Here is a 113,402-nt window from a genome sequence, read left to right as displayed (position 1 = left end):
GCAGGGCCGCGATCACCTCGGGGGTTGCCGGGCCATTGCCAAGGGCGACCGCCAGATTGCGGCGCCAGCGTTGATAGCCGATGCGGCGGATCGGGCTTCCCTCGGTCTGTTTGAGGAAATCGCTCTCGCTCCAGCACCACAGCGCCAGCAGGGGCGGGCGGTGCAGGCTGGGGCGCGGGCTAAAATCGGGTTCCGGGCTGGCATCGGCATAGCGATTCCAGGGGCAGATAAGCTGGCAGTCGTCGCAGCCGTAGATGCGGTTGCCCATCAGGGGGCGAAACTCTTCCGGAATAGGGCCGTCATTCTCGATGGTGAGATAGGAGATGCAGCGGCGGCCATCTACTACATAGGGGGCGACAATGGCGCCGGTCGGGCAGATGTTGATGCAGGCGACACTTGCCGCACTGCTCCTTCTCCACTGGCTGGTCGAGCGGCAGCGGCAGGTTGAGCAACAGCTCACCGAGAAAGAAGAAGGAGCCAGCCGATTCGTTGAGCAGCAGTGAGTGTTTGCCAACCCAGCCGAGGCCCGCCTTGGCCGCCAGTGGCCGCTCGAGGATGGGGGCGGAGTCAACGAAGGGGCGCCACTCACCCAAGGTCTCTTCAGTGCCTTGAAACAGCTCGGCGCAGCGCGCTTCGATGCGATCACCCAGCTGTTTGAGCCGGTTGCGCAGCACTTTGTGGTAGTCGCGACCGAGGGCATAGCGGCTTATATAGCCCAGAGTCGGATCGCGCAGGGTGGCAGCAAAGCCCGCTTCGAACGGCAGGTAGTTCATCCGCACCGACAACACCCGCACCGTGCCCGGCAGCAGCTCGTGGGGGCGCGCGCGCATCATGCCGTGGCGCGCCATGTAATCCATGCTGCCGTGATAGCCCGCATCCAGCCAGGCCTGCAATCTCGGCTCTTCGATACGCAGGTCGGTGTCGGTGATGCCCGCCTGGTCAAAACCTAGCTCCCGTGCCCAGAGCTTGATATCGTGAGCCAGCTGGTGGAAGTCAGGTGCGCTCATGCGGCTTGGCCTGGCCGGTGTTTGCTGGCGTGGGTCGATTGATAAGAGGCGGGAGCCGTCATGGTAGAGATCATCAGGGGCGCGTTGGGCACAAAAGAGGGGAGCAGTTTACCACAGGGGTTGTGGCAGACTGAACAGATCCGCGCACTGGAGCGCAACTGGGCCGCGCGAGAGGGGCAACCTCTCTATGCCCTGATGGAGCGAGCCGGTGCCGCGCTGCGCACCTATGCCACCCTGCATTGGCCCGACAGTCGCTGCTGGTGGATTTTCGTCGGCCCCGGTAATAACGGCGGTGATGGCTATGTGCTGGCCCGCCTTGCCCGCCAGATTGGCATCGAGGTGGTGGTGATTGCCGCCAGAGCACCCGACCAGCTGAAGGGGGATGCCAGACGGGCCGCCGATGAGTGGCTGGCGGCCGGTGGCCGGGTCTGGCTGGCCGAGCAGTTTGATGGGGACCAGCACTCCACCCCGGATCTGGTGGTCGATGCCCTGCTTGGCACCGGCGTCAACACCTCCCTCTCGCCACTACTGACAAAGATCGTCGCAACAATCAATGGCTTGGCTGTGCCCGTGCTGGCGGTGGATCTCCCCTCCGGCCTCAACGGCGATACCGGCCGTGCCATGGGGTCCGTGGTGCAGGCCACTCGCACCCTCACCTTTATCGGTATCAAGCAGGGGATGCTCACCGGCGACGGGGTGGATTGTGTCGGCCAGCTAGACTGTGATCCCCTTGGTGTGACGCCTGATGACGCTATGCTGCCCGCCGCCTGGCGTATCGATTATCCACTGCTCAGCACGCTGCTGACCCCGCGCCCGCGCGCTTCCCACAAGGGCTCTTATGGCAAGGTACTGCTGGTGGGGGGCAATCGCGGCATGCAGGGGGCCATCGTGCTGGCGGCCCGCGCCTGCCTGCGGGCGGGGGCCGGGCTGGTGCGGGTGTGTCAGCATCCGGATCATCCACCGGTCAGCCTCTATCAACCCGAACTGATGAGTCTCACTACCGCTGATGACGAGGGGTGGGCGTCGGTGCGGGTCATTGGCCCCGGGCTCGGTCAGGATGAGTGGGGAAGAGCACAAATCACCCGTTATCTCACCGAACGGCTGCCACTGGTTTTGGACGCCGATGGATTGAATTGGCTGGCGCAATCTCCCCGCCATCAGGATAATTGGGTGCTCACGCCCCATCCCGGCGAAGCAGCGCGCCTGCTGGGATGCTCCATTGCCGAGATTGAAACCGACCGGTTTGCCGCTGTGCAGGCACTGCAGCGGCGTTATGGCGGTGTGGTGTTGTTAAAAGGGGCGGGAACACTTATTTATGACGGCGAGCGGGTCGCTCTCTGTTGTGAAGGCAACCCAGGCATGGCAAGTGGCGGCATGGGCGATCTGTTATCTGGTATAATCGCCGCCCTTTTGGCCCAGGGCTGGTCTGCCACCATGGCAAGCTGGCTGGGCGCCGTGATCCACGGCGAGGCTGCAGATCAGGCCGCCGCCGACGGCGAGCGGGGCATGCTGGCGTCAGATCTGCTGCCGCTGATCCGCAAACTGGTTAATCCCGACACCATTACAAGTTAAAAAGAAGAACATGGCAAAACAGTTGATGATGACACTGCCGGACGAGGCAGCAACCGTGGCACTGGGTGGCCGTCTGGCACAGGCCTGCCAGCAGGCGACCACAGTGTTTTTGCATGGCACGCTTGGCGCCGGTAAAACCACCCTAACCCGCGGCTGGGTGCAGGGCCTTGGCCATCAGGGCAAGGTAAAAAGCCCGACTTACACCCTGGTTGAACCCTATGAGCTCGATGGCTGGCAGGTCTACCATTTTGATCTCTATCGCCTGGCTGATCCGGAAGAGCTGGAATTCATGGGCATTCGGGACTATTTTGCCGCCAACACTCTCTGTCTGGTGGAGTGGTCCGAGAAGGGCGAGGGCTGGTTACCGGCTCCCGACCTGGAAATTACCCTCACCTATGTAGGCGAGCAGCGCGAGGTTCTGATAGAGGCTCGCACTGCTATTGGCGAAGCCATTCTGGAACGGTTGTCATCTACGTGCGCTTGATCCTTGTTATTGCTCTCTCTTTGATGGCGTTACCCTCTTGGGCGAATCAGCTCAAGAGCGTACGAATCTGGCCATCACCGGATAACACCCGGGTGGTGCTCGACATGAGCAGCGCCCCCAATTACAACTACTTCACCCTCACCGGCCCGGATCGGCTGGTAATCGATCTGAAAGGGGCGAGCAACGCCGCCAATCTGGCCCGGATCGAGAACAACAGCGAACTGGTGCGCAAGATCCGCCAGAGCACTCCGCTGGAGAAGGGCGGTCTGCGGCTGGTGATGGATCTCAGCTCCGCCATCAAGCCGGTGGTCTTTCCGCTGGCGCCAGCCGGGCCCTATGGCCACCGTCTGGTCATCGACCTTCCTTATGAAGAGAAGCGCTCGGCTGCTGCGGTGCAGTCCACGCCTGTCGGTGGCAAGGGCAAGGGGGTGGTGATTGCCATCGACCCGGGCCACGGCGGGGAAGACCCGGGATCCATCGGCCCGCGTCGTACCTACGAGAAGCGGGTCACGCTGGCGGTCTCCCAGAAGCTGGCTGCACTGATCGACCGCGAGCCGGGGATGCGCGCCGTGATGACCCGTCGTGGCGACTACTTCGTCGATCTCAACAAGCGCTCCGAGATCGCCCGCAAGGCCAAGGCGGATCTGCTGGTCTCTATCCATGCAGACAGTTTTCATAACTCGACCCCGCGCGGTGCCTCGGTCTGGGTCTTGTCGACCAACCGTGCCAACCGCGAGATGGGTAGCTGGCTGGAGAAGCAAGAGAAGCAGGGCGAGCTGCTGGGCGGTGTCGGCAAGGTGTTGGCAGAATCCGATCCCAACCCCTATCTGGCGCAGACCTTCCTCGACCTCTCCATGGACAAGTCCCGTGCCGAAGGGTATGACGTCAGCCGCCAGATCCTGCGCTCCATGGGCAAGGTCGCCCGACTGCACAAGAAGGCGCCGGAACACGCCAGTCTGGCGGTGCTGAAGGCGCCGGATATTCCCTCGGTGCTGGTGGAGACCGGTTTTATCTCCAACCATGCGGAGGAGAAGCTGCTGGCTACCGCCAGCTATCAGGACCAGCTGGCCCGCGCCATCTTCGAGGGGATCCGCAACTACTACCGCGCCCACCCGACCAAGGGGGCCATGCTTACCGGCAAGGGGCAGGTGAGCCAACCTGCCGCTACTCGCCCTGCACCGGTAGCCCGGCAGCCGGTGAGCCAGCCCAGGCAGGCACAGTCGCAGCCGGTAGTGACCAACAAGATGCCCGCTACTGCCCGCGACGGCGGTGCTGGGAGCGGCTCTGGCGCCGGGGTGATCAAGCCTTACTCGGCGGCAGCGCAGGAGAGCGGTGCACCGGTCAGCAGTGTGGGGGACTATGACAAATCGCGGATGCTACGCCATGTGGTCAAACGGGGTGAGAGCCTCTCTCGCCTTGCCGAGAAGCATGGAGTGAGTCAGTCCACTTTGGTGGAGATCAACCAGCTGCGCAGCCGGGATATTCAGATTGGTCAGACCATCTATATTCCCCAGCAAGGGCAGAGCCGCGCTGCTGCTCCCGTTCGCAGTGACGACAAGTCGCAGATGATCCGCCATGTGGTCAAGCGGGGGGAGAGTCTCTCCCGCCTTGCCGAGAAACATGGGGTGAGTCAGGCACGGCTGGTAGAGATCAACAAGCTCAAGTCGCGGAATATTCAGGTAGGGCAGGTGCTCTACATTCCGCAAAACTGACGCGCGGGAGCGGGTGATGCCGCTCCCGCTGTTAGCGAATACCATCAGCAAGATTGAAATTCAGGAGTCAGCGATGCCGATCCGTATATTCCCCCCGATTCTGGCCAACCAGATTCCGGTTGGTGGAGAGGTGGTGGAGCGGCCCTCCTGGAGCCTTAAGAGACTGACCATCCGCAAGATAGAAATTCAGGAGTAAATGATGCCGATCCGTATTTTGCCACCCATTCTGGCTAACCAGATTGCAGCCGGAGAGGTGGTGGAGCGGCCCTCTTCTGTGGTGAAAGAGCTGGTGGAAAACAGCCTGGATGCGGGGGCCGACCGGGTCGAGATCGACATCGACAAGGGGGGCGCCAAGCTGATCCGCATCCGTGACAACGGCTGTGGCGTCGCCAAAGACGAGCTGGTGCTGGCGCTGTCGCGTCATGCGACCTCCAAGGTGGCCACACTGGACGATCTGGAAGGGATCAACAGCCTCGGTTTTCGTGGCGAGGCGCTCGCCTCCATCAGCTCGGTCTCCCGTCTCACCTTCACCTCCCGTACCGCCGAGCAGTCCGAAGCCTGGCAAGCCCAGGCGGAAGGGCGTGAGATGAGCGTCACCATCAAGCCGGCGGCCCATCCGGTGGGCACCACGGTGGAGGTGGTGGATCTCTTCTTCAATACCCCCGCGCGGCGCAAATTCATGCGCAGCGAAAAGACCGAGTTTGCCCATATCGACGAGCTTGTGCGCCGCATCGCTCTCTCCCGCTTCGATGCCACCCTGATCCTGCGCCACAATGGCAAGGTGGTGCGCCAGTACAAGGCCGCCAATACCGTGCCGGAGCAGGAGCGACGTCTCGCCGCCGTTTGCGGCACTCCCTTCATGCACCATGCGCTGGCGGTGGAGAGCGAGCATAGCGACGTGCGTCTGTGGGGCTGGCTGGCGACTCCGGAAGGGGCAAGACCGCAAAACGATCTGCAATACACCTATGTCAACGGCCGGATGATGCGCGACAAGCTCATCAATCACGCCATTCGTCAGGCCTATGACGAGCTGCTGCCTCCCGACCGCTTCGCCGCTTATGTGCTCTATATCGAGCTGGATCCCCGTCAGGTAGATGTCAACGTCCACCCGGCCAAGCATGAGGTGCGCTTCCATCAGGCGCGACTGATCCACGACTTTATCTTTCAGGCGCTGTTTACTGCGCTGCGCCGCGAAGGAGTCAGCGTCGCTCATCAGGACGCGCCGCTGGCCGAAACCCTGGTCGAGTTGCCGGTCAGTCCGCTGATTGAATATCCCGGTCAGGCGCCACGCCCGGAGTGGTACGGTGCCGAGCACAGCTACCGGGCACCTGCACAGGTGCGGGAGGGGGGCGGTGGGGCTGGCCGAGCCAGCAATTATCAAGCGCCCGAGCCCCCAAGCCGGGAGGCGATGCGCGGCATGGGCGCTCTGCTCACTACCCTGCCTATCGCAACTGCGGCTGAGGCTGCTCCCGCACAGTCCACCGACACAGTGCCGTCACCTAAACAGGGGGGATGTCGCGCCCTGACACTGGTGGAGCAGGCCTACCTGTTGATCGAGCGGGATAATCAGTTGGCGCTGCTCTCGCTGGTACGCGCCGAGCGGGTGCTGCTACGCCACTGGCTGCTGGAGACCTGGGGCCAGGGACTGGCGGCCCAGCCACTGTTGCTGCCGGTCTCCTTCAAATTGCCGAAGAATTTGATCGCGCTGGTGACCGAGCAGGAACGTTTGCTGAAACGGATGGGGCTGGAGTTGAAAAGCGGGGGGCGCGACACCATGATCCTGACTCGGGTGCCGGCTCTGCTGCGCCAGACCGACCTGGTGCGTCTGTTACCCGAATTGCTGCAAATTATCGAGGGCGGATCTGACAGTGATGCTGGTCAGCAGGCTGAAGTATTATGCCAATGGCTGGTGGAGCAGGGGATAAGCCGCGAGAAGATATACGATTTTTCAACTGCCAGTCGTCTGCTGACGGAACTTGTGACCGATTTCAGTGACCAACTGGCAGACATTCGCATGGTGCGCCCGCTTTCGTTGGCGACTGTGCTGGAGGAGTTTGAACATGGCGAGTGACTTGCCGACCGCAATTTTTCTGATGGGGCCGACGGCCTCCGGCAAGACGGATCTCGCCATTGAACTGTGCCAGGCGCTGCCCTGCGACATCATCAGCGTCGATTCGGCGCTGATCTATCGCGGCATGGATATAGGTACGGCCAAGCCGACCGCCGATGAACTGGCACGTGCCCCGCACCGGCTGATCGACATTCTTGACCCCGCCATGAGCTATTCGGCAGCCGATTTTTGCAAGGATGCCCTGCGGGAGATGAAAGAGATCGCCGACCGTGGCCGCATTCCGCTGCTGGTGGGCGGCACCATGCTCTATTTCAAGGCGCTGCTGGAGGGATTGTCCCCGCTGCCCTCCGCCAATCCCGCCATTCGTGCCGGGATTGAGGAAGAGGCTGCCCGCCTCGGTTGGCAAGCGCTGCACGACGAGCTGGTGCGCATCGACCCTGTGGCCGGGGCGCGAATTCACCCCAATGACCCGCAGCGACTCTCCCGGGCGCTGGAGGTCTACCGCATCAGCGGCAAGACCCTTACCGAGCTGACGCAAGTGCAGGGGGGGGGCTTGCCCTATCGGGTGCAGCAGTTTGCCATCGCCCCGAGCGATCGTGCCGTGCTGCATCAGCGGATCGAACAGCGCTTTGACAAGATGCTGCAAGGTGGCTTTGAACAGGAGGTTCGTGCGCTGATGGCGCGCGGCGATCTGACCCCGGATCTCCCCTCCATTCGCTGTGTGGGTTATCGCCAAATGTGGGACTACCTGTGCGGTGAAGTGGGGTATGATGAGATGCGTTATCGTGGCATTGTTGCCACACGCCAATTGGCAAAACGACAGATGACCTGGTTGCGCGGCTGGCCCGACGTGACCTGGTTGGAATCTGGTGAGTCTGGCAATCTCGACCGCGTGCTTGCTCGCGCTGGTGCGGCTTGACACTCCCTGTATAATCAGGTTGTTATATTGATATCCGGTGTTTAAAAACAACAAACTATAAGGAAAAGAAAAATGGCTAAGGGGCAATCTCTCCAAGACCCGTTTTTGAATGCGCTGCGCCGTGAGCGGATTCCTGTTTCTATCTATTTGGTGAACGGCATCAAACTGCAAGGTCAGATCGAGTCTTTTGACCAGTTTGTTATCCTGCTGAAAAACACCGTGAGCCAGATGGTTTACAAGCACGCCATCTCGACTGTCGTACCGGCACGTGCCGTTAATCATCACCAGCCCACTCCGGGTGGCGCGGCTGATGAACAGGGTGATGCCGAGGCGTGATATCCCTGGGCGAGTCGACTCGCCAACTCAGATTCATCATGATTCCTGTTAAGGAGCAAGCGCTTGTTTGACCGTTATGAAGCTGGCGAACAGGCCGTTCTGGTGCATGTCAACTTCAGTGATGAGGGTGAGCGGGAGGATCTGGAAGAGCTCAAGATGTTGGTGAGCTCGGCCGGAGTCAATGCGCTGGGGGTAATTACCACCAGTCGCAGTGCGCCCAGTGCCAAATTTTTTGTCGGCAGTGGCAAGGCTGAAGAGATCGCGTCCCAAGTCCAGATGCTGGATGCCGACGTCGTCATCTTCAACCATGCCCTGACCCCCGCCCAGGAGCGCAACCTGGAGCGTCTGTTCCAGTGCCGTGTGGTGGACCGAACCGGCCTGATCCTCGATATCTTTGCCCAGCGCGCCCGTACCCACGAAGGTAAACTGCAGGTCGAACTGGCCCAGTTGCGCCATCTTTCCACTCGTCTGGTGCGAGGCTGGACCCACCTTGAACGTCAAAAGGGCGGGATCGGTCTGCGTGGCCCGGGTGAAACCCAGCTTGAAACTGACCGACGTCTGCTGCGGGAACGCATCAAGGCGATTTTGCGTCGGCTCGACAAGGTGGCCAAGCAGCGGGAGCAGGGACGCCGCGCCCGCAACCGCAACGAAGTGCCGACGGTGTCACTGGTTGGTTATACCAACGCCGGAAAGTCCACTTTGTTCAACCAACTTACAGCTGCCAGCGTGTATGCTGCCGACCAATTGTTCGCAACTCTGGATCCCACCCTGCGTAAACTGGTGATCCGGGATGTGGGTGATGTGATTTTGGCGGATACAGTTGGATTTATTCGACACTTGCCCCATGATCTGGTCGCGGCCTTCAAGGCGACCCTGCAGGAGACCCGTGAAGCGGATCTGCTGCTGCATGTGGTGGACTGTGCCGATGAGCAGATGCAGGAGAATATCGACTCCGTGCAGCAGGTGTTGGCCGAGATTGAAGCCGATGACAGGCCCCAGCTGATGATCTGCAACAAGATCGACAAGCTGGCGGATCGTCCGGCAGGTCTGGAGCGAGATGATGAGGGGCGCCCGTTGCGCGTCTGGTTGTCGGCCCAGACTGGTGAAGGTTGTGAGCATCTGTTTACGGCGCTGACCGAATTGCTGGCTGGCTCCATGGTGCATCACACCCTGCAGTTGCCTCCTTCTGCCGCGAGATTGCGCAGTGCGCTCTATCAGCTGAAAGGGATTGAGCAGGAAGGTTTTAGCGAGGAGGGGGATTTCGTGCTGGAAGTCCGCTTGCAATTGGCCGACTGGAACCGCCTCGTGAAACAGGAAGGTGAGAGTTTACAACGCTTTATCAGGCATTGATTCGTTGATGAAGGTGAACCCTTAGGGGCTTCTCAACGTATGACGGCCCGATAGAGATGATATCCATCCGCATGTATTAATGGAGACGCTGATGGCTTGGAATGAGCCTGGTAACAACGGCAAAGACCGTGACCCTTGGGGGAATAACGGCAAGAATCAGGGACCCCCTGATCTGGATGAAATGCTGCGCAAAGTGAGTCGCCGTTTCGGTGGCTTGTTTGGTGGCGGCAAATCTGGCGGCGATGTAGGTCGCTTTGGTATCTCCATCGCGCTGGTTGTGGCTGTGGTGGTGTGGGTCATCAGCGGCTTCTACACCATTCGCGAAGCGGAGCGTGGTGCCGTGCTGCGGTTTGGCAAGTTTTCCCATATTGTCGAGCCGGGCCTGCGCTGGAAGCCAACCTTTATCGATCAGGTGATCCCGGTGGACGTCGAGTCCGTGCGCTCCCTGCCTGCCTCCGGTTTCATGCTGACTCAGGATGAGAACGTGGTTCGGGTCGAGATGGACGTGCAGTACCGTGTCGTCAATCCCGAGCAGTATCTGTTCAGCGTGACCAATGCCGACGAGAGTCTGGGTCAGGCCACCGATAGCGCCCTGCGCTACGTGGTGGGTCATACCCGGATGGATGACGTCCTGACTACCGGTCGTGAGAAGGTGCGTCAGGAGACCTGGCAGGTGATCGATGGCATCATCGAGCCTTACCAGATGGGTCTGCAGATCGTCGACGTCAACTTCCTGCCGGCGCGTCCGCCGGAAGAGGTGAAAGACGCCTTTGATGACGCCATCTCCGCTCAGGAAGATGAACAGCGCTTCATTCGTGAAGCAGAAGCCTATGCCCGTGAAGTGGAGCCGAAGGCCCGTGGTCAGGTGAAGCGTCTGGAGCAGGAAGCGGAAGCTTACAAGTCCCAGATCGTGTTGAAAGCCCAGGGTGAAGTTGCTCGCTTCAACGAGCTGCTGCCCCAGTATCTGGCTGCCCCCGAGCTGACCCGTGAGCGTATCTATCTGGAAACGATGGAAGAGCTCTATCAGCAGGCCAACAAGGTGGTGGTCGACATGCCGGCTGGCAACAACAGCATGATCTACCTGCCGCTCGACAAGCTGTCTGGCAAGCCGAAGGCTGCCCAGTCTGATCGTGCCACTGTCGCCCCGGTCACAGAGCAGGTCCCCGTTTCAAACGAGGGTGCCAACTCTACGCCGACAATGCCGCTGCGTAGCGGTGACCGCTTCAGCTCAGGGAGAAACTGATAGATGAAAAAGCTAGCTATTGGTGCAATCGCTGTCGCGGCCATGGTCTGCTTCTCCTCTGTCTTTATCGTTGATGAAGGTCAGAAGGGGATTGTGGTGCAGTTTGGCAAGGTGAAGCGGGTTGACTCCGGTGAACCCCGCCTCTATGAGCCGGGCCTGCATTTCAAGGTGCCGCTCATCGACCAGGTTCGCAAGATGGATGCCCGCATCCAGACCATTGACAGCCAGGCCGACCGTTTTGTCACCTCCGAGAAGAAAGACCTGATCATCGACTCTTACGTGAAGTGGAAGATTGAGGACTTCTCCAAGTACTACCTGGCAACCGGTGGTGGCAACAAGCTGCAGGCGGAAGATCTGCTCAAGCGCAAGATCAACAACGGTCTGCGTTCCGAGATCGGTAACCGCACCATCAAGGACATCGTCTCCGGTGAGCGTAGTACCGTGATGGAAGATGCCCTGAAGAAGATGGCGCGCTCCTCCGAGCTCGGCATCAAGGTGGTGGATGTGCGGATCAAGCAGATCAACCTGCCGGTGGAAGTCTCCAACTCCATTTACCAGCGGATGCGCGCCGAGCGTACCGCAGTCGCCCGTGAGCACCGCTCTCAGGGTCGCGAGAAGGCTGAAATCCTGCGTGCCGATATCGACCGCAAGGTGACCGTCATGATCGCTGACGCCGAGAGTAACGCTCGCCAACTGCGTGGTGAAGGGGATGCGGAAGCCGCCAAGATCTATGCCGACAGCTACAAGAAAGACCCCGAGTTTTTCAGCTTCGTGCGTAGCATGGAGGCCTATCGCAAGAGCTTCGCCGGTGGTAACGACCTGATGGTGCTCAAGCCGGACAGCGAGTTCTTCCGTTACCTCAAGTCTCCTCACGGCACCAAGCAGTAATCGCCACGAGGTCACATTCAAAGGGTCTGCATTGTCAGACCCTTTTGTTTTTGGTGCCAACGCCAGCCGTTGACCCGAGGGGCTGGTTGCATTGAAGGAGGTCGGATGCTGACATCCATGCTGATGGGGTTGGGATTGCTGCTGTTGTTCGAGGGGCTCGGCCCGTTGTTGATGCCCAGGGCATGGCAGCAGATGTTGCGGCTGCTGAGCGATCAGCCACCGGAGCAGTTGCGCCGTATCGGCGGCTCGCTAGTGGTGGCAGGTAGCGTGATCCTCTGGAGGCTGAGTCGCTGAGTCTGTCGCAATGAACAGTTCAGCAGATAGCAGACAATAAAAAAGAGGCCGAAGGCCTCTTTTTTCATGCATCCCGTTTACTCAGGCACTGCGCTGCACGGCCATGTGGGCCAGTGTTTCCAGCGCCTGTTTGTGCGGGGAGTCCGGCAGGATGGCGAGGGCGGCAATGGCCTTGTCGGCCTCTTCTCTGGCACGCATGCGGGAGTACTCCAGCGCGCCAGTGTGGTCGAGAATGCCGAGGATCTGCTCAAGATGCTCCATGCCGTTGCGGTGTTCGATGGCATCGCGCACCAGCTGGCGCTCTTCCGGCGTGCCCACTTCCATGGCGCGCAGCAGCGGCAGGGTCGGTTTGCCTTCGGCCAGATCGTCGCCGACATTCTTGCCCATCTCTTCGCTCTGGGAGCAGTAGTCCATCACGTCATCGATGATCTGGAACGCAGTGCCCAGATACTTGCCGTAATCGGTCATGGCCTGCTCGACGGGCTCGGGCTGATGAGTCAGTACGGCTGCAAGGCGAGGCGGCCTCGAACAGCTTGGCGGTCTTGCAGTAGATGACCGTCATGTAGCTCTCTTCGGTGGTATCCGGGTCGTTGCAGTTCATCAGCTGCAACACTTCCCCTTCGGCGATGGTGTTGGTGGCATCCGAGAGGATCTCCATCACCCGCAGGTTGGAGAGTTCGGCCATCATCTGGAAGGAGCGGCTATAGAGGTAGTCACCGACCAGCACGCTGGCGGCATTGCCAAACATGGCGTTGGCGGTCTCCCTGCCACGGCGCAGGTCGGATTCGTCGACCACGTCGTCATGCAGCAGGGTAGAGGTGTGAATGAATTCGATGATGGCGGCCAGTTTCAGGTGATCCTCACCCTCATAGCCCAGCGCACGCGCAGCCATCACGGTCAGCATGGGGCGCATCCGTTTCCCGCCGGCGCTGACAATGTAGAAACCCAGCTGATTAATCAGACTAACGTCGGACTGGAGTCGGGCCAGGATCAGTTCATTGACCGCCGTCATGTCGGCGGCACAGAGCGCACGGATAGTCTGTTGGTCCATAAGTCTCGTAACGTGACAGCAGCAATAACTGCGATTTTAGTAATGGCAGGGATTCTACACGATTTCACAATGGGTTACAGTTAGGCGTTTATCCACGGCGGCAGATATGCGCACAAAATAAACTTTTTGCTAAATTGGCCTTGCCTGAGCAGATCGATTTGCGTAGAATGCCCGCCCATTGTTATAGGTTTTTGCGCATGTCTAGCCTTGAGCAAAAGACATGCCTTTACGGAGTTAATCAAATGTACGCGGTATTCCAAAGCGGCGGAAAACAACACCGTGTGGCCGAAGGTCAAATCGTTCGTCTGGAAAAGCTGAACGTTGAGACTGGCGCTACCATCGACTTCAACGAAGTTCTGATGGTTGCTGCAGGCGACACTTTTAAAGTAGGTGCTCCTTTCGTTGAAGGTGGCAAGGTTGTAGCTGAAGTTGTGGCTCACGGCCGTGGCGAGAAAGTGACTATCGTCAAGTTCCGTCGTCGTAAGCACCATCGTAAGCAAGCGGGCCACCGTCAGTGGTTCACTGAAGTCAAAATCACTGGCATCAGCGCTTAATTAGAGGAGTCCGATAAATGGCACACAAAAAAGCTGGCGGTTCATCCCGCAACGGTCGCGATTCTGAAGCTAAACGCCTGGGCGTGAAGCGTTTCGGCGGCGAAACAGTTCTGGCTGGCAGCATCATCGTTCGTCAACGTGGTACCAAGTTCCACGCTGGCACCAACGTTGGTCTGGGCAAGGATCACACCCTGTTCGCAACCGCGACTGGTAAAATCCTGTTCGAAGTTAAAGGTCCGCTGAATCGTAAGTACGTTAGCATCGTTGCTGAGTAATTACGGACCGCAAGGATCCGAAGCCCCGCCAACAGGCGGGGCTTTTGTTTTTCTGACGTCTTTCTGATGTCGTTGACGAAAAAACGGAACGCAGCTGACTTTGGCTCTGACGGGCATGATTGGCAAGATGCGTATCGCCCGCAGGGGTCTGTACCACTATAATTGCGTATCGGTTTTTCGAATTAAGGTGACGGTTACCTATGAAGTTTGTTGATGAAGTCCAGATTCGAGTCGATGCCGGTGACGGTGGTAACGGTTGTGTAAGCTTTCGCCGTGAAAAATATATTCCCAACGGTGGTCCGGACGGCGGTGACGGCGGTGACGGTGGCGACGTATATCTGATCGCCGACGAGAACCTCAATACCCTGATCGACTACCGTTTCGAGCGCTTCCATGCTGCCGAGCGCGGTGAGAATGGCCAGAGCGCCAACTGTACCGGTCGCCGCGGCAAGGACAAGATCCTGCGTGTGCCGGTCGGTACCCGAGCGACCGATGAGGATACCGGTGAACTGCTGGGGGATCTGACCCACCACGAGCAGAAACTGCTGGTTGCCAAAGGTGGTTTCCATGGTCTGGGCAACACCCGCTTCAAGAGCTCCGTCAACCGTGCTCCCCGCCAGAAGAGTAATGGTACTCCGGGTGAAGTGCGTACTTTGAAGCTGGAGCTGCTGCTGCTGGCCGATGTCGGCATGCTGGGTCTGCCCAACGCAGGCAAGTCTACCTTTATTCGCGCCGTTTCTGCAGCTCGCCCGAAAGTAGCTGATTACCCCTTCACTACCCTGGTACCGAACCTGGGTGTGGTGCGTGGTGAAAACTCCCGCTCCTTCGTGATCGCCGATATCCCGGGTCTGATCGAAGGCGCTGCTGAAGGTGCAGGTCTGGGTATCCGCTTCCTGAAACACCTCGAGCGTTGCCGCGTGCTAATCCACCTGGTGGATATCTGCCCGGTTGATGGCTCCGATCCTGCTGAAAATGCCGTGACCATCGTCAAGGAGCTGGAGAAGTACAGCCCGGAACTGGCTGGCAAGCCGCGCTGGTTGGTGTTTAACAAGATGGACCTGATCCTGGAAGAAGAAGCCCAGGAGGTGATGGATCGCGTCAAGGCGGCCCTGAACCACGAAGGTCCGGTCTATGCTATCACTGCCATCAGCAAGGAAGGCACCAAGAAGGTCTGCTACGACATTCTGGATCTGCTGGATACCATGCCCCGTCAGCTGGCGGAAGATGCCAAAGACGCCATCGAGAAGGTGGAGTTCAAGTGGGATGACTACCACAAGAACCAGCTGGCCAAGGCTGAAGCGGAAGCACTGGCTGCCTCTCTTGCCTTCGATGAAGGGCTTGATGATGACGATTGGGATGACGACGAAGATGATGGCGTTGAAGTCATCTACGTCCGTGACTGATCCCCGTCACTCTCATTGAAAACCGGAGCCTGAACAGGCTCCGGTTTTTTTATGTCTATCGAGCAGCAACTCATTAGGTATATTTGTGATGTCACTTATTGCCTGCTACTGATAACCGATTATACTGCCCACCAAAATTAACAATGCCGAAACAATCATCTGGCGATGTCGATTGAATCGATATGCGCCGCTGTATCTTATTGTTTTAATGGAAGGTTTACCTGTGGAAATATTTATGCGCAGATTTCTGCCTTAAGGGCTTGTTTGTGCATTTTTTTAGAGTATTCTTGCGCCCGTTTTGCCGGTTAATGCATGAATACGCAGGTTAGCCGGGCTAGGGAAAAGTAACATTAGGGCAGTCATATCATGTTGGAAAAGAGTCTCGAAGCACCTGCGGTCAATACTCGCCGTAACTTGTTGATGTTTCTGGTTCCGTCACTTATCGGGATCCTGCTGTTCATGACGCCGGTCGTCTATGACGGTAACGTCACCATCCCGGTGGCCGTGCTGGCCAAGCTGGTACAGCGCATTTTTGCCGATTATCTGGTCGCCATGGTCAGTGCGGTGATCACCACCACCATGCTGATGACGGTGATTGCCTGGCTGTTCAAGCCGGCGATTCTGGTGCGTCGTCCTTTCCTCAACAGTTTGTTCAATGTCTCCCCTTTCTGGGCCTGCGTGCGGGTATTGGGCGGTATCTTCGTGCTGCTGACCTTCTTCCAGGTGGGGCCAGAGGTGCTTTACTCCGGCGCAACCGGTGGACTGGTGCTCAACGATCTGCTGCCGGTGCTGTTTTCAGTCTTCATTTTTGCTGGCCTGCTGCTGCCGTTGCTGCTCGATTTCGGGCTGCTGGAATTTGTCGGCACCATGATGACCCGCATCATGCGTCCGGTCTTCCGGTTGCCGGGTCGTTCGGCTGTGGACTGCTTTGCCTCCTGGCTTGGCGATGGCAGCGTCGGCATCCTGCTGACCAGCAAGCAGTACGAAGGGAAGTTCTACACCCAGCGTGAAGCTGCGGTGATTGGCACCACCTTCTCTGCAGTCTCCATCACCTTCTGTCTGGTGGTGATCTCCCAAGTGAAGCTGGAGCACATGTTCGTTCCCTTCTACCTGACCGTCTGTCTGGCGGGGGTGGTTGCCGCCATCGTGGTGCCGCGTCTGCCGCCGCTCTGCTGGAAGAAGGACATCTATGCCGATGGCACTCCCCTGTGCCGCAAGCAGGAAGCAGTGCCGCACCAGCACAGCGTGATGAGCTATGGTTTCGAGCGTGCCCTGACCAAGGCTGACAGCATGACTGATCTCGGCGCCGTCGCGCGGGAAGGGGTGAAGAATGCACTGGATATGGTGTTTGGCGTGCTGCCGGTAGTGATGGCGATCGGTACCTGTGCGCTGATGCTGGCCGAGCACACCCCTATCTTCAACTGGCTTGGCGCCCCGTTTGTCCCCTTGCTGGAGCTGCTGCAACTGCCGGAGGCGGAAGCGGCTTCCAAGACCATCATGGTCGGTTTTGCCGATATGTTCATTCCGGCGGTGCTGGCCTCGACCATCGAGAGTGACATGACCCGCTTCGTGATTGCCGCCATGTCGGTAACCCAGCTGATCTATATGTCGGAAGTGGGCGCCCTGCTGCTGGGCAGCAAGATCCCGGTCAAGCTGTGGGAGCTGTTTGTTATCTTCCTGCTGCGCACTCTGGTCACCTTGCCGGTTATCGCCGGGGTGGCACATCTGCTGTTCTAAGGACGCAACGTAGTGAAAAACGGTCAACCTCGGTTGACCGTTTTTTTATGGCTTTTCCTCTTTTCTCCGGGCTTGATGGATGACGCGGGTTATTCGCAAAACGTCCTGCCTTGCAAGGTGTGGGTCATTCGCCGTGGGCTGAGTGTGGGTAACAAGAGAGAAGGGCCTGCGGGCCCTTGCTCATCAGTGTCCCTGCGGGTGGGGCTGTGCCGGCTTGCGGGGACACTGCACCAGCAGGGTATGGATGGTGAAGGTGCTGATCTGGGGGAAGCTCGGGCTAAATCCCCTCATCGGGTCGGTGCCCCCCATGCTCATCTGAACCTTGGTGAAGGTGTGCTGGCTGTGATCGGTTTCCTGATAGCCCTGCGGACAGCTCAAGCTTGCCTGTTGCTGGCAATCATCCGGCGCACTGCACTCGATCTGGAATCGTTGCAGCGAGGAATCTGCGGAGGTGAGCTCAGTGACAGTGGCGGGGGCGCAACCGGACAGCAATATACTGCCCAGCAGGACAATTCTCTGTGACATAAAAGGCGCGTGCTCTGTGGGGCAAGAAAAGGGGGGCGCGTGCCGGCCGGACCCTTGGTATCCCGCGCCGGCCGCCCTATGGGTTAGCGTGACGTTATGCTCAGATCGGACACTGGATGGTTAACGAGTGGACCGTGTTGGCGATGCGATAGGGCTTGGCAGCTTGGTAGATTTTCTTCTCCTTGTCATAGCTTCCCCCCAGATACTGGGTGCTGTAGAGCGTCTGCTGCCGACGATCGGTCTCCTTGTAACCTTGCGGGCAGGTCTGGTTGGCCTGCTGGAAGCAGGCTTTCATGCTGCTGCATTCGATGTAGAAGCCGCGCTGGCTGGTATCGGCAAGGTGCACCGGGGTGACAGTGGGGGCGGGGGGAGACAACAGGGCGCAGCCGGAGAGCGTCAGCGCGCCCAGCAGAACGAGATGTTTTGACATAGATAACCTGAACAGTGTGGTGTGACAAAGAGTGAGGGGGATCTATTGCTCCCCCTTCGCTATAGGGGCACCGTTATAACCAGCCGGGGGCGCTCAGGCCAGCCCGCAAATGTAAGAAAATATGATCCACCCCCGTGCATGCGCGGCCAGCTGGATTAGCGTTCAAACAATACTTGCCTGAGATTTGTTCCGTTCGATTGCTGCCGCTTGGCAGGCAGAGTGTGGCAGGAGATAGTGATTCATTCAGGTATCCCGTGCTACATTGCCCCACTTGTTACTGGCCTGTAAATCAATGGAGTGACCCATGTCTGCCATCCCCTATTCCGTGCTCGATCTGGTGCCTGTTGCCGAAGGTTCCGTGCCTGCCGAGTCATTTCGCCGTTCGCGGGATCTTGCCCGCCATGCCGAGGGTTGGGGTTACCAGCGCTACTGGCTGGCCGAACATCACAACATGCCGGGCATTGCCAGTGCCGCCACCTCGGTGCTGATCGGCCATCTGGCCGAAGCCACCACCACCCTGCGGATCGGGGCGGGTGGCATCATGTTGCCGAACCACTCGCCGCTGGTGATTGCCGAACAGTTTGGCACTTTGGCTTCGCTCTATCCGGATCGCATCGATCTCGGCCTTGGTCGCGCCCCCGGGACCGATCAACGCACCATGCGGGCGCTGCGGCGAATGCGCAACGGCGAGGTGGATGATTTTCCGGCCGATGTGCGCGAGTTGATGAGCTACTTTGGCGACGAGATTGGTGCGGTGCAGGCGGTACCCGGGCAGGGGCTGCATCTGCCCATCTGGCTGCTGGGCTCCAGCCTCTACAGTGCCCAATTGGCTGCGGCGATGGGCTTGCCGTTCGGTTTTGCCTCCCATTTCGCGCCCGCCATGCTGCTGCAGGCGCTGGAGATCTACCGCAGCCAGTATCGCCCCTCTGCGCGCTGGCCCAAGCCCCATGCGGTGGTCTGCATCAACATGATCGCCGCCGACAGCGAGCGGGAGGCCCGCTTCCAGTTCACTACCGTGCAGCAGCAGTTCTTGCGCCTTCATCGCGGTGATGCGGGCAAGCTGCCCGCGCCGGTCGTCCAGCTTGGCGACGAGTGGGCGCCCCGTGAGCTGATGGCGATGGAGCAGACCCTTGCCCGCTCTCTGGTGGGCAACCCGGAGCAGGTTCGTCACGGCCTCAAGGCGCTGCTGGCGGAAACCCGCGCCGATGAGCTGATGTTCAATGGCCCCATCGTCGATCATCAGGCCCGACTGCGTTCCTTTGAAATTGCCGCCGAGCTGATGCAGAGCCTGTAAGCCATGACGAACCCTACTGTCGCGGTGGATGGGCCGTATTGGAATCCCATGGTACCGGAGCTGTCGGTTACCGATCTGGCTCGATCTCTGGTTTTCTATACCGGTTTGTTGGGCTTCTCGGTCCGCTATCGGCGCGATGACCCTCCTTTTGCTTATCTTGAGCAGCAACAGATACAGCTGATGCTGGAGCAGGTACATCCGGCGGGTTGGCAGGTCGGGGCGCTGGAGCCACCGTTCGGTCGGGGGATCAATCTGCAGATGGAGCTGACCGAGATCCAGCCGCTACTTGACCGCTTGCAGGCCGCCGGGATTGCACTTTTCCGGCAGCCCACTGAGGTCTGGTATCCAGTGGGCGAGATGCTGGCCGGGCAGCGCGAATTTTTGCTGCAGGATCCCGATGGTTATCTGTTACGGTTTGTGCAATATCTGGGGGAACGAGCGGCTGACTGACAAGATCAAAATCTTAACCATCTGATTTTAAAGGACTGTCAGATGTATGTCGGCTATCTGTCGTGTCACCTTTCGTGGCGCAAGCCCTATGCTGGCCCTGTCAATTACCACAAGGAGTTCGAGATGATCGTCAGGAAGTTGAGATTGCAACGGGGTTGGTCTCAGGATCAGTTGGCAACGTTGACTGGTTTGAGTGTCCGCACTATCCAGCGGATCGAGCAGGGGCAGCAACCCGGACTGGAATCTCTCAAGGCCCTGGCCGCCGTCTTTGAACTCGATGTGGCTCAACTGGATGGATCAGAGCAACAGGAGCGCGAGATGAGAGGAAGTGACACTATTGGTCAGGATGCGGTGCAGGTATCGGCAGAGGAGCGGGCGGCAATGCGCTATGTGGAGGAGCTCAAGGGCTTCTATCACCATGCCGCCAGCTACGTGGTGGTGATCTGCGGGCTGTTTGTCATCAACTACCTGAGCAATCCGGAGTATATCTGGGCCTGGTGGCCAACCCTGGGCTGGGGGCTGGGACTTGCCTCCCATGCTGTTCGGGTGTTTCAGCCCTTCAAGCTGTTTGGCCCCGAGTGGGAGCGGCGCCAGATCGAGAAGCGGCTGGGGCGCAAGTTGTAACTTCATTCGCCGGAAAACAGGGAGCCTAAAACAGCAAGCCCGGCAGATTGCCGGGCTTTGTTATTGGAACGAGTTGTGGCCATCCGTGCGGCAGCGATCGCGACCGCCTGATTGCAGTGCTCCCCCTAGCTGGCGTGAACCGGGCAGGGGGTGGCGATCAGGGCATCATCTTCATAACGCCACAGGGTGAGGCTGTTGCCCCAGACGCAGCCGGTATCGAGTGCCTTGATATCGCTCTTGCCGGTGTTGCCCATCAGGGCGGCCCAGTGGCCGAACACCAGAATGGGGTCATCCACGTGATGCTCGCGCTGTTCGAACCAGGGCCGCAGGCCCGGGGTCGACTCCTTGGGCCCCTTCTTGCATTTGAAGTCGAGACGACCGTCGAAATAGCAGAAGCGCATCCGGGTGAAGGTATTGATGATGTAGCGGTAGCGGTCGATCCCGACCAGATCATCTTTCCAGCCATCGGGCTGGTCGCCGTACATGTTGTGCAGCAGCCAGCTGTACTGGTCACCGCGTAGCAGGCTCTCTACCTCGCGGGCGCAGTTGCGCGCGGTGCGGACATCCCATGCGGGGGAGATCCCGGCATGCACCATCATGATGGGCAGGTCCGGATGTTCGGCCAGCAGCGGGCGGTGGCGCAGCCACTCCAGCAGTTCATCCCGGTCCGGGGCATCCATCAGGCTTTGCAGCTTGTCTTTTTTCTTGAGCGGTGCAACGCCATCTGCGACCGCCAGCAGGTGCAGGTCGTGGTTGCCGAGCACGGTAACGGCACTGTTGCCCAGCCCTTTGACAAAACGCAGGGTATTGAGGGAGTCCGGGCCGCGGGCGACCAGATCGCCGCAGAGCCAGAGCACGTCATTTTCGGGATCGAACGCGGCAAGATCCAGCAGACGGCGCAAGTCGTTGTAACAGCCCTGGATGTCACCGACAAAACAGTTCGCCATGAAACCTCAGTTGATAATATTGGGGATGGCCAGCGTGAAGGGGGCGATGGGCGCCTCAAACTGCTGACCAGAGCCATCTTGCAGGGTATAGCTCCCTTCCATCACCCCAAGCGGGGTCGCCAGCGGCACGCCGCTCTGGTAGCGGTAGGTCTCACCTTCGGCAATGACGGGTTGTTCCCCGACTACGCCCGAGCCTGCCACTTCCAGCATCTTGCCATTGGCATCGGTGATGAGCCAGCGCCGATGCAGCAGTTGCACCGGGCCGGGCCCCAGATTCTCAATCTCGATCAGATAGTGAAACTGGTAAGGGTCTTTGGAGCCCGCCACATACACGGGGTATGGGCGGATCTCGATGTGCGGGAGTGCCACAGGATCAGGCCTGTTGCTGATCCGCCAGCCAGTTGGCGATCATGACAAACTGCTCGAGGGAGAGATTCTCCGGGCGCAGGTTGCCATCGATACCAAGCTCGGTAAGCTGGGCGTCGGTGATGAAGTTGGAGAAGCTGTTGCGGATGGTCTTGCGACGCTGGCCAAAGCCTTCGGTACAGACGCGATTCAGACAACGAATGTCTTTTGCGACTATGGTCGGATTCTTGTGCGGGATCAGGCGAACTACGGCAGAGTCCACTTTCGGTGCCGGTTTGAAGGCGCCCGGGCCCACTTCCAGCACCGGCACCACCTGGCAGTAGTACTGGGTCATCACGCTCAGACGGCCATAAGCCTTGCTGCCCGGGCCGGCGGCCAGACGCAACACCACTTCTTTTTGCAGCATGAAGTGCATGTCCTCTACCCGATCAGCGAACTCGCACAGGTGGAAGATGAGCGGGGTGGAGATGTTGTAGGGCAGGTTGCCGAAGATGCGCAGCGGCCCCTTGCCTTCACCCATCAGGGTGCCGAAGTCAAAACGCATGGCATCCGCTTCGATGACGGTCAGCTTGTCTTTGAGGGTCGGGTGCTCGCGCAGGCGAGCTGCCAGGTCCCGGTCAAGCTCGACCACGGTCATTTTGTCCATCTGGGCGGCGACCGGCTCGGTCAGCGCGGCCAGACCCGGACCGATCTCCACCAGATTCTGACCCGGCTGCGGGTTGATGGCGGCGACGATTTGATCGATCACATACCGGTCGTGCAAGAAGTTCTGACCGAAACGCTTACGGGCCGTGTGGCCCATGTGCACCTTACTGCTCATATCTTTTTTTCTCTACCATCTTGATGGCGTGGTTAATCGCGGTGACAAGGCTGCCCGGATCGGCCAGGCCCTTGCCTGCCAGATCCAGCGCGGTGCCGTGATCCACCGAAGTGCGGATGAAGGGAAGCCCCAGGGAGATATTGACCGAACTGCCGAAGCCCTTGTATTTGAGCACAGGCAGCCCCTGGTCGTGGTACATGGCGAGTACCGCATCCGCATCCTTGAGGTATTTCTCCTGGAACAGGGTGTCGGCCGGCAACGGGCCGACCAGATCGATCCCCTCCTGGCGCAGGGTGGCCAGAGCAGGTTCGATCACGTCAATCTCTTCACGTCCAAGATGGCCACCTTCCCCGGCGTGGGGGTTGAGTCCGCAGACGTAAATACGGGGTTTGGCGATACCAAACTTGGTTGTGAGATCCTCGTTGAGGATCCGGATCACCTTGCCGAGGCGATCTTCGGTGATGGCCATCGCTACATAGGCCAGCGGAATATGGGTAGTCGCCAGTGCGACCCGCAGCCCCTCGGTTGCCAGCATCATTACCACATCGGCGGTGTTGGATTGTTGGGCAAAGAACTCGGTGTGGCCGCTGAACGAGACCCCGGCCTGGTTGATGATCCCCTTGTGCACCGGCCCGGTCACCACGGCGGCAAATTCGCCGCTCATGTTGCCATCACAGGCGCGCTGCAGGGTTGCCAGCACATAGGCGCCATTGCCTTCGTTCAACTCGCCCGGCACCACGGGGGCGCCGAGGGTGACCGGACAGACGGTCAGGGTGCCCGCTCGCTGCGGATGAGCAGGGGCGGTTGCGTCATAGGGCTCAAGCTCGATGCTGAGCCCCAGCAGGGTTGCCCGCTCGCGCAGCAGCGCCGGATCGGCGATCACCACCAACTGGTGGGGCCAATCCTGCTGGGCAATCTGCAGCACCAGATCCGGGCCGATCCCGGCCGGTTCGCCCGGGGTAACGGCAAGGCGACGGCAGCTCATCAGCTACCGGCTCCTTCGATCTGGATGTAGGCCTCGTCACGCAGCTCATCCAGCCACGCCTGAGACTCTTCCACGAAGCGACGGTTGTAGATCAGCTGGTAGGCGCGCTGTTCCTGAGCCTTGTCGGTCGCATCCTGGCTGCGGCGATCTTCCACCTGCACGATGTGCCAGCCATGGCTGGTACGGAACGGGGCACTGATCTGGCCCGGTTGCAGACGGTTGACCATGTCGCGGAACTCGGGGACATAGACGTTGGGATCAGACCAGCCCAGTTCGCCACCCTGCACCGCAGAGCCCGGATCTTCGGAGTACTTCTCCGCCATGCTGGCGAAGCTTGCCTTGCCGCTCTTGATGTCGTGCAGAATGCCATCCAGCATTCCCTTGGCTTTCTCTTCGCTCAGGATAATGGAGGGCTTGATCAGGATATGACGGGCCTTCACCTCGGTCTGCATCACTTGCTGCTGACCCTTGGTGTCGAACACCTTGACGATGTGCAGGCCGGCGCCGGAGCGCAGCGGGCCGACGATGTCGCCCTTCTTGGCGCCCTGTACCGCTTCCGCCATCAGGGTCGGCATCTCTTGCGGGCTCATCCAGCCCCAGTCGCCCCCTTCCAGCGCCTTGGGACCGTTACTCTCGGCAATGGCCAGTTTGCGGAAGTCGGCACCTTGCTTGAGGGCAGCCAGAATGCGCTCGATCTTGCTCTTGGCGGCATCCAGCTGGGCGGCAGTGGGGTTGTCCGGCAGGGCAATCTGGATATGGCCGACGTGGTATTCGTTCTGCTGTTGACCCTGTTTCTTCAGGATCTCCACCACCTGCTTCACCTCCTGCTCGGAGATGTTGATACGGCGGCGCACCTGGTTGCGGCGCACCTCGTTCATCAGGATCTCGCGGCGAACCTCTTCCCGATATTGGGCATAGGTCATCCCTTCACGGGCGAGCTGGGCCCGCAGCTGATCCAGGGTCATCTTGTTGTCGGCAGCGATGCCCTGAATAGCCTGTTCCAGCTGGGTGTCGCTGATCTTCAGCCCCTGGCGCTCCGCCAGTTGCAACTGCAGGCTCTCCTGGATCAGGCGATCCAGCGCCTGTTTGCGCAGGGTGGCATCGTCAGGCAGGGACTGGCCGCTCTCCTGGGCGGAGAGTTTTACCTTGTTGACCAGTGCGTCCTGTTGGCTGGACAGCACCACGTCCTTGTTGACCACGGCCAGAACCTTGTCCATCAGCTCGGGCGCAGCCAGTGCGGCCTGGCTCATGGCACCGAACATTCCCGCGGTCAGCAGGGCAATCAGGGTCTTTTTCATATCCATCTCTCAAGGCTGGACCAGCATCATTGCTGGCCTTTCAGATTAAACGGGCGAACATAGGGCAACAGCTCGGTATCCAGTGTGACGCTGCGGCCACCTGTACCCACGCTGCCAAGTCCCTTCATTTCAAACTGCAGACCAATGACTTTTTCCGAAGTGGGTTTCAGGGTGACGTTGTCCGGCTGATTGTGCCACTCCAGGCTCATGTTGATGCTCCAGCAGCAGGAGTCGTATTTGACACCGATCTTGCGGTCAATGTTCACATCCTGTTTGATGTCACGGTAGTAACCGCCATACATCTGCCACTGGTCGGCGATCGGCGCCATCATCACCAGGCCCGCCTGGCTCAGATCTTCTGCCAGCGCCGTGTTGGTCGGATAGCGATAGTCCAGGTTGCCATCCTTGATGTAGCGGTAGTTGGCCTGAGTGGTCAGCTTGCCGGTCCGGTACTCGACCGCACCATTGCCAGCTGTAAATTCACCCTCTGAGGTATCGTATTGGGTCCCCGCGTGGGCAAACCACTCATCGGTGATCCGTGCATCCCCCTCAAACGAGAGCAGGGAGCGGGCGTTGGTGCTTTCCGGATTTGAAGGGTAGAGGCGCACCTTAGGTGGTGTCATTTCGAAGGCCTGGGCCACCGCCAGACGCAACCGTTCATCACCCACATTGTCATAGACCCGGCTGGTCAGGCCAACGGTGACCCGATTGGCATCGCTGATGCGGTCGAGACCGGCAAAGCGGCGATCACTGAACAGGCTGTAGTAATCCTGACGGGTGGTGGTGGAGTCGTAGATCCCGATATCGTCCTGATCCCGATAGGGGACGTAGAGATACTGGAACTCCGGCTCCAGTGTCTGGGTACCCTTGCCATCATACCAGTCAACCGGGCGATCGAAGTTAAGCCCCCCCTTAAGGCGGAAGGAGGGGAGGGTACGATTGACGGTGCCATCCTTCAGGGTGAGCAGGCCAGTGCTGGAGTCGGTAAAACGCGAGCGATCCGTGTAGACCAGATCCTTGGGTACCTCCTGGTTGTAGGAGGTAAACATCAGCTTGTACTGGCTGGTGAGGTAGTAGCCAGGGGCATCAATGAGAGGCACGGTCAGGGTCGGAGCCAGGTGCAGTCGGGTGGTGGTATAGCGCTCACCGGCCTGCTGGGCACTGGCGCTGCCGCTGTCATAACCAAATTTGGTCAGTTCGCTGTTCCAGGCCAGATCGAACCACTTGCCCTGCTGGTAGTAGTTGTAGTCGATACGCGGCAGCATCTCGTGAGGCAGCAGCGCGTAGGGGCTCAGGATCTGATAACGGCGCACTTCTGAGGTGAGGTTCCAGTTCTGCTGGTAATATCCGGCAGTAAAGGATTGCTGCAACTGACTGTCGACTTGGGTACCTACCGTTGGACTGAAGTCGTTGAAGTAGTTGTAATCCTTGTCGCGCACCTGGGTGTAGTCGATGCCCAGACGCAGGGAGCCGTCCATCAGGGTGGAACTGTGGCGGACGTTCATCAGGTAACGATGCCCATCGGAGAGGTACGGAGTCCCTGTCGAAGGGTTGGTAAAGCTCGGGTTGCCAGCATCATACTGCTTGTCATCCCTGAGGCTTTCAAAATAGAGGGTGCCGGTGTGGGCGGGGTCCGGCATGTAGCGGAACTCCACCTGCTCCATCAGGCCGCGTTTGTCCATAAAACGGGAGGTGATGGTGGCATCGTAGTTGGGAGCTATGTTCCAGTAGAAGGGCTGGGTGATATCCATGCCGTTGCTGGAGCTTTGCTTGTAACCCGGGTAGAGCAGACCGGTCTTCCGCTCATCCTTGATGGGGAAGTTGATATAGGGGAAGTAGAACACCGGGTAGTCATAGAGCCAGAGGCTGGCGTTCCAGGCTTCGCCAAACACCTCTTTCTGGTCGATGTCGATGCTGCCCGCCTTGAGGGTCCACACTTCCTGACCGGGGGGGCAGGTGGTGTACTGGGCCCCCTCCATGGTGATGTTCTGGTTGTTGTTGGTCATCACCACGCGCTTGGCAAAGCCGCGCACCGGTGAGCCATGCACCTGATACTTGCCCTCTTCCAGCTCGGAGTTCTTAGTATCCAGATTGGATTTGAGGGTCTTGTCGCTGGTGACGGTTACCTGACCGTCGTTGTAATAGATGTTGCCGATGGCGATGACATCCCGGCTCTTCTGATCGAGCTGGGCATAGTCGGAGTCAAACTTGCGAACACCCTGACGAACCTTGACGTCGCCTTCATAGACGGCGGTGCCGCCCTGTTTGGCCTCGAGACGGTCAGCATCAACCTCGACCGGCTGTGCGTTGGCATCCTGATCCGATGCAGGCTTCTCTATCTTGGGAACATAGTCATAGCAGAGACTATCTAGAATGCCGGTGGCTGGCGGCGCTTCGAACGGGGCCGCCTGCACCATCATAGGGGTGAGTGCGGGGGCCAGGCTGATAGTCAGGGCGATGGGATAGCGGTACCCCAGTGTCCATTTTGTCATGTGAAAGACTCGTGCAATCCGTGATAGATACGGTTGATCCAAGGCATGCATTTTACGACAGGTTTCATCGAGTTGACATTGCATGTCATTGCTTTATGTTAGCCGGCAATGATAAAGCATTATTGCGGCCAGGGCTAACAGCCAAGTGCTGCTTTCCACCTTGGTCCTCTACTTATGCACGATCGCGATTCCCTGCTATTGCAGTGGGCACGCCGTATTTCCGGTGATGCCACTCTCACGCTTACCCTCATTTCCGGTGATGCCAGCTTCCGCCGCTACTCTCGTGGTGGTGGTCTGGTGTGGGTGGATGCCAATCCGAAAACCGAAAAAAATCATGAATTTGTTCGTAATGCGGCCGCCTTGCAAGCGCGTCAGCTGTTGGCGCCAGAGGTCAAGGCGGTGGACTACGAACAGGGTCTGCTGGCGGTCAGTGATCTGGGTGATACCCAGCTGATCAGCTGCCTGAACGAGCACAACGTGCTGGCCTGGTATGGCAAGGCGATTGATTTGCTGCCCCGCCTGGGGGCGGTTGAACTGGCGCTTGAACCCTTCGATGCCGCTTTTATGGCGCGGGAGAACAGCATTTTTCCCGAGTGGCTGCTGGGCCACCATCTAAAACTGACCCTGAGCGACGAAGAGCAGCAACTGCTGGCCGAGACCTTTGCCTGTCTCACCGCCTGCAATCTGGCCCAGCCGCAGGGGGTGATGCATAGAGATTTTCACAGTCGCAACCTGATGGTGTGTGGCGGTGATACCCCCGAGAGCAGCCGGCTGGCCATCATCGATTTTCAGGATATGGTCATCGGGCCGCTCACTTATGATCTGGTCTCCCTGCTGAAAGATTGTTACGTGCGCTGGCCGGACGAGGTGATCGATGAAGGGATGCGCCACGGCTTTGCCACCCTGCAACAGGCGGGTCTGCTTGGCGAGCTCGATTATGCCAGTTTCCGTCGTGATGCCGACCTGACCGGCATGCAGCGCCACCTCAAAGCGGCCGGAATCTTTACCCGGCTCTATCATCGCGACGGCAAGTCCGGCTATCTCAAGGATATTCCCCGCACTCTTGGCTACGTGGTGGATGTCTGTCGCTCTCATGGTAGTGCCTATCCGGTACTGGCCCGTTTTGGTCAGTGGCTGGAGCAGGTGGTGTTGCCGGGGATCGCCAATGCAGGGGTAAAACCATGAAGGCGATGATCCTGGCCGCTGGCCGTGGCGAGCGGATGCGCCCGCTGACCGACCTGCTGCCCAAGCCACTGTTGGCGGTGGGGGGCAAGCCGCTCATCGTTCATCACATCGAAAAACTCAAAGCCGCTGGCGTGACCGAGCTGGTCATCAACCACGCCTGGCTCGGCCACAAGCTGGTCGAGAGCCTTGGTGATGGCCGTGCGCTTGGCGTGACCATCCAGTGGTCAGCCGAGGAGAGCGCGCTGGAGACCGCGGGCGGCATTGTGCAGGCGCTGCCGCTGCTGGGCTCTGAACCCTTTTTGGTGATCAACGGCGATACCTGGCTCGATCTCGATTATCACACTCTGGTCAGCCAGCCCCTTGGCGATGATCTGGCCCACCTCTGGCTGGTGCCCAACCCGCCCCAGCACCCGAGCGGGGACTTTGCCCTGCAAGAAGGGCGAGTCGTGGATACGCCAGCGTTTACCTTCAGCGGGGTCGGACTATATGATCCGGCAGCCTTTGCCGATCTCGCGGGCGGCGCCCGCAAACTGGCGCCCCTGCTCCGTGACTGGATGGCGCAAGGGCGGGTGGGCGGCAGCCTGCTCGCTGGCGAGTGGCGCGATATCGGCACGGTCGATCGACTGCGCGAGCTGGATGACCAGCTCCAGACCCGCACTCATTAACTTCAAGAGGTCTTGAACCATGCGTATTTGGGGTAAGGTGCTGGGCGCCTTCTTCGGTTTTCTGCTCGGTAATATCATCGGCGCCCTGATTGGCCTCTGGATCGGCCATCGTTTCGACCGTGGCATGGGGCTGCAGGGGGCGTTTCGTCGCGGTCCGAGTCAGGAGCAGCAAGCCGTCTTCTTCCACGCCACCTTCTCGGTGATGGGTCACATCGCCAAGTCAAGCGGTCAGGTGACCGAACAGGAGATCCGGGTTGCCTCCAACCTGATGGATCGTATGCGGCTGGCGGGCGAACAGCGTGCCCGAGCGCAGGAGTCGTTTCGTCTCGGTAAGGAGGCTGACTTCCCGCTGCGCGAGACCCTGGCCGAGTTCCGCCGTGCCAGTCTGGGGCAGCGCGACATTCTGCGCTTCTTCCTCGAGGTACAACTGCAGGCGGCCTTTGCCGACGGGCGGGTAGAGGAGGGCGAGCGCGCCATTCTGCACACCATTGCCGACGAGCTGGGCTTCAGCCGCATCGAGCTGGCCCGCATTCTGGCGATGGCCGAAGCGCAGATGAACTTCTTCAATCAGGCCCATGGCCAGTATCAGGGGGGCCATTCCGGTAGTCAGCAGTATCGGCAGGCGGCACCCTCTGCGGATCGCCTCAAGAATGCCTACCAGTTGCTGGGGGTGAGCGAGAGCGACAGCGATCAGGATATCAAGCGCGCCTACCGCAAGGAGATGAGCAAGCATCACCCGGACAAGCTGGCTGCCAAGGGGTTGCCGCCGGAGATGATGGAGATGGCCAAGGAGAAGACCCAGGAGATCCAGCAAGCCTGGGAGTGGATCCGCGAGGCCCGCGGTATCCGTTAAGCGCCAAAGTCAGGCTGGGACAGACAATAAAAAGCCCCGCAGCAGTGCGGGGCTTTTGTTTTGCCGTTGGGCTGTCTTACTTGGCCGGAATGGCTTCCAGTACGTGCACCAGCAGCTGCCAGAAACGCTCGACTGCCGGGATGTGTACCTTCTCGTCAGGGGAGTGGGCACCGCGGATGGTCGGGCCGAAGGAGACCATGTCCCACTCCGGATAGGCGCTCTTGAACAGACCGCACTCGAGACCGGCGTGGATCACCATCACGTTGGGCATGGTGCCGAACAGGGTCTGGTAGCTGTTGCGCACCAGCGCCATGACGGGGGAGTCCACGTTCGGCGCCCAACCCGGATAGGCACCGGTGAATTCGCAGCTGGCACCCGCCAGGGTGAACAGGGAGCGGGTCATCTGCTCGATGCTCTCGCGACCGGAGTCGATCAGGGAGCGGATCAGGCACTGGACATACACTTCGCCATCCTGAGTCTTGATGACCCCCAGGTTGGTGGAGGTTTCGGTTACGCCGGGCATGGCATCGCTCATGCGCATCACGCCGTTCGGGCAGGCCATCAGGGCATCCAGCAGGCGCTGCTGCAGGGAGACACTCATCAGCTTGGTCGGTTTGGCGGCGCTGTTGACCAGCAGAGCCAGGTTCGGCTCGGTGGCGGCCAGCTCGGTCTGGTAGATACCGGTATAGCGGTCAACCAGCGCCTTGAACTCGTTTACGCTGGCTGCGGGTACCAGCAGAGTGGCACGGGCTTCGCGTGGGATGGCGTTGCGCAGGGTGCCGCCGTGGATCTCGGCCAGACGGATACCGAGCGGCTCGGCAGCTTTGAGCAGGCGCACCAGCAGCTTGTTGGCGTTGCCACGACCGCGATGTATATCGCAACCGGAGTGACCGCCACGCAGCCCTTTGACGGCCAGCTCGAGGGCTTCGCCTTCCGCAGCATCAACCAGCTCGAGCGGGAAACGGATATTGGCATCCACCCCACCGGCGCAGCCCATATAGACCTCGCCATCCTCTTCGGAGTCGGTGTTGAGCAGGATCTCGCCCTCCAGCCAGCCCGCTTCCAGACCGAAGGCGCCGGTCATGCCGGTCTCTTCGTCAGTGGTCAGCAGCACTTCCAGCGGGCCGTGTTTGATGGTCTTGTCAGCCAGCACTGCCAGGCAACCGGCCATACCGATGCCGTTGTCGGCACCCAGCGTGGTGCCACGGGCAGTAACCCACTCGCCATCAACATAGGCATCGATGGGATCGGTCGCGAAGTCGTGTTTGGTGTCTGCGTTGGCCTGCGGCACCATGTCGATGTGGGCCTGAAGCACCACGCCCTTGCGGTTTTCCATCCCCGGGGTGGCCGGTTTCTTGATGATGATGTTGCCGACGTTATCCTGTTTGACCGCCAGACCTTCCTCTTGCGCCCATTGGACGATCCAGGCGCTCAGCTTGGCTTCATGCTTGGAAGGGTGGGGGATGGAGCAGATCTGTTCGAAGAAATGCCAAATCAGTTGGGGGGACAAGGAACTTAGTTGTGCCACGTCAGGACTCCTTACCAGCACGGAATGAAAGAGGCCCCGTCAGTGGGCCTGGAAAGTGGATAACGATAATACAGTCAATCACACAAAAATGTGAGCAATCAGCGCAAATCGCAGGCAGCTTGTGCTGGCTGATGGCAACCAGGCAGTACGATCGTCAGGTTCGGACGACGCTGACCGATAGAAAAGAAAATGTGTGACCGATCTCACAAAAATATTGAATTTAACGCACCGACTGGTAAATTAGCTCCCGTGGTTCGCCACCCGTCAGGATGACGATGAAAGCCTCCAGGGAACCGAAGCAAAGCAAGTGCGCCTCCATGGAACCGAGTGTTCGTTCAAGGATTTGAGCCCGCATAAAGGTACGTAACTTGTTAAGCAATCAGGAGTTTCAATATGCCAGGCAGCAACTCAACCTATTGGTTTGCCCCCTCTTTGTATACCCAGGGTTTCAGCTACCCTAACCCCTTCGTCACTCGTCGCTAAGACGAGCTGCCCAACCAGGCAGAGGCGAGAAAGCAGCAGGTGCGTGAGGTAAATCCTCCCCCTGCTATTTTTTTATCTGCGATTTGCCGTACAGCCCATTTGGACTCGGCAGCAGGGACGGCAGGTTAGTCGTTTGGCGCTCGAGATGTGCCGAATGGAGAGGGTGATGCCGATTTTTCCTGTTTTTGGCATACGTTTGCCAGGCATTTTCTCTGCAAACGGTGCTATCATATCGGCCCAACAGCCTGTCCGCGGTTTGGACACATCATCTAACCGATCGCCGGATAAGCCCATCTTGCTTCCATTGTTATCAGATTTGCTGCCGAGGCTTAGCCCTGAGGCAGCCGAAGTGCAATCTGAATTCAGTCGGGCAAGGGCCGCCATTTACTGGCATCCGCAGGGATAATTGCGGATGTTGTTATTTTAAGTGATTGTTTTTAAATAACTATTCGAGATCGATAACATGCCGAAAAAGTTCTATGTGTCGTGGGACAACCTGCAACGTGAAGCTCGCCGTCTGGCCCGTCGTCAGCTGCCTGTCAGCCAGTGGAAAGGTATCATCGCGGTCAGCCGTGGTGGTCTGGTGCCCGCAGCCCTGATGGCCCGTGAACTTGGCATTCGTAATGTGGAAACCCTCTGCATCTCCAGCTATGACCATGACAGCCAGCGCGAGCTGGTAGTCGTGAAGGCTGCCACCACCGCCGGTGACGGCGAAGGCTGGCTGGTGGTGGAAGATCTGGTGGACACCGGCACTACCGCCAAGGCGATCCGCGAGCTCTACCCTAAAGCCAAGTTCATCGCGATCTTTGCCAAGCCGATGGGCGAAGCGCTGCTGGACGATTTCGAAGTGGCGATCCCGCAGGATACCTGGATTGAACAGCCGTGGGATATGGCACTGGAGTTCGCCACACCGATCTGCGACGAAAAGTAACGGGATCGGGATGTGATGCTCGCTGCGTCCATTGGTTGCAACCGGCAATAATGGTTTCACAGGGCTCCAATTTGGAGCCCTGTTTTTTTGTGTATCAATCTGTTGCAGGGTGGCTGATGGGCAGTAAAAGTGGTTAAGATGAGCTATTGCCTGATATGAATGGGACACTATCTTGGACTTGAACGAAGACCTAAACCTGACCGAACAGCTCTTTACCCGCGTCAAGAAGGTATTGGAAACATCCGAGATCTCCAACTCCAGTGCGGCTGATCTGGCGCAAGCCGAGTCAGACGAGATGTTTATCGACGGCTCCATGTCAAAGAGCTGGTATCGCTTGCTGCGTCGCCCCTCCTGGACCTGGCAGGGTGCTGATCCCATCGAAGTGGAGCAGACCCTGGCCCGTATCGCCATGGCGCCCGGCGAGCGTACCCATGACTGCTATCTCGATACCATCAAGGGCTATGTGCCCGGCAACTGGATCTACGAGTGGAGCCAGGTGGCTGGCAACTATTTCAAGCAGGGCCGCGAACTGCGCGAGAAGGGTGATCCTTCTGGCGCCTTGAAACAGCTGCTCAAGGCGGTGCGCTACTACTCCATCGCCAGCTATCCCCATCTCAAGGATGACGAGCTGGCGGATCAGGCCCAGCTGCTCGGCAACATGGCCTATCGCGAGGCGGGTCGCCTGTTCAAGGTGCCGCTCAAAGAGATCCAGGTGCCTTTTCGCGGCAAGCATATTCAGGGTTATCTCCACCTGCCGACGACCGAAAAACCGGTGCCGCTGGTGATCATCAGCGGCGGGATCGACTCCCTGCAGCTCGATTTCCTCAACTTCTATCTCAAACGGCTCGAGCCCAACGGTATCGGCATGCTCTCCCTCGATATGCCCGGGGTCGGCTATGCCGAGCATTGGCCGCTGGTGCAGGATACCAGCCGCCTTCATCAGGCGGTGCTCCATTACCTTTCCGAAGTGGCCTGGGTCGACCATCAGCGTATCGCCATGGTGGGGATGCGTCTGGCGGGCAATATCGCAGCCAGACTGGCCTTTATCGAACCGTTCAAGCTGCGGACCGTGGTCTGTGTCGGCGCCGGGGTCAATCAGGTGTTTACCAATCAGGAGCTGTTTGCCAAGTGCCCGCGCATGATGCGGGATAGTCTGGCCAACCGGTTGGGGGCTGATGCGGCGCAGTGGGACGGCATGCGTACCAAGTGCCAGGTATTTTCACTTAAAACACAAGGATTACTGGGGACTCGCACCTCAGTGCCGATATTGAGTATTGGACACAAGCGAGATTTTATTTGTCCCGAGCAGGATGTACGGGCATTGGCGGCGGCCAGTCGTAACGGCAAGGCCATCGTATTCGACAAACAGCCTTTGCTGGAGGTGTATGACAAGGCGCTGGACGAAATCGTCGAGTGGCTGAAACAGCATTTGTGTACCTGACATTGCGCTAAAGAACTGACACCATCCCGAGGTGGTGCGGCTTGTTTAACAGGGAGGTTAACATGTCTGAAAGAGTGACCTACAAGCGACTGCTAAGGCAGTTTGCTGCCATTGGCCCCTATTTACGCGAAGATCTCTGCGAAGAGGGGCGTTATCGTTTCGACTGCCTGTCGGTCTGTGTCAGCGCCAAGCCGGCGCCGGACAAGCGGGAGTTCTGGGGCTGGTGGCTGGTGCTGGAGCAGGACGATCACCATTTCCGTTACCACTATCAGCTCGGTTTCTACAATGCTGATGGTGAGTGGCTGGACAAGCCGATCCCCAAGAAGCACCAGGTAGAAGTGGAACGGACCCTCAACCGTTTCTACAAGCTCATCAGCGACAAACTGACGGCACTGGAGTGCCAGTTAGCGCCAGCGGATCAGGTCACCAATGAGTTGACCGTGACCGCGGCTTGATCCCTGATGCCCGGCGAGCAGCATCCCGCTGTTTGCCGGGCCATCAGTCAGCCATCTCCCCTTCCGACCGCAATCATCCGGGCCTTTGCTTCATCTCCTCACCCCCGGCGTTAATTGCCTTGCAGGGCACCATGGCCGTGGGTATAAAGATATTCCTTACTTTTTAGCCTTTATGCTCCCATGGAAAACAGAACCATAGTCGTCAAGTTGGGCACCAGCGTGCTCACAGGGGGGTCTTCCCAGCTCAATCGTGCCCATATGGTCGAGCTGGTCAGACAGTGTGCGGCCTTGCACCGTCACGGCCATCGGGTCGTGGTCGTCACATCAGGGGCTATCGCCGCCGGGCGTGAACATCTGGGTCACCCGCCACTGGCGCCAACCCTGCCCAACAAGCAGATGCTGGCGGCGGTTGGTCAGACCCAGCTGATTCGGGTATGGCAGGATCTGTTCAACCTCTACGGTCTGCATATCGGCCAGATGCTGCTGACCCGCGCCGATCTTGAAGATCGGGAGCGCTACCTCAATGCCCGCGACACCATGCGCACCCTGCTCGACCACCGCATTATTCCGGTCATCAACGAAAACGATGCGGTGGCGACCGCCGAGATCAAGGTCGGCGACAACGACAACCTCTCCGCACGGGCCGCCATTCTGGCGGATGCGGATCTGCTGATCCTGCTGACTGACCAGAAGGGGCTCTTTACCGCCGATCCGCGCACCAATCCCGACGCCCAGCTTATTGAAGAGGTGCAGACCATCGACGATACCCTGCGCTCGCTGGCGGGTGACAGTGTCAGCGGCCTTGGCACCGGCGGCATGGCTACCAAGCTGCAGGCCGCCGATGTGGCCCGTCGAGCTGGTGTCAACGTGGTGATCGCGACCGGCCAGATGCCGGAGGTGATTGGCCGTCTTGCCAAGGGCGAGCGGATTGGCACCCTGTTCCCGGCGCTGGCGTCCCCGCTGGAAGGGCGTAAGAGCTGGATCCTGGCAGGCCCGCCCCCTCACGGCGAAGTCCATGTGGATCAGGGGGCTGTCGCCGCCATGAAGGAGAAAGGCTCCAGCCTGCTGCCCAAGGGGATCGTCGCGGTCAAGGGCGACTTTATTCGAGGCGATGTGGTGCGCATTCTTGATCCCAAAGGCGCCGAGCTGGCGCGCGGTATCTGCCGTTACGACCATCTGGAGCTGGAGAAGCTGCGCGGCGTCCACTCGGATCAGATTGAGCAGGTACTGGGCTATGGATATGGTTCAGTAGCCATCCATCGAGACGACATGGTGCTGCTCTAATCAGGGCGGCACGGCATGAACAAAGGGAACCGAGATGAGTCTGGAGAAAATGGGGCAGGCGGCCCGTGAAGCCGCCTATCAGCTGGCTACCATCAGCACGGCGCAGAAGAATCGGGCGCTGGCCGCCATCGCTGATGAGCTGGAGGCGCGAAGCGAACAGATCCTCGCGGCCAACGACAAGGATATCGCGGCAGGGCGTGAGGCTGGCTTGTCAGAAGCCATGCTGGATCGCCTGCTGCTCAATCCGGCGCGGCTGGCCGGGATTGTGGCGGATGTGCGCAAGGTGATCACGCTGGACGATCCGGTCGGCGCCGAAATGGATAGCCGGGTGCTGGAAAATGGCCTGCGGCTCTCTCGTCGTCGGGTGCCCATCGGGGTTATCGGCGTCATCTACGAGGCGCGCCCCAACGTCACCATCGATATCGCCAGCCTCTGCCTCAAGACTGGCAACGCCAGCATATTGCGTGGTGGGCGCGAGACCTTCCACTCCAATCTGGAGCTGGTGCGGGTGATCCAGCATGCCTTGGCGGCCTCCGGCCTGCCCGAGGCAGCAGTACAGTACATCGACAACCCGGATCGTGCGCTGGTCGGCGAGTTGCTGCGTCTCGACCGCTACGTGGACATGATCATTCCCCGCGGCGGTGCCGGCCTGCACAAGATGTGCAAGGAGAACAGCTCCATCCCGGTCATCATCGGCGGGTTCGGTATCAGCCATATTTTCGTCGACGAGAGTGCCGATCTGGTGCGCTCTCTGGCGGTCATCGACAACGCCAAGGTGCAACGCCCCTCCGCCTGCAATGCCCTCGATACTCTGCTGGTACACGAGAAAGTCGCTTCGGCTTTCCTGCCGCAGCTGGTGACGCTGATGAACGAGCGCAAGGTGACGCTGGTGGCCGCGCCCAACGCCATGACGCAGTTGGCGGGTGCCGATAACCTGTGCGAGGCGGGGCCGGAGGATTTCGATACCGAGTGGCTCGGGCTGACCCTGGGGGTCAAGTTGGTGGCGGATGTGAACGAGGCGCTGGCCCATATGCGCGAACACAACGCCGGCCACTCCGATGCCATCCTGACCAACGATCTGGCCAACGCCGAGCGTTTCGTCAACGGGGCCGGTTCGGCGGCTGTCTATGTCAACGCCTCCACCCGTTTCACCGATGGTGGCCAGTTTGGTCTGGGCGCTGAAGTGGCGGTGTCGACCCAGATGCTGCACGCCCGTGGCCCCATGGGGCTGACCGAGCTTACCAGCTACAAGTGGGTGGGACAGGCCGATTACCTCAGCCGTGCCTGATAACCTGTTGTCTCAGATACAAAAATGCCGACTCTTGGGTCGGCATTTTATTTGGTGGATATCGCGAAGATATCAGGCGATCGGGTTATTCCCCGTGATAGAGCGCCTTGTCACCGTGCTTGAGCACATAACCTTTCCAGATAAAGAGGGTGTAGCCGCTACCCTGCCACGACCAGTTGCCCTCCGCACCTTGACGGGTCAGTGCAAGCAGCTCGCCGCTTGGCAGATGCAGTTCGGCCTGCGTCTGGTCGGTGTTGAACAGCACGAAGGCGCTGCTGGTCTGGCTGGCATCGGTTGGATTGAGCCGGATACCCTCTTCAAACAGGCGCACACATTTGCCTGTGAGCGCTGACCACTGATAGCCCGCACTGCCGATACAGCCGTGGCTGTCACGATCGCCGCCCACCAGATGTTGTTCCGGTGTACTGCATGCCGCCAGCAGCAGAGAGGCGGCCATCAGAGTCAAGGTGCGCATGGTTACTCCTGCAGATCTCGTTCGATGACGATGTTGGAGAATCCCAACTCTTTGAAGTAGTTCTCCTGGTAATCCTTCACGCTTTTCTTGTCACGGCGACAAACCTGAGCCAGCTGGACCTCCATGGCGTGAAAACTGGTGAGATCCAGCCCTTCGGCTGCCGCGATGGCGTCGTAGATGCTGCGGAACTTGTCGTTCGCGTAGCCGATCTCTTTGGCCTGTTTTTTATAGGTGTACGTAATCTTAAAGGCCATCTTGCCCTTCCTTCTTCGATTTGGCTTGCTTGCGCTGAACGTAGAGGTAGAGGCTTTCGACCTTCTCCCGAGCCCAGGGGGTCTTGCGCAAGAACTTCAGGCTGGACTTGATGCTGGGATTATCGGTGAAGCAGCGGATATTGATCTGCTGCCCCAGCTCTTCCCAGCCGTAGTATTCGACCAGCGCGGTGACGATGGCTTCCAGCGTCAGCCCGTGCAGCGGGTTGTTCTTCTGCGAGGCGTTCGGTTGCTCGCTCATGCCTGCTCCGCCAGCTTGGCAAAGGGCTGACCCATACGGGTGGTGACGCCATTGGCCAGATGGGGCTCGAAACCGGCCAGCATGCCCGGGCCAAACAGGCAGACCACGGTACTGCCCAGCTTGAACAGGCCCATCTCGGCGCCTTTCTGCAGGGTAATGGCTTCGTCGCCGGTGTAGTCCCAGCGTACCACCTTCTTCTCTTTGGTCGGCGCTATGTTGCCGGCCCAGATGGTCTCGATGCTGGCCACGATAGTGGCACCGACCAGCACCAGCGCCATGGGGCCGTGCGGGGTGCGGAAGGTGGCGACCACCCGCTCGTTGCGGGCAAACAGGTTGGGCACGTTCTCGGCGGTGAGCGGGTTGACGGAGAAGAGATCCCCCGGCACGAACACCATGCTCTCCAGCACGCCGTCCAGCGGCATGTGGATGCGGTGGTAATCCTTGGGCGCCAGATAGATGGTGGCGAAGTCGCCATCCTTGAACGGCGCAACCAGATCCTCATAGCCGCCCAGCAGCTCGCGGGCGCTGTAGTCGTGGCCCTTGGCCTGAATGATGCGACCCTGCTGGATCGGGCCGAGCTGGCTGACGGTGCCATCCACCGGCAGGGCCAGAGTCATGGCATCTTCTACCACGGGGCGGATACCGGGCTTGAGCTCGCGGGTGAAGAACTCGTTGAAGCTCTTGTAGTGGGCCGGGCTCTCGTGCAGCGCCTCGCTCATGTCGACCTGGTACTGCTTGATAAAAGCCTCGATCACCTTGGTGGTGATGTTGCCCGCTTCGGCGGCGGCAAACTTGCCGATCAGACGGGAGAGGGCGTGCTTGGGCAGACAGTATTGACCGGCAATTTTCAGGTTGTCAGTAATGCTCATGTTCATCATCAACGTAGGTTAAACAGGGTCACAGGCGCGCCTGTTGGCGACCGTGACGGGCTTCCTGCATGGTTTCCAGGATGCGGTGATAGTTGTGGAAGCGATCGGCGCTGATGGCGCCCGCGTCGACCGCGGCGCGCAGGGCACAGCCGGGATCGTCCTTGTGGGTACAGTCGCGAAACTTGCAGCCACCCAGATAGTCGCGGAATTCGACGAAGCACCAAGTGATACGGTCGGCTTCCAGATGCCAGAGGGCGAACTCGCGGATCCCGGGGGAGTCGATGAGATCGCCACCGCTCGGGAAGTGGTAGAGTCGCGCCGTGGTGGTGGTGTGCTGGCCGAGCCCCGAGTTTTCGGAGATCTCGCCGGTCAATACATCCAGCCCCGGCATCAGGGCGTTGGTGAGCGACGACTTGCCCACCCCGGACTGGCCAACGAAGATGCTGATCTTGTCGGTCAGAGCGGCTTTCAGCTCATCGAGCCCTTCACCGCTCTCGCAGCTCACCAGCAGCACCTCGTAATTGAGTTTGCGGTAGGTTTCGAGCTGGCGTTCGATGCGCGCGCGGGCCACATCATCCAGCATATCGACCTTGTTCAGCACGATGAGGGGGCGGATCTCCACATCCTCGGCGGCCACCAGATAGCGGTCGACGATGTTGGTGGAGAACTCGGGCATCACCGCCGAGACGATGATGATCTGGTCGATGTTGGCTGCGATGGGTTTGACCCCGTCGTAGAAGTCCGGCCGGGTCAGTACCGAGTGGCGCGGATGCACCGCCTCGATGACGCCCGCTGCCGCGGCATTGAGGCCGGGACGCCACACCACCTTGTCGCCGCACACCAGACTGCTGATGCTGCTGCGCCGCAGGTTGCTGCGGTGGATGGTGCCATCGACCGCTTCCACGTCTGCGTGCTGACCAAAACGACTGATCACCACCCCTTCGATGGCGGGGCCAAACAGGGTGTCATCCACCACTGTGGTGTGATCTTTTTGCAGCCGCCGTTCGCGGTTGGCCTGGACGCGCCTTTGTTGACCCAGATTGAGTTTTGCTTTCTTTGCCACTCGATTCGCCAGTTTATGAACAGATCCAAAGCCAGTATGATACATGCAAATTGGCAAAATTCCGCCATTCCTCCCAATAGAGAGAGCAATCATGACAGTCAGCGCGCAGAACCTGGTATGGATCGACATGGAGATGACGGGTCTCGACCCCGAAGAGAACGTGGTACTGGAGATTGCTACCATAGTCACCGACAAGGATCTGAACGTACTGGCCGAAGGGCCGGTCATCGCCATTCATCAGAGTGATGAAGAGCTGGCCAAGATGGACGAGTGGAACGTCAACACCCATACCAAGAGCGGTCTGGTGGCCCGGGTCAAGGCGAGTCAGCACGACGAGGCGAAAGCCATTGCCGAGACCCTCGCGTTCATTCGCCAGTGGGTGCCGGAGCGCACCAGCCCGCTGTGCGGCAACAGCATCGGTCAGGATCGCCGCTTCATGGTCAAGCACATGGCCGAGCTGGAAGCCTTCTTCCACTACCGCAATGTCGACGTCAGCACCATCAAGGAGCTGGTACGCCGCTGGCAGCCGGAACTGCTGGATCAGTTCAAGAAGAGCGGCACCCACCAGGCGCTGGACGATATCCGCGAATCCATCGCCGAGCTGCAGTTCTATCGCAGCCACGTCTTCAAGATCTGATTCCCCGGCAAGGGGTTGTCATGCGCTGGCTGCTAAAATCGACAGTTCGGCCAGCTTTTGAGCGAACGCGCGCAACCAGACAAAAAAGCCCTTGCAATTGGAATGACTGCTCTTATAATTCGGCTCCCGTACAGTAGCGCAAGCAACCAAATGCTGTACGGCCTGTTTTAAGGTAGTTGCGGGAATAGCTCAGTTGGTAGAGCACGACCTTGCCAAGGTCGGGGTCGCGAGTTCGAGTCTCGTTTCCCGCTCCAAAAATCTGATGATGACACTGGTGCAAACCAGCCCGATGCGGGAATAGCTCAGTTGGTAGAGCACGACCTTGCCAAGGTCGGGGTCGCGAGTTCGAGTCTCGTTTCCCGCTCCAATCATCAGCCAGCCTCAAGACAACCAAATTGTTGCGGGAATAGCTCAGTTGGTAGAGCACGACCTTGCCAAGGTCGGGGTCGCGAGTTCGAGTCTCGTTTCCCGCTCCAAAAAATTTGTAAGTGATATTCCGATGCGGGAATAGCTCAGTTGGTAGAGCACGACCTTGCCAAGGTCGGGGTCGCGAGTTCGAGTCTCGTTTCCCGCTCCAATCACTTGCAGATGACATTCTGTTGCGGGAATAGCTCAGTTGGTAGAGCACGACCTTGCCAAGGTCGGGGTCGCGAGTTCGAGTCTCGTTTCCCGCTCCAAACATTTGTAAGTGACATTCCGTTGCGGGAATAGCTCAGTTGGTAGAGCACGACCTTGCCAAGGTCGGGGTCGCGAGTTCGAGTCTCGTTTCCCGCTCCAATCACTTGTAAATGACATTCTGTTGCGGGAATAGCTCAGTTGGTAGAGCACGACCTTGCCAAGGTCGGGGTCGCGAGTTCGAGTCTCGTTTCCCGCTCCAATCTCTCTTCGAAGTTTTCATAATCCCTTTGAATTGCCCTTCACATCGCGCTGCGATGCTTTGTCGTATCTGGCGTTTACTCAGCGCGTCTCTACCACCTCCTGCCAACAGGAAGGGGATGTGGGCTCATGGTGCGGATTGTACGAGGCAAGCGGTTGTGACAGGTGGTGGGAGGCGAGAATTGCGGGCAAAAAAGAGGAGGGGCCTTGGCTCCTCCTGCATGATTCACTGGCGCGGGCTTAGACCAGAGTAACGTTTTCAGCCTGAGGGCCTTTCTTGCCCTGGGTCACAGTGAACTGGACTTTTTGACCTTCAGCCAGGGTTTTGAAACCGGTGCTCTGGATGGAGGAGAAGTGAACGAATACGTCCGGACCCTGGGATTGTTCAATAAAGCCAAAACCCTTGGTTTCGTTGAACCATTTTACCTGGCCGGTGCGAATGTCAGACATGTGCTAAATCCTATCAATAACAAAATGAAACTAAGCCCGTGCTGGGCTGCATTTGCCTTGCAAGCAGGGGTTGGCTCATGACTGACCACGTCTCTTTGTCCCAGTAGCACGTAGAACAATCCCTGTCTAAAGCACAAACGATTGTACGTTAGCGCCGATCCTTGTCAATTTGACCCCTTTCGTTTTTTGAACAAGCTAAAAATATTGTGAAGTCAGTAGCTTATTTGAAGATATTTGACTGAAAAAAACGGGAAGCCAGCGCCTCCCGTGTTGTTATTCCTTGAGGGCGAAGCCTTCGCCTTGCCGGTCGTAGCGGTAGACTGCCTGACCGTAGGAGCGGATCTCCACCCGCTGGATGCGGCGGGTGTCGTCCACCAGGATGAAGATAGAGCGGCCCGATTGCAGGCGGGTCAGGGGGCGATCCGGCCCCTCGATGGCGATCAGGCGGCTCAGCTCGGCACCCGGCAACTCGAATTTACGCCAGATGGAGTAGAGGGTCTCACCCGCCTGCACATCGTGTTGCAGCCAGGTGCCGTTAACCTTCTCTTCGACCGGCTTGGCTGCCGCGGGCGCACTGCCTGCCGCGCCATTACCGACAGTTAGAGCTTGAGCAGGCACGGCCAGCGGCACTTCCAGAGAGCCGGAAGGGGCGGCTTTGGGGGCGGATGGTGCCGGCTCCCAGGCCAGCACCAGCAGCCAGAGCGGGATCAGGATCAGCAGACCTATGGTGTTTTTGCGGGGCAGCGGGCTGGACAGCTTGAATTTGCCTGCTTTGGCATCCTGGCGACGTTGGCCGAGGTTGCTCATCCCTTGGCCAAAACGTTGGCGCAGGGACAGGGTCGCGGCATTGATGCGATGGAGCAGGGATCCTTGTGATTCGTCTTGGCGACGCTGCTGGGCTCGTCTGTTATGGCCTCGTGGGCGACGGTCCGGGGTGGGCACGGCATTTACCTCTCACTACATTGCCTGCCATCAGGCAAATTCGTCGCCTATGGTAAACGGACTCGCCCCCGAGGGGGAGAGTCCTGATGCGGAAAATTATCAGCTGAGACGAAATTGACCCAATAATTGCTGCAATTTGTCGGCCGCTTGACGCAATGCCTGACTGGCTTTGGCCGTTTCGGTCGCATCCTGAGCAATGTCGTTGGCCAGTGCGTTGGTTTTTGACAGGTTGCCGGAGACGGTTTCTGAGACCGAGCTCTGCTCTTCGGCGGCGGAGGCGATCTGATAGGTCATGTCGTTGATGGTGGAGATGGCCTGGTAGATGCTGCCGAGCGCCTCTTCCGCCAGATCCGCCTCGCCCACCGCCTGATGGGTCAGCTGCTGGCTCTGGGTGATGGCGTTGACTGCATTGGTGGAGCTGAGGCGGATCTTCTCTATCAACTCCTGGGTGTTCTGTACCGCCTGCTGGGTATTGCCCGCCAGTTTACGCACCTCGTCGGCCACCACCGCAAAGCCGCGGCCTTGTTCGCCAGCCCGGGCAGCCTCGATGGCGGCGTTGAGGGCCAGCAGGTTGGTCTGGTCGGCAATCCCCTGAATGACGGTGAGGATGCTGGTGATCTGGGCGCTGTCGTGAGCCAGCCCTTCCACCACTTCGGCCCCTTTACCGGCTTCTGCCGCGACCTTGTGCATCGACTGGATCACCTGCTGGAAGCGCTCCTTGCCCTGATCGGCAGCGCTTTGCGCCTGTTTGGCCGAGTCGGCTGTGTTGTTGGCGTGGGTGGCGACCTCCTGACTGACGTAGGACATCTCCTGTACCGCGGTCAGCATCTGCTCCATCTCGGCCTGATGGTGCTGCAGATTGTTGTCGGTCTGACCGGCAATGCGATCGGTGTCACCGGCATAACGGTTCACCTCGCTAGCAGTCTTGAGCACATCCCCGAGCAGCCCTTGCAGCTTGTCGATAAAGCGGTTGATCCCCTTGGCGAGCTCCCCCAGCTCATCCACCGAGCGGGTTGTGAGACGTTTGGTGAGATCCCCTTCACCATCGGCGATGTCATCCACCAAGCTGACCATCTGACGGATGGGACCAGTGATGCTGCGGGCAATCACCAGCATGGTGGCCAGCGCCAGCACCAGCACTATAAAGGCGCCCACCAATTGCTGGGTCATGGCTGCCTGGTTCATGTCGCTCAGCTGTTTTTCCAGTTGATCGGCGCCCGCCAGTACCACCTTGTAGGGCAGGGTGACGATGATGGCCCAGTTGCGGCTCATTCCCGGCACCATGATGGGGACGGAAATACGGAATGACTCGTCCAGCTCCTGACGCTGAACTTCCGGTTTCAGGTACTGCTGCCACTGGTTGCCCAGCACCTTACTTGCGCTGCTACCGAGCAGGCTGGCATCGCCGCTGGTGCCGGTGATGACACCGGCGGCGCTGACGATCAGGGTCTCCCCCTGGCCATCATAGATGTTGCTGTTGAGGCTCTTGGCCTGACGGCTGATGGAGTCCACCGCCAGATCGAGCGCGGCAATCCCCTTGAACTGACCATCCACCATGATGGGGGTGGTGATCGTGCTCACCAGCACCTGCTGACCGTTGATATCCACCTTGAAGGGATCGATGAGGCAAGATCGTCCTTCCCGCTTCGGGCAGGCGTAGTAGTCGTTGGCGGGATTGCCGAATTCGTCCGGGTCGGTTTTTTCGATGGAGAGCAGCAGATCGGTACCGATTTGATCCTTGTCGCGATAGAAGTAGGGCACGAAGCGCCCCTTGTCATCACTGCCCAGCGCACTCTGGCCAGCAAAGCTGGCATCCTGCCCGTCGAAACCGTTGGGCTCGAAGCCGGCGAAGGCGCCATAAAGCTGGGGCTCCAGCGCCAGTTGTGCCTTGAGCAGGTCGGTGGCCTGTTGGCGATCCAGCGGCAGTTTGCCCTGTTGTTGCAGGGCGAGGGCGCTGGCCATCTGCTGGGTGTAGGAGAGCCCTTTTTGCAGCAGTTGGGTGATGGTGGCCGCCTCGGCGCGGGCATTGGCGCTGACCTTCTGCCATGCCTCCTGCTGCAGCGCTTCACGGCTGGAGCTGATGGTGAGTTGTTGGGTTTGTTTGCCGGAGTATTGGTTGAGCAGGATCAGGATGACCAGGGCTGCGGTCATGGCGATCCCGGCCATCACTAGAATGCGATTCTGGATAGAACGGAACTGCATCGTCTCTTCCTTGTTCGTGAGAAGTGTGGTGAGCGTTATTTGGGTATCGACCGGAGGAGGCAGCTCTCCAGCATTGTGCATAGCAAATCGGAAACGGGGCTTCGGTTTTGCGATCCTCTTCAAATATCGGGCTACAGATGCAAATGGCGACAGATTTAATCCCCTACTTTAGCCCGCAATGGCGTCATGGTTTTCCCATCCGTGATTGTCGGTGCTAAAATGCGACGGTTTTTTCTAACGAATTGGCCCAAGGCCCTCTACACAAGGCTTAAAGATGAAAGTCAAAACCCGTTTTGCTCCCAGCCCGACCGGCTTTTTGCATGTCGGCGGTGCCCGTACCGCACTCTATTCCTGGTTGTTTGCAAAGAACCAGGGCGGTGAGTTCGTGCTGCGTATTGAGGATACCGACCTGGAACGTTCCACTCAGGAGGCGATCGACGCCATCATTGAGGGCATGGAATGGCTGGAGCTGAACTGGGATGAGGGCCCCTACTACCAGACCAAGCGCTTCGATCGCTACAACGGTCTGATCGACGAGATGCTGGCTGATGGCCGCGCCTACAAGTGCTTCTGCTCCAAAGAGCGTCTGGAAGCACTGCGCGAAGGCCAGATGGCCAACGGCGAGAAGCCCCGTTACGACGGCAAGTGCCGCGACCACGCCCACGATCACCCGGCCTATGCGCCGCACGTCATCCGCTTCCGCAACCCGACCGAAGGTTCCGTGGTGTTCGATGACCATGTCCGTGGCCGCATCGAGTTCGCCAACACCGAGCTGGACGATCTGATTATCCGCCGTACCGACGGCGCGCCGACCTACAACTTCTGTGTTGTTGTCGATGACTGGGATATGGAGATCACCCACGTGGTGCGTGGCGAAGACCACATCAACAACACCCCGCGCCAGATCAACATCTACAAGGCGCTGAACGCGCCGGTGCCGGAGTTTGCCCACGTCTCCATGATCCTGGGTGACGACGGCGCCAAGCTCTCCAAGCGCCACGGTGCCGTTTCTGTGATGCAGTACCGCGACGACGGCTATCTGCCGGAAGCGCTGCTGAACTATCTGGTACGTCTGGGCTGGTCCCACGGCGATCAGGAGATCTTCACCCTGGACGAGATGATCAGCTGTTCAGCCTGGATGCCATCTCCAAGTCCGCCTCTGCCTTCAACACCGACAAGCTGCTGTGGCTGAACAACCACTACATGCGCAGCCTGGATCCGACCTATGTGGCCAAGCATCTGGCATGGCACATGGAAAACCAGAAGATCGACACCAGCAATGGCCCGGCGCTGGCCGACGTGGTCACCCTGCTGGCCGAGCGCTGCAACACCCTGGTCGAGATGGCCGCCCAGAGCCGCTATCTGTTCGAAGATTTTGAGGCGATCGACGAAGCGGCAGCCAAGAAGCACCTGCGTGGCGTTGCTGCCGAGCCGCTGGCTCTGGCCAAGACCAAGCTGGCTGCACTGGATAGCTGGACCACCGAAGCGCTGCACGAGCTGATAGAAGCGACCGCCGCCGAGCTGGGTCAGGGCATGGGCAAGGTTGGTATGCCGCTGCGTGTGGCCGTCACCGGTCTGGGTCAGTCCCCTGCCATCGACGCCGTAATGGCGCTGGTGGGTAAGGAGCGTGTTCTGGCGCGTATCGACCGCGCACTGGCTTACATCGAAGCCCGCATGGCTGCCGAGTAAGCTCTGCCGATGTGGCAGACGAGGGGATTACCCCGCTCTGCCACATACTGAATAGCAAAAATCCGAAACCACTGGTTTCGGATTTTTTTATGGCCAGCGCACAGGTCGAAAATACTTTGGATAAAAAAATGCCAGTCAGCTGACTGGCATTTTTATTGGGACATAGTGCCGCTTAGTGGCTGTCGACCCAGACGAACTTCAGGACGAACAGCAGGGCCACCACCAGCACGCAGGGGTTGATCTCGCGCCAGCGGCCGGTGCCTGCCTTCATCACGCAGTAGGAGATAAAGCCGACGGCGATCCCCTCGGTGATGGAGAAGCTGAACGGCATCATCACCGCAGTCATGAAGGCCGGTACCGCTTCGGTCAGATCTTCCCACTTCACCCGGGTCAGCTCGGAGCACATCAGCACGCCCACATAGATAAGGGCGCCAGCGGCGGCATAGGCCGGCACCATGGCGGCGACCGGAGAGAAGAAGATAGCCAGCAGGAACAGGATGCCGACCACGATGGCAGTCAGACCGGTACGGCCGCCGACGGCAACGCCGGAGCTGCTCTCGATAAAGGCGGTGACCGAGGAGGTGCCCATGAAAGCGCCGCCGACGGAGCTGACGCTATCCACCATCAGCGCCTGTTTCATGCGCGGGAAGTGGCCCTTGTCATCGGCCAGCTTGGCGCGGTTGGTGACACCGATCAGGGTGCCGGAAGAGTCGAACAGGTTGACCAGCATAAAGGAGAAGATGATCCCGGCGAGGCTGATATCGAGCGATCCCATCAGATCCAGCTGGCCGAACACCGGTTCGATGCTGGGGGGCATGGAGACAAAGCCCTTGAAGGTGACATCGCCAAACAGCCAGCCCAGACCCGTGGTGACCACGATGGCGATCAGCACGGCGGAGTGGACGCCGCGGGCGGAGAAAATGCAGATCAGGAAGAAACCGAGCAGACCCAGCAGGCAGGGCAGGGAGGTGAGGTTGCCCACGGTCACCATAGTCGCGGGGCTGGCCACCACGATCCCGGCGTTGTGCAGGCCGAGCAGGGCGATCAGCAAGCCGATACCGGCGGTGATGCCGACCCGCAGGGTGAGCGGGATGTTGCCGATCAGCCAGTAGCGCACCCGCAGCAGGGTGAGGATCAACAGACCCATGGCACCCCAGAAGATGGTGCCCATGCCCACTTGCCAGGAGTAACCCATGCCGGCGACGACCACGAAGGCGAAGAAGGCGTTGAGGCCCATGGCGGGAGCCAGGGCGATCGGCAGGTTGGCCAACAGGCCCATCAGGATGCTGCCGATACCGGCGATGAGGCAGGTGGTGACGAACACGGCCTGGGTGTCCATGCCCGCCGCAGAGAGGATCTGCGGGTTGACGAACACGATGTAGACCATGGTCAGGAAGGTGGTGATACCGGCGATCACTTCGGTGCGGGCGGTAGTGCCATGGCCTTGCAGGGCAAACAGGCGCTCAAGCAATCCTTGCCCGGCGGCCTGATTGGCAGCTTGGTGTTGTTGATTCATGTTGGATTCCAATAGGTGACGTGAAATAAGCAGCAGGGGAACGGGCTATCCCATCCATGCGGGGTAAATTGCCCTTTTTCTGGCGGTTAAGTAACCAGACTCGTCCTGATACCGTGACAGCGCGCACATTTTTACACAGGCGGCGCCGTTTACAAACCCCGGATCTGCGAAGCAGATCAATGAATAGAGTAAAAATTCAAACGTTTGCTTTTTGAGCGTGAAAAAAGGTTCTCAGCAGAGAACCTTTTATCGAAAATTGGGGCTTAAAGGGTCTTGAAGTAGCGCTCGACCAACTGGGCCAGCACCGAGTCGAGCCGGTCTTGAACCTCACCCAGTTCACGGCCGAAGCGGCGCAGAAAGAGGCTTGCCTGCTCTTCGGTCAGCTTGCGCCCCTCGATAAAGAACTCCTGCTCAGGCAGTTGCTTGTCGTAGCGGGGGAGCAGCACCCAGCTCACCAGCTCGGGCTCCACGGCGGCAAAAATCTTGGCGGCAGCTGCACAGAAGGTCTCTATGTGCTCCTTGCCATCCGGCCCGAGGCAACCCGGTTCAACCCGGATCTGGATGGTGAGTTTTTTCTCTATGGGGGTCGTCATCGTGCTACATCCATGCAAAGGCATCCGTCTAGGATTGTAAGTCAAAAGGCAAGAGAAAGGGGAGCCGAAGCTCCCCTCAACACGCAGTCAGCCTTATTTGGCGATGCGCTTGTACTTGGCGCGATGGGGCTGGATCGCCTCGGCGCCGTAGGTCTTCTTCTTCCACTCTTCGTATTCGGTAAAGTTACCTTCGAAGAACTCGATCTTGCCCTCATCCTGATAGTCCAGGATGTGAGTGGCGATACGGTCGAGGAACCAGCGGTCGTGGGAGATGACCATGGCACAACCCGGGAACTCCAGCAGGGCGTTCTCGAGGGCGCGCAGGGTTTCGATATCCAGATCGTTGGTCGGTTCATCCAGCAGCAGCACGTTGCCGCCGGTCTGCAGCAGCTTGGCCAGGTGCAGACGACCGCGCTCACCACCGGAGAGTTCGCCAACCCGCTTCTGCTGGTCGGAACCCTTGAAGTTGAAGCGGCCGATATAGGCGCGGCTCGGGAACTCGTAGTTGCCGATGCGCAGGATATCCTGACCGTCTGCGACCTCTTCGAAGACCGTCTTCTTGTCATCCATGCTGTCGCGGAACTGATCGACGGAGGCCAGCATCACGGTTTCACCTAGCGTGATGGCCCCGGAATCCGGCTGCTCCTGACCCGACATCATGCGGAACAGGGTCGACTTACCGGCACCGTTCGGGCCGATGATGCCGACGATGGCACCCTTCGGAATGGCAAACGACAGATCGTCGATCAGTACACGATCACCGTAGGATTTGCGCAGGTTGGCCACTTCCACCACCTTGTCGCCGAGGCGCGGTCCGGGCGGAAGAACAGCTCGTTGGTCTCGTTGCGCTTCTGGTAGTCGTTGGTGTTGAGCTCTTCGAAGCGAGCCATACGGGCCTTGGACTTGGCCTGACGGCCTTTCGGGTTTTGACGAACCCACTCCAGCTCTTTCTCGATGGACTTGCGACGGGCCGCTTCGGAACTGGCTTCCTGCGCCAGACGGGCGTCCTTCTGCTCCAGCCAGGAGGAGTAGTTGCCTTCCCACGGGATACCTTCGCCGCGGTCCAGCTCCAGGATCCAGCCTGCCACGTTGTCGAGGAAGTAACGGTCGTGGGTGATCGCCACTACAGTGCCTTCGTAGTCGTGCAGGAAGCGCTCCAGCCAGGCCACGGATTCCGCATCCAGGTGGTTGGTCGGTTCGTCCAGCAGCAGCATGTCCGGCTTTTCCAGCAGCAGACGGCAGAGCGCCACACGGCGGCGCTCACCACCGGAGAGGTGCTTGATCTTGGCATCCCAGGCCGGCAGGCGCAGGGCATCGGCCGCGCGCTCCAGCTGGTTTTCCATGTTGTGGCCACCCTGGGCCTGGATGATGGCTTCCAGCTCGCCCTGTTCGCGGGCCAGCTTGTCAAAGTCGGCATCCGGGTCGGCGTAGGCCGCATAGACCTCGTCCAGACGAGCCATGGCGCGCTTCACCTCGCCAACGGCCTCTTCGACCGCTTCGCGTACGGTCTGCTCCGGCTCCAGCTTCGGCTCCTGCGGCAGGTAGCCGATCTTGATGCCGGGCTGCGGACGGGCTTCCCCTTCGATCTCGGTGTCGATGCCCGCCATGATGCGCAGCAGGGTCGATTTACCGGCGCCGTTCAGACCCAACACGCCGATCTTGGCGCCCGGGAAGAAGCTCAAGGAGATGTTCTTGAGAATATGACGCTTGGGCGGCACTACCTTGCCGACCCGGTTCATGGTGTAAATAAATTGAGCCATTGGCTAATTCTCTTCCTTTTCAGCAGGTTAATGTCTTGGCATTAACAGACTGATGTCGTGGTGGGGCCAGGTCGACACAGGTCAACCGGGTTCCAAAAAACCCGTCGATTGTAAACCAACGGACGAGGGGGGGCAAAGGTGGCACCCGGCTATGTCCCCCCTTTGCCGCTGTGGTCACGCCTTGCTGCATCAGCCGTGCAATTTGGGCATGATGTGGGCTGCCGTTTTGTTCCGGAGCCGTCATGAACCCATCTCCTCAAGCCCCCTCACTGGCCGCCTTTCTCTGCACTATGGGATTGGACGCTGTGCTGAGCGAAGCCATCAGCCTGCGCTTGCCACGGCAGACGCTGCGCGCCGGTCAGGTGCTGTTGGCGCAAGGGGACAAACAGGAGGCTGCCTTCTATATCGAAACGGGCATCGCCCGTGCCTGCCACTACACCCGGGATGGGCAGGAGCGCTGCAAGGAGTTCTACTTCGAGGGGGAGCTCTGCCTGCTTTACGACAGCTGGCTCACTGGGTCGCCCGCCCGCTATCAGCTGGAGGCGCTGACGGAGCTGCAGGTGGTGCGGGTGCCAATCGCCCTGCTGGATGAGCCCGTCTGGCAGCCGGTCTGCATGGCCCTGCTGCGTCAGCAGCTCGGTTACAAGGAGCGCAAGGAGGCGTTTTTGCTGCTCCACTCCCCCGAAGAGCGTTATCGGGATCTCTGCCACACCTTCCCCCACTGGCCTGCACGACTGACCCAAGTACAGCTCGCCAACTACATCGGCATCAGCCCGGTTACCCTGTCACGGATCCGCAGGCGCATTAACACGGGTTAATGCCACCTGCTGGTTGCCACTTCATGCTGCGTCATCCAAATGACGGATGAGGGGTGGATGATGTCGCTGTTTCTGTGGTCGCAACTGGTGGTTAGCCTGGCCTTGTTGCTCGATCTGTTGTCGTTTCAGTTGCGGGATCGCCGCAGGATCCTGGCCTGCTTGGCCCTCTCCTGCGCCCTTAATGCCGGTCACTTTGCCCTGCTCGGGCAGTGGTCGGCGGCCAGCCTGTTGCTGCTGGCCAGCGTACGCTTTCTGGTCAGCATCTGGCTGGTTCGCCGCATCTTGATGTGGTTTTTCATTGGGTTGGCCTGTGCGGCGGCGCTGGCGACCTATCAGGGCCTGCTCTCATGGATCGGGCTGCTGGCGAGCCTGCTGCAAACCCGGGCCGCGTTTTGCCCGGATGATCGCCTGTTGCGGCGCTGGATGCTGCTCGGCACCCTCTGCTGGCTTGGCAATAACCTGCTGGTGGGCTCTCCGGTCGCCGTGCTGATGGAGGGGCTGTTTCTGGTCAGCAATCTGGTGGGTTACTACCGCCACTATGGCTTCGATTATTGGGGGCGTGGCCGCCACAGTGGCCGCAGAAAGAGGCGTGTGCCGCCTTCCGATCGGGCGAGCTCCTGATTTTCCGCTCAGGGCTGCTTGTGGCCAGCGAAGTAGAGCACCCGTTTCACATACTCCTGCGTCTCGTCATAGGGCGGGATCCCGCCATAGCGTTCCACCGCTTTTTCCCCGGCATTGTAGGCTGCCGAGATCAGTACCCAGTCGCCATCGAAGCGGCGATCCAGCCATTTGAGATAACTGACGCCACCCTTGATGTTCTGGGCCGGATCGAATGGCCGGGTTACCCCGAACCGTTGCTGGGTTTCGGGGATCAGCTGCATTAGCCCCTGAGCATTCTTGGGTGAAACGGCGCGGCTGTTGAGATTGGATTCGGCGATGGCAATCGCCAGTACCAGCCGGGCATCCACCTTATGGTGTTTGGCGGCGTGACGCAGCATGGTGACCAGCTTTTGCTTGGCCGGGGGCTGGCGGGCAACCCAGGTGTCGACATTGAAGGGAGTGGAGGGGAGCCCGGCCAGATAGCTACCCTGCCCGCCACGGATCCCAATGCCGCACTGATCACCCATGGGGGCATTGCCGATGCGGGCGTTGTAGTAACGGGCGGCCTGTTGGTTACCCAGGCGCATCGCCATGGCGAGATAGCTGTTGGCCATTTTCGCGCTGCGCACCGAGGCGGGGCCGGTGGCGAGCAGGCGACCGATCCGGAAATATCCTTCAGGGTTGCCGGTGCTGGCGGCGACACAGTAGAGGGCGATGGCCTTTTGCAGATTGCCGTGTTGCTGGGCCACTTGACCCTGCTTGATCGCCGTTAGCGCCTTGGGGGCCTGTCTGAAATCCCTGCCCTGTGCCATCGCCCGCGGCGTACCTGCCAGTAACAACGACAAAAAAAGCAGCAAAAACAGTCCGTTTTCGCTGATGTGCCTCATGGGTTATCTCCTGTTTGAGTACAGAAGATATAGAGGAACATGGCTGCTATCGCCACGAACCCAGTGGATCCTGTTGTTATAGCGGGGGGATTTCAGAGAGCAAAACGGTATGGAACTAACGGCATCTCGACAGTTTCACACCATTTTTCATCCGGTTAAAAGTCGTGGTGATACTCCTGCTCATCCAGCACGGCGGGAGGAAGCGCGCGATAGAAGCTGCCAATTTCGCTGACAACCCAGAGCGAAAGCAGGGCCAGCAGGCTGAGCAGGGGAAGCAGAGAGTGGCTCTGGGTCAGGGCATAGGCCGCAATGGCGGCACCGGTCAAAAGCAGGGTTCGGATCATGAGGTGGCTCCTTGTCGTCATGGGGGTGTTGCGTGGCCACGGACAGAGCGCCTGGGGTCGGGAGTTGTTCCCGGGTGGCACGAAGCGCGCTGAGTATATCGCGTCATGCCGCTGCCGATCCGTGGTGTCATCACACTTTCCATAGTCATGGGTTTCGTATCGAGTTGGGCCCCGCCAGATGCGGGGCCAGTAATGGTTTGACGGTCAGAAGAAACCGCCGTTGTTATCGTCACTGTCGGCCCAGCCGCCACTCAGGTTATCGTCGTCGAGAAAATTGCTGCCAGCATCGGGAGGTGAATCCCAGCCGTCCCAGCGCACCGGTTCCGCATCGACCGGATTGGCGATGGGGGCAGGCTCTATGATGTCGATGATCTCCTCGGGCCGATTGTTGTGAAACAGTCCGCCGATCATATCGGCCAGCATCACGCCACCGGCCACACCGGCGGCGGTTTGCAGGGCGCCGCCCAAAAAGGAGCTGGCACGGGGTGCTAGCTGGGCAGGAGCGGATGCCGGTGGCGGCGTAAAGCGCGGGGGCGGGCTGCTTTCGCTACCAAACAGGCCGGAGAGAAAACTGCCGCCATTTGGGGCGCTCTGGCTGGCTTCCAGCTCCTTGACCCGCTCGTTGAGGCGAGTAAGGGCAGCCTGCTGAATTAGCAGCGCCTGGGCCATGTAGTAGGGGGCATCGGGCTGCTGGGCCAGATGCTGGCGGATCAGCTGATCCGCTTGTTGGTCTCGCTTGCTATCCCTGGCTTGCGCTTGCTTGAGGCGGTCGAACAGTCCATTGATCAGACCCTGTTCCTGTGATTGCATCTCAAATCCTCGCTATGGTGCGCAGACAGTGCGTTCAGCCATCCTAAAACCCGCGGAGCATCAGTGGTATCTGATTAACTCATCAATGACCGAGGGGCTACCCGCGCTCGTCAGCGGGCGGGTCGGTAGTAGTCGAGATACCAGCGGACAAACTCGGCAACCCCCTGCTTGAGAGGCGTAGCGGGGCGCAGGCCGGTGAGGGTGTGTAGCGGTTCGCTGTCGGCCCAGGTGGCGTGCATGTCGCCTGCCTGCATCGGCAGCATCCGCTTGATGGCGGGTTTGCCGATGGCCTCTTCCAGCGCCTCGATAAAATCGAGCAGCCGCACCGGCTGGCCGTTGCCGATATTGAGGATGCGGTAGGGGGCGGCGCTCTCGGCCGCGCTCTGCTCGCTGGCGTGCCAATTGGAATTGGGGCGGGGCGGCTGATCGGCGACGGCGAGGATCCCCGCGACGATGTCGTCGATAAAGGTGAAGTCGCGGCTGAGATCGCCGTTGTTATAGACGTCGATAGGCTCTCCCGCGAGGATGGCGCGAGTGAACTTGATTATGGCCATGTCGGGGCGGCCCCAGGGGCCGTAGACGGTAAAGAAGCGCAGCCCTGTGGTGGGCAGGCCATAGAGCGCCGAGTAGGCGTGGGCCATCAGCTCGCCGCTCTTCTTGGTGGCGGCGTAGAGGGAGACGGGGTGATCTACCTGCTGCGCGGTGGAGTAGGGCATCTGATCCCCCATGCCATAGACCGAGCTGGAGGAGGCGTAGATGAGGTGCTGAATCCCGTGGTGACGACACCCCTCCAGCACCGTCAGCATGCCGGTGAGGTTACTGTCGGCATAGGCGAACGGATTGTCGATGGAGTGACGCACCCCCGCCTGTGCCCCCAGATGGATCACCCGCTCGAAACCGTGACGGGCAAAGAGAGCCGCCATCGCCTCGCGATCCGCCAGATCAAGCCGCTCGAAGTGAAAATGGGGGAAACTGGCCAGTTGGGCCAGCCGCGCCTCTTTCAGACTCACCGCGTAGTAGTCGTTGAGGTTGTCGAGCCCCACCACACGATGGCCTGCGGCGCACAGCTTGCTGGCCACATGAAAACCGATAAAACCGGCGACGCCGGTAACCAGATAGATCATGGTTGAGTCTCCGGGTTGCAGCTGGTGTTGGCAGGCTGCTTTTTGGCGGGAAGATGTGGCCGCCCGATGGCGTGATAGTCAAACCCGATCTCGCTGAGCTGGCGTGGCTCATAGAGGTTGCGGCCATCGATGATGACGGGCTGGTTGAGCAGGGCCTTTAGCTGCTGGAAATCGGGGGCGCGAAACGCCTGCCACTCGGTGCAGATCAGCAGGGCATCGGCCCCTTCCAGTGCAGATTCCTGAGTGGGGCAGAGCAGCAGATCCGGCCGCTCGCCGTAAAGCTCATGGGCGCGCCCCATCGCCTTGGGATCAAAGGCCTGCACCCGGCCACCGGCAGCCCAGATGGCGGCCAGCAGCGGGCGGCTCGGCGCATCGCGCATATCGTCGGTACCGGGTTTGAACGCCAGTCCCCACAGGGCAAAGGTGCGGCCGCGCAGATCCGGGCCGAAGCGGGTCAGCAGGGTTTGCGCCATCTTCTGTTGCTGGCGCTGGTTGACCTGCTCGACCGCTGCCAGCAGCGGGGCGTCGCAGCCGACACTCGCCGCGGTATGGCGCAACGACTTGATATCTTTGGGGAAGCAGGAGCCGCCGTAGCCGCAGCCCGGGTAGATAAAGTGGTAACCGATGCGGGGATCGGCCCCCATCCCCTGGCGCACCGCCTCGATATCGGCCCCCAGTTGCTCGGCGAGGGCCGCCATCTCGTTCATAAAGGAGATCTTGGTGGCCAGCATGGCGTTGGCGGCGTATTTGGTGAGCTCGGCGCTGCGCAGATCCATCACCACGATCCGGTCGTGATTGCGGTTGAAGGGGGCGTAGAGGGCGCGCAACTGCTCAAGTGCCCGCTCGCTGTCACAGCCGATGATGATGCGATCCGGCCGCATGCAGTCGTTGACCGCCGCTCCCTCCTTGAGAAACTCGGGATTGGCCGCCACCTCGCAGGCGAGGGTCAGCGCCCGTTCGGCCAACTGTAGCTCAATGTGTTCCCTTACTTGCTGCGTTGTACCGACCGGTACTGTGCTCTTGGTCACCACCAGCTTGGGGCTGCTCATCAGTCGGCCTATGGTGTCGGCCACCGCCAGCACATGTTGCAGATCGGCCGAGCCATCCTCGTCAGCCGGGGTACCCACGGCGATCAGCAGCAGGTCGGCGTGTGCCACGCCAATGGCGGGATCGACCGTGAAGCTCAGGCGGCCGCTGGCCAGATGGCTCTCGACCAGCGGGGCCAACCCCGGCTCATAGAAGGGGATCTGCCCCAGCCTGAGGGCGGCGATCCGCTCATCATCCACATCCACGCAGCAGACCTGATGGCCCACCTCAGCCAGAACGGCGGCCTGCACCAGCCCGACATAGCCTGTGCCAAAAATGGTGACCTTCATGAAAAGTGCCTCGTGCTGTGAATGGGGTGATGGCGCGCTTAAACCGCGGCATGCTGCATCTTGGTGCAGCGAGTGTCAATGCCAGATGACAGGCACCAGAATGGGGCGTTCAGCCTGACTGTTGTGATCCTTTTCACAAAAAATAGACTGGACCCCATAACGAAGCCCTGTGGACAGGGCTCGCAGCCCGCCCGCAACGGCAGGCGACAGACACTCTCTCTTTACTTCGCTTGGATACAGGTTATGGACAACACCTCGATTCGCACTGCTCATCCTATTTATGAGGATGTGCTGGCCCTGCTGACGGCGGCCGGCTTTGTTTCCCTCGGCATCTTTCTGTTTCATCAGGTTGGCCTGCTCACCGGCGGGACTGCCGGGCTGGCACTGTTGTTGCAAAAAGTGACCGGCATCAGCTTCGGCCTGCTGTTTTTCGGCATCAACCTGCCCTTCTATGCGTTGGCATGGCTGCGGATGGGACCACGTTTTACCTTCAACACCTTCGTTTCGGTGGCGGCGGTCTCCTACATGACCGATCACCTCAACGGTGTATTGCAGATCGGCAAGATAGAGCCCCTCTATGCGGCGCTGATCGGCGGTACCTTGATTGGCATGGGGCTGCTCATCATGTTCCGTCACAAGTCGAGTCTGGGGGGCTTCAACATTCTGGCGCTCTTTATTCAGGATCGCTTTGGCATCCGGGCGGGTAAGCTGCAGATGGGGCTCGATTGCGCCATTGTTGTTGCCTCGTTTTTCGTGGTGCAGCCCTGGATTCTGGCGCTCTCCATCGTGGCGGCGGTCATCTGTAATCTGGTGTTGACACTCAACCACAAGCCGGGCCGCTACCAGATTGCCTGACGAGCGGCAGCCGTGACGCGATAAGACAAGAGTGACCCGATAGCACGAGGCGGCCTGATAGCCGCCTCGTCTATTTCTACCCTGGGGTTTGTGCGCTGCGCCTAGCTCGCCTGCTCCAGCCTGCTGTCGCCGCTCATGGCGTTGCCACTGATGGCGCTGCCGCTGATGGCGTGACTACCGACGGCGAGCGGGGTGTGGCAGGCCACCTGATGATGGGACTCATCACACGCCTCAAGCCTTGGCGCCTTGCTTTTGCACAGATCGGTCGCATGGGGACAGCGCTGGTGGAAGTGGCAGCCGCTTGGCGGCGAGATGGGGGAGGGCACATCGCCGGTCAGCAGAATGCGCTGGCTGCGCCTGCGCGGGTCCGGCACCGGAATGGCGGAGATTAGCGCCTGAGTATAGGGGTGGCGCGGCGTCAGATAGAGTGACTGGGCATCCGCCAGTTCGACGATGCGTCCCAGATACATCACTGCGATGCGATCCGAGATGTGTTTGACCACCGACAGATCGTGGGCGATGAAGATGATGGAGAGGTTCATCTCCCGTTGCAGGCTGAGCAGCAGGTTGACGATCTGCGACTGCACCGAGACATCGAGGGCCGAGACCGCCTCGTCGCACACTAGCAGCTTGGGCTTGAGGGCGATGGCGCGGGCGATGCCGATCCGCTGGCGCTGACCGCCGGAAAACTCGTGGGGGTAGCGATCCACCGCGCTGCCCGGCAGGCCCACTTTTGCCAGCAGCTCCTGCACCCAGCCGCGGCGCTGCTCAGTGTTGCCTTTACCGTGGATGATAAAGGGCTCCTCCAAAATCTGGCCCACGGTGTGGCGGCTGTTGAGGGATTCTGCAGGATCCTGAAACACCATCTGCATCTCTTGGCGCAGGGAGCGCATCTCCTTCGGGCTGAGGGCGGTGATATCACGCCCCTCGAAGGTGATGGTGCCCGCGGTCGGCTCGAACAGCTTGAGCAGGCTGCGCCCGAGGGTGGACTTGCCGCAGCCCGATTCACCCACCAGCCCCAGCGTCTCCCCCTGTTTCAGGTCGAAGCTGATGCCATCCACCGCGTGAACCGTATATTGCTTGCGCAGGAACCCGCCTCCCAGCCGGAAGTGCTGTTTCAGATCCCTGACCGATAACAGAGTGCTCATACGGTCAACTCCTTCCAGTAGTGACAGGCGACATGGTGGCGCAGATTTAACTGCTCCACCGCCGGAATGGCGCTGATGCAGAGATCGGTTGCATGGGGGCAGCGGTTGGAGAAGCGGCAGCCAGCGGGCATCTCGTGCAGGGCTGGCACCTGTCCCTTGATGGTCTTGAGCAGGCTCTTGGGCTCATCCTCAAGGCGCGGGATTGAGCTCATCAAGCCGTGGGTATAGGGGTGACGGGGGTGGTCAAACAGTTCGAACACGTCGGCCTGCTCTACCGCCCGCCCGGCGTACATCACCACCACCTCGTCGCACAGCTCCGCCACTACCCCCAGATCGTGGGTAATAAAGATGATGGCCATCCCGGTCTGGGCCTGCAGCTCTTTCATCAATTCGAGGATCTGGGCCTGAATGGTGACATCCAGCGCCGTGGTCGGCTCGTCACAGATAAGCAGGTCTGGCTCGCAGGAGAGCGCCATGGCGATCATCACTCGCTGGCGCATGCCGCCGGAGAGGTTGTGGGGATAGACCGCAAAGCGCTGGGCCGGTTCCGGGATCCCCACCTTCTGCAGCATGGCGATGGCCGCGGCTTTGCGCTGGGCCTTGTCATACTCGGGGCGATGGAGGCGAAACACCTCCATCAGTTGCTCCCCCACCGTCTGCACCGGGTTGAGGGCCGTCATCGGCTCCTGAAAGATCATCGAGATGCGGTTGCCGCGCACCTTGTACATCTGATCCGGCGCAAGCGACAGCAGCTCCTCCCCCTGAAAGCGGATGGAACCGGCCACCACCTGACCGTGGGGCTTGGGCAAGAGCCCCATGATGGCGAGCGAGGTAACGCTCTTGCCACAGCCGGACTCACCGACGATCCCCAGTGTCTGACCCGGGGCTACCTTGAAGCTGACCCCGTCGAGCACTTTGATCTTGCCGTCATCGACGGCGAACTCCACCTCAAGATCGCGTACTTCGAGGATTGGGGCTGGGTGCTGGCCGTTATCAACGGCGAACTCCCCCCCGTTATCCGGTACGTCAAGAATGGGGGCCTGAGTGTTGGGCATAACGGCTGCTCCCTTCGCAATGGCCTGAATATCAATGACGTGCATAGGTCTTGTCGAGCAGGTTGATGGGCGCCAGCGCCTCCCCTGCCTCCTTGGCGTTGCGGGTCTCTTCCTTCACCTTGGGATCGAGCCAGAGCAAACCGCCGCTACTGTGAGGATAACCATCCATCGGCCAGTAGAGCAGATCCGGTGTGTTCTTGGTGGCAGGCACCTCCGGCAGCATCACATAACGCCAGCTGCTGGCCCGCACATAGTTGAGCTGCACCCCGGGCACGAAGATGGCGAGATCATAGATGCGCTGCTGGATCTGCTGAGAGAGCTTGGCCCGCTTGGCCATGTCGAATTCGACGTTGTAGGCGTCGATCAGCGCGTCGAGCTCCTTGTCAGCCACGTTGAACAGGTTGTTGGTCTGCGGTTTGTTGGCGTTGGCGGAGTGGAAAAACTCCCAATATTGCGGATAGAGACCGCCGCCGCCCCAACCGAGCCAAGCCGCTTCGTGTTTCTTCTCCAGCATCACCTTGAAACCGGTGGCGCCATCCACCAGATTGAGCTCCAGATCCAGCCCCGCCTTCTTGGCCTCCTCTTTCAGCACGGTCAGGCGCTTGGAGTGCTCCTGACTGGTGTAGGTGAGCGCCAGCGTCAGCCGCTCCCCCTTCTCATTTTGCAGGATGCCGTCCGGCCCCGGCTTGTTGTAGCCGCCCTTGGCAAAGTACTCCCGCGCCTTGCCGATGTCATAAGCCCGCTCCGGCAGCGTGATGTCAGTGAACTCGCCAAAGCCCGAGTCAAAGGTGGTGGCTCTGTCATAGTCGCCGCGCAGCACGGTCTCGATCATCTTGTCGATGTTGAAGGCGTGCTGGATGCCGAGGCGCACGTTCACGTCCGCCAGCTTGGGGTTGGCCACATTGAGGTGCACCCCCTGACCGCCCTGTTTGGTGTCGGTCATGGCCATTACCTTCTGCACGTAGCCTTTTTTGTACTCCGGGGTGACCGCTTTTTCATGCCACCAGTTGGGCAGGATCATCTCGAAGGTATCGATCTCCCCTTTCAGGAAGTGGCGGAAGGCGATGTTGTGGTCGCGGATCACCTGTACCTTGATGGTGTCGATGTTGAATCTGTGCTGGTTGTAGCGATCATCCTTTGCCCACCAATCCTTCTGCTTGCTGAAGGTGACCGACTTGCCCTTCTTGACGTCGCTGATCACGTAGGGGCCGGTGGTGGGCACCACGGACCAGTTGTACTGCTTCACCCAGTTGGGGGTCAGCTTGTAGTAGTGCTTGGGCTGGGGCCACAGCTCGGTGGTGTTGAGCAGGTCCATCTTGGCCTTGCGGTTGCCCGCTTTGACCATAATGGTGTGATCATCGATCTTCTCTACCGCTACCACTTCAGTGGTGTAGTAGTTGTTGAACCAGGGCCCCTTGATGTGTTTGGAGCGCATCATCTCGTAGCCGAAGGTGTAGTCGTCAGCATTGACCGGCTTGCCATCCGACCATTTGGCGCGGGGATCCAGCTTGAAGTAGACGGTCTGGCTGTCTGGCGCGATGGCCCAGTGGGTCGCGAGCGAGGGGATGGGGTTGCCGGTATTGGGGTGGAAGCTGATGAGCCGCAACTGGTTATCGAGAATAAAGGAGCGGAACGATCCGTTGGAGTCAGGCCCCACGGTGCGAAACGTCAGCGGAAAGCTCTCCACAAACATATTGAGGCTGCCGCCCGGCAGCGCCTTGGGGGAGGCGAACACAGGATCCGTGTCGTTGGTCTCCCATTTGAGATCCGCGGGCAGGCTGGCCGCCCAGACCCAGGATCCGTTTACCAGCACAAAGAGAGCACCTATCCATTTGATTTTATTTTTCATGTTTGACTTCCAGGTCTGGCCCCTGCACTGGGGGTCTTGATTGATAACGGGATTATCCCTTGCTCCCGGGACCGCCGATGGCGGCGGCCCGTCCTTCATTAATCACTGTTCGTTACCCGGCGCCTGCCGATGCGCTGGCATCGGCTGGCTCATTGGTAACGGGTAAATTTGCGCGGATCGAACGCCTCGCGGATCGCCTCACCGATAAAGGAGACCATGATCAGCACCAGACTCACCGCTGCCACCACTGAGCTGACGATCCAGATGGCATCCAGATTGTTGATGCCCTGGGAGAGCAGTTCCCCCCAGCTCGGGGTCGGCGGTGCCAGCCCGAAGCCCAGATAGTCGAGTGCCGTCAGGGTCGAGATATTGCCCACCACGGCGAACGGCGCCAGGGTGACGATCATCATCAGGGTGTTGGGCAGGATGTGGTTGAAGATGATCCGCCCGGTGGTCGCCCCTTGCGCCCGCGCCGCCATCACATAGTCCCGCGCCCGCTCCTTGTAGGTGAGGGTGCGCATATACCAGGTGATCCCCATCCAGCCGAACAGCACGTTGATGGCGACAAACAGGCCGAAGTTGGGCTTGGCCAGCGACACCAGGATCATGATGACGTAGAGAAACGGCACCTGGGACCAGATCTCGATAAAGCGTTGCAGGATGAGGTCGAAGCGGCCGCCGAGAAAGCCCATCAGACAGCCTATGGTGACTCCGATGGCGTAACTGGCCGCCAGCGCGATAAAGGCAAAGCCGATGGCGATGCGAAAGCCGTAAACCAGTCGCGCCAGCACGTCTCGGCCGCTGGTGTCGGTGCCGAGGAAGTGGCGCTCAGCCGCGCTGGGGGCGTAAGGCGGGTAGGCATCCTCTTTGAAATCCTGCTCGTAGGGGTTCCAGGGTACTGGCGGCAGCAGCACCCAGTCGCCCTGGCCCTCTGCGGCAAACTTGGCCTTGAGCTGGCGGTAGTTGGTTTCGTACTCGTAATCGAGCCCGAACTGCTGGCCGGGGATCACATCGCCATAGGTGGGGAAGTGCAGCTGGCCCTGATAGCTCACCATCAGTGCCCGGCTGTTGACCAGCAGCTCTGCCAACAGGGAGAGCAGCACCAGGGTGGTGAAGATGATGAAGGAGTAGTAACCGCGCTTGATCGACTTGAAGCGGTTGAGTTTTTTCAAGGTAACCGGATTAAGCTTCATGGTCAGTCTCCAAACCGCACGCGGGGATCAACAGAAGGTGCAACGCAGATATCGGAGACGATATGGCGTGATATCAGCATCGGCATGGCAATAGAGGTCTGGTTCATGGTCAATCTCCAAACCGCACGCGCGGATCAACCAGGGCAACGCAGATATCGGAGACGATATTGCCAATCAGCATCAGCATGGAGGTGATGGCCAGAATGCCCATGACGGTGGGGTAATCCCGTTCGACGATAGCCTCGTAACCGAGCAGGCCGATGCCGTCGATGTTGAAGATGGTCTCGATGAGGAAGGAGCCGCCAAAGAAAACGGTGAGCACAGACCCCAGGTGACTGGCGATGGGGATCAGGCTGTTGCGCATGGCATGGTCGGTGACCGCCTTGCGAAACGGCAACCCCTTGGCCACCGCAGTACGCACATAATCGGCCGACAGGTTCTCCATCAGGCTGTTTTTCATGGTCATGGTGAGGATGGCGAAATCGCCGATGGCGTAGGCGATAAGCGGCAGCAGGGCGTGGGCAAAGACAGTGCGGATCTGATCCCAGCTGCTCTCCATGTACTCAAAATCATCCCCCGGAAAACCGCCCATCGGCAGCCACTCCAGATGGAAGGCGAAGACGGTGATGAGGAAGATCCCCACCACGTAGGCGGGCAGGGCATAGGCCATGTAGATAAGCATGGAACTTAACGAGTCGAAGCGGCTGTTGTGCCTGAGCGCCTTCGCCACCCCGAGCGGAATGGAGACCGCATAGCTCAGCAGAAAGGTTGCCAGCCCGAAGAAGGCGGTAACGGGGAGTCGCTCCTTGATGAGATCCCACACCGGCTCGTAGTAGCGGGTCGATTCGCCCAGATCCATCACCGCCAGCTTCTGCAGCCACTCCCAGTAGGCGACCAGCATGGGCTTGTCGAGGCCATAGAAGGCCTTGAGCTCCTCGATCTGCTCATCGGAGAGGGCCTGCGCCCCCTTGCTGCCGCTGGAGCGGCCAGATTCATTCTGGGAACCTGGGCTTGCAGCAGCATGCGCTCGACCGGTCCGCCCGGCACGAAACGGGTGATGGTGAAGACGAGCAGGGTGATACCGAGAAACGTCGGAATGATCAAAAGCATCCGGCGTAGGAAATACGACAGCATGGTGGAACCTCGTCCTTGTTGTTCTTTTTTGCGGCCAGTCAAATCCGGTGACGGGCCTGTCCTTCCTGGCATTACGCGCTGGATTGGTTGCCAAACAGCAGACAATCCGCTTGGCCACTGTAAAAGCTCTGCAACAAAAATCAAGTACAAGGAAATGGAAAACTGGGACAAATGACCCGCTGAGACCAAAAGCACCGAAAAATGACGTTTTTTATCTGAAAAGTGAAAATCAAAACAAAACGCTACTGCTCAACATTATTTTAAAAAATATAAACAGCTGTTTGTTTGAGTTTTTGGTGTTTTTAAGTTGTTGATTGATAGCGTTTTTGTTTGAGCGGTGAAATTGAAGGAAAACGATATCATCTCGACGATTTTAACTGTTATCCCCATGGGAGCGGTCAGGTTCAACCCTCATGAAGTTAGTGTTTTATTCTTATTAAGGCCGATAAATCAAAATAAGATATAAACGGACAGCACGTTAACTAATAAGTTCATCAAATTTTAATTCAGCGCCATTTACGCCATTTAACAATGTTTTTACATTGTGCGGGTTGTTTTTGGCAGAATTATTCACTAATTATGCCGGTCAAAATTAATACACTCCGCTTATTCTACGTCCGACCTCGCCGCCCCCCAGCTCCATTGACGTCGCTAGTCAAAGATTGATAAGCCTTACACATCGCTCCAAAGAGGGCGGTATCAGGAAGCAAACAATAAACAACCAGGAAGGATATAAGCGATGCTTAGGAAGAGCAGAATCTCTGCTGCGATTGCGTTCGCCTTGGCGAGCCTTGCGGCGGCCCCATCCGTATCTGCCGAAGAAGGGCAGAACGTCGAAAAACTGCAGAAAATCAAAGTCACTGGCTCTCGTATCTCCCGTGTTGATGTTGAGGGGGCGACTCCGGTTGTCTCTGTCAGCAAAGCCCAAATTGAACAGTCTGGTCAGCAGACTGTGGCCGATTATCTGAAACAGGCCTCCTATAACTCCTTTGGTGGTTTCTCCCCATCCTCCGGTAGTTCCGCCCAATCACAAGCCACAGTAGGGCTGCGTGGTCTTGGTGAAGATCGCACGCTGGTGCTGCTTAATGGCAAGCGTATCGCCGGTTCTCCCTCCATGGGCGGCACTGCCATCAACCTCAACACCATCCCCATGGCGGCGGTTGAGCGGGTGGAAGTGAACCTGGACGGTGGCTCCGCCCTGTATGGCTCTGATGCCATCGGCGGCGTTATCAACGTGATCCTCAAAGAGGGTTTCGAAGGGCTGACTTTCCAGGGACGTATTGGTTCACCGACCGAAGAGGGTGGTGACGAGCAGAGTGGTTCCATCGTTAGCGGCATCTCGGGTGAGAAAGGCTCCCTGATGATGGTCTACGAGCACGATGTGAAAGACGAGATCTATTACAAGGATCGCGACTATCTGGCGAAAGAGGGGGCAACTGCTCCGAGTCTCTATGGCCGCAATATCAAGGGAGTGGATGCCACTACCGGCAAGACGGTTACCCGTACCCTGAAGGGAGTTGACTGTGAAGGTACCGGCACCGGTTTCGTCACCAAGGGCACGGCTTGCCGCTTCGACTTTGCCCAGGTCGCTGCCAAGACTGCCTCTCGTACCCGCGATACCGTTTATCTCAACGGGCGCTACCATATCAACGACAATGTGGATTTCGTGCCACAGATGATTGGCTCCCGCGTCACCAGTTTTGGCCGCTTCGCGCCAGCTGCCGGTGCCTTCACCGTGGATGGTTCCACCCCTGAAAGCGCAGCAGTTCTGTCTGCCAACAACTTCAGCACCGCCAAGGCCGCGACCGTGTACTACCGCTTTAACAACGTCGGCCCCCGTGACAACGATGTGACTGACTTGACCGGTACCCTGAACCTGGGTTTTGAAGGGGTGGTGCCGACCGAAGCGGTAGGCGATGTGGAATGGAATGCCGGTTACATGTATTCCAAAACAGATAACCAGAGTACTGGTAATGGGTATGTGCTGGCCCCCGCTGTGGAAACTCAGGTCAATACCGGCAAGTTCGTTAATGGCAGCTTCTCTGATGCGGCTACCAAGGATCTTTCTTATACCACCAGTCGCAACTCCAAGATGGACTTCTTCCAGTGGTACGGTGGCGTGGGTTGGGAGATGGGTGAACTGCCCGCTGGCCCGGTCAGCTGGTATCTGGGGGCCGAGTATAACGATTGGGTTTACTCCGATACCTATGACAGCCAGTCCGAAGCAGGCAACGTACTGGGCTCATCCGGTAACTCCGGTGGCGGTGTGCGCGATGTGTTTGCCACCTACATCGAGAGCCTGATCCCCATCACCGAGCAGATCGAGCTGAACCTGGCGGGTCGTTACGACAAGTACAGCGATTTTGGCAGCGCCTTCTCGCCCAAAGCGAGTTTGCGTTATCAACCGCTCGACCAGCTGATGTTCCGTACCTCCTGGTCCCAGTCTTTCCGCGCGCCGGGTCTGAACGATCTCTATGCGGCGGATGCCCAGTCAGCGGACTTTGCCAAGGACTATGTCTACTGCCAGGCCAATGGCATTGCCAACTGTTCCGAAGCGCAGTACGAGACAACACGTCAATCCAACAAGAACCTGAAGGAAGAGACGGCTGACACCTTTACCATCGGTGCTGCTTACAACCCGCTGGACAACCTGAACCTGTCGCTCGATTACTACTACATCAAGATTGATGACGTGATCCAGCTGGCTAACACCCAGACCCAGTTCTATCAGGAGCTCAATACCGGCAGCAACCCGAACGTCATCCGTGATGCCAACGGCGATGTCGAGAAGGTCTATGCCGGCATGGTCAACTTGGGGCAGCTCAAGACCAGTGGTATCGACTTCAAGGCGGACTACAAGTACGACTTCAACTCCTTCACCCTGCGTTACGACTTTGGCAGCAGCTACATCCTGAAATATGAGGAAGGTCTGTTTGCTGGTGGCCCAATGGTCGACAAGAAGGGCTGGAATGGCAAACCCGACTTCCGCTTCAACTCCGGGATCGGTGCCAACTTCCCGCAGCTGTGGAATCTGGATACCTACCTGAGCACCAACTATATCGACTCCCAGAGTCAGGACTATGTGGATGACAAGGAAGAGGGCCATATCGCTTCCAACACAATCTGGAACCTGAACGTGGCGGTTGATACCAGCTGGAATGGCAAGATCCAGACCGGTGTGAAGAACATGTTCAACCGTGGGCCTTCCCTGTCCAACGATGGTTTCACTTACGATGAATACCTCTACGGCATCGACGGTCGCGTCTACTACATCGACTACACCCAGAAGTTCTAATCAACCCTGTTGATATACAACCTCAGCCGGCCCGGTCGGGCCGGCTGTGCCCAACGTCCAAGGAAGTTACGGAGATAGGGTAATCCTATGAAGACAAGGACCATTACAATGAAGAAAGCGCTCCTTGGCAGCCTGGTTTCGGCCGCCTTGTTGACCAGCTTCAATCTGAGTGCCGCCACTGCCGGTCAGGCCGTGGACGCTCAAGCCGCCACCGACAACGCATCAAAAGTTTCCCAGCAGAAGATCGACAGCTATGCCGAATCTGCAGAATCCGCACTGGCCCAGTACAAGGCCGCCCTGCGTCAGGTCGACAGTCTGCGAACCTACAACGAGCAGGTGAGCAAGATGGTCGAGTCCCAGAGTGCCGAGCTGGCGTCGATGCAAAAGCAGATCGCCCAGATTGATCAGACCAGCACCGAAGTGGTGCCCCTGATGCTCAAGATGATCGACTCCCTCGAGCAGTTTGTGGCGCTGGATCTGCCGTTCCAGAAGGTCGAGCGCGAGGACCGTGTGGCGGCTCTGACCGACCTGATGAACCGTGCTGATGTCACCATCTCCGAGAAGTACCGCAAGATCCTGGAGGCTTACCAGATCGAGGAGGGCTTCAGCCGCACCATCGAATCCTACAAGGCGAGCCTGGACAAGGATGGCAGCGAGAAGACCTACGAGTTCCTGCGGGTTGGCCGCATCGCGCTGCTCTATCAATCCCCGGATGGCAATGAGACCGGGATGTGGAACAAGAAGACTCGCCAGTGGGAAGAGTTGCCCCAGGAGTATCGCAGTGCGGTTGAACAGGGCCTTCGCATCGCCAAGAAGCAGGCGCCTCCCGCGCTGATCAAGCTGCCGGTTCAAACTGCGGAGAAAGCATCATGAAAGGAATCAAACTTGCTATTGCCTCCCTGATTGCGGGAGCAACCCTGGTCACCCTGCCGGTGACCGCCGCCGAAAAACCGGTGGATCTCAATGCGCTGCTGAATCAGGTCAAGGCCTCCAGCCTGAGCGAATCCCAACTCAACAAGGAGCGGGAAGCCCGCTTCCTGGCTGACAAGAACGAGCAGGGGGCGCTGCTGGCCAAGGCCAAGGCCGAGCTGGCTGCCGAAACCGCCAAGGGCGAGCAGCTCAAGGCGACCTTTGATGCCAACGACAAGCAGCTGACCGAACTGACCGAAACCCTGCGCCAGCGTTCCGGCAACATGGGCGAGATGTTCGGCGTACTGCGTCAGTTCGCCGGTGAGTTCAAGGGGATCTTCAATGCCTCCGCCCGTCGGGTCGAGCATCCGGAACAGACCGCGCTGCTGACCCGTCTGGCCGAGAGTAAAGAGCTCCCCTCCAGCGACGATCTGGAAGCGTTCTGGACCACCACCCTCAGCCGCATGGTGGACGGTGGCAAGGTGAGCCAGATCCCGGCGACCGTGGTCTACGGCGAAGGCAACCAAGCCGAGAAGACGGTCACCCAGATCGGTGAGTTCAACACTGTCTCCGAAGGCAAGTACCTCACCTTCGTGCCGGAGACCGGCAAGTTCGAGCAGCTTTCCCGTCAACCTGACAAGGGGGTGCTGGAACCGATCGCCGAGTTTGAACAGGGTGGTGACGGGGTCAAACCCATCTTTATCGACCCGTCTCGCGGCGTGATCCTCTCTCTGCTGGTGCAGTCACCGACTCTCAAGGAGCGGATCGATCAGGGTGGTGAAGTGGGTTACGTCATCATGGTGCTCGGTGTGCTCGGTACCCTGCTGGCCATCTTCTGCGGTATCCGGCTGTCGTTGATCGGCTCGTCCATGCGCAAGCAGCTGAAATCCGATCAGATCATCAAGGGCAACCCCATTGGTGACATGCTGGGAGCCTACCAGAGCCATCGCGGTGACAACATCGAGGATCTGGAGTCCAAGCTCGACGAGATCATCCTGCGCAACGTGCCCAAGTTCGAGAAGGGTATCAGCATCATCAAGCTGATCGCCTCCGTCGCGCCGCTGCTGGGCCTGCTCGGCACCGTAGTGGGGATGATCGCCACCTTCCAGGCCATCACATTGTTCGGTACCGGCGATCCCAAGCTGATGGCGGGCGGTATCTCGGAGGCGCTGGTGACCACCATGCAGGGTCTGGTCGTCGCGGTGCCCATGCTGTTCCTCTACACCATTGTGCAGACCCAGAGCCGTCGTCTGATCCAGGTGCTGGAAGAGCAGAGCGCCGGTTTCGTCGCCCGTTATCAGGAACGTCTGCACGCCTCCAAAGCCGCAGCGTAAGGAGTCACCCATGTGGTTCTGGTTGATTGAAGAAGTCGAGTCGGTCCGCCGGTTTTTGGGATTGGGGGGCGATGTACTGGTCGCCCTGTTCTTCCTGACCCTGATGATGTGGGCCCTGTTGCTGGAGCGCTGGTTCTACTTCATGGCGGTTTACCCCAAGCAGGTGAAGCAGACCAAAGCCACCTGGCTGGCCCGCACCGATCATCTCTCCTGGTCTGCCAAGCAGATCCGGCGCGAGCTGGTCTCACGGGTCGCCATGGCGGTGGACAAGGGGATGCCGGTCATCAAGGTGCTGATCGCTCTCTGCCCGTTGATGGGGCTGCTGGGGACCGTGGTGGGGATGGTGCAGGTGTTTGACACCCTGGCCATCACCGGTACCGGTTCGCCGCGGGCGATGGCATCGGGGATATCCAAGGCAACGGTACCGACCATGGCGGGCATGATCGCCGCCCTTTCCGGCCTGTTTTTTGTCAACCAGCTCGATCACAAGGCCAAACTGGCGGTGCAAAAGCTGGAAGACAACCTGAAACACGGTTGATGCAGGATGCATACCCCCGGCGAGGCATGGCCTGCCGGGGGCACAGAACAAGCAAGGAGTTTCTGCTATGAGAAAACGTTACAGCGACAGCGGTGCTGACGAGGCGGCTATCGATTTGACCCCCATGCTGGACATAGTGTTCATCATGCTGATCTTCTTCATCGTTACCACCTCCTTTGTCAAGGAGTCCGGTGTCGAGATCAACCGTCCCAGTGCCAGCACGGCCGAGACGGTGAAGAAGGGCAATATCATGGTCGCGGTGCGCGAAAACGGTCAGGTCTGGGTCGACAAGCGGGTGGTCGAGGTGGGGGCGGTACGCGCCAACATCGAGCGGCTGCGGGCCGAAAACCCGGAGAGCGCCGTGGTGATCCAGGCCGATAACGAATCCCGTTCCGGTCTGGTGGTGCAGGTCATGGATCAGATCCGCATGGCCGGTGTCCAGAACATCTCCATCGCGGCAGACAAGAGCAGCTGATGCCGGAGAGAGACCTATGAGATACCTGATATCGTTGGCGGTCTCCTGTGTGGTGGTGTTCTTTCTGTTTCTGGGAATGAACAAGCTGATCACACCGGATCACCGGGAGCTGGTGGAGAAGGATGACGTCACCATGACCGATTTCATCCGCCTCAAGCCCCAGGAGACCCTGCAAGAGAAACAGCGGGAGCTGCCCAAACCGCCGCCGCCCAAGCGTCCGCCGCCGCCTCCCGAGATGGAGGTGGCCAGCACGGATCGGCCGAAGATGGAGAGCGCACCGATGGACATGCCCAAGCTCGACATCCCGGTCAATATCGGTGGTGGCAACGCCCTGGGTGCCTACAGCACCGGCGGCGGTGGTGGCGGCGTCGGTGGCAACAACGGCGCCATTCCGCTGGCAACCTTCGAGCCCATGATGCCCCGCAAGGCGGCACTGGCGGGGCTGGCCTCCGGCAAGGTGCTGGTGGAGTTCACCGTCACCGAGCGCGGCACCGTCAGCAACGTGCGGATCGTCAAGGAAGAGCCGCGCAGCTATGACCTCGGCAAAGAGGCGCGCAAAACCATCGCCAAGTGGACGTTCAAACCGGCCATTGTGGATGGCAAGCCGCAGGCGAGCCGTATGCAGCAAGAGATCGAGTTTGCGGTCAACTAAGGAAGGTGGCGATGAACAAGTTACACAAGATGATCCTCGCCCCGGTCGCCATGGCGGTGCTGCTCAGCACCGCCAGTTGGGCCGCCGAGCAGCCGGCCCTGTCGGATCGGGCTTATCGGGCGGTCAACAAGGCGCAGGAGCTGATCACTGACAAGCAATACGGTCTGGCGAATGCCAGATTGCAGGAGGCACTCTCCAGCGCGGGCGAGCGGGTCTACGACAAGGGGGTCATATTGCAGACTCTCGGTTTCGTAGCCGCCCAGCAGGAGAAATACGGTCAGGCGACCAAGTACTTTGCCGATGCCATCGCGACAGGCGGCCTGCCGCCACCGGTGGCCCAGCAGGTGCGCTACAACCTGGCCCAGCTCTATATGGCTGAGGGCAATTACCAGGGGTCGATCAAGACCATGAAGGAGTGGTTTGCCAACCAGGGCAAGGATGACAAGCCCAACTCCCATGCCTATATCACGCTGGCCAACGCCCACGTGCAGCTCAAGCAGTACCGTGACGCGATCCCGGCAGTGGATCAGGCGATCAAGCTGTCGGCAGGTAAAGCGCCGGAGTCCTGGTATCTGCTGAAGATGGGGGCTCACTACGAGTTGAAACAGTACAAACCGGCGACCGAGGTGCTGACCTCTCTGGTCAACATGTTCCCGGAGAAGAAGAAGTACTGGACCCAGCTCTCGGCCATGCATATGCAGGCAGGCAACGATGCCAAGGCGCTGGCGGCGCTGGAGTCGGCCTACAACCTCGGCATGTTGACCGAGGCCGCCGAGCTGCAGCGGTTGGCCAACTACCTCGCCTTCACCGGCATTCCCCATCGCGCCGCACGGGTGATGGAGAAGGGGATGAAGGATGGGGTGATTGAGCCGAGCGCCAGCAACTACAAGACCCTGGCCAACTATTGGCATCAGGCCAAGGAGCTGGATCCGGCCATCGACACCCTGGCCAAATCTTACCAGCTGGCCCCGAGCGCTGAATTGCAGCTGAAAATGGCACGCATGATGATCCAGAGCAAACGCTATCAGGATCTGGTGGCGCTGGCCGCCAAACCGGCAGCCAATGCCAATGGTGAACAGCGTGCTGATCTCAAGTTCCTGACCGGGGTCGCCTATTTTGAGCAACAAAAGCCGAAGGAGGCCCTCAACGCCTTCACCCAGGCGGCTCAGAATGGTAACGTCAGCGGTCGGGCATCTCCGTGGATCAGCTTCCTCAAAGAGCAGAGTGGCACCGGAGAGGCAGCCGTCCAGTAATTCCAATGACAACTACCTGTAGTCCCTTTTATGGTTGCCTGGTGGCTCCATTAACCGCTCTTCGGAGCGGTTTTTTTATAGCTGAAACCGGCACCGGCGGGTGGCCGACGCACGGTTTTATCCCTCTTCATGCCAATACAAAGCCTCCCTCGACATTGGCTTATCTCCCCCGATGCGACAAACGTTTTAGCTAGGGCTGCAACCGTGAAGCAAGGTGGCGCTGCGTTGTGGTTGATGGGGGCTCGGGTGGCTCGCTGACAGGCGGGCCGTGCCATTCATCTTTCACTCAGCTGCGACTTGCCAGTGTGGCTTTTGCCCTGTTGATAAGCGTCACATCGAAAACGGCTACTTTTAACAAGAAAAGCAACATATGGAAGTTGAAATTTTGGCCGACTCAGGAAAGAATGCGCGCTCGGTTATTGGCGTCGTGGGGCAGGTTGACCCGCCACCGGCAGACCGAGGATGAGACGGCCCCCGGCCCATTTGGTACAGGAAACCACACAGGAATTTTATGAATCCCCTTCGCACTGCCGCTTCGGCCCTTTTATGCACTTTTGCGCTGGTCAGCCAGCAGGCTGCCGCCGTCGAGTACCGTCTGCCTGCGGCCAACAGCCGCCTGATCGGTGAAAATCAGGAATACGTGGTGCCTGCGGACAACCGTCCGCTGGAGCAGATCGCTGCTGACTTCCAGCTGGGTCTGACCAACATCATGGAAGCCAACCCGGGCGTTGATCCCTATCTGCCGAAAGCGGGTAGCACCCTGATCATCCCCCACCAGCTGATCCTGCCCAACGCGCCCCGCGAAGGGATCGTCATCAACGTTGCCGAGATGCGTCTCTACTACTACCCGAAAGGGAAGAACGTGGTGGAAGTACTGCCCATCGGCATCGGTCAACTGGGGGTAAACACCCCGGAGAACTGGATCACCAAGGTAGAGCGCAAGCGCGCCAACCCGACCTGGACCCCGACCGAGAACATCCGTCGTCGCTATGCCGCCCAGGGCAAGACTCTGCCGGCAGTATGGCCAGCCGGTCCGGATAACCCCATGGGTCTGCACGCCCTCTATATCGGCAACCTCTATGCCATCCACGGCACCAACGCCACCTTCGGTATCGGTCTGCGGGTGAGCAGCGGTTGCGTGCGTCTGCGTGCTGACGACATCAAGTATCTGTTCGACAACGTGCCGGTCGGCACCCGCGTTCAGTTCGTCAACCAGCCGGTCAAGACCACGGTCGAGCCGGATGGCGGTCGCTACATGGAAGTACACGAGCCGCTGTCGCGCACCGAGGAGGAGTTCAACTCCACCGCCTCCGTGCCGCTCCCGATGACACCGGCTATCACCCGCTTCATCGCTCACGCCGAGTCTGACTCCAACGTGGTCAAGCAGGTGCTGGAGCAGCGTACCGGTATGCCGACCCGCCTCAATCCCTGATTGAGCAAGTTGGCGGTGCCGCGCGCACTGGCTGAATAAAGAAAACGGCGACCATCTGGTCGCCGTTTTTTTATGGGGGAGTCACCGCTTGCTTACTGCACGCAGACCGGGCAGAAGGCGTAGGTGCCTTGCGGATCGTTGAAGCGGGTGAGCGGGTCGAGACTGCGGTTCACTTCCACCAATGCCTTGCCAAATCCAGCCGGCAGCCAGCTTTGCAACTGGGGGGCCAGCACTTGGGCACTGCTGTCAAACAGCTGGCGCAGGAACTTGTCCTTGGTGGACTCCTCCTGCTCGATGGGGGTGACCTGCCACTCTTTGAGGTTGGCCAGCTCGGCGGCGGCCTTGATGGCGTCATCCAGATTGCCGAACTCGTCCACCAGACCCAGGGCCTTGGCATCTTCGCCGGTCCAGACTCGGCCTTCGGCCGCCTTCTCGGCCTCTTCCGGGCTCAGACCACGACCTTTGCTGACCAGACCGATGAAGCGCTGGTAGGTATCTTCCACGCTCAGCTGGATAGCCTGACCGACGTGATCCGGCAGAGCGCGGGTCGGGCCGACGCCAACGTAATCTGTGGTGCCGACCCCGTCGGTATGCACACCGAACTGAGCCAACGCCTTGTCGATGGTGGCGAACATGCCGAATACCCCGATGGAGCCGGTGAGGGTGGTGGGGGAGGCGAAGATCTTGTCCGCATCGGCGGAGATCCAGTAGCCACCGGAGGCGGCATAGCTGCCCATGGAGACCACTACCGGTTTGCCTGCCTGTTTCAGGGCCAGCAGCTCGGCGCGGATCTGCTCGGCGGCGAAGGCGCTGCCGCCCGGGCTGTCGACCCGCAGGACCACGGCTTTGACCTTGTCATCGCGACGGGCATCGGCCAGCAGGTCGGAGAGGCTATCACCGCCGATGGTACCGGCAGGCTGTACGCCATCCATGATGGCGCCGCTGGCGACCACCAGACCCACCTCATCCTTGCCGCTCTGGGGATACTGATCCGAAATGGCGGCCAGATACTCTTTCAGGCCGACCCCTTTCCAGCCGTGATCGTCAGCTTCACCCACCTCTTTAATGACCGCCTGGGTCATCTCGTCGCGGGTGGCCAGCTGATCCACCAGACCGTTGTCGAGGGCGTAGTTGGCGGCATTGCCACCGGCCTTGCGCAGCAGCTCGAGGAAGCGCTCCTTGCCCGGCGCGACCGCATCGGGTTCGATCTCCCGCTGCTCGGCTACGTCAGCCACATAGGACTGCCACAGCTGATCCAGCCAGCGCTGGTTCGCCTCTTTGCTCTCGGGGGACATCTCGTCGCGGGTATAGGGCTCGACGAAGGATTTGTAGGTGCCGACCTTGAATACATGCGGGGTGATGTTGAGCTTCTCCAGCGCCGACTTGAAGTAGGTCTGGTAGACACCAAGCCCCTCGATCACCACGGCGCCGCTCTGGTTGAGCAGCACGTGATCGGCGTGGGCCGCCAGCAGGTATTGCCCCTGAGTGTAGAAGTCGGCCATGGCGATCACCGGTTTGCCGCTCTCCCGGAAGGAGTCGATGGCACTCGCCACCTCCTGCAGTTTGGTGAAGTTTGCTCCCTGCAGCCCTTGTGGCTTGATCACCAACGCCTTGATGCGCTCGTCATCCTTGGCACTCTTGATGGCCCATAGCAGGTCGGAGAGGACGATCTCGCTCGGCTGCTCATCGCTGCTGTCCATCTGACGCAACAGTTGTACGGTGGGATCTGTCTGGGAGCGTTGCTCCACCAGCACGCCGTTGAGATTGAGGGTCAGCGCCCCTTCGATGGGCGCCTTGGGTGCCTCTTTCTGGCTGACGCTGAAGACGATGACCAGCACTACGATGAGAAACAGCAGATTGACCAGCATCAGCCGGGTGAAATTGAGCAGGCGCCACAGGCTGCGGAACAACCAACCCAGACCTTTGAAAATAGACATAGTCGCGTTATCGCCCTGTTAATGGGTAGAGAAGAGCCATTATTAACCAGTTGCGGGCGAAATTGCCATTTCCGACTGGCGGATCCCCCCTATCTTCGTTCAGGGCACGGCTGTTCGCTGAAAAATTGTCCAAACATTTGTTTGAAAAAGAATTTTCGATTCTTTACTCTAGCCTCAGTTTGATAACAAAAAATTAACTGGAGGCATCGTGAGCCGCTATCCGACCTTGCTGACCCCGCTCGACCTTGGTTTTACCCAGCTGCGCAACCGCGTCTTGATGGGCTCCATGCATACCGGCCTCGAAGAGGAGAAGGGCGGTTTTGACAAGCTGGCCGCCTTTTACGCCGAGCGAGCCCGTGGTGGCGTTGGCCTTATCGTCACCGGTGGTATAGCCCCCAATCTGCGCGGTCGGCTGGTGCCTCACGGCTCCCAGCTGAGCTTTCCCTGGCAGGTGAGCAAGCACAAGAAGGTGACCAGCGCCGTGCATCAGGAGGGGGGCAAGATAGCGCTGCAGATCCTCCATGCCGGTCGTTACGCCTATCATCCGTTCAGTCTGGCGCCGAGCGCCCTCAAGGCCCCCATCTCCCCGTTCAAGCCGCGCGCCATGAGCGAGCGGCAGATCCGCGGCACCATCCGCGACTTCGCGGCTACAGCAGCGTTGGCCAAGGCGGCCGGTTATGACGGCGTCGAGGTGATGGGCTCGGAAGGCTATCTCATCAACCAGTTCATTTGCGAGCGCACCAACAAGCGCACCGATGGCTGGGGCGGCAGCAGCGAAAAGCGGATGCGCTTCCCGGTGGAGATTGTCCGCGCCATCCGCGAGCGGGTCGGCACCGACTTCATCATTATCTTCCGCCTCTCCATGCTGGATCTGGTGGAGCAGGGCTCGACCCTGGAAGAGGTGATCGCCCTTGGCAAAGCGCTGGAAGCGGTGGGGGTGACCCTGATCAACACCGGCATCGGTTGGCACGAAGCGCGCATTCCCACCATTGCCACCAGCGTGCCGCGCGGCGCCTTCAGCTGGGTCACTGCCGAGCTGAAAAAACACCTCAAGGTGCCCCTCATTACCACCAACCGGATCAACACCCCGGAGGTGGCCGAGCGGATTCTGGCGGGGGGAGAGGCGGATATGGTCTCCATGGCGCGCCCCTTCCTGGCGGATCCCGAATTTGTCATCAAGGCGGCCGAGAACCGGGCGGACGAGATCAACACCTGTATCGCCTGCAACCAGGCCTGCCTTGACCATGTGTTCAAGCAGAAGCGGGCCTCCTGTCTGGTCAATCCTCGAGCCTGTTTCGAGACCGAATTGACGTTTGGCCGCGTGCCCCAGCCCAAGAAGCTGGCGGTGGTGGGGGCGGGCCCGGCCGGGCTGGCGTTTGCCTGCTACGCTGCCGAGCGCGGTCATCAGGTGAGCCTGTTCGATCAAGCCAGCGAAATCGGCGGCCAGTTCAACTTCGCCAAGCAGATCCCGGGCAAGGAGGAGTTTCACGAACCCCTGCGCTATTTCGCCAAACGGCTGGAGAAGTGCGGTGTCGAGCTCTATCTGGGCCAGCGCCAGAGTGCCGAGAGCCTGCTCGGCGGCGGTTTTGACGAGGTGATCCTCGCTACCGGTATTCGTCCGCGCACCCCCAACATTCCGGGCATCGAGCATGCCAAGGTGATGAGTTATCTCGATGTATTGCGGGATCACAAACCGGTCGGCCAGAAGGTGGCGGTGATCGGTGCCGGCGGTATCGGCTTCGATGTAGCTGAGTATCTGGTCGAGAAGAAAGTGGAGATGGATGCCGATGGGCACCGTGATCACTGGCTCAAGGAGTGGGGCATCGACAAACAGCTTGGCGAGCGCGGTGGCCTCACGGCTCCTGAAATCGACGCCCCCGAGCGCCAGATCTGGCTGCTCCAGCGCAAGGAGAGCAAGGTGGGTGACGGACTTGGCAAGACCACCGGCTGGATCCACCGTACCGTGCTCAAGAACCGCAAGGTGCAGATGCTCTCCGGGGTGCAATATCTGGGGATCGATGACGAGGGCTTGCACATTCAGGTCGGCGAGACCAAGCAGTGTCTGCCGGTGGATCAGGTTATCGTCTGCGCCGGGCAGGAGCCCCTTAAAGAGCTGCAGGCCGGGTTGCAGGCGGCAGGCAAGCCGGTGCACATCATCGGCGGAGCCGACGTGGCCGCCGAGCTGGATGCCAAGCGCGCCATCCGGCAAGGGGCCGAGCTGGCTGCGATCATCTAGCCAACAGTGCCATCCTGCCCTTTATAGTGCGATAAACCCCTGAGCCTCAGGGGTTTTCTTCATTCGGTGCTGTGCTAAGGTAGCGCCATCATTGCCCCAGAGAAGGAATTGCCCATGGATGCCCTCACCCTGTTGCTCAATCGCCACTCCTGTGGCCGTCTCGCCGATCCCGCCCCGAGCGGTGAGGTGCTCGACAATATCCTCAAGGCGGGCCTGCGTGCGCCGGATCACGGCACCCTGACCCCTTGGCAGTTCATTCTGTTTGAAGGAGAGGGGCGCGAGCGGCTGGGCAAGCTGTTGGCGGACGCCGCCCGTGCTCGTGGCGAAGATGAAGAGAGCATCAAGAAGTGCAGCGAAGCGCCACTGCGGGCGCCCTTGGTCGTCGCCGTGGCAACCCGTTATCAGGATCACCCCAAGGTGCCGAAACTGGAGCAGGAACTCTCTGCCGGTTGTGCCCTGATGGCGATGCAGATGGCGGCGCAGGCGCAGGGCTTCAACGGTATCTGGCGCTCCGGCTGGTTTATCTTCGATGAGCAGATCAACAAAGGATTGGGACTGGCGGCAGAGGATCAGCTGGTGGGTTTCCTCTATCTCGGTACCCCCATGCTGGAAGCGCGTAAACTGCGCGAGCTGCCGCTCGATGAGTTTGTCCGCCGTTTCTGATTTTTCGGCCACGTTGCGGTTGAGAGAAGCAAAGCCTCGAGAAATCGGGGCTTTTCTGTTTAACCGTGAATAGTAACCAGAGAAATTGGGGAAAATAAATGGGTCAAAGAGGCTTCGCGCGCCATAGCAGGTAATTATTTAAATAGTGCGATGTACCTCGCAATCCTGTTGTATTTCACTATGTAAAACGTTTGCGCATTCATTAATATCTCCCTGCCAGTTTAGAAGGGCACTCCTTCTAATTTTTCTGCGATGAGAGTCGCAATTCCGTAGCACCTTTTAACAGCCCAACGTCTTCGTGACATTGGGCTTTATTTTTATGGGGTGTCGGGGTTGCTGTGAGCTGATGGCAGCATCGTCATGCAGCCCGGTTGGCAGCCTTATGCCCTGTTTTTGGCTGGCAGGATCCGGGCCGGGTTGCCGACTACCCGAGCACCGGCCGGTACATCTTTGGTGACTACGGCGCCCGCGCCGACGATCGCCTCCCGCCCTATGGTGACGCCGGGCAGCAAGATGGCGCCGCCCCCAATCCAGACCTTGTCTTCAATGGTGACCGGCAGCGCCGTCTCTGTTCCCTGAATCCGTTCGTCGGCCTCCAGCGCATGGGCTGCGGTATAGATCTGCACGTTTGGCCCAATCATCACGTTGGCTCCGATGCGGATGGGGGCATTGTCCAGCAGGGTCGCTCCCATATTGATGTAGGAGTCCTTGCCCAGGTGGATGTGGCGGCCATAGGTACAGTAGAGGGGCGGGCAGATAAAGGCGTTCTCTGCCAGTTCGCCATTAGCTCCGCCAGTAGTGCCCGCGGCTCTGCCTCCTCTTCCGCCTGATTGAAACGGTGATAGCGCCGTGCCGCTTCCCGGCGCAACTGGGCCAGCTCGGGTGCCATGCAGTTGTACGGTTGGCTGCTAATCATCTTCTGGTATTCGCTCATGAAGGTTGCTTTCCTTTATCTGCCAGGGATTTGGATATTGGCGCCAATACGGCAGAAGTAACGTGATCACCCACCCGATATGGGCAGAACCAGGTTGGCAGGTCTGCCTTCGGCAAAGGCCAGCACATTCTCGAACGCCACGCGAAAGTAGAGTTCGTAGCTGTTTTGCTCCACATAGCCGAGATGAGGCGTCGCCAATACGTTGGGCAGACGCAGCAGGGGCTCGCTTTCCTGTGTCGCCGGCTCGATGTCAAATACATCGAGCGCGGCCCGTTTCCCAGGATGGTTACTGAGCTCTGCATAGAGGGCGCCCGGCTCGATAAGTTCGGCACGGCTGGTATTGACCAGCAGAGAGTCAACTTTCATGCGGGCCAGATCTGCGCGGGTAACAGCGCCGCGGGTTGCCTCGCTCAGGCGCAGATGCAGCGTGAGGATATCGGCTTGACTGAAGAGAGCCTCCTTGCTGGAGGCGCAGGCATAGCCATCCAGCTCGGCCTGCCTGCGCGAAGCCTCACTGCCCCATATCAGTACCGACATGCCAAATGCCTTGCCATAGCGGGCGATCCGCTGGCCTATCTTGCCGTAGCCCCAGATGCCGAGCGTCAGCCCATGCAGCGTGCGTCCCAAACCGAGGTCACCAGATTGCTGCCATTGGCCTTGGCTTAACGCCTGGCTGTAAGCAGGTATATGGCGGGAGGCTGCCATGATGAGCGCCCAGCACAGCTCGGCGGGAGCAATAGGGCTGCCGATCCCTTCTGCCACAGCAACGCCGTACTGCTGGCATAGTGCCGGGTCGATATGCTGGCTGACTTTGCCGGTCTGGCTGATGAGTTTAAGGGTGGGAAGCTGTATCAGCAGCTGTTCGTCGATGCGGGTACGCTCGCGGATCAGCACCAGTGCTTCCATTCCTTCCAGCAGGGCGGCAAGGCGTGTTGTATCGGGTTCGCTCTGGTTGAGGATGGTGACGTCATGACCCGCCAGCAGGGCAAAGCAGGGGAGGTGGCGCACCTGATCCTGATAGTCATCCAGAATGGCAATCCGCATAAGAAATCCTTCTCGGTTGCGTTGGCTCGGACCGCTATCTTACCGGAATAAAAGGTGTCTGTTGTTTTCAAACGAGCACAATCAGAAGGGAGGGCGATCAAGCCCATGTCCACGGACCGGGAAGAGCCTGACAGGCCAAAACAATCAGGGCCCCCGAATGGGAGCCCTGATGGCATGAGGTTGGCGTCTATGTTGCCCGCGCTTAGCCGTGCTTGCGGCCGGAGAGGCGGCACCACTCCTCCTTGACGGCGGTCGGGTCCATCTCGAACCACTGGCCGTAGGTAGTTTCCAGCTCCGGGGCCTGGCTCTCCAGCACGCCGGAGAGGGCCATCAGGCTGCCCGGCTTGCCGTGACCGGCGATCAGCGGTGCCAGTTCGCGCAGCGGGCCGGCCAGGATGTTGGCGACCACTACGTCCGCTTCGACATCTTGCGGCTGGTCGGCCGGCAGATAGAGCTCAATCTGGTCGGCGACGCCGTTGCGCGCAGCGTTGTCGCGGCTGGCCTGAATGGCCTGCGGGTCGATGTCGATGCCGATAACGCGGGCAGCACCCAGTTTCAGGGCGGCGATGCCGAGAATGCCGGAGCCACAGCCAAAATCGACCACGGTTTTACCGGCCAGATCCAGCCCGTCCAGCCACTGCAGGCAGAGGGCGGTGGTGGGGTGGGTACCGGTACCGAAGGCCAGACCCGGATCCAGCATGACGTTGACTGCATCGGGGTTCGGCACGTCGCGCCAGCTCGGGCAGATCCAGAGGCGCTCGCCAAACTGCATCGGGTGGAAGTGATCCATCCACTCTCGCACCCAGTCCTTGTCTTCCAGCTGCTCGACCTTGTAGCCGACATTTTCGCCGAAGATCTGCTGGAAGAAGGCGATGGTGGGGGCCGGATCGGTTTCGGCATCAAACAGACCCATCACTTCGGTCTCGCCCCAGAGCGGGGTTTCACCGGGCATGGGTTCGTAGACGGGCACATCCTTGGCATCCATAAAGGTCACCGCCTGGGCTCCACGCCCCAGCAGCATGTTGCTCACCTTGTCTGCGGTCTTGGCAGTGGCGTTGATTCGAATTTGTATCCAGGGCATGGCGTCGACTCTTCATAAATGTGAAACCGCGAGATTCTACCATCATGGGGCAGTGCTGTCGTGGTTTGCCCATGACGTGGAGGGATACGGGGGCTTTTGCCGGATTGGCACGGTTCCTGTATTGCACTATGCAGGCGAAGACGACCGGTTTTCGCTGAACGCTTTGCTCAAGTTCCGTCATCTTTCACTGCCACCCTCGGGTGGCATTTTTTTATCTGCACTTCTTTGCTTGGTAAACAGTCTGCCAGACAAAAAAAGAGCAAGGTCGAAACCTTGCTCAAGGATGGGCTGACGCCGTTTTGGCGCATTCATGCTGCTGTTGGCACGCCAGATGCAAAGACTAATATGTCCTGCATAAGGATATGTGTGTGATTGTTACCCCAATGTTCAGGTATTCAGGCCATTTCTCGCGAAATGGCCTCTTTTTTGGCTGATTGTCGGACGTTGGTCTGCCACAGGCTGTCATGAGTGCCGCTGATTGTGCCCGTTTGGGGCATCTCCTTGGTGAACTTATCCCATCATGGTGCGTTTGAGGGCTTAGTTGGCAAAGCCGCTCATGTCGATCACCAGCTTGCCTACCATGCGGCCTGCTTCCACCTCGGCATGGGCCTGAGCCAGCGTGACCGGGGTCAGCGAAGGGATGGTTCTGGTCAGGGTGGTCTGCAGTACCCCTTCATCGACCAGTGCCGCCACCCGGCCGAGCAGGCGGTGTTGCTCGATCATGTCCGGCGTCTGGAACAGGGAGCGGGTGAACATGAACTCCTGGCTGAAGGTGACACTCTTGCTCTTGAGCAGGGAGAGATCCCACGGCTCGCTCGATTCGGCGATGGTGCAGATATGGCCAAACGGGCGGATCAGCCCTGCCATGGTGGCCCAGTGCTCGGCGGTGGCGTTGGTGCAGAAGATGGCATCGACCTGAGTGATGCCAAGGGCGGTCAGCTCCTCCTGCAACTTGTGGTGGTTCACGACCTGATGGGCGCCCATTTCGAGGCACCAATCGCGGCTCTCGGGGCGGGAGGCGGTAGCAATCACCTCCATACCGGTGAGCTGGCGGGCCAGCTGGATGGCGATGGAGCCCACGCCACCGGCGCCGCCGATGATCAGCAGTTTGCCACGGCTTTCGCGGGTAAGAGCGAAGCGCTCGAACAGGGTCTCCCAAGCGGTGATAGCGGTGAGCGGCAGGGCGGCGGCCTCCACATCGCTCACGCTGGTGGGGGCGATCGCGGCGATGCGCTCATCCACCAGTTGCAGGGCGCTGTTGCTGCCCGGGCGGCTGATATCGCCGGCATACCAGACCCGGTCGCCCGCCTTGAACAGGGTCACTTCGCTGCCGGTGGCGATCACTTCCCCCACCGCATCCCAACCCAGTACCCGGGGCGAGCTTTCAATTTTGGCCTTGGGGGAGCGCACCTTGGTATCTACCGGATTGACGGAGGTGGCGGTGACCCGCACCAGCAGATCCCGCGGACCCGGAACCGGATCGGGCAGGTTGGCGGCGATGAAACAGTCGGGGTGGTCGCTTGGCAGATACTGAGTCAGGGCAATGGCTTTCATGGTTTTTCCTTTCAAATTGCTGTGTTCGGGATTGCCACTCACTCTAGTCTGGTTGATTATCAAGATTAAGATGGGTAATCGGTAAAGACTGTTTGAATATATGAACAATGTCGATCTGGAGTTGATGGGACTGTTTGCCACCGTGGTGGAGCAGGGGAGCTTTACCCGGGCCGCCGAGCTGCTTGGTATGCCCAAGTCATCGGTGAGCCAGAAGATCTCGCGGCTCGAATCCCAGCTCGGGGTGCGGCTGTTGCAGCGCACCACCCGCAGGTTGAGCCTGACTCCGCAGGGTGAACTCTATGTGGAGCACTGTCAGGGACTGCTGGCACTGGCCCGCAGCGCCAATCTGGCGATGGCACGGCTGCGCTCGGCCCCGGCGGGGCGGGTGCGGATCACCGCCCCCGAGGCGACCGGCACCCTGCTGCTCGGCCGGATCCTCGCCGAGTTTCGCGCCCTCTATCCCGAGGTGGTGCTGGAGCTGACCCTGAGTGACGATCAGCTCGATCTGGTGGGGGAAGGTTATGATTTGGCGCTGCGGGCGGCGCCGCTGAAAGACTCCAGCCTCATCTGTCGGCGCATCGGTCAGGTGGCGCGCCATCTGGTGGCGGCGCCCGCCTATCTGGCGGCCCACGGCATGCCGCAACAGCTGAGCGAGCTGGGTCGTTATGCCTGTCTGGTGCACTCGGCCATGCCGGTGTGGCCATTGCAGGAGGGGGGCTGGCGGCCACAGGGGGCCTGTGTCAGCAACAGCTTGCTGGCGCTGCGGGAGATGGCGCTTCATGACGGGGGGATTGCCCTGTTGCCCCACCATGTCTGTGAAGGGGATTTGGCGGCGGGGCGATTGCAGAAGGTGTTGCCGGATCAGCCCATTCCGGCCAACCCGTTTTACCTTATCTATCCGAGCCGGGAGCATCTGGCTCCCGCCCTACGCACTCTGATGGATTTCGTGGCCGAGCGGTTGCCGTTTGCCTGAGTTACCAGCTGCTCTGGCTGGCCGACTCCTGATTTGGTTTGAGGCCGAGCGGGACCGACTGGCGCTCCGCCAGCATGCGGATCTGCCCTTCAATCAGGCTGGCACTGGGGCCCAGCACCAGCACCAGCTGGTGGTCGTTGAGCTGGATCCAGGAGAGGCAGCCCAGGCCCAGTAGGCGGGATTCATCCACCAGTGAAATATCGCGCACCCGCAGGCTGAGGCGGGTGATACAGACACTCATCGCCACCAGATTGTCCATCCCGCCCAGCACCTTGAGGTACTGGATCGCCAGCATCTGCGGGTCTGAGGGGGCAACACTGGCAAGGCGCGGATGCTCCACTGCGATGGGCTTGCTCGGCATGCTGAGCGGGGCACGCTCCAGAAGTTGATAGAACAGCAGGGTGTAGGCAACGAAGAACAGGATACCGACCGGGATGAGCCAGAAGCTGTGCTCCCCTGCCTGATAGCTCAGCACTAGATCCAGCAGACCGGCGGAGAAGTAACTGCCCACCTTGATCCCCAGCCCGCTACAGACAGCGAGCGATAGCCCGGTCAGCAGGGCGTGGGCGAGAAACAGCCAGGGGGCGGTAAAGGCGAACAAAAATTCGATAGGCTCTGTGATACCCACCAGTGCCGAGGTTAGCGCCAGGGTGAGCAGCAGCCCGCCCTGTGGCAGCCGCTGCATCCGTTGGCGGTGCAGCCAGATGGCAAAACAGGCGCCCGGCAGGCCGAACATGATGATGGGGTAAAGACCGGCTACATATCCTTCATGAAGGGGCTGGGCGGTGGCCAGCGCCTGCAGGTTGCTCTCGCCAAGGCCGATGACGCTGCCCAATACCTGATGGAGTCCGAGCGGGATTAGCAAGCGGTTGAGGGTGCCGTAGCAGAAGGCGCCAAACGGCGTGATAAGCAGCTCGGAAGTGAGCAGGGTCAGCCCGCGCTCCAGCGGCGGCCACAGCAGCGAAAGGGGGATGGCGATCAGCAGGCAGGCCAAGGCCGACACCAGCAGGCTGGGAAACTCCCCCCTGGCGATCTGCAGCCAGCGGGGCAGGGTTTGCTGGTGTACCCAGGGGTAGATGATTGCGGTGGTGAGCCCCGCCAGCAGACCGCAGATCATGTCGGCGTGCAGGTTGGGGGCCAGCGTATTGAAGGCGGTGCTGAGCAGCAGGAAGTTGACCGCACCCGCCAGCGTCTGTCCGCCCAGCTCCTGCCGACTCAGGCCAAAGGCGATCGCCACCGCATAGATAAGCGGCATCTGGCTGAAGATCGCCTGACCAGTGAGGGAGAGCACCGCCAAATCGAGCACGTCGGGTTGACCAAGCCGGTAGATCAACGCCGCCATCGGCAGGATGGAGACGGGCAGCAGCAGGGCATAACCGAGCCGCTGCAGGGCTTGAGTAACGACTTGTCGAGTGGCTTTAACGGGCATACAGCGGCTACGTTCTGTGACTTGGCGCACAGTTTAACCGGAAAACACCTATTTGGGGATAGTTTTGGAACCCCTAATTTATATTTTTATTATTTCTGCCCGAAAAGCTCGCGCACTTCCCGCGAGGGCGGTGCCGTCAGCAGGCTGACCGTGATAAAGACCACCAGCGCCAGCGTGAGGCTTGGCACGATGGCGTGCAGGCCAGCCAGCTTGATCCCCCACTGACTGAGTACCCCATAGCTGACGATGCCGCTGACCATACTGGCCAGTGCGCCCGGGCCGTTGGCCCGTGACCAGTAGAGGCCGAGCACCAGTGGCCAGAGGAACACCGCCTGCAGACCGCCAAAGGCGAGCAGGTTGAGCCAGATGATCATCTCGGGCGGTTGCAGTGCCGCCAGCAGCACCAGGGTGCCCAAGATCAGGGTGCAGAGCAGGGATAGGCGGGGGATGCGCACCTCCAGCTTCTCCTGCTTTGGACTCAGATAGTTGAGGTAGAGATCTTTCACCAGAGTGGCGGAAGCCTGGATCAGCTGGGAGTCGATGGTGGACATGATGGCCGCCATCGGCGCCGCCAGAAAGACCCCGGCCAGCCAGGGGGGCAGCACTTCCATCATCAGGGAGGGCATGATCTTGTCCGGGCTGTCCATGCCGGGCAGGATGGCGCGGCCAAGGGCGCCCGCCAGATGCATGCCGAACATCAGCAGGGCGCTGACCACAGTACCGATCAGAATGCCGCGATGGAGCGCCTTGCTGTCGCGATAGCCAAAACAGCGCAGCGCCGAGTGGGGTAGCCCCACCACCCCGACACAGACCAGGATCCAGAAGCTCAGCATAAAGGGCTGGGTCAGCATGTCGCCGGCCCCTTGCGGGCTGACCAGCTTGGGATCGATCTCCCTGAGCTGGTGGATAAGGTTCGGCAGGCCGTCACCGGCAATCAGAATTCCTGCCAGCAGGGCGCCGGTGCCGATCAGCATGATGATCCCCTGCAGGGCATCGGTCATCACCACGGCGCGGAAGCCGCCGATGATGGTGTAGAGCAGCACACAGCTGGCAAACAGCATCAACCCCTGCTGGTAGGAGAGGCCGGTGGCGGTCTCCAGCAGGCGAGCGCCGCCGATAAACTGCACCACCATGGTCGCGATAAAGGCGAGGATGATAGTAATGGAGCCGAGGATCACCACAGCCTTGCTCTGGTAGCGGGCCCACAGCATGTCGTTGATGGTCACCGCATTGACCCGGCGGGCGATGATGGCGAACTTCTTGCCAAGCACCCCCAGAGTGAGCCAGACGGTGGGCAGCTGGATCATCGCCAGCAACACCCAGCCCAGACCGATCTTGTAGGCCGCGCCCGGTCCGCCGATAAAGGAGGAGGCTGAGGTGTAGGTAGCCACTAGCGTCATCGCCAGCACCAGCCCGCCCATGCTGCGGTTGCCGATGAAGTACTCCTGCACGAAGTTGCCTTGCGCGCGATGGCGGCTGGCCCAGAAACCCACCCCCAGCACCAGCACCAGATAGATGACGAGCGGCAGCATCAACTCAAGATTCATGGGATGACTCCTTGCCGGAAGGGGAGTGGGTATCGAGGGGGATCTCCACAAACAGCCGGTTCACCATCAGGGCACAGAGCAGAATGAGCAGTGGCATCAGCATGCAGCTGAGCAGGAACCACAACGGCAGCCCCCACAACTCCAGCTGGGGCGGGATAAAATAGGCGGTGCCATACCAGGCAAAGAAGTAGAACAGGGTCAGCAGCAGGCAGAAAGCTGCTTCCCGGCGGGCGAGAGCAAAACGGTTCACCTTGGCCTCCGACAAATTTGAGGGGCGCAAGGATAACAAAAAAGGGCCATGTCGCCATGGCCCTTTTTCAGCAGAGGCTCCTTGCGGAGCAGACTTCCATCGGAAGTCCGGTCTCTATCAGCGATCCTTACAGACCCAACTTCTTGTGCAGATAGTGGATATTGGTGCCACCGTGCTGGAAGTTTTCGTCTTTCATGATCTCTTTTTGCAGCGGTACGTTGGTCTTGATCCCTTCCACCACCAGCTCGTCCAGCGCATGACGCATACGGGCGATGGCAATGTCACGATTCTCGCCGTAACAGATCAGCTTGCCGATCATTGAATCGTAGTGGGGCGGTACCTTGTAACCGGCATAAATGTGGGAGTCCCAACGCACGCCCAGACCACCCGGCGCGTGGAAGCGCTGAACCAGACCCGGAGAGGGCATGAAGGTGGCCGGATCTTCGGCGTTGATCCGGCACTCGATGGCATGGCCACGGATGCGGATATCCTGCTGGGTGATCGACAGGGGCTGACCGGCGGCGATGCGCAGTTGCTCCTTGATCAGATCGATACCGGTGACCATCTCGGTGACCGGATGCTCAACCTGAATACGGGTGTTCATTTCGATGAAATAGAACTCGCCGTTCTCGTACAGGAACTCGAAAGTACCCGCACCGCGGTAGCCGATCTCGATACAGGCGCGCACACAACGCTCGCCGATGAACTTGCGCATTTCGGCGGTGATGCCGGGTGCCGGCGCCTCTTCCACCACTTTCTGGTGACGACGCTGCATGGAGCAGTCACGCTCGCCCAGATAGAGGGCGTTGCCCTGGCCGTCTGCCAACACCTGAATTTCGATGTGGCGCGGGTTTTCCAGGTACTTCTCCATGTAGACCATGTCGTTCTTAAAGAACTGGCCCGCTTCGGATTTGGTCAGGGCAATGGCGCCCGCCAGTTCCGCTTCATTGCGCACCACGCGCATACCGCGACCACCACCGCCACCGGCGGCCTTGATGATCACCGGATAGCCGATGCGTTTGGCAATGGCGGCGTTGTGCTTGGCGTCGTTATCGACGGGGCCGTCGGAGCCCGGTACACACGGTACGCCCGCTTTCTTCATCGCTTCGATGGCGGAGACCTTGTCACCCATCAGGCGAATGGTCTCGGCGCGCGGGCCGATGAAGATGAAGCCGGATTTTTCGACCACTTCGGCGAAATCGGCGTTCTCGGAGAGGAAGCCGTAACCCGGGTGGATGGCCACGGCACCGGTTACCTCGGCGGCGGCGATGATGGCCGGGACGTTGAGGTAGGATTCGGTACTGGCCGGTCTGCCGATACAGATGGATTCGTCGGCCAGCAGCACATGTTTGAGCTCCCGGTCGGCGGTGGAGTGAACGGCCACTGTCTTGATCCCGAGCTCTTTACAGGCGCGCAGGATCCGCAGGGCTATTTCACCGCGGTTGGCGATGACTACTTTGTCCAACATGGGTGGCGATTTCCCTTATTCGATGATGAACAGCGGCTCGTCAAATTCGACGGCCTGACCATTTTCAACCAGGATCGCTTTGATCACACCGGCCTTGTCAGACTCGATTTGGTTCATCATTTTCATGGCTTCGACGATGCACAGGGTGTCGCCGACATTGACTTGCTGACCCACTTCCGCGAACGGCTTGGCATCCGGGCTGGAGGAGCGGTAGAAGGAGCCAACCATCGGGGAGCGCATCAGGTGACCGCTCGGGGCGGCATCTGCGGCCGGTGCGGCGGCAACCGGGGCGGCAGCGGCAGGTGCGGCAACCGGAGCGGCTTGCTGCATCATCATCTGCGGCATGGCGGTGGTCACCTGACCGGAGAAGTTGCGGCTGATGCGAACGGACTCTTCACCTTCGGAGATCTCCAGTTCGGCGATGCCGGACTCTTCAACCAGTTCAATCAGCTTCTTGATTTTGCGGATATCCATTAGCATTCTCTTTCTTCTTTATCTGATCAGTGATTATCAAGCCGCGCGCAGATGGTGCACGGCCGCGGTTAAAGCGAATTGGTAGCCATCGGCCCCCAGACCACAAATGACCCCTTTAGCGACATCAGACAGATAGGAGTGATGACGGAACGGCTCCCTGGCATGGACGTTTGACAGGTGAACCTCGATAAAAGGGATGGCGACACCCAGCAGCGCATCGCGAATGGCGACGCTGGTGTGGGTGAAGGCGGCTGGATTGATGATGATAAAATCCACCTGGCCCATGGCCTGATGGATGCGGCCGACCAACTCATGTTCGGCGTTGGATTGCAGATGTTCCAGAGTGACACCGAGTTCGCTGGCGTTAAGCTTCAGATCGGCGACGATCTCATCAAGCGTCTTGCTGCCGTAGATACCTGGTTCCCGTTTGCCCAGCAGATTCAGGTTCGGTCCGTTGAGCAGGAGAATGCGGTGATTTTGCGACATATTGAGTACATCCTCGATGATAATGCTGCTATCTATCAGCTATCTTGTGGACTACCAGAAATCTAGCCATTTTCTGCGCAAATCGGTGTGCCCTGGCACACAGATTTCGCAATTATATTGATTTCGTGAAAATTAGCAGCATTTTACTGGTCTAATCTCTACATCTGGCTATTTATTGCACGTTTCGGTCGGCAAGGCTTCGTAGCTACCGCCTTGCTGTTTGCTGGCAGATGAGAAACGACAAAGCCGGCACAGGGCCGGCTTTATCGAGCTACAAACGAAGCGAGATCAGGCAGCTTCCGACTTCTCGCGAATGAGTTTGTCTACCACCCCCGGATCCGCCAGGGTGGAGATATCACCCAAACTGTCGGTCTCGCCGGTGGCGATCTTGCGCAAGATGCGACGCATGATCTTGCCGGAACGGGTCTTCGGCAGCCCCTCTGCCCAGTGAATGACATCTGGCGTAGCGATGGCGCCAATCTCCTTGCGCACCCACTCCTTCACCTCTTTATGCAGCTCGCGGCTTGGCTCTTCCCCGGCGATCAGGGTGACATAGGCATAGATACCCTGACCCTTGATCTCGTGGGGCACCCCCACCACCGCGGCTTCAGCGATCTTGGGATGGGCCACCAGCGCCGATTCAATTTCGGCGGTACCCATGCGGTGGCCGGAGACGTTCAGTACATCATCCACCCGACCGGTGATCCAGTAGTAGCCGTCCTCGTCGCGACGGGCACCGTCGCCGGTGAAGTAGCGGCCCGGGAAGGTGGAGAAGTAGGTCTGCTCAAAGCGCTCGTGATCGCCGAACACGGTGCGCATCTGACCAGGCCAGGAGTCGGTGATCACCAGGTTGCCCTCGGTAGCCCCCTCCAGCGGTTCGCCCATGTTGTCGACCAGCGCCGGTTGCACCCCGAAGAAGGGACGAGTCGCCGAGCCCGGTTTCAGGTCGGTGACGCCGGGCAGCGGCGTAATCAGGATGCCGCCGGTCTCGGTTTGCCACCAGGTATCGACAATGGGGCAGCGCTCATCACCAATGGTGCGGTAGTACCACTCCCAGGCTTCAGGGTTGATGGGTTCACCCACCGAGCCCATGATGCGCAGGCTCTGGCGCGAGGTGCCGGTGACCGCTTCGTTGCCTTTGGCCATCAGGGCGCGGATGGCGGTGGGGGCGGTATAGAGGATGGTGACCTGGTGCTTGTCCACCACCTGACTCATGCGGTTGGTGGCCGGGTAGTTGGGCACCCCTTCGAACATGATGGTGGTGGCACCATTGGCAAGCGGCCCGTAGACCAGATAGGAGTGGCCGGTGACCCAGCCCACATCGGCGGTACACCAGTAGATATCCTCTTCGTGGTAGTCGAACACATATTTGAAGGTGAGGGTGGCATAGACCAGATAGCCGCCAGTGGTGTGAAGCACCCCTTTGGGTTTGCCGGTGGAGCCGGAGGTATAGAGGATAAAGAGCGGATCTTCGGCGTTCATCGCCTCGGGCGGGCAATCGCTGCTGACGGCTGCGGTCGCTTCATGCCACCAGATGTCGCGGTGGTTGTGCCAGGCGACATTGCCGCCGGTGCGCTTGAGGACGATCACCTTGTTGACCTGGGTTTCCGGGTTGGTGAGCGCTTCATCCACATTCTTCTTGAGCGGCACCGGACGGCCACCACGCAGCCCCTCGTCGGCGGTGATGACGATGTGCGAGCCCGAGTCGATGATGCGACCAGCCAGCGCTTCCGGCGAGAAGCCGCCGAAGACGATGCTGTGTACCGCGCCGATGCGGGTACAGGCCAGCATGGCGATGGCGGCTTCGGGCACCATCGGCATATAGAGACAGACCACGTCGCCGCGGTGAACCCCTTGTGCTTTCAATACGTTGGCAAACTTGCACACTTCGCTGTGCAGTTCGCGGTAGGTGAGTTTGCGATCTTCGGCGGGGTTGTCCCCTTCCCAGATGATGGCGACCTTGTCGCCACGCTCGGCGAGATGGCGATCGAGACAGTTGGCCGAGACGTTGAGCTGGCCATCTTCAAACCATTTGATAGAGACATGGCTCGGATCGTAGGAGGTGTTCTTGACCTTGCTATAGGGTTTCATCCAGTCGAGAATTTTTCCCTGCTCTCCCCAGAAGGTATCGGGATCCTCGACGGAGGCCTGATACATGGCGGCGTAGTCGCCCTTGTCTAGCAGTGCATTGCTGCTGATGTGGGGTTTGACCGGGTAGACCTTGCTCTCGCTCATCTGTCACTCCTTTGAATAGATCTTTTAATGGTTTCTTAACAACTTATACCTTTGGTGGCGGGGGGCAATTAGACTTTTGGATAGGCGGCAACAGTTGGTTACAGGACAAAGAGTGACAATTAATCAGTGGTTGAGTAAAAGGGGGGAGGTCGATTAATTGGAGGTCATGATGTTTTCTCTGTTGCTCTGTGCATCCCTGTGGCAGTTTGATGCGCCAGTGCCCGCTGGCGAACCTCCGAAAGAGTTTGCGATCACCCATCAGGAGGCCTCACCTGCGCTGCGGGATCGGGTGGCTGATCAGCTTGGTCATGCATGGCAGGCCAAAGAGCTCGGTACCAGACTAACCTTCAGCGAGCCAGCTCCCCGTTATGCTGGCGAATCACCGCTGACGCGCATGCTCAATGATCGTGATGATGGTTGGGAATCCCGCTTGCAGATTGAGTGGTAATCCGGTCGGCAGCCAGGAGGCGGATGCCTCCCGGCTGGTGATGATGATTGCCTGCCGCTATGAGACGTAGCGTTGATGCAGGCGATCTCCCATATGTTCGACATGCAGTGGTTTGCTGAACAGATAACCCTGTCCTTCGCCGCAGTTGAGTGACTGCAAAAAGGCGTGTTGTGCCTTGGTTTCAATCCCTTCGGCGGTGACCTCCATATCCAGACTGTCGGCCAGATTGATGATGGTGCGGCAGAGCTCCCGACTGTTCTTGTCTTCCGGTAATGCCTGCACAAACGCCCGGTCGATCTTGATGCGATCGATCGGCAGGGTCTTGAGCAGACTCAGTGACGAGAAGCCGGTACCAAAGTCATCGATGGCAATCTGCACGCCGAGATTTTTCAGGCGGGTAAAGAGATCCAGACTCTGTTCGACCCGCTGGATGATGCTCTCCGTCACCTCGATCTCGAGCCGTTCTGGCGGAAATCCGGTCTCGGCCAGAATAGCGGCGACCCGTTCAACATAGCCCGGGGAGCGCATCTCCCGCACCGACACATTGACCGACAAGCGGGGCACTGGCAGTCCGGCGGCCAGCCAGTTTTGTCCCTGCTCGCAGGCGTTGCGCATCACCCATTCCCCAATTTTCTCTATCAGGCCGCACTCCTCTGCCACCGGAATAAAGCGGGTCGGCGCAATCATCCCCTCATTGGGATGCTGCCAGCGCAGCAGGGCTTCCAGTCCACTCAGGTGGCCGTTGGCCAGATTGGTCATGGGTTGATAGAAGATGCAGAGCTGTTCGAGCTCAAGGGCCTTGAGCAGACCCTGCTCAATCTGCATCCGCTCGCGGGCTCGAGCCGCCATGCAGGGGGTATAGAACTGGAAGCCGTTGCGCCCCTGACTTTTCGCCTCGTACATGGCGCTGTCGGCGGCGCTGACCAGGGTTTCCGGGCTGTCTGCATGATCCGGATAGATGGCGATACCGATACTTGCCGAGATTGCCACCAGTTCATGAGCCAGCTCAACCGGTTCACGCAACACGGTCAGCAGGGTATTGGCCAGGGTTGCCAGCTCGTCAGGCTCCTCCAGATAGGGGATCAGCACCAGAAACTCGTCTCCCCCGAGGCGGGTCGCCAGATCGTTGTGCTGCAGGCAGCCGCGGATCCGCTCTGCCAGCCGCTTGAGCAGCTCATCGCCAACTCCGTGGCCCAGGCTGTCGTTGATCAGCTTGAAGCCATCCAGATCGATAAAGAGCAGCCCCAACCGTTTGCGATTGAGCTGCGCGGTTTTCAGCTCAAGGGCTAGCCGCTCCTGCAACAGATGACGATTGCCCAGCTCGGTCAGGGGATCGTGATAGGCAAGGTGATTCAGCTCGGCCTCCACCTTGCGAATGGCGCTGATGTCGGAAAGGGCGATCACATAGTGAGTAGTGTTGTTGAAGTTGTCATAGACAGCGCTGATCTGCTGCCAGGAGGAGAAGTAGCTGCCATCCTTGCGCAGACAAACCATCTCGCCATGCCAGGCGTTGTTGCCGGGGCGCAGGTGATACCAGGGATAGTCGAGGTCGGTGTAGCGCCTGGGATGCATGATGATATCCGGGGTACGGCCTATCACCTCCTCGGCATTGTATTGGGTCAGCATGGTGAAGGCCGGGTTGACCGACAGAATATGGTGCTCGCTGTCGAGGATGATGATCCCCTCGGCCGTGGTATCGAATACCACGTTGGCCTGATGGAGTCGTTCCTCCTGACGGCGGCGGGCGGTGGCATTGTGAATGACCCCCATGACCCGGTGGCCGACCGACTCGGTGGCGGGGACATGGTCGGCATGAATATCGACCCAGTGGCGCTCGTTGAGAGCGGTGAGGTAGCTCAGGGTGAGATGGATGGGGTCATGACTTTGCAGGGCGGCCTTGAGCTGGCTGCCGGATTCCGGTTCAAAACAGTCGACGAACGCTTGTAGCCCGCCGTGGAACTGGTTGGCCTCGATGCCCAGCAGCGGCTCAATCTGGCCGTCGAACAGCAATCTGTCCTCCGCCACGTGCCACTCCCACACCCCGATTTGGGCCGCTCGCATTGCCAGCTGCAGCCGTTGTTCGGTTTCGTACTGCTCGGTAATGTCACGCACGATGGCGAGGATGCCATTCAGCTCCCCCTTCTCATCACGCATCGGGCTGTAGGTGGCCTGAAAGCGGCGGGAGCTGCTGTCGTACGCCGCGGTTTGGCCCGTGATGGCGATATCCACGTAGGGCATGCCGCTTCGCATGATCTGCTGAAACATGGGCTCCAGGGTCGGGGCCAGCTTGGGAACCACCTCTCTGAGGTGCTTGCCCTGATGCTCCTCGATGCTTTTGCCATTGATGTCGGCCAGCACCTGATTGACTTTACGGTAGCGAAATTCGCAGTCAAAGACGCCGATGCCCAGAGGGGCATTATCCATCAGCTGTTCCAGGACGGTGTGATCTGACAGCTGGGTCAACATTGCCTCGGTGTCGGCGTTGAAAAGCTTCCCATCCATGATGACCTCGGCATTGATTGTTTTATCACTTGCATCAGTTGTCAGTATGGCACGAACTGTTTGGTCGGGAGTCAAGCGGAGTTATCTGGTTGTTTTGACGGCAAGAATAGGCAGAAAAACCTGATAAAAAGGATGGAAAAAGGGGCGAGTGGTTATCCCTTCTGGCGACCAAACGCCTGAATGCCGCGCACCAGTACCAGCCAGCCGATCAGATGGAACGGGAGGGCAAGCAGATAGAGCAGCAGGAAGTGCGACTCGCTGCCGCTGCTGTTGATGAAGTCGATCCAGGCGGCCAGCAGAGCCAGCATGCCGGCAATCTGGAAGCGGCGGCGCAACACCACCTCGACGCCGAGATTGGCAAGGTAGAGGGTGAGCAGGATGCCGGCAAATCCGGTGAGCTGGGCTGTGCCGTAGAGCTCGCGATCCGGGTTGAACAGCAGCGCAATCAGGGGAGTAATGCCCTGATCCAGCGGGATCAGGGCCAGCAGCCAGCATGCAATCAGAAGCAGGGCTGTCTTCATCGCGGACTCAGTCGGCGGACGGTGCCGGTTTGACCAGAGAGAGGTAGTTGGCATCCATCTTGAGGAAGACCCCCAGCAGACGGGCACTGGCGCCGTAGAAGCCAAACCGGTCGGCGGCGCGACAGGCGCTTTCGAACTTGTCAAACCAGCCCAGCAGATGGCCGTGCAGCAGCGCTTCCTGCTCGTCGAGCCAGCGTTCCCGCTCGGCTGCACTCTTGGCTTCCGCCGCACGGATGATGAGATTGCCCATCAGATCCAGCTCGATGGCCAGATGATCCGCAGGCTCTTTGTATTTGTCGCTGACATTGATACCAAGGCGATCGAGGCGGGCCTGCATCTCGGCCATCGGGGCCTGCATCAGCAGCTTGGCATCGCCACGGTAGAGCGATTCGTAGGGCAGGGCGCCCTGCTTGGGATCCACCAGAAACAGCCCGGCGAAGTCGGCGGCCAGTTCCAGCTGGCGATCCGGGCGCACCAGCAGGCGGGCGATGGCATCGTTGAGCTCGGCCACGGCTTCGCGCATCGGATCCAGGGTGGAGAGGCTTTTCAGGAAGCTTCGCACATCATAGGTGTCATATTCGGCGATCTGCTCATCACTGAGTTCGGCGGCGAACAGGGTGGAGAACCACCAGTAGAGTTCGGCCCGGCGTTCGCTGGTAGCCATAAATTCCTGCATTTTTCCTCCGTGGATGGCAATCGGGAGCCTTGATGGCTCCCGATTCTAACGACTTTAAAAATAAAGGAAACTCAAGGGGGCGCTTTCGTCCCCCCGGGGTCAGAGTGCCGGGAACATGGGGTCGATGCCCTTTGCCGATTTCGGCGCGCCGAAGGCAGTGACGGCGGGTGCCTGTCCGCGGAACTTCTCGATCTCCACCAGCGCGGTATGGGCCGTGGTAGCCTGCGCCAGGCTGGAGGAGCCGATGTCGGCGGTCAGCACGTTGGGATCGCCGTAGGTACAGAGAGTCCCTACCTTGCCGCCCTCTTGCGGGCCATACCAGGCCCCTTCCTGAATGCGCACCACCCCAGGGGCGTAGTCATCGCTCACCACCAGACCGGCCAATACCTGACCGCGGCCGTTGAACACCCGCACCAGATCGCCGTCCTTGAGGCCGCGGGATTTGGCATCCTGCGGATTCATATAGACAGGTTCGCGACCCTGCACCGTGTAGGTGGCGCGGTAGTTGTCGGAGGAGCAGAGCTGGCTGTGCAGCCGCTTGTCCGGGTGGCAGGATTGCAGGTGCAGCGGGTACTGTTTGCTGCCCGGCCCGCCGTGGGAACGCTCGTAGGGTTCAATCCAGACCGGGTGGCCCGGGCAATCCCCATAGCCGTAGTCGGCGATGGTCTTGGAGTAGATCTCGATAAGGCCGGACGGGGTACCGAGCGGTTCCAGATCCGGCTCCTGACGGAACGACTCGTGGCGCACCCAGGGTTGGCCTGCCGGGAAGGTGACGAAGCCTTCGCCGTGCCAGAACTGGCTGAAACGGGGCAGACGAATGCCGATGCCGCGGCCCTGCAGGCGGGCGTCGTCATAAATGCTCTGGATCCACTCCAGCTTGCTCTTGCCACCGGTGAACTCGGCCTCGCGACCGAAGCGACGGCAGAGATCGGCGAAGATGTCATAGTCATCGCGTGCCTCGAACAGCGGCTCCACCACCTTGTACATGGCCAGAATGCCCGCATTGGAGTGAGAACCCCACTGCTCGATGTCATCCCGCTCGTAGGTGGTGGTGGCGGGCAGCACGATATCGGCGAAGCGGCAGCTGGCGGTCCACTGGTGATCGATGCTGACCACGGTTTCCAGCTTGCGCCAGGCCGCGACCATCTTGTTGCGATCCTGCTGGTGGTGGAACGGGTTGTTGCCGCAGAACACCGCCATCTTCATGTGGGGGTAGGTGATGGTCTGGCCGTTGAAGGCGATCTGCTTGCCCGGATTGAGGATGCAGTCGACGAAACGGGCCACCGGAATGTACTTGGAGTAGCCCTTCCAGTCGCCGTCATGGATCGGCTTGACCCCGGGAATGACCGAGCTGAAACCGGACATGATGGGGCCGCTGGAGGTGATGGTGCCCGCTCCGTTGTAGTGCCAGCCAAAGCCGTAACCGCCCCCCGGCAGGCCGATCTGGCCAATCATCGAGGCCAGAACCACCAGCATCCAGGCGTACTGCTCGCCGTGGTGCATGCGCTGTACACACCAGCCGCCGATAAGCTGGGTACGACCACTGCTCATGGCGCGGGCCAGCTCGCGGATGGTCTCGGCTGGTACGCCACAGATGGCGGCGGCCCACTCGGCGTCCTTCACCTGACCATCGCTGGTGCCCAGCAGGTAGGGCAGGAACTTGTCAAAACCGGTGGTGTAGTTCTTCAGGAACGCTTCGTCGTGGCGCTTCTCGCTGTAGAGGGTGTGGGCGATGCCCAGCATCAGCGGCACGTCGGTTTGCGGATTCAGGGTCACCTGATCGCAATTGAGGTACTTCTGGGTCTTGGATTTGACCGGATCGACGCTGATCACCCGGATCTCACCCTTGGCTACCTTCTCTTTCAGTTGTGCCCAGTAGTCGTAGACGCTGTGATCCGGCACCAGCCAGCCCACCTGCAGGTTCTTGATGGGATCGGAGCCCCAGATGACGATGGTTTTGCTGTGTTCCAGCACCTGCGGCCAGGAGGTTTGCTGCTCATACACCTCCATAGCGCCCGCCACGTGGGGCAGGATCACCTGGGCGGCACCGGTGGAGTAGTCACCGGCCTTGGCCAGATAGGTGCCGTGCAGGTTCATGGCGCGTCCCAGCATGGCGCCAGCGGAGTGCAGCTTGCCCACCGACTGCCAGCCGGAGTGGCCGGCATAGAGGGCGCTCGGGCCATAGGTCTTCTGCACCCGCTCCAGCTCGTGATAGAAGAAGTCCAGCGCCTGGGACCAGGTGACCCGCACGAAGCGGTTCTGGCCGCGTTCGCTGGTGTCGGACTGGTGGCCCTTGCGCAGCCAGTCCAGTCGCACCATGGGGTAGCGGATGCGGGAGGGGTTGTAGACCACTTCACTCAAGGCCTTGAGCATGTCGGTGGGGTGCTTGTCATGCTCGAACGGCAGGGTCTCGACCCAGCGGCCATCGACCACCCGGGCACGGAAGGCGCCCCAGTGGGAGCCGGACTGCACCAGCTTGTCACCAGACTCGGCGGCCATCACGGCGCGACCGAGCAGGGAGGGGCCGATCAGGGCAGAGGCACCGCTGGCCAGCAAGCCACCCAGAAAACCACGACGGGAAATATTGATCATCTTGTTATTCCTCTTTCGAATCCGGACTTAGTGGCTGCCCTGACCACCGGTATCGGCGGCATGGTTTTGCAGGTATTTGAGCAGGGTGCGCTCCTCTTCCTTGCTCAGGCGATAGTAGGCAGACATCGCCTTGAGTCCCGAAATCCAGCCGTTGGCAGTGAAGTGAGCGGGATCCGGCGCGCCGTGGCAGGAGTTGCAGGTGGATTTGTACATCTCGCCGGCGTAATCCCAGATCGGCTTGAGCGAGGACTCAAAGCCCTTGCCATCGACCCAGGCCTGCACCTGAACCTGTTCCCATTTGATATGGGTGGCGCTGTCGGTCTCCTGTTTGAGCACTTTCTCGCTCGCTTTCAGTTCGTCACGGATGGTGGCGACGAAGACCCGCTTGCCCATGTATTCGCTCAGCACCCGGCCTTTGCCATCGCTCTCGCGCCACCCTTCGATGGTCACCTTGAGGCGATCGCCGCTGCGGTCTACGACGTCGATGCGGGAGGCGGGCAGCAGTTTGCCGACCGGGTCGCTGCTCTGTTCGCTGGCGTAGAGATCTTTTTCACTCAGGTTGTAGAGGGTCTCGGTGGCTGGCGCCTCTTGCGCGTCGTTGACCAGGGTGGCGTAAGTGGCCCGGAAGCCGCCCGCCATGTTGGGCAGTTCGTGGGCGATGCCCTTGTGGCACTCGATGCAGTTCATGTTCTTCGCCGCCGCATCTTTCATCGCCAGCGCAGCCGCCGGGGACTGCTTGGCGTGATCCATGTTGTCGTAGCTGTGGCAGGACTTGCAGGTCTTGGAGTTCTGGCTGCTCATCCGCGCCCACACCTTCTCGGCCAGATGCAGACGCCGGTCCTCGAACTTCTCCTGGGTGTCGATGCTGTGGCCTATGTACTCCTGATAGAGGTCGTTGGCCGCCTCCATCTTGCGGGCCACCTTGCCGACGAAATCCTTCGGCTGGTGACAGTCGGTACAGACCGCCTGTACCCCTGAGGCATTCTTGAAGTGGATGGACTCCTTGTACTCCGGATAGACGGTGTCTTTCATGGAGTGGCAGGAGATACAGAATTCGAGGCTGCTGGTTTTCTCAAAGCCGTAGTGCAGGCCGACGGTGCCCGCGAGGGTGACGCCGACGCCCACCAGAAGCAGCGCCAGTACCGACCAGCGACGGCTGGGGGGGCGCAGGAAGTGCCACAGTTTTTTCATCATGCTCTCTCACATCACTTTTTTGATGGGAGCCATGATAGGGAGGCGTTGTGAACAGGGCTGCCGCCACAAATTAATGAAATAGGGGTATTTATGACAAAATGTGAATAGAATAATCCTCCCTTGTCGACCATCGTGAACCCTGCCCATGAGCTACCACATTCTGGTTGTTGAAGATGATGCGGTTACCCGCGAGAAGCTGACCGGCTATTTCGAGCGGGAGGGCTATCGGGTGACGGCGGTCGAAAATGGCCAGGAGATGCGCGCCGTGCTGGCGGAGCAGAGGGTCGATCTGGTGATGCTGGATATCAACCTGCCGGGGGAAGATGGTCTACTGCTGACCCGTGAACTGCGGGCGCGCAGCACGGTGGGGATCATTCTGGTTACTGGCCGCAGCGATGCGGTGGACCGGATTGTTGGCCTCGAGATGGGGGCCGACGACTATGTCACCAAGCCGTTCGAGCTCAGGGAACTGCTGGTGCGGGTCAAGAATCTGCTGTGGCGGATCTCGCTGGCGGCCGCCGCGCCGAGCGAGCCTGCGGTGGCTGACGATGCGGTGCGCTTTGGTCCCTGGCGTTTTGATATTCCCCGTCGCCAGCTCAGCAAGGACGGGGTGCCGGTGCGCCTGACCAAGGCCGAATATGAAGTGCTGGTGGCCTTTGTCGCCCATGCCGGACGGGTGCTCAGTCGGGAGCGGATCCTGACCCTCATCAGCCATCGCAGCGATGGCCCGAGCGATCGCACCATAGACGTGTTGATCCGGCGGCTGCGCGGCAAGATGGAAGCGGATCCGCGGGATCCCCAGCTGTTTGTCACCGTCCATGGGGAAGGCTATCTGTTTGCCGGCGAGATAGCCTCCTGACCCCGTTACGGTGGCCTTGACCTGTTTGACCGGGTGTCAGACCGGCGGGCGGGTATCAAATTGCGGGCAGTCGTCGCCAATCTGGTGCCAGGGCGCCTTGGAGCCGACAAAGATGTGAAACGCGGGCCGCTGGCTCGGCACATCGTCCAGTACCCCGAGGCGCAGGTTGATCTTGCCGCTGCTGCTCTTCTGGCTGAACAGGCTGGAGCCGCAGTGACGACAGAAGGCCAGGGTGGTCTCTGCCGATTTCCGGTAGCGGCCGATGGCCTCTTCTCCCTTCACTATGGTGACCTTGTTGCCATCCAGTCCGCCGACCGAGGCATAATCTCCCCCTGAAAACTTGCGGCATTCGCTGCAGTGGCAGTTCCCCATATAGTCGAACTGATCCGGCAGGGTCAGGGCGACGGCGCCGCACAGGCAGCTGGCATGTAACTCTTTCATCTCTTCTCCTTGAGTGTGCTGATCGGATTTGGAACGGCTATTCGACCCGATAGACGGGGCGAAAAGCGCCCTCCGAGAGGGAATCGGCGGGATCGGCCAGCGGCGCAGACAGCGTCAGAATGGGTGGCCCCATCACCCGCGGGCACTGCTCGGCATTGGCATCAGGGTGTTGCAGCAGGCAGACCGCCTGAGCGACCGCAAGGCGCCCCTGCAGCCGCATCTGATCGCTGTTGGCGGCCAGGATCTTGCCCCGGCGCAGTCCCCGCTGTACCCCGTGGCTGAAGTAGGTGCTCAGCACCTGGGGCCTGTCGAGATGGCGCTGCGCCAGCTCGTTGACGGCCACTTCGGCGGCGATGGCGCCTCCCACCAGATAGTCGAGGTTGGGATAGCGGGCCAGCGTCTGCTGCACCAGTGTGCGCTGGATTTCCCGGCTGTTGTCGCCACGCTCGGTGGTGACCAGCTTGATGGCGCTCCCCTTGATGGCATCGGCAAAGCCCGGCTCGACGAAGTTGTTGCCGCCACTTGCCTTCGGGCCGGGGAAGAGGGCGACCGAGACCGGTTTGCTGCCTGCGGGGTGGCGCTGCGCCAGCCAGTGGCCGATTTGCCAGCCCATCTGGTACCAGGAGACTCCCACCTTGGCCTGCACCAGACCGCTGGGCAGATCGTTGACCAGACCAAAGAGCGGCAGCGGCGTGGCCTTGATGGCCTCGCGCAAGCCCTGATAGCTCACCGCGCCGAGCAAGATGGCGTCGCTCCCTTCCTGCACGCAGCGCTGCAACTGCTGGCGCTGCTCGGCGAGGGCACCGTAACCCCCCGCTTCGTGGATCTGCAATTTGACTCCCAGCCGCTTCGCCTCGTCCACCATGCCCTGATTGACCGAAAGCCAGTAGGCGTCGCGCAGATGGGGGTAGAGGGCACAGAGGGTCAGCGGTTTGGTTGCAGCGGCGGGTTCCGGCCACTGCTGGAGCACCGGCTGGCCGCTTAATTCGCCGCCGGGCCAGATATCGACCGCAAATGCGAGGGCGGCGCGGGGAAGCATTAGCAACCAGATCAGCAACAACGGGGAGAGATAGACGCTTCGCATGGTCAGGGGTTTTGTTAAAGTGTTGGGCCATATTATCCGGTCAAAGCCGACCACAACCAAGGGACTTCCCGTGAGAATCTTTTCCGGCCTGGGTGGCAAGTTGCTGCTGGCCTTCTCCCTGATGGCGTTGCTGACCCTGAGTGCCTCCCTGCTGGGCTGGGTGGGGCTTAGCCATCTGCGCCAGCTGGAGCAAGGAGTGCTGCAGACTCTGGCCGATCAGGAGCTGGCCCGCACGCTCTCTCGCCTCAGCGGTGAGATCCAGAGCGCGTCGCGGCTGCTGGCCACCGCAACCAGCGAGCAGGAGCGGGAGCATCAGGGGCGCTTGCTCACTCTGCAGGGGCAACAGCTGCAACAGGTGCTGGCGCAACTTGGCCGTGGGCAGGGTTCAACAAGCCTCGATCAGCTCAGTCAGAGCATCATCGGCAATCTGGGCCAGCAGGGCTGGCTGGTGGGGGAAAGATTGACCCTGATGGCGCAGGGGGAGGCGCAGCGGGCCCATCTGGTGGCGGCGGCCGGGCAGATCGCCGAGCTGGCGCGCAGCCAGATGGAGAACGCCGAAACCGTGATGGTGGCGGGATTGGGTTCCCTCTATCAACAGCAAGGTACGCAGGCGGCCCGGACGCTCGACCGCCTGCTGGAGCAGGATCTCGACTGGCTGGAGCAGATGACCGAGCTGCGCCATCGCACCCTGATGCAGCAGCAGCGCATCGAAGAGATGTGGCGCAGCGAACGGCAGGAACAATTGCAAACGCTATTGCAAGAGGGGCAGCGGGAGCTGGCCATCTTGCAACTGCGGGCCGGGGCGGTGACCGATCCTGCCCGCCGGCAGGCGGTGGAGCAGGCGCTGACCGTGCTGGCGCAGAGCGACAAGCTGGTGCAACTGCGCAGCGACTGGCTCGGCAAGGGGGAGGCGCTGCGGGTGCTGGCCAATGCCAATGAGGCCCTGATGAGCAGCCTCAACCAGCAGGTCGGTGAGCTGGTCAGCCGTGCCCGCGATTCGCTGGGGCAGAGCCAGCAGGCGCTAAGCCAGCGCCTCAGGCTGCTGGAGCAGGCGTTGATGGGCATTGGCCTGCTTACCCTGCTACTGCTGATGCTGCTGATGTGGCGCATGGTCTACGGCCGGATCGTCTGGCCGCTGCAACGGGCGGTGGCGGGGATGAGCCGGTTGGCGCGCGGGGATCTGGCCCCCCTTGAGCCGATCGCCGGGGCGGGCCGTGATGAGCTGGCGGAGCTGGGCCGTGCCCTGCAGGTGTTTCGTGACAATGCAGTGGAGCTGGGCCGCTATCAGCGCGAGCTGGAGTCGCGGGTCGAGGAGCGCACCGGCCAGCTCAGCCACGCCAACGAGCGGCTCAATGAGGAGGTGGCGAAGCAGCGGCAGGCCCGCGCCGAGGCCGAACAGGCCAACCGCGCCAAGTCGGTGTTTCTCGCCACCATGAGCCACGAGATCCGCACCCCCATGAACGGCATTCTCGGAGGCCTGACGCTGCTGGAAGATACCCACCTGAGCGATACCCAGCAGCGCTATCTGGCCGCCATCGAGCATAGCGGCGAATCCCTGCTGGAGATCCTCAACGACATTCTCGACTACTCCAAGATAGAGGCGGGCCATGTGGAAGCGCGCCGCGAGCCCTTCCCCCTGTTCCAGCTGGTGGATGAGCTCAGCGCGCTGTTTCGGCCAAAGGCAGCGGCCAAGGGGGTCACCCTGGCGCTGGAATATGCGCCCGGGCTGGCGCCTGTGGTCGAGGGGGATCTGGGCAAGCTGCGCCAGGTGCTCGGCAACTTGCTCGGCAATGCAGTCAAGTTTACCGCCCGTGGCCAGATTACCCTGACGGTGGCGCCCCTTGTCTGTCACGGCCCTTGCGCCGAGCCCTGCATCCGGTTTGTGGTACGCGATACCGGCCCCGGCATTCCGGCCGATGAGCAGGAGGCGGTGTTCGAGGCATTTCGCCAGCGCAAGCGTGATATAGGCCATCAGGGCGGCACCGGGCTGGGACTGGCGATCAGCCGCAAGCTGGTGACCGCCATGGGGGGCGAGCTTATCCTTGCCAGCGAACCGGGCAAGGGGTGTGAATTCAGCTTCAGCCTGCCGTTGCAGCGCTCGAGTGCCCAGCTGCCTGCCGAGGTTCAGCCGCTGCACCTTGGTCAGTCCCGCGACATTCTGCTGGTGGAGGATAACGAGATCAACCGGTTGGTGGCGCACGGCATGCTGACCCGCTTCGGCCATCGCGTCACCCTGGCGGAGGACGGTCGCAGTGCACTGGCGCTGGTGACCGAGCGCCCCTTCGAGCTGGCGCTGCTCGATATCAATCTGCCCGATATGGACGGCATGACTCTGCGCGAGGATCTGGCCGCCATCAGTGAGGAGATGCATGAACGGCCGCTGCCCGCCATCGCCATCTCGGCCCAGATGTATCCGGAGGATATCCGCCACTGCCTTGCCGCCGGGTTTGTCGATTTTGTCGGCAAGCCGGTGCGGCTGGCGGTGCTGGCGAATTCCATCGATCAGCTGTTTCGGCAAGAAGGGGCCTCTATCGAGCCACAGGTGCAATTATCTGCAGCCGCGTCCTCGACTAACCAGCCCGAGTGGGCCAATCCGGTGCTGGATGCCGATCTGCCCCTGCTCGGCATGGCGCGGATCCGCCAGCTGGTCGCGCTGTTTGAGTCGCAAGGGCGGGTGTTGGTGGATAAGTTGGCTCAGGGGGAGGGGAGTGAGCAACGTCAGCTGGCGCACAAGTTCAAGGGGAGTGCGCTGGCGCTTGGGTTGACCGAATTTGCCAACCACTGTGCGGCTCTTGAGGCGGGAGGTGGTGAACCTGCGGCAATCGGGGCGCAATTTGACGCGGCGGTGAGCGGGTTGCAGCAGTGGCTGGTGGCCAACAGGGATTCTCCGTTCTGAGCCCTGCTGGCGATGCACAACGTTCAGAGGGGGCCAGCCCCTGCGCCGTTATTCGCTCTCGCGAAACAGCACCTGCTTGCACTTGGCACAGACCCATTCCCGGCGAAAATCGGTCAGGTGCACCATGCCTACCTCCAGCAACTCGTGGTGGCCGCAGTGATAACAGAAGATGATGTCGCCATCGACTGATTCAGGGTGGGCCGCCAGATAGTCGGCTTTGGTGGGGAGTTGATCCCACGAGGTGGTGTGGACATGCTTGCGTTGGCTGGTGTAGTAGACCCAGTAGAACAGAAAAAATACCGCCAGGATCACGAATGTCAGCAGATGGTCCATCTTGAACTCCTCCGGTTAGGTGCAGCCCCTCGGATGCATGGCTGCAATCAGCTCCATCATCATTAAATTTGTTTCGAATGAATATGTTACAGGATGGATAAAGAGGGCGTTGTGATCCCCTTCGGGTTTTGCCCGCCCGCGGCGGGATGAAAAATGTGCCGTTTGGCGGGGCGGCCAGGGTATTGAACGGGGAGGGAATCTTGTTTTTTACAACATAAATTCAACATTTTTTTAGGTGGTTGGACTGTCTCTTTGATCCAGCTCACGTTACAATGCCCGCGCCCACTTCACCTAACGCGCAAACGATTTTCAGGAGAGAAACGGATGTTGAAACGTGACATGACCATCGCCAATTATGATCCGCAATTGTGGCAGGCCATCACAGACGAAACCCGTCGTCAGGAAGAGCATATCGAGCTGATTGCGTCTGAGAACTACACCAGCCCCCGTGTCATGGAAGCCCAGGGCTCCCAGCTGACCAACAAGTACGCCGAAGGTTACCCCTCCAAGCGTTACTACGGTGGTTGCGAGTATGTGGATGTGGTCGAAACCCTGGCTATCGAGCGCGCCAAAGAGCTGTTCGGTGCCACTTACGCCAACGTGCAGCCGCACTCCGGCTCCCAGGCCAACAGCGCCGTTTACATGGCTTTGCTGCAGCCGGGCGACACCGTACTGGGCATGAACCTGGCCCACGGCGGTCACCTGACCCACGGCTCTCCGGTCAACTTCTCCGGCAAGCTCTATAACATCGTGCCTTACGGTATCGATGAGTCCGGCAAGATCGACTACGACGACATGGAACGTCAGGCTGTCGAGCACAAGCCGAAGATGATGATCGGTGGCTTCTCTGCCTACTCCGGCATCGTTGACTGGGCCCGCATGCGCGAAATCGCCGACAAGGTCGGTGCCTACCTGTTCGTCGACATGGCCCACGTGGCGGGTCTGATTGCCGCTGGCGTCTACCCGAACCCGGTTCCCCACGCTCACGTGGTCACCTCCACCACTCACAAGACCCTGGCCGGTCCGCGCGGTGGTCTGATCCTCTCTGCCGCTGACGACGAGGAGCTCTACAAGAAGCTCAACTCTGCCGTCTTCCCGGGTGGTCAGGGCGGCCCGCTGATGCACGTTATCGCCGGTAAAGCCGTTGCCTTCAAAGAGGCGCTGGAGCCGGAGTTCAAGACCTATCAGGCTCAGGTCGTGAAAAACGCCAAGGCGATGGCTGCGACCTTTATCGAGCGCGGTTACAAGATCGTCTCCGGCGGTACCGACAACCACCTGATGCTGGTTGACCTGATCGGCCGCGAGCTGACCGGTAAGGATGCTGACGCCGCACTGGGCAAAGCCAACATCACCGTTAACAAGAACTCCGTGCCCAACGACCCGCGCTCCCCGTTCGTCACCTCCGGTGTGCGGATCGGTACCCCGGCCATCACCCGCCGCGGTTTCAAGGAGGCCGAGTCCATCGAGCTGACCCACTGGATCTGCGACGTACTGGACAACCACGACAACGATGCCGTGCTGGCCACCGTGCGCGAGAAGGTGCTGGATATCTGCCGCCGCTTCCCGGTTTATGGCTGATAAGTCAGACCATCCGGTTTGAAGACCAATGCCACCTGCGGGTGGCATTGTTTTTTCTGGCGTTGGGCAACACGAGAGGGATGAGATTGAACCACGAAGAGAAGATACCGAGCGAAGAGGCACACTCCTGCGCAGAGCGGGGCAAGGTGTTGGAGGCGGAGCTTCGGCTGGCAATCCGCGCCCAGTATCACTTTCGTGCCAGTGAGCAGGGGCTGCTGGCATGGGATGTACGGCGGTTGGTGCGACTGAGCTGTGATCTGCCGCTGCAGGCGGTGGCATTGAGCGACATTGCCGAGCTTGACCGTGATCACTGGTATGGCCATGGCAGCGCCACTCCTACGGTGCGCAGCGTAGTCGAGCACTGCCAGCTCATCATGGCGGCGGATCTCGCCTACCCGATCATTCTCGACAGCGCCGGTCGGGTGATGGATGGCATGCACCGGATAGGCAAGGCATTGATGCTGGGTCATGACTATATCGATGCGGTGCAGTTTACGGTCGACCCAGCCCCCGATTATCTGGGTTGTGATCCTGATACTCTGCCTTACGACGAGTGAGTTGCCCATTAGTGATAACGAACAGAAAAATCACGCTTTTCCGCTTTTTACCACGGTTGGATGGCCGTGTTACACTGGCCGACCTAGATCCTGGCCCGCCGGGCCGGTCCCTGTTCCATTAACGCCGGAGGTCCGATGCATTGCCCATTCTGTAGTGCGGTTGATACCAAGGTGATCGATTCCCGTCTGGTGGCAGAAGGCCATCAGGTGCGCCGCCGTCGTGAGTGTCTGCTCTGTCACGAGCGTTTTACCACCTTCGAGATGGCCGAGCTGGTGATGCCCCGCGTCATCAAGTCCAACGGCTCCCGCGAGCCGTTCAATGAAGACAAGCTGCGCGCCGGTATTCTGCGGGCGCTGGAGAAGCGGCCGGTGAGCATGGAGGCCATCGAAAAAGCGGTCAACCATATCAAATCCCGCCTGCGTGCCACCGGCGAGCGCGAAGTCGCCTCCGAGCTGGTGGGCAATCTGGTGATGGATGAGCTCAAGAGTCTGGACAAGGTGGCCTATATCCGCTTTGCCTCCGTCTATCGCAGCTTCGAAGATATTCGCGAGTTCGGCGAAGAGATTGCCAAGCTGGAGAAGTAAACCGCCATTCTCACCCATGTTGCCGCGTCCGATTACGCTGCGCTAATCGAACCTACGATACTGCGTAAAGCCGAGATGTGTTGTCAAAGGAGCCCGAATGTTTAGTCAAGATGATTACCAATGGATGAGTCGGGCCCTCGAACTGGCCCGCCGCGGCCGCTACACCACGGCCCCCAACCCCTGCGTCGGCGCCGTGCTGGTCAAAGATGGCGTGGTGGTTGGCGAAGGGTGGCATCAGAAGGCGGGCGAGCCCCATGCCGAGGTTTACGCCCTGCGCGCTGCCGGTGAAGAGGCCCGCGGCGCCACCGCCTACGTGACCCTGGAGCCCTGCTCTCATCATGGTCGCACCCCACCCTGTGCCGAGGCGCTGATCAACGCCGGCGTGGCCCGGGTGGTAGCAGCCATGGTCGATCCCAATCCCCAGGTGGGCGGACGTGGCCTGCGTATGCTCTCCGAAGCGGGCATCAAGACCGATTTCGGCCTGCTGGCGAGCGAAGCCGAAGCGCTCAACCCGGGCTTTTTCAAGCGGATGCGTACCGCCTTCCCGCGGGTGACCGTCAAGTTGGGAGCCAGCCTCGATGGCCGCACCGCCATGGCGAGCGGCGAGAGCCAGTGGATCACCTCCCCCGATGCGCGCCGCGATGTGCAACGACTGCGGGCCCGCCACGATGCGGTACTCTCCAGCGCTGAAACCGTGCTGGCCGATGGTGCCTCCCTGACCGTGCGCTGGGACGAGCTTCCCCCTCGGTCAAGGCGAGCTATCCCAAAGAGACCCTGCGCCAGCCGCTGCGGGTTATTGTCGATTCGCAAAACCGCCTTACCCCGGATCTGCCGCTGTTCCAGAGCGAGAGTCCGGTGCTGCTGGCCCGTCACAAGGCGTCCGGCGAGTGGCCCGAGTGGGTGCAGCAGCTGGAGCTGCCGCTGCTGGATGGCAAGCTGGATCTGGTCAGCCTGTTCATGTTGCTGGCCAAACAGAACGTCAACTCGGTGCTGGTCGAGGCGGGCCCGCGGCTCTGCGGCGCTCTGCTGGAAAAAGGGCTGGTGGATGAGCTGGTGCTCTATCAGGCTCCCAAACTGATGGGTGACGAAGGGCGCGGCCTGTTCCATCTGCCGGGTCTGACCCGGCTGTTCCAGGCGCCCAAGCTTGCCATCAAGGATGTGCGCATGGTGGGGCCGGATATTCGCATTACCGCCAAAATAGCCTGATTTATCAATGTTCAAGGGGGCATAATCAGTCCCCGTCATCAGCAAGGTGATCTGCATGTTTACCGGAATTATCGAAGCGGTGGGAACCCTGGCCGAGCTGCGCCGTCAGGGCGATGACATGGCCCTCACCGTCCACGCACTAGGTCTGGATTTTAGCGACGTCAAACTGGGCGACTCCATCGCCACCAACGGCGTCTGCCTCACCGTGGTGGCGCTGGGCGACAAGAGTTATACCGCCGACGTGTCGCTGGAAACCCTCTCCCGTACCGGTTTTGCCGCCGCCAGAGTGGGCGATCGGGTCAACCTCGAGAAGGCGCTGATGCCCACCTCCCGCCTCGGCGGCCATCTGGTCTCCGGCCATGTGGATGGGGTAGGGGAGGTGAAAAGCGTCTCCAGCAGCGGCCGCGCCATCGAGTACTGGATCAAGGCGCCGGGGGAACTCTCCCGCTACATCGCCGAGAAAGGCTCCATTGCGGTGGATGGCATCAGCCTCACCGTCAACGCGGTGCAGGGGGACCTTTTCCGCCTGACTATCGTGCCCCACACCGCGCAGGAGACCACCATCGCCAGCTGGAAGCCGGGTCACAAGGTCAACCTCGAGGTCGATCAGATCGCCCGTTATCTGGAGCGGCTGATGATGGGCAAGAGTCAGGAGAGCAGCGCCTCCACCCTGACTCTGGACAAGCTGGCCAAGGCCGGTTTTCTCTGACGGTGTGCGCTGAGTCTTGCCACCAAAACGATTTTCTGTGATCCCGCTCTGATTGAAATGGAGCCGCTAGCCCCAATCTAGAGCAACATACACTCGCATTTGCGTTGAGCCTGCTGGCTCAACCCCCAAGCACACTGATGGAGTAGCCCATGGCGCTGAGCACAACCCAGGAAATCATTGCCGATATCAAGGCTGGCAAGATGGTGATCCTGATGGATGACGAAGACAGGGAGAACGAAGGGGACCTCATCATGGCCGCCTCCTGCGTCCGTCCGGAGGATATCAACTTCATGGCCCGCTACGGCCGTGGCCTCATCTGCCTGACCCTGACCCGGGATCGCTGCAAGCAATTGGCGCTGCCACTGATGGTGGATCGCAACAATGCCCAGTTCTCCACCGCCTTTACCGTCTCCATCGAAGCGGCAGAAGGGGTGACCACAGGTATCTCAGCCGCGGATCGCGCGGTGACCGTGCAGGCCGCTGTGGCGCCCAATGCCAAGGCGGCCGATCTGGTGCAGCCGGGCCACATCTTCCCGCTGATGGCGCAGGATGGCGGCGTGCTGACCCGTGCCGGCCACACCGAAGCCGGTTGCGATCTGGCCCGTCTGGCCGGTTTCGAGCCTGCCGCCGTCATCGTCGAGATCCTCAACGAGGATGGCACCATGGCGCGCCGTCCGGATCTGGAGGTGTTTGCCGAGGAGCACGGCATCAAGCTTGGTACCATCGCCGACCTGATCGAGTACCGCAACCAGCACGAGACCACGGTCGAGAAGGTGGCCGAGTGCAAGTTGCCGACCGAGTTTGGCGAGTTCGACCTCATCACCTTCCGCGACACCATCGACAATCAGGTTCACTTTGCCCTGAAAAAGGGTGAGGTGCAGGCCGATCAGCCGACCCTGGTGCGCGTCCATCTGCACGATGTGCTGAGCGATCTGCTGTTGACCGACCGCCACGCCGCCCGCAGCTGGCCGCTGCCCAAATCCATGGCCCGCATCGCTGACGAGGGCGGCGTGCTGGTGATTTTGGGGGCGGAATCCCATGGCGCCGAGCTGCTGGCTAGGGTCAAGGGTTTTGAAGCCGCCGACAAGGGGCTGGCGCCGGAAGGAGCCAAGTGGCAGGGCACCTCGCGCCGGGTTGGTGTGGGTTCCCAGATCCTCAAGGCCCTTGGTGTAAGCAAGATGCGTCTGCTGAGCTCGCCGAAGAAGTACCATGCCCTCGGTGGTTTCGGTCTGGAAGTGGTTGAGTACGTCGGCGAGTAAAGCTCCACCAGAGAAGTACCATCCCCTTCCGGGTGGTGTCGGTCTGGAAGTCGTGGAATTTACCGGCGAGCAAGTGCGCCGGACTGGTTACATCGCGATCATGGCCGTCTATTGCGGCCATGGTTTTTGTCGTGGGTCTGTTGTGCTAGAATGTGCGCACTTTTGACTCCGGCCCTTTTGATTGCACAGATACAGGATTTCCAATGAAGGTTATCGAAGGAAATATCGCCGCTCCTGAGGCGCGCATTGCTATTGTTGTTGCCCGTTTCAACAGCTTCATCAACGACAGTCTGGTGAACGGCGCGGTGGACGTACTGAAGCGTCAAGGTCAAGTGCAGGACAGCAACCTGACACTGGTAAAAGTGCCGGGCGCGGTTGAAATGCCATTGGTCATCAAGAAGCTGGCCAAGAGTGGTCAATACGACGCCATCGTGGCGGTCGGTACTGTCATCCGTGGCGGCACCTACCACTTCGACCTGGTGGCAAACGAGAACAGCAAGGGCATGGCCCAGGTAATGATGGAATATGAAATTCCCGTTGCCTTCGGTGTGCTGACCACTGAAAACATTGAACAAGCCATCGAGCGTGCAGGTACCAAGGCGGGTAACAAGGGTGCAGAGGCTGCACTGGCAGCGCTCGAAATGATCAACGTCCTGAAAGAACTGGACGTGTAACGAGGAGAAGTACATTGAAACCGTCTGAGCGCCGTAAAGCCCGCCATTGCGCCACCCAGGCCATCTACCAGTGGCAGATGACCAAGGCTAACGTGGGTGACATCGAAGAGCAGTTCAAGATCGATCAGGACACCAAGGGTGTAGACCTGAACTATTTCCGCGATCTGCTGTTCGGGGTAGCCCTCCACTGCAGCGAGCTGGACAAGGTGTTTGCACCTTTCCTCTCCCGTCCGCTGGAAGAAGTGGACATGGTGGACAAGGCGATCCTGCGTCTGGCGACCTACGAGCTGACCCGTCGTGATGATGTACCGCCGCGCGTGGTCATCAACGAAGCGATCGAGCTGGCCAAAGCTTTTGCTGCCGATGACAGCCACAAGTTTGTCAACGGTGTACTGGACAAGGTGATCAAGTCGCTGAACAAGCGTTGATCCTGCTGTCCGTCAGCATCTAAGAGAGGAGCCAGCTTATTGCTGGCTTTTTACTGTATGGGTGAATTTGAGCTGATTGATAAGTACTTCAAGGTCCCCCACGCCCGCAAGGACGTGGTGATGGGCCCTGGAGATGACTGTGCCCTGCTGACCCTGCCCCCCGATACCCAGCTGGCGGTGAGCACCGACACTCTGGTGAGCGGCGTACACTTCTTTCCCGACATGGATCCGGTGGATCTCGGCTACAAGGCTCTGGCGGTCAATCTCTCCGATCTCGCCGCCATGGGGGCTGAGCCGCGCTGGGTGTCGCTGGCGCTGACCCTGCCTGCCATTAACGAAGGTTGGGTCGCCGGTTTTGCCGAAGGGTTTCTGGAGCTGGCCGAGTACTACAATGTGGCGCTGGTGGGCGGAGACATGACCCGCGGGCCGCTCTCCATCACCATCTCGGTGAAGGGATCGGTGCCTGCCGGTCGCGCCCTGATGCGCAGCGGTGCCAAAGCCGGTGATGGCATCTATGTGACCGGTACCCTGGGGGATGCCGCGTTGGCACTCTCCCATCTGCTGGGCAAACGCACCCTCAATGAGAACCAGCTGGCTGCGGTGCTGCCACGGCTCGACCATCCCCATCCCCGCATTCTGGCCG

At 59.8% G+C, this 113,402-nt stretch carries 99 protein-coding genes, 7 tRNA genes and 7 pseudogenes (2 of these 113 running past the window's edge); 61 read left to right on the top strand and 52 right to left on the bottom strand.

Features of this window, described 5'->3' with window-relative positions; translation table 11 throughout:
- Positions 1-1,007, bottom strand: a pseudogene (gene queG / locus ACTG2O_RS21540) (tRNA epoxyqueuosine(34) reductase QueG) (it extends 146 nt beyond the left edge of the window).
- Positions 1,008-1,067: 60 nt separating this feature from the next.
- Here queG and ACTG2O_RS21535 point away from each other — a divergent pair.
- The 11 genes from ACTG2O_RS21535 (at position 1,068) to ACTG2O_RS21485 (ending at position 11,876) form a co-directional block, all read left to right on the top strand.
- Entirely contained in the window at positions 1,068-2,579 is a 1,512-nt protein-coding gene (locus tag ACTG2O_RS21535) for an NAD(P)H-hydrate dehydratase (protein WP_439976618.1), read from the top strand.
- 10 nt (positions 2,580-2,589) lie between these two features.
- Positions 2,590-3,063 carry a tRNA (adenosine(37)-N6)-threonylcarbamoyltransferase complex ATPase subunit type 1 TsaE gene (tsaE, locus tag ACTG2O_RS21530; protein ID WP_005339056.1) on the top strand — a complete coding sequence of 158 codons (474 nt, stop codon included), beginning with the start codon at positions 2,590-2,592 and terminating at the stop codon, positions 3,061-3,063.
- A gap of 23 nt (positions 3,064-3,086) precedes the next feature.
- Positions 3,087-4,775, top strand: coding sequence for an N-acetylmuramoyl-L-alanine amidase (locus ACTG2O_RS21525; RefSeq protein ID WP_042080569.1), 1,689 nt, complete (start codon positions 3,087-3,089; stop codon positions 4,773-4,775).
- 16 nt (positions 4,776-4,791) lie between these two features.
- The gene (locus ACTG2O_RS21520) at positions 4,792-4,971 is read left to right on the top strand and encodes a hypothetical protein (RefSeq protein ID WP_005349275.1); all 180 of its coding nucleotides are present in this window, start codon (positions 4,792-4,794) and stop codon (positions 4,969-4,971) included.
- Positions 4,972-4,974: 3 nt separating this feature from the next.
- Positions 4,975-6,846, top strand: a complete 1,872-nt coding sequence (mutL, locus tag ACTG2O_RS21515) for a DNA mismatch repair endonuclease MutL (protein WP_236284832.1) — start codon at positions 4,975-4,977, stop codon at positions 6,844-6,846.
- Positions 6,836-7,765 (top strand): tRNA (adenosine(37)-N6)-dimethylallyltransferase MiaA, encoded by a 930-nt coding sequence (miaA, locus tag ACTG2O_RS21510; RefSeq protein ID WP_439976617.1) that lies wholly within the window; start codon positions 6,836-6,838, stop codon positions 7,763-7,765. The genes mutL and miaA overlap by 11 nt, the downstream gene beginning before the upstream one ends.
- Positions 7,766-7,837: 72 nt before the next feature.
- Positions 7,838-8,101: an RNA chaperone Hfq gene (hfq, locus tag ACTG2O_RS21505; protein WP_005339045.1), complete on the top strand. Its 264-nt coding sequence runs from the start codon at positions 7,838-7,840 to the stop codon at positions 8,099-8,101.
- A 63-nt stretch (positions 8,102-8,164) separates the two neighbouring features.
- Positions 8,165-9,451: a ribosome rescue GTPase HflX gene (gene hflX / locus ACTG2O_RS21500; RefSeq protein ID WP_439976616.1), complete on the top strand. Its 1,287-nt coding sequence runs from the start codon at positions 8,165-8,167 to the stop codon at positions 9,449-9,451.
- A gap of 91 nt (positions 9,452-9,542) precedes the next feature.
- Positions 9,543-10,694: an FtsH protease activity modulator HflK gene (gene hflK / locus ACTG2O_RS21495; protein ID WP_019444888.1), complete on the top strand. Its 1,152-nt coding sequence runs from the start codon at positions 9,543-9,545 to the stop codon at positions 10,692-10,694.
- Between the two features lie 3 nt (positions 10,695-10,697).
- Entirely contained in the window at positions 10,698-11,582 is an 885-nt protein-coding gene (hflC, locus tag ACTG2O_RS21490; protein WP_005339038.1) for a protease modulator HflC, read from the top strand.
- Positions 11,583-11,687: 105 nt separating this feature from the next.
- The gene (locus ACTG2O_RS21485) at positions 11,688-11,876 is read left to right on the top strand and encodes a DUF2065 domain-containing protein (protein WP_439976615.1); all 189 of its coding nucleotides are present in this window, start codon (positions 11,688-11,690) and stop codon (positions 11,874-11,876) included.
- Between the two features lie 81 nt (positions 11,877-11,957).
- On the opposite strand, the pseudogene ispB reads toward ACTG2O_RS21485, so the two are convergent.
- Positions 11,958-12,927 (bottom strand): annotated as a pseudogene (ispB, locus tag ACTG2O_RS21480) (octaprenyl diphosphate synthase).
- A 242-nt stretch (positions 12,928-13,169) separates the two neighbouring features.
- Between ispB and rplU the strand changes: the two are divergent.
- The 4 genes from rplU (at position 13,170) to ACTG2O_RS21460 (ending at position 16,896) form a co-directional block, all read left to right on the top strand.
- Positions 13,170-13,481 carry a 50S ribosomal protein L21 gene (gene rplU / locus ACTG2O_RS21475; RefSeq protein ID WP_005304210.1) on the top strand — a complete coding sequence of 104 codons (312 nt, stop codon included), beginning with the start codon at positions 13,170-13,172 and terminating at the stop codon, positions 13,479-13,481.
- 17 nt (positions 13,482-13,498) lie between these two features.
- Positions 13,499-13,756, top strand: coding sequence for a 50S ribosomal protein L27 (gene rpmA / locus ACTG2O_RS21470; RefSeq protein WP_005339028.1), 258 nt, complete (start codon positions 13,499-13,501; stop codon positions 13,754-13,756).
- Positions 13,757-13,956: 200 nt separating this feature from the next.
- Positions 13,957-15,159, top strand: a complete 1,203-nt coding sequence (gene cgtA / locus ACTG2O_RS21465; RefSeq protein WP_005339026.1) for an Obg family GTPase CgtA — start codon at positions 13,957-13,959, stop codon at positions 15,157-15,159.
- Positions 15,160-15,525: 366 nt separating this feature from the next.
- Positions 15,526-16,896, top strand: coding sequence for a YjiH family protein (locus ACTG2O_RS21460; RefSeq protein WP_019444891.1), 1,371 nt, complete (start codon positions 15,526-15,528; stop codon positions 16,894-16,896).
- Positions 16,897-17,079: 183 nt separating this feature from the next.
- Here the strand turns inward: ACTG2O_RS21460 and ACTG2O_RS21455 are convergent, their stop codons facing one another.
- Both ACTG2O_RS21455 and ACTG2O_RS21450 read right to left on the bottom strand, forming a co-directional pair.
- Positions 17,080-17,421 (bottom strand): hypothetical protein, encoded by a 342-nt coding sequence (locus tag ACTG2O_RS21455; RefSeq protein ID WP_439976614.1) that lies wholly within the window; start codon positions 17,419-17,421, stop codon positions 17,080-17,082.
- Between the two features lie 100 nt (positions 17,422-17,521).
- Positions 17,522-17,851, bottom strand: a complete 330-nt coding sequence (locus ACTG2O_RS21450) for a hypothetical protein (protein WP_043822971.1) — start codon at positions 17,849-17,851, stop codon at positions 17,522-17,524.
- A 304-nt stretch (positions 17,852-18,155) separates the two neighbouring features.
- Between ACTG2O_RS21450 and ACTG2O_RS21445 the strand changes: the two genes are divergently transcribed.
- The 3 genes from ACTG2O_RS21445 (at position 18,156) to ACTG2O_RS21435 (ending at position 20,219) form a co-directional block, all read left to right on the top strand.
- Entirely contained in the window at positions 18,156-19,145 is a 990-nt protein-coding gene (locus tag ACTG2O_RS21445; protein WP_439976613.1) for a luciferase-like monooxygenase, read from the top strand.
- A gap of 3 nt (positions 19,146-19,148) precedes the next feature.
- On the top strand, positions 19,149-19,595 hold the full coding sequence (locus ACTG2O_RS21440) for a bleomycin resistance protein (protein ID WP_335844178.1): 447 nt from the start codon (positions 19,149-19,151) through the stop codon (positions 19,593-19,595).
- Between the two features lie 123 nt (positions 19,596-19,718).
- Positions 19,719-20,219, top strand: coding sequence for a 2TM domain-containing protein (locus ACTG2O_RS21435; protein ID WP_439976682.1), 501 nt, complete (start codon positions 19,719-19,721; stop codon positions 20,217-20,219).
- A gap of 125 nt (positions 20,220-20,344) precedes the next feature.
- Here ACTG2O_RS21435 and ACTG2O_RS21430 read toward each other — a convergent pair whose 3' ends face one another.
- The 6 genes from ACTG2O_RS21430 to lptD are packed head-to-tail and all read right to left on the bottom strand — an operon-like array spanning position 20,345 to position 27,127.
- The gene (locus ACTG2O_RS21430; RefSeq protein WP_439976612.1) at positions 20,345-21,166 is read right to left on the bottom strand and encodes a symmetrical bis(5'-nucleosyl)-tetraphosphatase; all 822 of its coding nucleotides are present in this window, start codon (positions 21,164-21,166) and stop codon (positions 20,345-20,347) included.
- Between the two features lie 6 nt (positions 21,167-21,172).
- Entirely contained in the window at positions 21,173-21,535 is a 363-nt protein-coding gene (gene apaG, locus ACTG2O_RS21425) for a Co2+/Mg2+ efflux protein ApaG (RefSeq protein ID WP_150998434.1), read from the bottom strand.
- A 4-nt stretch (positions 21,536-21,539) separates the two neighbouring features.
- Complete coding sequence (gene rsmA, locus ACTG2O_RS21420) at positions 21,540-22,352, bottom strand: 16S rRNA (adenine(1518)-N(6)/adenine(1519)-N(6))-dimethyltransferase RsmA (RefSeq protein ID WP_005339016.1); 813 nt, start codon at positions 22,350-22,352, stop codon at positions 21,540-21,542.
- A complete protein-coding gene (pdxA, locus tag ACTG2O_RS21415) occupies positions 22,342-23,337 on the bottom strand; it encodes a 4-hydroxythreonine-4-phosphate dehydrogenase PdxA (RefSeq protein WP_439976611.1) in 996 nt (331 codons plus the stop codon). The genes rsmA and pdxA overlap by 11 nt, the downstream gene beginning before the upstream one ends.
- The gene (gene surA / locus ACTG2O_RS21410; protein WP_005349338.1) at positions 23,337-24,635 is read right to left on the bottom strand and encodes a peptidylprolyl isomerase SurA; all 1,299 of its coding nucleotides are present in this window, start codon (positions 24,633-24,635) and stop codon (positions 23,337-23,339) included. Before surA ends, pdxA begins: the two co-directional genes overlap by 1 nt.
- A gap of 26 nt (positions 24,636-24,661) precedes the next feature.
- Positions 24,662-27,127 (bottom strand): LPS assembly protein LptD, encoded by a 2,466-nt coding sequence (lptD, locus tag ACTG2O_RS21405; RefSeq protein WP_439976610.1) that lies wholly within the window; start codon positions 27,125-27,127, stop codon positions 24,662-24,664.
- Between the two features lie 174 nt (positions 27,128-27,301).
- On the opposite strand from lptD, the gene ACTG2O_RS21400 reads away from it, so the two are divergent.
- Genes ACTG2O_RS21400 through djlA form a run of 3 tightly spaced genes read left to right on the top strand, consistent with a single transcriptional unit; the run spans position 27,302 to position 29,830 of the window.
- The gene (locus ACTG2O_RS21400; RefSeq protein WP_439976609.1) at positions 27,302-28,312 is read left to right on the top strand and encodes an aminoglycoside phosphotransferase family protein; all 1,011 of its coding nucleotides are present in this window, start codon (positions 27,302-27,304) and stop codon (positions 28,310-28,312) included.
- Positions 28,309-28,977 (top strand): N-acetylmuramate alpha-1-phosphate uridylyltransferase MurU, encoded by a 669-nt coding sequence (gene murU / locus ACTG2O_RS21395; RefSeq protein WP_439976608.1) that lies wholly within the window; start codon positions 28,309-28,311, stop codon positions 28,975-28,977. The genes ACTG2O_RS21400 and murU overlap by 4 nt, the downstream gene beginning before the upstream one ends.
- A 19-nt stretch (positions 28,978-28,996) precedes the next feature.
- Positions 28,997-29,830 carry a co-chaperone DjlA gene (djlA, locus tag ACTG2O_RS21390; protein WP_019444903.1) on the top strand — a complete coding sequence of 278 codons (834 nt, stop codon included), beginning with the start codon at positions 28,997-28,999 and terminating at the stop codon, positions 29,828-29,830.
- A 76-nt stretch (positions 29,831-29,906) separates the two neighbouring features.
- On the opposite strand, the gene ACTG2O_RS21385 is transcribed toward djlA, so the two are convergent.
- Positions 29,907-31,358, bottom strand: a complete 1,452-nt coding sequence (locus ACTG2O_RS21385; RefSeq protein WP_019444904.1) for an aminoacyl-histidine dipeptidase — start codon at positions 31,356-31,358, stop codon at positions 29,907-29,909.
- A gap of 946 nt (positions 31,359-32,304) precedes the next feature.
- Between ACTG2O_RS21385 and gpt the strand changes: the two genes are divergently transcribed.
- The 5 genes from gpt (at position 32,305) to ACTG2O_RS21360 (ending at position 37,240) form a co-directional block, all read left to right on the top strand.
- A complete protein-coding gene (gene gpt / locus ACTG2O_RS21380) occupies positions 32,305-32,772 on the top strand; it encodes a xanthine phosphoribosyltransferase (protein WP_005339007.1) in 468 nt (155 codons plus the stop codon).
- Between the two features lie 172 nt (positions 32,773-32,944).
- Complete coding sequence (gene frsA / locus ACTG2O_RS21375; RefSeq protein ID WP_019444906.1) at positions 32,945-34,213, top strand: esterase FrsA; 1,269 nt, start codon at positions 32,945-32,947, stop codon at positions 34,211-34,213.
- Between the two features lie 62 nt (positions 34,214-34,275).
- Complete coding sequence (gene crl / locus ACTG2O_RS21370) at positions 34,276-34,668, top strand: sigma factor-binding protein Crl (RefSeq protein WP_005339003.1); 393 nt, start codon at positions 34,276-34,278, stop codon at positions 34,666-34,668.
- Between the two features lie 180 nt (positions 34,669-34,848).
- Entirely contained in the window at positions 34,849-35,952 is a 1,104-nt protein-coding gene (proB, locus tag ACTG2O_RS21365) for a glutamate 5-kinase (protein WP_005358365.1), read from the top strand.
- A 34-nt stretch (positions 35,953-35,986) separates the two neighbouring features.
- Complete coding sequence (locus ACTG2O_RS21360) at positions 35,987-37,240, top strand: glutamate-5-semialdehyde dehydrogenase (protein ID WP_439976607.1); 1,254 nt, start codon at positions 35,987-35,989, stop codon at positions 37,238-37,240.
- 85 nt (positions 37,241-37,325) lie between these two features.
- On the opposite strand, the gene ACTG2O_RS21355 is transcribed toward ACTG2O_RS21360, so the two are convergent.
- Genes ACTG2O_RS21355 through rsgA form a run of 5 tightly spaced genes read right to left on the bottom strand, consistent with a single transcriptional unit; the run spans position 37,326 to position 40,160 of the window.
- Positions 37,326-37,715, bottom strand: a complete 390-nt coding sequence (locus ACTG2O_RS21355; protein ID WP_019444909.1) for a hypothetical protein — start codon at positions 37,713-37,715, stop codon at positions 37,326-37,328.
- A gap of 2 nt (positions 37,716-37,717) precedes the next feature.
- On the bottom strand, positions 37,718-37,969 hold the full coding sequence (locus tag ACTG2O_RS21350; RefSeq protein WP_439976606.1) for a DUF2960 domain-containing protein: 252 nt from the start codon (positions 37,967-37,969) through the stop codon (positions 37,718-37,720).
- Positions 37,959-38,228, bottom strand: coding sequence for a VF530 family DNA-binding protein (locus tag ACTG2O_RS21345; RefSeq protein ID WP_005338981.1), 270 nt, complete (start codon positions 38,226-38,228; stop codon positions 37,959-37,961). The genes ACTG2O_RS21350 and ACTG2O_RS21345 overlap by 11 nt, the downstream gene beginning before the upstream one ends.
- Positions 38,225-39,097, bottom strand: coding sequence for an archaetidylserine decarboxylase (asd, locus tag ACTG2O_RS21340; RefSeq protein WP_026034874.1), 873 nt, complete (start codon positions 39,095-39,097; stop codon positions 38,225-38,227). The genes ACTG2O_RS21345 and asd overlap by 4 nt, the downstream gene beginning before the upstream one ends.
- Before the next feature lie 28 nt (positions 39,098-39,125).
- The gene (rsgA, locus tag ACTG2O_RS21335; RefSeq protein WP_439976605.1) at positions 39,126-40,160 is read right to left on the bottom strand and encodes a small ribosomal subunit biogenesis GTPase RsgA; all 1,035 of its coding nucleotides are present in this window, start codon (positions 40,158-40,160) and stop codon (positions 39,126-39,128) included.
- A 91-nt stretch (positions 40,161-40,251) separates the two neighbouring features.
- Here rsgA and orn point away from each other — a divergent pair, with 91 nt between their 5' ends.
- The 8 genes from orn (at position 40,252) to ACTG2O_RS21295 (ending at position 41,674) form a co-directional block, all read left to right on the top strand.
- Entirely contained in the window at positions 40,252-40,797 is a 546-nt protein-coding gene (gene orn / locus ACTG2O_RS21330; RefSeq protein ID WP_005349380.1) for an oligoribonuclease, read from the top strand.
- A gap of 178 nt (positions 40,798-40,975) precedes the next feature.
- Positions 40,976-41,051: transfer RNA gene (locus ACTG2O_RS21325), tRNA-Gly, on the top strand.
- 37 nt (positions 41,052-41,088) lie between these two features.
- Positions 41,089-41,164 (top strand) — tRNA-Gly (locus ACTG2O_RS21320).
- A gap of 33 nt (positions 41,165-41,197) precedes the next feature.
- A tRNA-Gly gene (locus tag ACTG2O_RS21315) sits at positions 41,198-41,273 on the top strand.
- A gap of 25 nt (positions 41,274-41,298) precedes the next feature.
- Positions 41,299-41,374: transfer RNA gene (locus ACTG2O_RS21310), tRNA-Gly, on the top strand.
- Positions 41,375-41,398: 24 nt separating this feature from the next.
- A tRNA-Gly gene (locus tag ACTG2O_RS21305) sits at positions 41,399-41,474 on the top strand.
- A 24-nt stretch (positions 41,475-41,498) separates the two neighbouring features.
- Positions 41,499-41,574 (top strand) — tRNA-Gly (locus ACTG2O_RS21300).
- A gap of 24 nt (positions 41,575-41,598) precedes the next feature.
- Positions 41,599-41,674: transfer RNA gene (locus ACTG2O_RS21295), tRNA-Gly, on the top strand.
- 239 nt (positions 41,675-41,913) lie between these two features.
- Here the strand turns inward: ACTG2O_RS21295 and ACTG2O_RS21290 are convergent.
- The 3 genes from ACTG2O_RS21290 to ACTG2O_RS21280 all read right to left on the bottom strand — a co-directional run bounded on the left by ACTG2O_RS21290 (position 41,914) and on the right by ACTG2O_RS21280 (position 45,267).
- Entirely contained in the window at positions 41,914-42,123 is a 210-nt protein-coding gene (locus tag ACTG2O_RS21290) for a cold-shock protein (protein ID WP_005338972.1), read from the bottom strand.
- Between the two features lie 273 nt (positions 42,124-42,396).
- Entirely contained in the window at positions 42,397-43,065 is a 669-nt protein-coding gene (locus ACTG2O_RS21285; protein WP_103250429.1) for a LysM-like peptidoglycan-binding domain-containing protein, read from the bottom strand.
- A 99-nt stretch (positions 43,066-43,164) separates the two neighbouring features.
- On the bottom strand, positions 43,165-45,267 hold the full coding sequence (locus tag ACTG2O_RS21280; RefSeq protein WP_236284833.1) for a methyl-accepting chemotaxis protein: 2,103 nt from the start codon (positions 45,265-45,267) through the stop codon (positions 43,165-43,167).
- 274 nt (positions 45,268-45,541) lie between these two features.
- Here ACTG2O_RS21280 and gltX point away from each other — a divergent pair.
- Positions 45,542-46,956: pseudogene (gene gltX / locus ACTG2O_RS21275) on the top strand (glutamate--tRNA ligase).
- Positions 46,957-47,128: 172 nt separating this feature from the next.
- On the opposite strand, the gene ACTG2O_RS21270 reads toward gltX, so the two are convergent.
- The 3 genes and pseudogenes from ACTG2O_RS21270 to ettA form a co-directional block, all read right to left on the bottom strand.
- Positions 47,129-48,472 (bottom strand): NCS2 family permease, encoded by a 1,344-nt coding sequence (locus ACTG2O_RS21270; protein WP_111901623.1) that lies wholly within the window; start codon positions 48,470-48,472, stop codon positions 47,129-47,131.
- Between the two features lie 263 nt (positions 48,473-48,735).
- Positions 48,736-49,065: a hypothetical protein gene (locus ACTG2O_RS21265; protein ID WP_021230418.1), complete on the bottom strand. Its 330-nt coding sequence runs from the start codon at positions 49,063-49,065 to the stop codon at positions 48,736-48,738.
- Between the two features lie 93 nt (positions 49,066-49,158).
- Positions 49,159-50,825 (bottom strand): annotated as a pseudogene (ettA, locus tag ACTG2O_RS21260) (energy-dependent translational throttle protein EttA).
- 242 nt (positions 50,826-51,067) lie between these two features.
- Between ettA and ACTG2O_RS21255 the strand changes: the two are divergent.
- Positions 51,068-51,643: a Crp/Fnr family transcriptional regulator gene (locus tag ACTG2O_RS21255; RefSeq protein ID WP_439976604.1), complete on the top strand. Its 576-nt coding sequence runs from the start codon at positions 51,068-51,070 to the stop codon at positions 51,641-51,643.
- 57 nt (positions 51,644-51,700) lie between these two features.
- Positions 51,701-52,264, top strand: coding sequence for a YgjV family protein (locus tag ACTG2O_RS21250; RefSeq protein ID WP_231719506.1), 564 nt, complete (start codon positions 51,701-51,703; stop codon positions 52,262-52,264).
- Between the two features lie 8 nt (positions 52,265-52,272).
- Here ACTG2O_RS21250 and ACTG2O_RS21245 read toward each other — a convergent pair whose 3' ends face one another.
- The 5 genes from ACTG2O_RS21245 to ACTG2O_RS21225 all read right to left on the bottom strand — a co-directional run bounded on the left by ACTG2O_RS21245 (position 52,273) and on the right by ACTG2O_RS21225 (position 56,784).
- Entirely contained in the window at positions 52,273-53,130 is an 858-nt protein-coding gene (locus tag ACTG2O_RS21245) for a lytic transglycosylase domain-containing protein (protein ID WP_439976603.1), read from the bottom strand.
- Positions 53,131-53,285: 155 nt separating this feature from the next.
- Positions 53,286-53,474, bottom strand: coding sequence for a hypothetical protein (locus tag ACTG2O_RS21240; RefSeq protein ID WP_043822919.1), 189 nt, complete (start codon positions 53,472-53,474; stop codon positions 53,286-53,288).
- A 204-nt stretch (positions 53,475-53,678) separates the two neighbouring features.
- Positions 53,679-54,284 (bottom strand): DUF2076 domain-containing protein, encoded by a 606-nt coding sequence (locus ACTG2O_RS21235; protein ID WP_231719504.1) that lies wholly within the window; start codon positions 54,282-54,284, stop codon positions 53,679-53,681.
- A gap of 110 nt (positions 54,285-54,394) precedes the next feature.
- Entirely contained in the window at positions 54,395-55,408 is a 1,014-nt protein-coding gene (locus tag ACTG2O_RS21230; protein ID WP_231719503.1) for an NAD-dependent epimerase, read from the bottom strand.
- Positions 55,405-56,784, bottom strand: coding sequence for a UDP-glucose dehydrogenase family protein (locus ACTG2O_RS21225; RefSeq protein WP_231719502.1), 1,380 nt, complete (start codon positions 56,782-56,784; stop codon positions 55,405-55,407). Before ACTG2O_RS21225 ends, ACTG2O_RS21230 begins: the two co-directional genes overlap by 4 nt.
- Before the next feature lie 243 nt (positions 56,785-57,027).
- On the opposite strand from ACTG2O_RS21225, the gene ACTG2O_RS21220 reads away from it, so the two are divergent.
- Positions 57,028-57,639 carry a YitT family protein gene (locus ACTG2O_RS21220; protein WP_005349421.1) on the top strand — a complete coding sequence of 204 codons (612 nt, stop codon included), beginning with the start codon at positions 57,028-57,030 and terminating at the stop codon, positions 57,637-57,639.
- Positions 57,640-57,740: 101 nt separating this feature from the next.
- Here the strand turns inward: ACTG2O_RS21220 and ACTG2O_RS21215 are convergent, their stop codons facing one another.
- From ACTG2O_RS21215 to ACTG2O_RS21195, 5 genes and pseudogenes are all read right to left on the bottom strand, one after another.
- Entirely contained in the window at positions 57,741-58,787 is a 1,047-nt protein-coding gene (locus ACTG2O_RS21215; RefSeq protein ID WP_439976602.1) for an ABC transporter ATP-binding protein, read from the bottom strand.
- Positions 58,784-59,842, bottom strand: a complete 1,059-nt coding sequence (locus ACTG2O_RS21210; protein WP_139493711.1) for an ABC transporter ATP-binding protein — start codon at positions 59,840-59,842, stop codon at positions 58,784-58,786. The genes ACTG2O_RS21215 and ACTG2O_RS21210 overlap by 4 nt, the downstream gene beginning before the upstream one ends.
- A gap of 31 nt (positions 59,843-59,873) precedes the next feature.
- Positions 59,874-61,691: an extracellular solute-binding protein gene (locus ACTG2O_RS21205; RefSeq protein ID WP_279497522.1), complete on the bottom strand. Its 1,818-nt coding sequence runs from the start codon at positions 61,689-61,691 to the stop codon at positions 59,874-59,876.
- A gap of 149 nt (positions 61,692-61,840) precedes the next feature.
- On the bottom strand, positions 61,841-62,884 hold the full coding sequence (locus ACTG2O_RS21200) for an ABC transporter permease (RefSeq protein ID WP_236321201.1): 1,044 nt from the start codon (positions 62,882-62,884) through the stop codon (positions 61,841-61,843).
- 109 nt (positions 62,885-62,993) lie between these two features.
- Positions 62,994-64,018: pseudogene (locus ACTG2O_RS21195) on the bottom strand (ABC transporter permease subunit).
- 739 nt (positions 64,019-64,757) lie between these two features.
- Here ACTG2O_RS21195 and ACTG2O_RS21190 point away from each other — a divergent pair.
- From ACTG2O_RS21190 to ACTG2O_RS21155, 8 genes are all read left to right on the top strand, one after another.
- On the top strand, positions 64,758-67,313 hold the full coding sequence (locus ACTG2O_RS21190; RefSeq protein ID WP_439976601.1) for a TonB-dependent receptor: 2,556 nt from the start codon (positions 64,758-64,760) through the stop codon (positions 67,311-67,313).
- Positions 67,314-67,421: 108 nt separating this feature from the next.
- Entirely contained in the window at positions 67,422-68,186 is a 765-nt protein-coding gene (locus tag ACTG2O_RS21185; RefSeq protein WP_005343435.1) for a DUF3450 domain-containing protein, read from the top strand.
- Positions 68,183-69,556 carry a MotA/TolQ/ExbB proton channel family protein gene (locus ACTG2O_RS21180; RefSeq protein WP_107682561.1) on the top strand — a complete coding sequence of 458 codons (1,374 nt, stop codon included), beginning with the start codon at positions 68,183-68,185 and terminating at the stop codon, positions 69,554-69,556. Before ACTG2O_RS21185 ends, ACTG2O_RS21180 begins: the two co-directional genes overlap by 4 nt.
- A gap of 10 nt (positions 69,557-69,566) precedes the next feature.
- Positions 69,567-70,094 carry a MotA/TolQ/ExbB proton channel family protein gene (locus tag ACTG2O_RS21175; RefSeq protein ID WP_005338936.1) on the top strand — a complete coding sequence of 176 codons (528 nt, stop codon included), beginning with the start codon at positions 69,567-69,569 and terminating at the stop codon, positions 70,092-70,094.
- A gap of 67 nt (positions 70,095-70,161) precedes the next feature.
- Complete coding sequence (locus ACTG2O_RS21170) at positions 70,162-70,569, top strand: ExbD/TolR family protein (RefSeq protein WP_005338933.1); 408 nt, start codon at positions 70,162-70,164, stop codon at positions 70,567-70,569.
- 16 nt (positions 70,570-70,585) lie between these two features.
- Positions 70,586-71,221 carry an energy transducer TonB gene (locus ACTG2O_RS21165; protein WP_236284851.1) on the top strand — a complete coding sequence of 212 codons (636 nt, stop codon included), beginning with the start codon at positions 70,586-70,588 and terminating at the stop codon, positions 71,219-71,221.
- An 11-nt stretch (positions 71,222-71,232) separates the two neighbouring features.
- Positions 71,233-72,474 carry a tetratricopeptide repeat protein gene (locus tag ACTG2O_RS21160; protein ID WP_439976600.1) on the top strand — a complete coding sequence of 414 codons (1,242 nt, stop codon included), beginning with the start codon at positions 71,233-71,235 and terminating at the stop codon, positions 72,472-72,474.
- Between the two features lie 511 nt (positions 72,475-72,985).
- A complete protein-coding gene (locus ACTG2O_RS21155; protein ID WP_005338927.1) occupies positions 72,986-73,906 on the top strand; it encodes a L,D-transpeptidase family protein in 921 nt (306 codons plus the stop codon).
- 92 nt (positions 73,907-73,998) lie between these two features.
- Here ACTG2O_RS21155 and sppA read toward each other — a convergent pair whose 3' ends face one another.
- On the bottom strand, positions 73,999-75,843 hold the full coding sequence (gene sppA, locus ACTG2O_RS21150; RefSeq protein WP_439976599.1) for a signal peptide peptidase SppA: 1,845 nt from the start codon (positions 75,841-75,843) through the stop codon (positions 73,999-74,001).
- 208 nt (positions 75,844-76,051) lie between these two features.
- On the opposite strand from sppA, the gene ACTG2O_RS21145 reads away from it, so the two are divergent.
- A complete protein-coding gene (locus ACTG2O_RS21145) occupies positions 76,052-78,079 on the top strand; it encodes an oxidoreductase (RefSeq protein ID WP_439976598.1) in 2,028 nt (675 codons plus the stop codon).
- A gap of 114 nt (positions 78,080-78,193) precedes the next feature.
- Entirely contained in the window at positions 78,194-78,742 is a 549-nt protein-coding gene (locus tag ACTG2O_RS21140) for an NAD(P)H nitroreductase (RefSeq protein ID WP_005358403.1), read from the top strand.
- Between the two features lie 380 nt (positions 78,743-79,122).
- Here the strand turns inward: ACTG2O_RS21140 and ACTG2O_RS21135 are convergent.
- The 4 genes and pseudogenes from ACTG2O_RS21135 to ACTG2O_RS21120 form a co-directional block, all read right to left on the bottom strand.
- Positions 79,123-79,676, bottom strand: a pseudogene (locus ACTG2O_RS21135) (sugar O-acetyltransferase).
- A gap of 66 nt (positions 79,677-79,742) precedes the next feature.
- Positions 79,743-80,720 (bottom strand): D-2-hydroxyacid dehydrogenase family protein, encoded by a 978-nt coding sequence (locus ACTG2O_RS21130; protein ID WP_279499870.1) that lies wholly within the window; start codon positions 80,718-80,720, stop codon positions 79,743-79,745.
- Positions 80,721-80,922: 202 nt separating this feature from the next.
- Positions 80,923-81,801 carry a 50S ribosomal protein L11 methyltransferase gene (gene prmA / locus ACTG2O_RS21125; RefSeq protein ID WP_439976597.1) on the bottom strand — a complete coding sequence of 293 codons (879 nt, stop codon included), beginning with the start codon at positions 81,799-81,801 and terminating at the stop codon, positions 80,923-80,925.
- A 537-nt stretch (positions 81,802-82,338) separates the two neighbouring features.
- Positions 82,339-83,355 carry a zinc-binding alcohol dehydrogenase family protein gene (locus ACTG2O_RS21120; protein ID WP_128815707.1) on the bottom strand — a complete coding sequence of 339 codons (1,017 nt, stop codon included), beginning with the start codon at positions 83,353-83,355 and terminating at the stop codon, positions 82,339-82,341.
- Positions 83,356-83,455: 100 nt separating this feature from the next.
- Here ACTG2O_RS21120 and ACTG2O_RS21115 point away from each other — a divergent pair, with 100 nt between their 5' ends.
- On the top strand, positions 83,456-84,328 hold the full coding sequence (locus ACTG2O_RS21115; protein ID WP_162504381.1) for a LysR family transcriptional regulator: 873 nt from the start codon (positions 83,456-83,458) through the stop codon (positions 84,326-84,328).
- 1 nt (position 84,329) lies between these two features.
- Here ACTG2O_RS21115 and ACTG2O_RS21110 read toward each other — a convergent pair whose 3' ends face one another.
- The 7 genes from ACTG2O_RS21110 to acs form a co-directional block, all read right to left on the bottom strand.
- On the bottom strand, positions 84,330-85,757 hold the full coding sequence (locus ACTG2O_RS21110; protein ID WP_368157033.1) for a PTS transporter subunit EIIC: 1,428 nt from the start codon (positions 85,755-85,757) through the stop codon (positions 84,330-84,332).
- An 89-nt stretch (positions 85,758-85,846) separates the two neighbouring features.
- Positions 85,847-87,304, bottom strand: a complete 1,458-nt coding sequence (gene panF, locus ACTG2O_RS21105; protein ID WP_139443124.1) for a sodium/pantothenate symporter — start codon at positions 87,302-87,304, stop codon at positions 85,847-85,849.
- The gene (locus ACTG2O_RS21100; RefSeq protein WP_439976596.1) at positions 87,294-87,554 is read right to left on the bottom strand and encodes a YhdT family protein; all 261 of its coding nucleotides are present in this window, start codon (positions 87,552-87,554) and stop codon (positions 87,294-87,296) included. Before ACTG2O_RS21100 ends, panF begins: the two co-directional genes overlap by 11 nt.
- Before the next feature lie 127 nt (positions 87,555-87,681).
- The gene (accC, locus tag ACTG2O_RS21095; RefSeq protein WP_005338910.1) at positions 87,682-89,022 is read right to left on the bottom strand and encodes an acetyl-CoA carboxylase biotin carboxylase subunit; all 1,341 of its coding nucleotides are present in this window, start codon (positions 89,020-89,022) and stop codon (positions 87,682-87,684) included.
- Positions 89,023-89,037: 15 nt separating this feature from the next.
- On the bottom strand, positions 89,038-89,496 hold the full coding sequence (accB, locus tag ACTG2O_RS21090) for an acetyl-CoA carboxylase biotin carboxyl carrier protein (protein ID WP_005338908.1): 459 nt from the start codon (positions 89,494-89,496) through the stop codon (positions 89,038-89,040).
- Positions 89,497-89,532: 36 nt separating this feature from the next.
- Positions 89,533-89,982, bottom strand: coding sequence for a type II 3-dehydroquinate dehydratase (gene aroQ / locus ACTG2O_RS21085; protein ID WP_005338907.1), 450 nt, complete (start codon positions 89,980-89,982; stop codon positions 89,533-89,535).
- A 288-nt stretch (positions 89,983-90,270) separates the two neighbouring features.
- The gene (gene acs / locus ACTG2O_RS21080; protein WP_236284873.1) at positions 90,271-92,217 is read right to left on the bottom strand and encodes an acetate--CoA ligase; all 1,947 of its coding nucleotides are present in this window, start codon (positions 92,215-92,217) and stop codon (positions 90,271-90,273) included.
- Positions 92,218-92,386: 169 nt separating this feature from the next.
- Between acs and ACTG2O_RS21075 the strand changes: the two genes are divergently transcribed.
- Complete coding sequence (locus tag ACTG2O_RS21075) at positions 92,387-92,665, top strand: hypothetical protein (RefSeq protein ID WP_439976595.1); 279 nt, start codon at positions 92,387-92,389, stop codon at positions 92,663-92,665.
- Between the two features lie 57 nt (positions 92,666-92,722).
- Here the strand turns inward: ACTG2O_RS21075 and ACTG2O_RS21070 are convergent, their stop codons facing one another.
- The 5 genes from ACTG2O_RS21070 to torC all read right to left on the bottom strand — a co-directional run bounded on the left by ACTG2O_RS21070 (position 92,723) and on the right by torC (position 100,150).
- Positions 92,723-95,167, bottom strand: coding sequence for a sensor domain-containing protein (locus ACTG2O_RS21070; RefSeq protein ID WP_047438153.1), 2,445 nt, complete (start codon positions 95,165-95,167; stop codon positions 92,723-92,725).
- Positions 95,168-95,319: 152 nt separating this feature from the next.
- Positions 95,320-95,688 (bottom strand): hypothetical protein, encoded by a 369-nt coding sequence (locus ACTG2O_RS21065; protein WP_005358420.1) that lies wholly within the window; start codon positions 95,686-95,688, stop codon positions 95,320-95,322.
- 7 nt (positions 95,689-95,695) lie between these two features.
- The gene (torD, locus tag ACTG2O_RS21060) at positions 95,696-96,364 is read right to left on the bottom strand and encodes a molecular chaperone TorD (RefSeq protein WP_005358423.1); all 669 of its coding nucleotides are present in this window, start codon (positions 96,362-96,364) and stop codon (positions 95,696-95,698) included.
- A gap of 99 nt (positions 96,365-96,463) precedes the next feature.
- Positions 96,464-98,956 (bottom strand): trimethylamine-N-oxide reductase TorA, encoded by a 2,493-nt coding sequence (gene torA, locus ACTG2O_RS21055; protein ID WP_439976594.1) that lies wholly within the window; start codon positions 98,954-98,956, stop codon positions 96,464-96,466.
- 27 nt (positions 98,957-98,983) lie between these two features.
- A complete protein-coding gene (gene torC, locus ACTG2O_RS21050) occupies positions 98,984-100,150 on the bottom strand; it encodes a pentaheme c-type cytochrome TorC (RefSeq protein ID WP_439976593.1) in 1,167 nt (388 codons plus the stop codon).
- A 145-nt stretch (positions 100,151-100,295) separates the two neighbouring features.
- Here torC and torR point away from each other — a divergent pair, with 145 nt between their 5' ends.
- Entirely contained in the window at positions 100,296-101,009 is a 714-nt protein-coding gene (gene torR / locus ACTG2O_RS21045; RefSeq protein WP_439976592.1) for a two-component system response regulator TorR, read from the top strand.
- Positions 101,010-101,045: 36 nt separating this feature from the next.
- Here the strand turns inward: torR and ACTG2O_RS21040 are convergent, their stop codons facing one another.
- Positions 101,046-101,450, bottom strand: coding sequence for a GFA family protein (locus tag ACTG2O_RS21040; RefSeq protein ID WP_005338893.1), 405 nt, complete (start codon positions 101,448-101,450; stop codon positions 101,046-101,048).
- 37 nt (positions 101,451-101,487) lie between these two features.
- Positions 101,488-102,534: a TMAO reductase system periplasmic protein TorT gene (gene torT, locus ACTG2O_RS21035; protein WP_439976591.1), complete on the bottom strand. Its 1,047-nt coding sequence runs from the start codon at positions 102,532-102,534 to the stop codon at positions 101,488-101,490.
- Between the two features lie 70 nt (positions 102,535-102,604).
- Between torT and torS the strand changes: the two genes are divergently transcribed.
- Positions 102,605-105,430 (top strand): TMAO reductase system sensor histidine kinase/response regulator TorS, encoded by a 2,826-nt coding sequence (gene torS, locus ACTG2O_RS21030; protein ID WP_439976590.1) that lies wholly within the window; start codon positions 102,605-102,607, stop codon positions 105,428-105,430.
- 48 nt (positions 105,431-105,478) lie between these two features.
- Here torS and ACTG2O_RS21025 read toward each other — a convergent pair whose 3' ends face one another.
- Positions 105,479-105,763 (bottom strand): hypothetical protein, encoded by a 285-nt coding sequence (locus tag ACTG2O_RS21025; protein ID WP_376898930.1) that lies wholly within the window; start codon positions 105,761-105,763, stop codon positions 105,479-105,481.
- 324 nt (positions 105,764-106,087) lie between these two features.
- On the opposite strand from ACTG2O_RS21025, the gene glyA reads away from it, so the two are divergent.
- The 9 genes and pseudogenes from glyA to thiL form a co-directional block, all read left to right on the top strand.
- Entirely contained in the window at positions 106,088-107,341 is a 1,254-nt protein-coding gene (gene glyA, locus ACTG2O_RS21020; protein WP_005338884.1) for a serine hydroxymethyltransferase, read from the top strand.
- Positions 107,342-107,427: 86 nt separating this feature from the next.
- Positions 107,428-107,898 carry a hypothetical protein gene (locus ACTG2O_RS21015; RefSeq protein WP_019445933.1) on the top strand — a complete coding sequence of 157 codons (471 nt, stop codon included), beginning with the start codon at positions 107,428-107,430 and terminating at the stop codon, positions 107,896-107,898.
- A 135-nt stretch (positions 107,899-108,033) separates the two neighbouring features.
- Positions 108,034-108,483, top strand: a complete 450-nt coding sequence (nrdR, locus tag ACTG2O_RS21010; protein WP_005338880.1) for a transcriptional regulator NrdR — start codon at positions 108,034-108,036, stop codon at positions 108,481-108,483.
- 97 nt (positions 108,484-108,580) lie between these two features.
- Positions 108,581-109,689 (top strand): annotated as a pseudogene (ribD, locus tag ACTG2O_RS21005) (bifunctional diaminohydroxyphosphoribosylaminopyrimidine deaminase/5-amino-6-(5-phosphoribosylamino)uracil reductase RibD).
- A 55-nt stretch (positions 109,690-109,744) separates the two neighbouring features.
- Positions 109,745-110,398 (top strand): riboflavin synthase, encoded by a 654-nt coding sequence (locus ACTG2O_RS21000; RefSeq protein WP_439976589.1) that lies wholly within the window; start codon positions 109,745-109,747, stop codon positions 110,396-110,398.
- A 149-nt stretch (positions 110,399-110,547) separates the two neighbouring features.
- Positions 110,548-111,657, top strand: coding sequence for a bifunctional 3,4-dihydroxy-2-butanone-4-phosphate synthase/GTP cyclohydrolase II (gene ribBA / locus ACTG2O_RS20995; protein ID WP_005358461.1), 1,110 nt, complete (start codon positions 110,548-110,550; stop codon positions 111,655-111,657).
- Between the two features lie 203 nt (positions 111,658-111,860).
- A complete protein-coding gene (gene ribH / locus ACTG2O_RS20990) occupies positions 111,861-112,331 on the top strand; it encodes a 6,7-dimethyl-8-ribityllumazine synthase (RefSeq protein WP_019445931.1) in 471 nt (156 codons plus the stop codon).
- A 14-nt stretch (positions 112,332-112,345) separates the two neighbouring features.
- On the top strand, positions 112,346-112,759 hold the full coding sequence (nusB, locus tag ACTG2O_RS20985; RefSeq protein WP_005343514.1) for a transcription antitermination factor NusB: 414 nt from the start codon (positions 112,346-112,348) through the stop codon (positions 112,757-112,759).
- A gap of 57 nt (positions 112,760-112,816) precedes the next feature.
- A protein-coding gene (gene thiL / locus ACTG2O_RS20980; RefSeq protein ID WP_026034998.1) for a thiamine-phosphate kinase crosses the window boundary here: on the top strand, positions 112,817-113,402 show its 5' portion. 374 nt of this gene lie beyond the right edge of the window; 586 of the gene's 960 nt are visible here — the first part of the coding sequence; it begins with the start codon at positions 112,817-112,819; the stop codon falls past the right edge of the window.

Origin of the sequence: Aeromonas sp. 61P (genome assembly GCF_051919545.1) — a bacterium.
GTDB lineage: Bacteria > Pseudomonadota > Gammaproteobacteria > Enterobacterales > Aeromonadaceae > Aeromonas > Aeromonas veronii.
This window is presented reverse-complemented; position numbering and strand designations above follow the sequence as displayed.

Coding starts and splice junctions, on each gene's coding strand:
- ACTG2O_RS21535 (WP_439976618.1), top strand. CDS start 1,068: ATGGTAGAGATCATCAGGGGCGCGTTGGGCACAAAAGAGGGGAGCAGT.
- tsaE (WP_005339056.1), top strand. CDS start 2,590: ATGGCAAAACAGTTGATGATGACACTGCCGGACGAGGCAGCAACCGTG.
- ACTG2O_RS21525 (WP_042080569.1), top strand. CDS start 3,087: ATGGCGTTACCCTCTTGGGCGAATCAGCTCAAGAGCGTACGAATCTGG.
- ACTG2O_RS21520 (WP_005349275.1), top strand. CDS start 4,792: ATGCCGCTCCCGCTGTTAGCGAATACCATCAGCAAGATTGAAATTCAG.
- mutL (WP_236284832.1), top strand. CDS start 4,975: ATGCCGATCCGTATTTTGCCACCCATTCTGGCTAACCAGATTGCAGCC.
- miaA (WP_439976617.1), top strand. CDS start 6,836: ATGGCGAGTGACTTGCCGACCGCAATTTTTCTGATGGGGCCGACGGCC.
- hfq (WP_005339045.1), top strand. CDS start 7,838: ATGGCTAAGGGGCAATCTCTCCAAGACCCGTTTTTGAATGCGCTGCGC.
- hflK (WP_019444888.1), top strand. CDS start 9,543: ATGGCTTGGAATGAGCCTGGTAACAACGGCAAAGACCGTGACCCTTGG.
- hflC (WP_005339038.1), top strand. CDS start 10,698: ATGAAAAAGCTAGCTATTGGTGCAATCGCTGTCGCGGCCATGGTCTGC.
- ACTG2O_RS21485 (WP_439976615.1), top strand. CDS start 11,688: ATGCTGACATCCATGCTGATGGGGTTGGGATTGCTGCTGTTGTTCGAG.
- rplU (WP_005304210.1), top strand. CDS start 13,170: ATGTACGCGGTATTCCAAAGCGGCGGAAAACAACACCGTGTGGCCGAA.
- rpmA (WP_005339028.1), top strand. CDS start 13,499: ATGGCACACAAAAAAGCTGGCGGTTCATCCCGCAACGGTCGCGATTCT.
- cgtA (WP_005339026.1), top strand. CDS start 13,957: ATGAAGTTTGTTGATGAAGTCCAGATTCGAGTCGATGCCGGTGACGGT.
- ACTG2O_RS21460 (WP_019444891.1), top strand. CDS start 15,526: ATGTTGGAAAAGAGTCTCGAAGCACCTGCGGTCAATACTCGCCGTAAC.
- ACTG2O_RS21455 (WP_439976614.1), bottom strand. CDS start 17,421: ATGTCACAGAGAATTGTCCTGCTGGGCAGTATATTGCTGTCCGGTTGC.
- ACTG2O_RS21450 (WP_043822971.1), bottom strand. CDS start 17,851: ATGTCAAAACATCTCGTTCTGCTGGGCGCGCTGACGCTCTCCGGCTGC.
- ACTG2O_RS21445 (WP_439976613.1), top strand. CDS start 18,156: ATGTCTGCCATCCCCTATTCCGTGCTCGATCTGGTGCCTGTTGCCGAA.
- ACTG2O_RS21440 (WP_335844178.1), top strand. CDS start 19,149: ATGACGAACCCTACTGTCGCGGTGGATGGGCCGTATTGGAATCCCATG.
- ACTG2O_RS21435 (WP_439976682.1), top strand. CDS start 19,719: ATGATCGTCAGGAAGTTGAGATTGCAACGGGGTTGGTCTCAGGATCAG.
- ACTG2O_RS21430 (WP_439976612.1), bottom strand. CDS start 21,166: ATGGCGAACTGTTTTGTCGGTGACATCCAGGGCTGTTACAACGACTTG.
- rsmA (WP_005339016.1), bottom strand. CDS start 22,352: ATGAGCAGTAAGGTGCACATGGGCCACACGGCCCGTAAGCGTTTCGGT.
- pdxA (WP_439976611.1), bottom strand. CDS start 23,337: ATGAGCTGCCGTCGCCTTGCCGTTACCCCGGGCGAACCGGCCGGGATC.
- surA (WP_005349338.1), bottom strand. CDS start 24,635: ATGAAAAAGACCCTGATTGCCCTGCTGACCGCGGGAATGTTCGGTGCC.
- lptD (WP_439976610.1), bottom strand. CDS start 27,127: ATGACAAAATGGACACTGGGGTACCGCTATCCCATCGCCCTGACTATC.
- ACTG2O_RS21400 (WP_439976609.1), top strand. CDS start 27,302: ATGCACGATCGCGATTCCCTGCTATTGCAGTGGGCACGCCGTATTTCC.
- murU (WP_439976608.1), top strand. CDS start 28,309: ATGAAGGCGATGATCCTGGCCGCTGGCCGTGGCGAGCGGATGCGCCCG.
- djlA (WP_019444903.1), top strand. CDS start 28,997: ATGCGTATTTGGGGTAAGGTGCTGGGCGCCTTCTTCGGTTTTCTGCTC.
- gpt (WP_005339007.1), top strand. CDS start 32,305: ATGCCGAAAAAGTTCTATGTGTCGTGGGACAACCTGCAACGTGAAGCT.
- crl (WP_005339003.1), top strand. CDS start 34,276: ATGTCTGAAAGAGTGACCTACAAGCGACTGCTAAGGCAGTTTGCTGCC.
- proB (WP_005358365.1), top strand. CDS start 34,849: ATGGAAAACAGAACCATAGTCGTCAAGTTGGGCACCAGCGTGCTCACA.
- ACTG2O_RS21360 (WP_439976607.1), top strand. CDS start 35,987: ATGAGTCTGGAGAAAATGGGGCAGGCGGCCCGTGAAGCCGCCTATCAG.
- ACTG2O_RS21355 (WP_019444909.1), bottom strand. CDS start 37,715: ATGCGCACCTTGACTCTGATGGCCGCCTCTCTGCTGCTGGCGGCATGC.
- ACTG2O_RS21350 (WP_439976606.1), bottom strand. CDS start 37,969: ATGGCCTTTAAGATTACGTACACCTATAAAAAACAGGCCAAAGAGATC.
- ACTG2O_RS21345 (WP_005338981.1), bottom strand. CDS start 38,228: ATGAGCGAGCAACCGAACGCCTCGCAGAAGAACAACCCGCTGCACGGG.
- asd (WP_026034874.1), bottom strand. CDS start 39,097: ATGAGCATTACTGACAACCTGAAAATTGCCGGTCAATACTGTCTGCCC.
- orn (WP_005349380.1), top strand. CDS start 40,252: ATGACAGTCAGCGCGCAGAACCTGGTATGGATCGACATGGAGATGACG.
- ACTG2O_RS21290 (WP_005338972.1), bottom strand. CDS start 42,123: ATGTCTGACATTCGCACCGGCCAGGTAAAATGGTTCAACGAAACCAAG.
- ACTG2O_RS21280 (WP_236284833.1), bottom strand. CDS start 45,267: ATGCAGTTCCGTTCTATCCAGAATCGCATTCTAGTGATGGCCGGGATC.
- ACTG2O_RS21270 (WP_111901623.1), bottom strand. CDS start 48,472: ATGAATCAACAACACCAAGCTGCCAATCAGGCCGCCGGGCAAGGATTG.
- ACTG2O_RS21265 (WP_021230418.1), bottom strand. CDS start 49,065: ATGACGACCCCCATAGAGAAAAAACTCACCATCCAGATCCGGGTTGAA.
- ACTG2O_RS21255 (WP_439976604.1), top strand. CDS start 51,068: ATGAACCCATCTCCTCAAGCCCCCTCACTGGCCGCCTTTCTCTGCACT.
- ACTG2O_RS21250 (WP_231719506.1), top strand. CDS start 51,701: ATGATGTCGCTGTTTCTGTGGTCGCAACTGGTGGTTAGCCTGGCCTTG.
- ACTG2O_RS21245 (WP_439976603.1), bottom strand. CDS start 53,130: ATGAGGCACATCAGCGAAAACGGACTGTTTTTGCTGCTTTTTTTGTCG.
- ACTG2O_RS21240 (WP_043822919.1), bottom strand. CDS start 53,474: ATGATCCGAACCCTGCTTTTGACCGGTGCCGCCATTGCGGCCTATGCC.
- ACTG2O_RS21235 (WP_231719504.1), bottom strand. CDS start 54,284: ATGCAATCACAGGAACAGGGTCTGATCAATGGACTGTTCGACCGCCTC.
- ACTG2O_RS21230 (WP_231719503.1), bottom strand. CDS start 55,408: ATGATCTATCTGGTTACCGGCGTCGCCGGTTTTATCGGTTTTCATGTG.
- ACTG2O_RS21225 (WP_231719502.1), bottom strand. CDS start 56,784: ATGAAGGTCACCATTTTTGGCACAGGCTATGTCGGGCTGGTGCAGGCC.
- ACTG2O_RS21220 (WP_005349421.1), top strand. CDS start 57,028: ATGGACAACACCTCGATTCGCACTGCTCATCCTATTTATGAGGATGTG.
- ACTG2O_RS21215 (WP_439976602.1), bottom strand. CDS start 58,787: ATGAGCACTCTGTTATCGGTCAGGGATCTGAAACAGCACTTCCGGCTG.
- ACTG2O_RS21210 (WP_139493711.1), bottom strand. CDS start 59,842: ATGCCCAACACTCAGGCCCCCATTCTTGACGTACCGGATAACGGGGGG.
- ACTG2O_RS21205 (WP_279497522.1), bottom strand. CDS start 61,691: ATGAAAAATAAAATCAAATGGATAGGTGCTCTCTTTGTGCTGGTAAAC.
- ACTG2O_RS21200 (WP_236321201.1), bottom strand. CDS start 62,884: ATGAAGCTTAATCCGGTTACCTTGAAAAAACTCAACCGCTTCAAGTCG.
- ACTG2O_RS21190 (WP_439976601.1), top strand. CDS start 64,758: ATGCTTAGGAAGAGCAGAATCTCTGCTGCGATTGCGTTCGCCTTGGCG.
- ACTG2O_RS21185 (WP_005343435.1), top strand. CDS start 67,422: ATGAAGAAAGCGCTCCTTGGCAGCCTGGTTTCGGCCGCCTTGTTGACC.
- ACTG2O_RS21180 (WP_107682561.1), top strand. CDS start 68,183: ATGAAAGGAATCAAACTTGCTATTGCCTCCCTGATTGCGGGAGCAACC.
- ACTG2O_RS21175 (WP_005338936.1), top strand. CDS start 69,567: ATGTGGTTCTGGTTGATTGAAGAAGTCGAGTCGGTCCGCCGGTTTTTG.
- ACTG2O_RS21170 (WP_005338933.1), top strand. CDS start 70,162: ATGAGAAAACGTTACAGCGACAGCGGTGCTGACGAGGCGGCTATCGAT.
- ACTG2O_RS21165 (WP_236284851.1), top strand. CDS start 70,586: ATGAGATACCTGATATCGTTGGCGGTCTCCTGTGTGGTGGTGTTCTTT.
- ACTG2O_RS21160 (WP_439976600.1), top strand. CDS start 71,233: ATGAACAAGTTACACAAGATGATCCTCGCCCCGGTCGCCATGGCGGTG.
- ACTG2O_RS21155 (WP_005338927.1), top strand. CDS start 72,986: ATGAATCCCCTTCGCACTGCCGCTTCGGCCCTTTTATGCACTTTTGCG.
- sppA (WP_439976599.1), bottom strand. CDS start 75,843: ATGTCTATTTTCAAAGGTCTGGGTTGGTTGTTCCGCAGCCTGTGGCGC.
- ACTG2O_RS21140 (WP_005358403.1), top strand. CDS start 78,194: ATGGATGCCCTCACCCTGTTGCTCAATCGCCACTCCTGTGGCCGTCTC.
- ACTG2O_RS21130 (WP_279499870.1), bottom strand. CDS start 80,720: ATGCGGATTGCCATTCTGGATGACTATCAGGATCAGGTGCGCCACCTC.
- prmA (WP_439976597.1), bottom strand. CDS start 81,801: ATGCCCTGGATACAAATTCGAATCAACGCCACTGCCAAGACCGCAGAC.
- ACTG2O_RS21120 (WP_128815707.1), bottom strand. CDS start 83,355: ATGAAAGCCATTGCCCTGACTCAGTATCTGCCAAGCGACCACCCCGAC.
- ACTG2O_RS21115 (WP_162504381.1), top strand. CDS start 83,456: ATGAACAATGTCGATCTGGAGTTGATGGGACTGTTTGCCACCGTGGTG.
- ACTG2O_RS21110 (WP_368157033.1), bottom strand. CDS start 85,757: ATGCCCGTTAAAGCCACTCGACAAGTCGTTACTCAAGCCCTGCAGCGG.
- panF (WP_139443124.1), bottom strand. CDS start 87,304: ATGAATCTTGAGTTGATGCTGCCGCTCGTCATCTATCTGGTGCTGGTG.
- accC (WP_005338910.1), bottom strand. CDS start 89,022: ATGTTGGACAAAGTAGTCATCGCCAACCGCGGTGAAATAGCCCTGCGG.
- accB (WP_005338908.1), bottom strand. CDS start 89,496: ATGGATATCCGCAAAATCAAGAAGCTGATTGAACTGGTTGAAGAGTCC.
- aroQ (WP_005338907.1), bottom strand. CDS start 89,982: ATGTCGCAAAATCACCGCATTCTCCTGCTCAACGGACCGAACCTGAAT.
- acs (WP_236284873.1), bottom strand. CDS start 92,217: ATGAGCGAGAGCAAGGTCTACCCGGTCAAACCCCACATCAGCAGCAAT.
- ACTG2O_RS21075 (WP_439976595.1), top strand. CDS start 92,387: ATGTTTTCTCTGTTGCTCTGTGCATCCCTGTGGCAGTTTGATGCGCCA.
- ACTG2O_RS21070 (WP_047438153.1), bottom strand. CDS start 95,167: ATGGATGGGAAGCTTTTCAACGCCGACACCGAGGCAATGTTGACCCAG.
- ACTG2O_RS21065 (WP_005358420.1), bottom strand. CDS start 95,688: ATGAAGACAGCCCTGCTTCTGATTGCATGCTGGCTGCTGGCCCTGATC.
- torD (WP_005358423.1), bottom strand. CDS start 96,364: ATGCAGGAATTTATGGCTACCAGCGAACGCCGGGCCGAACTCTACTGG.
- torA (WP_439976594.1), bottom strand. CDS start 98,956: ATGATCAATATTTCCCGTCGTGGTTTTCTGGGTGGCTTGCTGGCCAGC.
- torC (WP_439976593.1), bottom strand. CDS start 100,150: ATGATGAAAAAACTGTGGCACTTCCTGCGCCCCCCCAGCCGTCGCTGG.
- torR (WP_439976592.1), top strand. CDS start 100,296: ATGAGCTACCACATTCTGGTTGTTGAAGATGATGCGGTTACCCGCGAG.
- ACTG2O_RS21040 (WP_005338893.1), bottom strand. CDS start 101,450: ATGAAAGAGTTACATGCCAGCTGCCTGTGCGGCGCCGTCGCCCTGACC.
- torT (WP_439976591.1), bottom strand. CDS start 102,534: ATGCGAAGCGTCTATCTCTCCCCGTTGTTGCTGATCTGGTTGCTAATG.
- ACTG2O_RS21025 (WP_376898930.1), bottom strand. CDS start 105,763: ATGGACCATCTGCTGACATTCGTGATCCTGGCGGTATTTTTTCTGTTC.
- glyA (WP_005338884.1), top strand. CDS start 106,088: ATGTTGAAACGTGACATGACCATCGCCAATTATGATCCGCAATTGTGG.
- nrdR (WP_005338880.1), top strand. CDS start 108,034: ATGCATTGCCCATTCTGTAGTGCGGTTGATACCAAGGTGATCGATTCC.
- ACTG2O_RS21000 (WP_439976589.1), top strand. CDS start 109,745: ATGTTTACCGGAATTATCGAAGCGGTGGGAACCCTGGCCGAGCTGCGC.
- ribBA (WP_005358461.1), top strand. CDS start 110,548: ATGGCGCTGAGCACAACCCAGGAAATCATTGCCGATATCAAGGCTGGC.
- ribH (WP_019445931.1), top strand. CDS start 111,861: ATGAAGGTTATCGAAGGAAATATCGCCGCTCCTGAGGCGCGCATTGCT.